This window comes from Candidatus Kuenenia sp. (genome assembly GCF_039794105.1).
Taxonomy (GTDB): Bacteria; Planctomycetota; Brocadiia; order Brocadiales; family Brocadiaceae; genus Kuenenia.
In genome coordinates, this window is sequence record NZ_JBDIWA010000005.1 from 1 (window position 1) to 115,343 (window position 115,343).

Below are 115,343 nucleotides of genomic sequence, written 5' to 3' on the forward strand. Positions count from 1 at the left end.
TTATTACTTCCACCTCATCAGGATTGTCTACCTTTTTGAGCGTTACTCCATCACGGCCTTTTTGCCCGCCTGCCTTCCTTTCACCCTTCGCCTTGCTTTCTCTCTTGCGATTCGGATCTCTTGAGGGCGGCTTGCTGCTGTTGCGGCTGTTCCGGTTCAGACGTCTTGCCAGCAGTGTTATCAACAATACCAACAACTCTATCATTGACCTCACCGCCGGTGACAGCCCTTTCTCTTCAGAAAGTAGCTTCTCTACTTTCCGGAGTGTTGCGTCTACGTCTATATTCTCTATAGTCAATGGATGATACCTGTATAATTAGCCTGAAATTATCTACTGCATCTATTATACCTCAGGTTTTTTCACCCTTTTCTTTCGCTCTATAACACACCACAAAGGCTCGAAATTCTATTACTGAACAGACCTCACGCCTCTCTTTGCAAAAGACTTCCTATGGACACTGCGGTGACCGCATCTGCAACCCTATATGTCGCTAACCATACTTGCTGCCTGCTTTTCTCATATTATCTGTCAAGTAAATTCTAAATTATTTTCGCTGAATAGATACAAAACGAGAAAAAGTCTGAAAGCGGACATGGTTTCATTACTTTTTCCATGCGAAGCCGGAGCTTGGGAACAGTCCACAGTCCACAGTCCACAGCCTACAATCCACAATCTGTAATCTGTAATCTGTAATTTGCCGACTGCCGACTGCCGACTGTAGATTGTAGATTGTAGATTGTTTACCTCAACTTATTGAGAAGTTCCCTATTTTCTCCCATGCCTATAAAAAACGGGTTGACCAGATTTTCCTTATTATATTTCAAAGACATATTGGTTTCTGCATCCATTATTTTCCCATTGCTCTGCTCTACAATTGCTTGTCCTGCCGCCGTATCCCATTCCATTGTTGGGCCAAACCTTGGGTAAATATCCGCCTTGCCTTCAGCCAAAAGGCAGAATTTCAGAGAACTCCCGGCGGAGATGATTTCAATTTTCCGCCCTTCACCATGCAAACTTTCCACAAATTTTGAAAATTGCTCCGAAGGATGTGACCGGCTCCCGATAACCGTCAGATGAACTCCGTCTTCGTCCGGGGAACGATTGTTTTCGATATTCTTTTTATGAGTATGGCGTGATGGCAATCTTTCCGAACTATCAACAAGTTCTTTTAATGATAAAACATTTGCTATGCCTTGATAGTTTTCCCGCCTATATGCCCCTAGTCCTTCGCATGCAAAATAAAGAACATCCGTGACCGGTACATAGATACAACCTAAAACAGGCCTGTTTTTATGGATAAGAGCGATATTTACGGTAAATTCGCCGTTTCTCTTGATAAACTCCTTGGTACCGTCAAGCGGATCAACCAACCAAAAAGATCCCCATGATCTCCTCTCGCTATAGGGTATCTCCTTCCCTTCCTCACTTAATACAGGCAGTGAGGCGACGGCATTGGCATTGCCGGAATTATTGCCGGTAGTCAGGGTTTTCAACTCTTTTGTAATAATTTCGTGCGAATGCTTGTCTGCCAGCGTCAAAGGAGATGTATCGTCTTTGTGTTCAACTGCAAAATCGGTATTGTACACTTCTAAGATTGCGCTGCCCGCTTTACCGGCGGCGGAAAGAGCGGTGAAAAGATGTTGGGAGTATTTTATAGTGTTCATAGTCTTTTATGAAAAGTAAGATTTGTAAGTTGTAAATTATATATAACGACATATGTTCCCAATAGCCGGCCATTCATGGCTTCGCACAGTCCACAATCCTCAATCTGCAATTTGCCGACTGTAGATTGCAGATTGCAGATTGCCAATAGGATGTTTCTTCAATACCATTTACATATCAAAACGGGTTTTGTTTTGCTGCCGACAGTGCCATCGCCCAATTGACCGAAATCATTTCTGCCCCACCCCCATAAACTGCCATCGTTTTTAAGCACAACATTGTGGTATTCTCCGCATGCTATTGCAACAACACCAGTTATCTCGTTTACCAAAACAGGGCGATAGGCAGGCAATGTAACTTCTTTTGCAGTAAGGGTCACTCCGAGGGTGCCAAATTCCCAAACCTTGCCTTCAATGGTAAGTGCAAGGCTGTGATTCCCTTTAGCAGCTATTTCAATGATATCCCGTACTTCAGATAGTTTAACAGGTGTGTTTCTGTTTGTAGTTGTTCCATCGCCCAATTGACTCAAGCCGTTTGAACCCCATGCCCGGATTGTGCCATCGGCTTTCAATGCAAGGCTGAAATCGCCTCCACCCTTCACTGCAATGATGCCGCGAAGATTGCTTACCTGGACAGGGCTGTACCTGTTGGTATCGCTTCCATCACCCAATTGTTCCATGTTGTTTGAGCCCCATGCCCACAGTGACCCGTCAGATTTAATGGCAAGGCTGTGATACCCCCCTGCGCTAATAGCAACAATATTGTTTAGTCCCGGTATCCGGATGGGAATCTGCTGGTTTTTAGTATCGCCAATGCCGAGCTGTCCCTTATCATTAATGCCCCATGTCCACACCGTTCCATCGGATTTTAGCGCCAGATTGTGTTGTCCCCCGCAGGAAATGGCGATAATGCCGCTTAATTCTTTTGTTTTAACAGGAATATTGTTGCTTTTATAGGAACCGTCTCCTAATTGGCCCGCCCAATTTCCTCCCCATGCCCACACTGTTCCATCGGATTTTAAAGCAAGGCTGTGCCACGCTCCTCCATCGATTGCAATAATACTGCTAAGGTGTTTTACCTGCACAGGGGAATGTTTGTTTTTGATGGCGCCGTCACCAAGTTGGCCGTATTCATTTTTTCCCCATGACCAGACAGAGCCGTCTGGTTTTAGCGCAAGGGTATGAAATGCGCCAGCCGCTATTTTGGGCGCAACCTGAACAGCAAAGGAAGTTTTGACCGCAAGTGTTGAAACGAGAAACACAACAACCAGGCACAAAAACAGTTTACATACGGAGAAGATAAAATGGGAAAAAATGTTTCTCATAATCGTATTCCTTTTAAATAAAATTCATTGCAAGGGTGGCACGGACAAACTCTGTTTGTCCGTGCCACCCTTGTTGATCGAAAATATGTGTCTCAATTTTCATAACACTTTAGTTTTTTGAAAAAAATCTGCCGATAGGGATAGGATTTGTAGTGCGACGAACCTCGTCGCACTACATTGTTGGAATTTTTCAAAAAACTAAAGTGTTACCTTTATTTAATCCTCCCAAAATGTTTCAGATAGATCAATGCGCACAAATCGTAAACTAAGTGTATTTGTATGGGGATAAGCAGACTTTGTAAATAGTAACATAAAAATCCGATATATATACTCATTAAAAATGCAATAACAAAATATGCCGGTGAGATAAAGTGGAGCAGCCCAAAAATCACGCTTGCTGCAAAAATGCCAAGCTTATTTTGCAGTACTCCACGAAACAGCAATTCTTCGGAAAATCCTGCTAAAAGAGAAATTATACACATATCAGGGATCGTTAAATGAGAAAACAGGGGTTTTAGGTGATGCAGTATCGTTTGCCTCAGTGAATTTACAAAAGGACTCTTCCCCGATTTTTCCGAAATAAGAAGCACAAACAGAGAGAAAGGAATAGCAGCCCCAATAGTGCCAATGAGAGCATCACGTAAAATATTTTCAGTCAGAGGCAACAATTGAATTCTTAGATATTTTGCAAGAATCAGCGCCAACAGTAATGCAAAACCCTCTGTAATAAAAATAAATAATAATAATTTTGATCTTTTCATTTCATAATCACTCGTGCAAAAGCAGGGGCGAAGCATTTGCCCATTTGGGTATGAATGCATTTATGACAATTTACAGCAAATGCTTCGCCCCTACACTACCTTTGCCCTGTTTCTGTTAATGTCATTCCACCATAATTTACTGTCAGATACAACATTTCTTGCCTGTGATGTTTTTCTAAAAATAGATTCATTTGACTATGCATTGCGTGCAAACACCGTCAATAGTCGGGAGACGACCCCTATACCTAACCAGATAACGCGGGCGAAAAGTATTATATTAAGAAAAGATAGTATGAGAAAATGTTCTTTCATCCATGGATACATATCAGCCAGGACAAATCGTTCGACCCTGTCTTCCATGTCCTCGTTTCTGTTGACAAAGAGTATATTTTCAGAAACCTTTTCCCTTGACACATTTATAACCATTGCGTGGTGAAAACAGCCATATTTACTCTTTTTGAGGTGTGCGCCACCGCCTCCGGTAACCAGATACACGGTATGTCCTTTCTTTATCCTTGCATACCCATGATAATCACCTGTTATTACATAATCTGCCTGCACCCTTTTCACCAATGAGATGAACTCCTCTGCACCTTCAAATTCTCTGGCGTCGATTTGAGAAGATACCGGAGGCGGGATATGTGAAAACACAAATATCTTCCGGTATCGTGATGAAGCGTCTTCTGAAATGAATTTTTCCAGGAACTGCAAACTCTCTTTCGTGGAATAGGGTTTGTCCAGAATACGGAGGAAGATAAAGAGGCTTCCCTGATATTCAAAGGAGAAAATACTAGGCCCATAGACCTCCTCAAACCTCGATATTGGGAAGGTATTCACATCAACGTCGTGATTTCCCATAAGGAAAAATGATGGAAAGGGAAATGCAAATTCGGTGGCAAACTCCGCCTTGAAATAACGATGCTCTCCTTCTGTGCCCCTACGCACAAAATCTCCGAGAAAGACAACAAACGATAAGGGTTCTTCGCGTAGTTCCCTGGCAATCTTCTCAAAGGTGCCAGCACTTTTAGTATCGCCAATAACGGCAAACCGGAATTCTTCTTTCGGTTTTTCCCTTGTCAATTCTTCTCTGACGTGCAAAAAATTTCCGGATAGCGGAAGCAGCTCCTCGTGTCCTTTAAAGTGATACCAGAGCATGGCGTATACTTCAAAACCAAGAAATAATAGCATGAGAAAAATGAATAAAATACTTACCCATGGAGAGAACCACTTTGGAAAGATCGTAGGTATTCTCATTAATTTAACGTTTAGGAATTTCAATGTTGTAGGACGAAGCGATTGCTTCGTTACGAGTGAAATGGCACTTCGCTCTACATGGAAAAGTCGCCGGAGGCCTAATTTATTGATTGAATTTATTGATTTCTGTCATCAAAAGAGCAAGATCGTTTTGAGATGACGCAAAGAATCTTTTTTTGTCTGCTATTTCCTGATCTGTTCTTCCGTATATGCGGAGTTGTGTCCCCAATGTCCTTTTTCCATAAATTCCTCACCATGGTCGCCCGTAATGATAACAATGGTTTTTTCAAGCAGTTGATTTGATTCCAAATAGTGTATTATCCTGCCGAGTTGTGAATCAAGATGATGGCAAGAGTTGATGTAACGGTTTTTGATAAGCGTTATATCATTTTCAAGATCCATCCTGGCATAGTTCATGTCTTTAAGAAAGGGGGTTTTGATGATCGACTCTTCCGGAAACAGGATGACGATTATTGCCAAAAATATAAAATATTATACAGAAGCAGTCACATGAAAATCCTTTTTATTCGCAGATTTCGCAGGCCAGCACAGATAAAAAACAATGTAGGGGCGAAGCATTTGCTATAAATTGTCATAAATGCATTCATACCCAAACGGGCAAATGTTTCGCCCCTACTTTTTCAAAAAACTAAATTGTTACAACAAACCTGATTTTAGAAATTTAGCGGTAGTAACCAGGGTGCATCTTGCAATACGCACCTGCGTAGGCGTTACAAATAGATAGCAATGGGAATGCCATGTGCTTCCGGAAAGACAGGATGAAGATATACTTTATGTGTTTAATGACGTGTTGTTACAACTTTAAAAACCTTTTACTCATACATCGCAGAATAGGTTTATGGATACAAAACCTTGTAATATTTACATTGGATATTGGTAATTTTTACAAGCATACGAGCATACGGGAGTGACTGATTCAAACGTATAGAAATTTCAATATTTTTGTAGAGACGCATTGCATGCGCCTGGAAACTGCTGCGCGTAAAGAGAATGTTGACCCAAAAAAGAGACGCATGCAATGCGTCTCTACATTTTACGTTTAGGTTGTCTTTTAAAATCCAACCTAATTTATATTCGTTTATCATGACCTTGGCGTTGCCGTGGCGTAGAATGCTTTTAACTTGCATTCACCAACATGTTATGATATACAGTTGTGAACATTTTCTTTACGTATTTTGAAGAGTTACCGTTTAATAAAAAGGAAGTATTGCTATCCAGAAAAATGTACTGGATGTTTCTCATCCGTGGTTCTACCTTGTATTTTTTGTTGCGGGATTAGTGGTAGGGAGCTTTCTAAATGTCTGTATCTATCGAATCCCGAAGAATAAATCCTTGATATATCCCCGCTCATTTTGCCCGCACTGCAAGGCATCAATCAATTGGTTTGATAATATTCCTGTTATTAGTTACCTGCTTCTGTTGGGGTGTTGCCGGGCGTGCAAAAACAGGTTATCAATACGCTATCCGCTCGTAGAATTGCTGACAGGTTGTGCTTTTTTACAACTGTATTATATTTTTATTGTATGCCGAAGTGAATCTTTCTGTGTGTTTTTTGTATATCTGGCTCTTTGTTGTGCGCTGATAATATCGGCCTTTGTTGATCTTGAACTACGCATAATTCCCAACGAAATCACCTTCATTGGTATTCCGGTCTTTGCTGTTTTAAGTATTGTTTGTCCCGACCTGCACCACGCACACAATACATTGAGAAGATTTACCTTAATTGACATACACCGGCTAGACTCGTTTATTGCCTCGCTCATCGGCATTTTTACCGGAGGCGGACTCATTTTCCTATGTGGTGTGATGGGAAAATTTCTTTTTAAAAAAGATGCTATGGGTTTTGGTGATGTAAAACTTATGGGCATGATTGGCGCTGTTGCAGGCTGGAAGCTGGCGGTGGCGGTATTTTTTGTTGCGCCGTTTTTCGGGCTCCTGATGGCAATCCCCGTATTTGTATTTAAAAAAAGCCACTTGATCCCTTACGGGCCGTTTTTATCGCTGGCTGCTTTGGTATGCATCTGCTTTCAGGATTATTTTATAGGGCAAATCAATTTATATATATTGGTATTCCGCGTTCTTTTTAATGGTTTTCCCGCTTAAAAAAGCGGTATTTATCCTGTCAAGCACCTATAGTCAAACAAATCTGATTTTTGAAAAGTAGGGGCAAACATCACTATATTATTGGAATTTTCAAAAAACTAAAGTGTTACCAAAAAGAATGTATTTTTATAATGAGAAACTGCTTTGCGGTTTTCTGTATCCCTTAATTTCTAACGGCATTGCTCGTGAAAGGAGAGAAAGAAGATGGTAAAAAAGGTTGGATTAATGCGGGGTATTTGTCTTTTGGGAATGTTCGGAATGTTTGCGGCGGGAACAGGGTGTGGCGAACTTAAGCAATTACGGGTTGAAAATCAGCAGTTGAGCCAGAGCCTTGCTAGTCTGCAGCAGGAAAACTCTAACCTTTCGGTGATGGCAAGCAGGTATGAAAGCGAACTAAACAGGCTTGAAAATTCGAGAAGTGATCTTGAGTCAAAGCTGGCAGGCACAGGGGCAATCACAAAAATAAAGGACGGCTCTGTTTCTATTGTATTGCCAGGCGCAATACTCTTTGACCCGGGACAAACGAAATTACGTGAACAGTCAAAGGCGACTTTGAAAAAAATAGCCGGAATATTGAAAACCGATATTGCAAATGAAATGGTAAGAATAGAAGGACATACGGATAGTGACCCTATTCAAAAACAAAAAGATAAATACTCTTCGAACTGGGAACTGTCAACCGCAAGGGCAAACTCTGTTTTGCATTATTTGGTAGATGAATGCGGCATCTCACCTACAAGGGTATATATTGCCGGGTTTGGACAATTTCAGCCCATTGCGGACAATAAAACAAAGGCAGGCAAGGCGCAAAACCGCCGCGTAGAGTTTGTTATTATTAGCGGGGGTGGCTGAAACGCACTGCATGATTACCGTTGTCGATTATGGAATGGGGAACCTTCGCAGCGTAGAGAAAGGGTTCGAACGGTTTGGTTTTGATGTCAAGGTAAGCGGCAATCCAAACGATATCAAACATACTGACAAGCTAGTGCTGCCGGGGGTAGGTGCCTTCAAGGACGCCATAATCGGATTACAGCAGCGGGGGTTAATAGAACCCATCATTGAATTTGTCCGGCGAGGGAAACCCTTTCTAGGCATATGTCTCGGACTTCAGTTGTTGTTTTCACGAAGTTATGAAGATGGAGAGTACATGGGGCTGGATATCATCCCAGGCAAGGTGATTCGATTTGATTTTTCCGGCAGACAAACGAATGAAAAATTAAAGATTCCCCACATGGGCTGGAATCAGATTGATATTGTCAGGCAGGATAATCCCCTCCTGAAAAACGTTCCTTGTAACTCGTACATGTATTTTGTGCACTCGTACTATGTATGCCCGGAAGATAAAAATGTTGTTGCCACGGAAACGGATTACGGTATGCGATTTACTTCAATGATATGGCACAAAAACATTTTTGCCTCCCAATTTCATCCTGAAAAGAGTCAAAAATACGGACTTGCCATACTTGAAAATTTTGGGAATTTATAGTGTAGGGCGAATCATTTGCCATAAATTGTTATAACTGCGTTCATACCCAAACTGGCAAATGCTTCGCCCCTACCTGGCCTGTACGTGTTTGTTTGAGTTTTTTTAACCTTTAAACATCTTACCTTATCCTATGATTATTTTTCCGGCAATCGATTTAAAAGGCGGGAAATGTGTGCGATTAACCCAGGGGAAAAAAGACGAAGAAACCGTCTTTTCCGATGACCCTGTCGATATGGCGAAATCGTGGGAAGATCAGGGGGCACAGTATCTGCATGTGGTTGACCTTGACGGGGCATTTGATGGGCTTCCGAAAAATCTTTCCATTGTAGAACAAATTGTCAATAACATAAACATTCCCATCGAATTCGGCGGTGGTTTAAGGACCACCGAATCAGTAAAATCTGTGCTTGGCCTCGGTGCGGAAAGGGTAATAATAGGAACAAAGGCCATCGATTCCCCATCATGGGTTGAAGAGCTTTGTTCCCTGTTTCCCGGGCGTGTCGCTGTTGGCATTGACGCGAAAAACGGCAAAGTTGCCGTGCAGGGATGGACGTCTCTCAGTGAAAAAACTGCCATAGATTTCGCGATAGCGGTGGAAAAGTATTCACCGTGCGCTATTATTTATACTGATATTTCAAGGGACGGGATGCTTCAGGGACCAAACATTGAAAGCCTGAAGGAACTTTTATCATCTATAAAAACCCCGGTAATTGCTTCCGGGGGAATATCCTCGCTCAAAGATATTGAAAACCTCTGTCAATTGCCAATAGAAGGTATGATAGTGGGAAAGGCGCTCTACACGGGACACATCAAATTCTCAGAGGCGAAGCAATTGTGCGATTCGATTTGCCTGAAGAAATAATACGCCACTGAACTTCGATTCATCCTGCAAGCCGGTTGAGGCACGAAACCCAACAGTTCGGTAAATACCGCAAACAGTTTGCTAAAATAATATAAAACAAAAATGCAAGACCTTTTGACAATTAAAGAAGCCAGTGAATGGGCGACAAACTACCTGAAAAAAAATGTAACGACTTCAAATATTTCTTACTTAATACAATACGGAAGGATTAAAAAGATTGGAGACAATGGAACGGTACAGGTTTCCAGACAGGACTTAATAAATTACTACAAATATTTCAATGGCAAACGAGAAATTTCCTGGAAAGACCGGCTAGGTGACGACTTAAATTGGGCTTTATCATTTGACCAATACAAAGAGGCAGAAACAACCAAACATGTTCACCGGCTTCATCCTTACAAGGGCAAATTCATTCCTCAACTTGTAGAGTATTTTCTTGACGACCACACCGACAATTTCAAAACAGAGATATATTTTAAAAAAGGTGATATTATTCTGGACCCTTTTTCCGGTAGCGGCACGACAATGGTTCAATGTTGCGAACTTGGAATGCATGCAATCGGTATTGATGTTTTCAGCATTCAATGCTCTTATTGCAAATTGTAAAGTAACCAAATACAACTTGATTAATGTCCAAACAGAAATTAACCGCATCACAAAAGCATTAAAAGAATTCCTTTTCAATTCACAGACTTTGGAGTTTGAAGAAAAACTGTTACAAGCACTTTACGAATTCAACAACAAATATTTCCCTATTCCTGAATATAAATACCGTTTACGACAAGGCGAGATTGACGAAGCACAATATGGAGCAGAAAAAGAAAAAGAGTTTTTGCCTGTTTACAATAAACTTCTTAAACAATACGAGCTGAAACTCCGCCAGGAAAAATCCGACACGTTTCTTGGCAAATGGTATTCTCAACATATCCGGGAAGAAATTGAATTCGTATTCAATGAAATTAAGAAAATCAAAAACATTGACACCAAAAAAATTATCAGTGTAATTCTAAGCCGGACAATTCGAAGTTGCAGAGCAACTACCCATGCGGACCTTGCGACTCTTGTCGAACCAGTGACAGCTACTTATTATTGTGCGAAACACGGCAAAATATGTAAACCACTTTTCTCCATCTTAAAATGGTGGGAAACATATACTAAGGATACTGTTAAACGCATTGCACAGTTTGACAAATTAAGAACACAAACTTTCCAGGTTTGCCTGACCGGAGATAGCAAGACTATAAACATAATTGAAGAGTTACAAAAGAAAAATACTGCTTTTGCAGAATTAGCCAGGAAGCAAAAAATCAAAGGTATCTTTTCTTCACCTCCTTATGTAGGGCTGATTGATTACCATGAGCAAAGAATCCTGGCCAAAAATAGATTACACCGTACAGATGTCCTATGCCCGGAAAATAGGCTTGGGAAGCATGGATTATGAGCTGGTAAATTGTGAATAGGAAATGTTCCTACATATCCAAATTACAAAAAATGGTCAATAGATTTTAAACGACGAACTTTTTACGTTGGACTTCATTTCTGTTCAACTCGCAACCTTGACTCTCTTTAAAGAATTAAGAAAAGAAACACGGGTAGGAAACTTTTCAATGAAAACATATAAAGTAGCTTTAACAAGAACATATTTGGTTTCTATAAAAGCAGAAAATGAAGAACAAGCGAAAAGGCTTTCAGAATTTTATCTTGGAGATTGCCCTGATCGTTCTAACATTAAAGATCGGTTAAAAAAGAAATTTATAATTGAAGATATTGAAATGATATATAATGAGGCGGAAGAAGTTTTAGATGTAGAGGACTAGATAGAAGATCAATAGTATAATAAAAATTATTATAAAATAAAACTATATGGCTCGATGTTATATGGGAATAAATGATTTCATTAATAAGATAATATATGGTGATATAAGAGAGAAATTGCTGCAAATACCCTCTAACAGTGTTGATCTGATAGTTACTTCTCCTCCTTATGCAGATAAAAGGAAGATTATTTACAATACTATTCCAGCAGAAAAATATGTTGAGTGGTTTATGCCTATAACAGATGAATTGAAAAGAATACTAAATGATAACGGTTCATTTATCTTAAATATTAAAGAAAAAGCTGAAAACGGTGAAAGACATACCTATGTATTAGAATTAATCTTAGAAATGAAAAAACAAGGTTGGCTCTGGGTGGAAGAATACATTTGGCATAAAAAAAATTGTTATCCTGGAAAATGGCCAAATAGATTTAGAGATGCTTGGGAGCGCTGTCTTCACTTTACGAAGCAAAAAAAATTTAAAATGTTTCAAGAATCAGTAATGATACCTATTGGTGATTGGGTAGAAGAAAGGCTAAAAAATTTGAGCGAAAGAGATAAAATGAGGTTTGAGTCAAGATCAAAAAGTGGTTTTGGTAAAAACATTTCAAATTGGTTAAATCGTGACAAAGTTTATCCCACTAATGTATTACATCTGGCTACAGAATGCTCAAATAAAAATCACAGCGCAACTTTCCCAGTAGCATTACCTTGTTGGTTTATAAAGTTGTTTACAGAAGAAGGAGATGTTGTTTTAGACCCATTTATCGGCTCAGGGACTACAGCAATTGCCTGTCTCCAGCTAAACAGGAAATACATAGGGATTGAAATTAAAGAAGAGTATTATAAATTAGCCATAGAACGAATTAAAAATACGCAATATGAACTATGATGAAAAAGATTTAATCGTATATTTGTGTAAGAAGATATCTGGTATTGGAGATAAAACTGCATCCGCCATATCTGTTTATTTAGAAAAGCTATCTAATCTATTCGAAAACATAGAAAAGCTAAATGATCTACGAAAAGTCAGCGGAAAGAATTTATTAGATCCAAAACAAATTAAAGAATTATCAATCATTTTAACCGAATATTTTCCCCAAAAGATGTTAGATATAAGATATGCATGGATTTCAGTTTTAATAAGGGATTTTGTTAAAAATAGTATTAGAGAAATTAAAGAAACTACATTGGATACTCTTTTAATAAATCCATTCTTAATAAAAGCATTCGGATTTGATGACCATTGTGAGGTTGTAACTTTTTATTTTTATCAGAAAGTCACAAGATCTATTGTTACTTCATGGGGTTTTATTGTAGAAGGAGTTTTATTATGCAGTGGTGCAGAAAAATCAGATTTAGAAGGTTTTGACATTATGATAACTCGAGAAGAAAAAGAATACCACTTCCAGGTTAAAAGTAGTCCAAATACTATGAGTATTGAGCAAGTACGGCAATTAAATGCTCATATTCAAAAAATCAAGGATATATCGAAACAGGTTCCAATGTTAGGAATGACTTATGGAAAACGTGAGCAAATTAATACACAGATACAATCTACATTAATAGGTTATCCTAAATCAGCAATAATTGGTAAAGAGTTCTGGGATTTCATAGCAAAGGAAGAAGGATATTGCAAGAAAATCTTGAACTGGATAAACGAAGTTATGAAATTACAACCAACAAATTTTTCTGAAACTTTAGAAGAAAAAAAATTATCCTTAATAAAAGACTGGGAAAATAGTTGGGGAAAAGGAAAAATATCTATAGACAATGTCTTAAAAAATTATTTATAAGAAATAACGATGTCATACCTTCTTTACAAATGTCGGTATGATGGACCATCCAAACGACTTTTTTATTGGAGAAGAATACTGGAACTTATTGGGAGGCAACAAGACTTTTCATGAATTACTTGACGTATTTGATAAAGTGGGTAAAGAATTTAAAGCAAAACTTCAGGAAAAGTTCAAACAAGTTGCAAAAGATAAATTAGATTCCTACTAATTTCATCTGCTTGTTCCAAAGCTACTGTTTAGGAACAAGAAACAATTCCTTTCGCCCTTTCAGGGCTAATAACGGTATTCTCCATTTTCAGGGGGCTTCACCCCCTGCTATACGCTTTCGCCCCTTTGGGGCTATGTTCGGTAATATTCTCCATCAGCTACGCTGAATAGTTACACAGTTCAACCTTCCCAGCAAGGCAAATCATTTATTTGTAAAAACGGCCTTCCCATCCTGCATATCTACCATGATTTCCGAGCCGTCGGGGAATTTACCCCCCAAAATTTCCATAGAAAGCGGGTTTTCGATGAGCTGCTGGATGGTGCGCTTTAAAGGCCGTGCGCCAAAATGCGGGTCATACCCTTCTTCGATCAATGTCTCTTTTACCCGGTCTGTGACGGTCAGTTTAAGGTTGTTTCTGGCGAGGCGCTTTCGAAGGTCGTTCAATTGTATGTCGGCAATCTGTTTGATTCGTTCTTTGGAGAGACTGTGAAAGACTATTGTTTCATCGATGCGGTTTAGGAATTCAGGGCGAAAGGTCTCTTTCAGCGCCTGCTTTACCTCTCTTTTCAGTGCTTCTTCATTTTCAGGGCCGGTTAAATCCTGTATCCACTGGCTTGCGATGTTTGAGGTCATTACAATGATGGTATTCTTAAAATCAACGGTTCTGCCGTGTCCGTCAGTGAGCCGTCCATCATCAAAAACCTGAAGCAAGACGTTAAATACATCCCGGTGTGCCTTTTCAATTTCATCGAATAACACCACGGCATAGGGTCTTCTTCTTATCGCCTCAGTTAGTCTTCCGCCTTCTTCGTATCCCACATAACCCGGTGGAGCGCCTATAAGCCGTGCAACTGAGTGTTGTTCCATGAATTCAGACATGTCGATACGAACCATTGCCTCTTCGTTATCAAACAAAAAGGCTGCCAACGCCTTGCAAAGCTCCGTTTTCCCAACGCCGGTAGGGCCAAGAAACAGGAAGGTGCCAATAGGCCGGTTCGGATCCTGAAGTCCGGCGCGTGCACGCCGGATGCCGTTCGACATGGCGGAAATTGCCTCTTCCTGGCCAACTACCCTCTCTTTCAGCCTTTCTTCCATCTTTAATAGTTTTTCCTTTTCACTTTCCAGCATACGTGTTACGGGAATTCCAGTCCATTTGGCGACTACCATGGCAATATCATCCTCCCCCACCTCCTCGCTCAGGAGGGATTTGGATTTTTGCAGTTCCTGCAATTCAAGGTGCTTTTCCTTTAATTTTTTTTCGCATTCAATAATACGTCCATAGCGTATCTCAGCAACCTTTTCTAAATTCCCTTCCCTTTGGGCTGCTTGCTCCTCAATGCGCGCCTGGTCTATCTTTGCGTTAATGTCCTGTATTTCCCTGATAACCTTTTTTTCGTTTTCCCAGTGTGCCCGGAAAGCCCTGGATTCTTCTTTCAGGTCGGATAATTGTCTTTCAATTTTCTCCATGCGTTGTTTAGAAGCTTCGTCTTTTTCTTTTTTTAAAGCTTCTTTTTCTATTTCCAATTGCAGGATCTTGCGCTCGATCTCATCTAGCTCAACCGGCATGCTGTCGATTTCTATCCTCAATTTTGACGCTGCTTCATCGATAAGATCTATTGCCTTGTCCGGTAGAAATCTGTCCGATATATACCGGCTGGAAAGAGTCGCTGCGGCAATAATAGCTGAATCTGTTATGCGCACTCCGTGATGCACTTCGTATCGTTCTTTTAGTCCGCGCAGGATTGCAATAGTGTCTTCAACGGTAGGTTCTCCCACATATACTTGCTGGAACCGCCGTTCCAGGGCGGCGTCTTTTTCAATGTGTTTTCTGTATTCATCAAGAGTGGTGGCACCCACGCAACGCAGTTCTCCGCGCGCCAATGCCGGTTTGAGGAGGTTGGAAGCGTCCATTGCCCCTTCTGCGTCTCCTGCCCCAACCACGGTATGCAATTCATCAATAAAAAGTATTATCTGCCCTTCCTTCTCGCTTATCTCTTTAAGCACTGCTTTAAGGCGGTCTTCAAACTCTCCTCGGTATTTCGCGCCGGCGATAAGCGCTCCCATATCGAGCGACATTACCCGTTTGTTTTTTAAGCTTTCGGGGATATCTCCGTTTACAATGCGCTGGGCAAGCCCTTCGACGATGGCGGTTTTTCCCACGCCTGGCTCGCCGATGAGAACGGGATTATTTTTTGTCCTTCGTGACAACACCTGTATTACCCTGCGAATTTCGTCATCACGGCCAATAACGGGGTCAAGCTTTCCTCTTTGTGCCAGAGCAACCAGATCTTTGCTGTATCGTTCAAGGGCACGGTATTTGTCCTCCGGAGTCTGGTCGGTGACTCTCTGGCTGCCCCGGATTTCTTTTAAAGTTTTGAGAATATTTTCCCGGTCAATGCCTGCCTCGTTTAATATTTTGCCAGCGGAGGTATTTTTTTGCCGTACCAGCGCCAGCAGCATATGTTCGGTGCTTAGGTACTCGTCCTTCAGCTTGCCGGCTTCTTCCCACGCGAAGTTTATCATATCGCGCAGTTCCGCGCTCACGTATGCCTGCCCCGGCGCTCCTGAACCGCTTATTTGCGGAAGCTTGTTAACGGCCTCCATTGTTTTATCAAGAACAATATTTGCATCCACGCCTAATTTTTGCAGGAGAGGAACCACGATGCCCTGCTCCTGCGTCAATAAAACCTCCAATACGTGCGCAGAAAGGATTTGCTGCTGCCTCTTTGATTCGGCTAATTCCTGGGCTTCCTGTATGGCTTCCTGCGCTTTTATGGTAAACTTATCAAGTCTCATAGTCTTACTTTCAAAAAATTAATTATTACAGAATGTTATTAAATACGAATTCGTATGGTACAACCCTTCCACCCTAACCCATCCAAGTCAGAATTAAACAAGCACGAGATAAAAAATACGAAATACGAAGCACGAAATACGAAACAAATTCCAAAATACAAAATCCCAATGAAAAAAACCGGGTTTTGAACATTTGAAAATTGAAATTTAGAATTTGTTTCGTATTTCGTACTTCGTATTTCGTGCTTCCAAAAAGGGTTGGGGATGGTGGACAATGCTTTTACAACACGTCGGACATGGTGTACATACCGGGGTTTTTTTTTGCAATAATCTTTGCCGTATAAACTGCGCCCCGCGCAAACGTATCTCTTGTGTGTGCCTTATGGGTAATCTCTAATCGTTCTCCAAGCCCGCCAAAAACTACCGTATGGTCGCCAATGACGTCTCCGCTCCTGACTGCGTGTATGCCTATTTGGTTTGAAGGGCGTTCACCGATGATCCCCTGGCGGCCATAGATAATGTTTTTTTCCTTATCCAGTCCGGTTGCATCGCATATTTTTTCTGCCAGTCTCAGCGCTGTACCGCTAGGGGAATCTTTTTTATGTCTGTGGTGTGTTTCAATAATTTCAATGTCAAAATCCTTGCCCAGTATTTTTGCCATTTGGGCGGCAACAGAAAACATTACGTTTACCCCCAGGCTCATGTTTGGTGAAATCAGGCAGGGGATTTTTTTTGATATTTCCAGCAATTTTTCATGATGCAGGGGGGTTAGTCCGGTAGTGCCTGTTACAAACGCAACGTTTTTTTTCGCGCAGCATTCCGCAATATTGACGGCAGATTCAGGCGATGAAAAATCTATCAGCACATCTGCGGGATTTTCCATTGCAGTTGAAATTTTCAGCCCTGATTCTCCAATACCGGCCACCAGCCCGATGTCTTTGCCAATGGACACATGCCCCGGGTGTTCCAGCGCCGCAGTTAAATCAGATTCTTTATCTTCGAGGATAAGGGCACAAATCCTTGTTCCCATTCTGCCGCATGCGCCATTTACCGCAATCTTAATCAATGTTTGTTCCTTTTATATTTTTTGCTGGCGGTCTTGAGGATGTTTCTTTCCCGCCATGTTAAATTATGCAACCCTTCACGATTCACCTTGTCAAGGATTTCATCCACCTTTTCACGCAACTCCATGTCTTTTTTCAGTTCTTTTTCCTGTTGACGTATTTGGCATCGTTTTAAATAATCAACAGCACGGCTTGAGTACCGTACGAACAAAAACCCGTACACAAGCCCCCCCAGATGGGCAAAATGCGCAATATTGCCTCCCCTTGGCGCAATACAATTAAATACCGTGATGGATGCAAATATCATTACCAGATACTTCGCCCTGATAGGAAAGAAATAAAAAATAACCATGCTATTGGGGAAATACATCGCGAAGGCGACTTCTATCGCGAAAATTGCACCGGACGCCCCGAGGATAGGAACTTTTGGCGTAAAGATACAACAGCATATCCCCGCGAAGATTCCCGCGGTAAAGTAAAGTGTCAGGAATTTCTTTGGGCCAAGAACCTTTTCAACCTCGCTGCCAAACATCCAGAGCACCAGCATATTAAAGATCAAGTGCCAGGGGTCTGTTGTACTATGCAAAAACATATACGAAAAAAACTGCCAGAACCACAAATTCCCTATAGCATCCGGCGGATAGAGCCAGAACATTTTTGTGAATTTATCTGAAGCGGGATAATGCCACGGCAGGGCTGGAGCCTCTGATAATGAGTTAACCGGAAGGGGGGGCAACTGGGGGCTTATCGTGGAAAATAGTAATTGGAACATGAACACCCCGACATTGGCGACGATTAGCATCATAACCAGGCGGGTCCATTTGCTGCCAATATTTAATCCGAAAGGATTTCTCCCGTAATACATTATGCCCGATCTCTCATAAAACGTTAAACGAAGTTAATTAAATTATAGTAAGCCCTATCCTGAAAAAAGTCAAGAATTGATGACAATACCAAAGACGCCTATCTGTTAAGATTTATTATACGCAAAAAGTTTTTGGTAAATACATATGCCGCCGATAAGAAGTATGCCATTCGCACCCCATAAAACAGGCACAACGGGCAATAATGTATCATCTGCAAGCACTGAACCTGTTACCATCAGGGGGTAATAAATAAACAAGATAATCATAAAACTTACTCCAAACCCTATTATAAGGTGAGAACTCCGTAGCTTAATGCCCAATGGAATGCCAATAACAATAAAACTTAAACAGGAAAGCGCCTGTGAGATTCTTTTGTGTATGGAAATATCGTTTTTGCGTCTTAATTTCTTTTTTAACGCCACCGTCAGGTCACTTTCAAAGCTGGTAATTTTTCTCAACAAAACAGATATGTCCTTTTCTGTCTCTTCAAGCGATTTTGAGAGTGTGGCTATGTTATGTGTTTCACTATTTTGTATCTCACGTGTTTCAATCATTCTTTGTGATATAAGGTTAATCCGCTGTTTTTCCCTTTCTATTGTTTCTTTTATTTCCAGCAATTTTACATCGATATCATCAGCGATGTAATACCCTGCTTTATTTTCCCTTTTTAACTGCATCAGATTTTCGGTTGCGACAAGTATATAATTATTTGCCAGCTTACTCTCGTTTGCCAGTCCATCAATCTTTGATTTCTGCCGTTCCAGATTTTGTTTTGATTTTTTTAATTCGGATTCAAGGTGTTTTTGTTTTTTATTTAATTGCTGCAACTGATTTTGGTGTTCAGCCAGTTTTCTTGATGCTTCAGCCCGTGCCTCTTCAAAATTGGCGGGAATTTCCTTACTGTTTGCCAGTTCCCGGTCAATTTCATTGTTGTATTTAAAGAGCTGGAATATCGTCATATGCTTGGTGGAAAAGTCTGTCTTGCCTTTTCCCATGGGAATTTCAAATGTGGTTTCCGCAAACACGCCTAAACGCGGAACATCTTCAGCTTTTTTGTAGTTTGGTTTGATAAATTCCCCCTTGCGTAGCGTAAGGAAAATTGTGTGTTTTTCGTTATTCACCTCGATACTGCCTTCTTCCGCAAGGATGATATCCGTAACATAATCATCCGCATACTGAATAACGGTGATGTCTTTGTTGACATTGTCTACAACATTTCCAATGTATATTTGATACGGCTCCATGAGTACCTTTTTTTGGAAGGTTGCTAATCTGCCGGCGAGGATATTGTTTATCGCCCTTTCTTGTAATAATTTTATCTGGTAAAGGGATCTTGGCAAAATTTCCGCCGATAGCACCAGCGTAAAAAAGCTGAAAATAATGCCTATTACCAAAACCGGAGTAATTATCTTCCGTAAATGGACGCCGCTTGCTTGTATGGCGATAATTTCTCTGTCGGCGCTCAATCTTCCATACGTTAAGGTTGTAGCGGTAAGCAATGCCGAAGGAATGGAATAAGGCGCCACCTGGATAAACATATGAGGGATGAGCGCTTTTAGGGCTATAATATCAAGCCCTTTGTGTAATATCTGAATTACAAACCCTAAGAACATTAGGATTTCAAAGCACAAAAAAGAAGGCCAGAATGTTTGAAACCATTCTCGTATAACGTAGCGTTGTAATATATTATTAGCAAACATTTTCTGCATTTCTATTCTTGTGCCGGATCTAAATGTATTGTTTTTTTAATTTTATCAGCAATCTCAATGCTTTCAATCGATTTTAATTGTTTTATAGTTTCGCTACATCGTTCCGGTTAATCTGCGGTCAGACCTAAGGCCACTGCTCTCTAAGATAGGAGTATAGGTTTATTCCGTCGATATGAAAATAAAATTACGGTAAATGTCTTGACGTGTATTTTTATTTTTCGTGAAAATTTATTTGAAAAACCTTCTGGAGTGCTGTTGCTGAAAAGAAATAATAACATTCTCTTGCCACTATATCCGGGAGAAGGGGTAAAATTGAGGGTTTTCAGAGAGGGGGAGGAGGATGTTTTGCAGATTTGATGCAATTCCGGCAATGGGCAATTTATTTCATGCCTCTTTATGCCCAGCCATTGTTCTTGTTTTTTCCTGCAGGTGAATGAGTTTGTTAATAACCGGTTCAGAAGAATTTTGAAATTTAGCAATGGGATTAACGATTGCAAGCCCTTTATAGTAGGTGACGAGCCCTTCCGCAACCTCGGTCAAAATCTTATTAAACGAATTCCGTTTCTTTGCCCTCGCGAGTTTTACCTCAGGCCCTTTATCCCCGGTAATAGGTATCCTCTCATAATTTCCAAAGTCCATACGCAACACATTAATCATACCCCCTTGCCCTGACAATTGGTTTACGATTTCGGCGGAAGGCAGCGAGGCAATGTATGCTAATGGATAGGTGTAGTCTTTATATTTTCCCTTTTCAACATAAGAATCGCTCCGGATGCCAAGACTTTTAAAATAAGCCTGTACCTTTGCAAAACACGACTCATTTACCAGGAGTTCGTCTACCTGTTGTATGTGTTTATCCAGGGATTTTGGCCTTCCCAGTACAATGGCGCTTGCTATAATCTCATTCTGCTGATACGTTCTTATATCAATCTGGATGTTGTTATCATTAATAAACTGCCAGAGGAACAAACTACAGGTTTTAGCGCCATAAAAGGCGGAACGGGTAAATTTAATGTTAACGGAAGATATCTCCATATCCGCAAAAAGGATTTCCAGGGGAAGAATTATTTTGGAGACCGTCATTGCGCCAGGAACAATATTTCCCTTCCTGTGGATGAGATTTTTATCATTTGTGACGTCAACAAAAAGTTCACCGTCTTTTTTCGCAATTTGGTATTCATGTTTGATTAAAAACTTTCCCCATACCAGCATTTGGGGACCGTTCGCATTGTCTTTCTTTAATTCCAGATTAGGATGAGGGGTCCTGGCTTTTGCATCCCTAAAGATTATTGTATCCGACAAAAAACCTTCAGTGCGGTTTAATGGAATTTTGAGGATAGGAGCGCCTGTTCTGTTCATCTGTTTGTCCAGCAATTCTTCTTATTCTGTAACCGTTGTTTGCCTGTCAAACCCACATTAACACGAATAATAATGGATAGTTAAAGACGCAAGATTTTACTTTTGAAAATGGAAATTTTCTGTTGCTGCGGGGAAAATATCTGTTAATTCAAGTATGATTCATTTCGCAAAATCTCAACTTATTGGATTCTATTCTGTCATGTTTTCACTGTCAAGCATATAAAAATTAATTTTCCATTATAATACCGTAGCAGTCGGCAATAGGCAATCTACAGTCGGCAAATTGCAGATTGAGGACTGGAGACTGGAGACTGGAGACTGGAGACTGAGGACTGAGGACTGAGGACTGAGGACTGCCGATTTTAATTTGGGGTCAGTTTAAATACTTAATCTCTCCATTGCTTTTCCCATGGACCCCTTTGCGAATAACCAGATTTTTTCCCTGGTTGATTCCGGAGGCATAGGCGTCATGGCAGCTTGTTGAATATCGGTGAGAAGTACGCGAGCGCCTTGGGTTTCTTCTGAAGAAAAATTCCTTAAGTTTGGGATCTCCCTTCCAAACAAGTTTATTTGAATGGCTGGTAACGGCCTGGTTTTCCAGTTTATTGTAAAAACCTTCCAGGAGACCGTAGATGAAGGTTCTCCTGTGTTTGTTACCGTCGATTTTTTTTTGTCCTTTATACTCTATCCACAATAATTCGGAGATGTTTTGAAGGTAATTATACACATACTCAGCCATCTCCACATTTTCCGGCAGACCATAAATTTCCAGCGCCCTGCCGTTTTTATTTTCATGCTGTTCATACCCGAATTTCCAGATGGCTTCTACGAAAAAATATTTGCAGAGTATGGAGCAGATTAATGATTTGATAGCGTCCCTATTCCCTATATTCCCGATTTGTTTGTAAACGTAATGCCGCCCGGCATGCGCATCCAATAATGACAGGTTATGTTTTAACAGTAGTTCGTGTGCCTTTGCCATTGCCAACTGCGCCTCGTGCTCATTTTTGCTCTGGGCTAATGCCAAAAGCTTGTGTACCTTGTCAAGTATGGTGTGGTTACCTGATTGTGCCGAAAAGCTGTTTTTCTTTCTTTCCATCCATGTATGAATATCGCCGGTGGCAGAGGAATCAATACCGTTTTCCCGGCAAATGCTCTTAAATATTTCACCATGGGGTAAATCATCCCGTATCCCCAGAATTTCCTCCACATACTGGTGTGCCATTTCGTGATAAAGCACCTCCTGAACATATTCCCACGGATAGGACTGGATCAGGAAAATGCTGACAGAGAGTCGCCGCCAATGCCCCCCCCTCCAATTCCCCAGTATTCTGTCCGCACCCGAAAGTTCAAAGTGAGGTGGACGCATGGAATTCTTGAAATAATGGTAATTCGCAGTTTTCCAGTCCTCTTTTAACTGCATTATCCATGCCATTTTTAAAGCGTTGTCAATCGTTTCCCTATTTTTATCCATTTTCATTTGCGAAGTTTATTCATTATATAATTTGTACGAAAAGAGGAAAAAATCTTATCAGATATATTTGTATAAATAAAGCATTTTTGCCGAAACGGGACAACGTCACGCGCACGGTAGGCATTTGGTTAAGCAATGAGCCGTACAGAGAGGATGGCACTTGATACGGGTTCTAAGCCCACTAAATTCCTCTCTCTCATGTAGTGCGACGAGGTTCGTCGCACGCCAGGCGGGTGTTTGCAACCTGATGAGTTTATGCAGAAAAAGGGGCCATGTGCTGCGGTAAAATTCCAACGCCCAAATAACAACACCCCCTACTCGAAAATAAGACTACAAAAAATAGCTTAAGTACATGTACCGCAATATGATATGGCTATAAAACCATTTTCATCGTTTCTGGGTGTTGCTAATGCAACATGATGACTGTTTGGAATTTATTTGCCAGTTGTTTTGCCAATAGAAGGCTGAATTGAAAGTATAAAACGTTTGGTTCAGGTTACAAACCTGAACCCGCGCCGGATTTTACTTTAATATTCGATATTCCTTGTTCTGCGGTTCGGTATTCTCTTTAAAAAACCTGCAAATTTATACATGAAACTTGCACATAATTCTGGTATCTTCCTCTGTAGTCGCTAGCAATAACGGCTTAAGCAGGATTTTTGCCATTGCCGTCCAATTTTCAGCAAGATTCCGGTAATCATTCTTTGAGATTAAGGAGAAAATAATGAAAAAAACACATGTTACGCTCGTTCTTCTTTTTTTATGCCTCGGTATATCACTGTTTGCGAAAAATTCTTCCGCAAAAAGCAAAGAACAACCCTACGAACTTTCAGTTCAAATACTGCAAAATGCTGATAATATTGCTGAAGTTACCATTGATATTACTGTGATTAAAGACGGTTATTCAGCCCCTACGACCGCAAAACAGATTAAGCTGAAATCGTCATCATTGGAAAAAATATTTAAAAATGTTGAATTGACGCCCAAAACGGACGGTTCCGGAAGCTCCGTTGTGCTGCAATATGAAAACACTAAAAACGCAGAATCAATCAAGGTGACGGTAAAAATTAAAGAGAAAAAGGGAAATATAAAGCTTAATGCAACGGGCGAGGTGCTTTTATTGCCGGATGTAACTGTAAGCGATATAGCGTTGAGTAACTCTATAACGGAAAAACAGGAAACAACTATCAACGCAAAAATCAGCGAATTAAATGGCGATACCGAGGCGGCGGCGGATGTTTCTCTTTTGGTAGGAGATACGGTCATTAGCAATTCTCCGGTTACGTTGCAACCTGGAGAAACAAGGGACGTCTCTTTCACTACCACTTTTGATACTGCCGGAACGTACAATGTAACCGTCCGTATCGACAACGTTCAGCCGGAAGACTATGACCAGACAAACAACTCTTCATCCACTACTGTCATGGTTTCAACGATGCCTCCGGATTTAAACGTAAGCGAACTTAATGTGAAATGCTTTATAACGGAAAAACAGGAAGCGAATATCACCGCAAAAATCAGCGAATTAAATGGCGGCGCTGGGGCATCGGCGGACGTTTTTCTTTTGATTGAAGACACAATTGTTGGCAGTGCTACGGTTACGGTAAAAGCCGGAGAAACAACGGACGTCTCTTTCACGACCACCTTTGACGCCGCCGGAACGTACAATGCAACCGTTCGTATCGACAATGTTCAGCCGCAAGACTATGACCAGACAAACAATTCGCAGGCTACTACCGTCAGTGTTTCTGCCTCTCCTGTTGAATCTCTGGCGCTGAGCGAGAATTTAAACTATGTATTTGATATCAACGCATTGCCTGTCATCACCATTACCATTAGCACGGACGAGTGGAATAATCAACTGCTATACTATGATTCGAATCCCAAACATGAAGAGTATTCAACGGCGGATTTTGAATTCGAAAAAAATGGCGAGATTGAAAATATGGAAGGTATTGGCTTCAGGATCAGGGGAGGCACATACAGTAGAATACGCCTTGAAGGGGAAGCAGGGGAACTTCACGACCCGGAATCACCTGATTGGCACAGGGCGCACTTGAAGATTGATTTTAACGAATATGACAAGGATGCTCGTTTCAAGGGTCTACGGGGATTGAATTTAAGGAGCTTTAGCGGTGATGATTCATACGTAAGGGAGGTTTACTGCTATGACTTGTTTAAAAAATTCGGGGTATGGACTGCACCGCTTTCGAGTTACGCCAGGGTGTATATAAAGGTAAAAGAAGACGATGCGCCTGCATACTATGGCGTATATTGCATGGTAGAAAACATAGATAAAGAGTTTATACAGGAGCGGTTTGGCAAAGACAATGACGAGGGGTATCTGTGGAAGTGCCGGAACCCGGGAGATTTGAACTATGCCAACCTGAATACTGATAAAATAGGGGTAGAAGATATTTCGCTAAATGAAGAGGAAAGTTACAGGCCTTACTACGATCTCAAAACCAACAAGTCCGATCTGGAAACAGCAAAGGAACAATTAATTCAGTTTATCGAAGACCTGAATTCAAAAGAGGGTGATGAATTTGTTGATTGGATACAATCGGAGATGGATGTAGACCATTTTCTCCGGTTTCTTGCAGTTAATGTGCTGATAGGTTCATGGGATGATCATTGGTTAAATGCCAACAATTACTATTTATACTTTGATGAATCGGAAAAACTCTATTTTATTCCCTATGATTACGACCGTACCCTGGGGATTTCTTATTTACTGGAGAATACGGGAACGCAGGATGTGATGAAATGGGGCACTATGAATAACAGCAGACCACTCGTGTATAAAATACTTTCTGTTCAGCAGTTCAGAGATCAATACAAAGCGTATCTCCAGGAACTCATAGACGAGAACAACGATTATTTTGATTACGACCACAGTGTGTGCAGGATTAATGAATGGCAGGAAATGATTGCCGCTTATATTGAAAACGATACCTATGAAATGATGGAAATAATAGATCAGCCGCCCGATTGGTCGAATGCAACCTTTTATCGCTTGTTGAGCGGGGACGATAGCGGCGCAGAGCCTGAGGCAAACTGGTTCATGACCAGAAGTTCGTTTGCCATGGAACAAATTACTGCGGATGCAGACTGGACGCCCGGAGTAGCGCCAATAACCGCTGAACTTTATTTAATGGGTTCTATGAATGACTGGGAGGCTGGAGCAGAATATAAATTTACGAATACCGATGGACTCTATACACTGGAGGTCGGCCTTTCTTCAGGTGACTACACATTTCGCATTGCCGATGCTTCAACGAATGAACACACAAACTTCGGGGCGTCGTATTATAGAAAAAGTCTTACTAACGGCAAAAAGCATTACCTTTACAGCGAATATTCAGATCCTATCCTTGCCGATATAGAATGGTCTCCCGAAGAAGCAGGGATGTATCGTTTTGAATTCGATGCTACGGATAGCGAGAATCCAACATTACTGGTTACCCTTGTGGAATAATGCCATTCAGTTTTTGTGGCTTGATTGGGCATCGACTCGAAAAGATTTGAAAGGTAGCCTGATTTATTTAATGATAGCAATCAAAAAGACAACGCACATGTTTAATAAGCCGCCAAACCATATATTCTTTTTGTTTATTTTATTCTTAATTCTACAGCAATGTTCTGTTTGCATAAACCATACAGATTGTTACGCTGAAACGGATTCTCGCAATAATGAAAAAGGTCTGGATACGTACGTCCAATTAACGGTTGATATTTCACGCGACAGGCAACAGATCAGCGATTATATATACGGAGTCAACGTTGCCAACTGGTGTCAGGGATATTATTTTGATTTATGCGCGCCGAAACTTAAAGAGGCAAATGTTTCCGTAGTCAGGTTGGGCGCCACGAATATGGAACGTTACAATTACAGCCTTAACCGGATGTACAACGTATTCTCCTTTGAAAATCAGTATCTTTCCATGAGCTGGGAGAGTTTTGTTAAATGGTGCCGGGACGATGTTGATGCCGAACCATTCCTTCTTGTGCCTGTGTTTGGTTATGTGGCGGGCGATGGGAATACTATCGATGACGAGGATTTTTACCGCATACAGACTACGGATGACGTCAAATCATGGATATTTCAGGCAGGCGATGATATAAAATTCTGGGAAATCGGAAACGAACCATGGATTGCATGGAGACGATATGACTATCCTGACATTTACGAAGACAGCGCCCATGGGGATTTGGTACTTAATTCCGACACTGCCTTTGACAACTACTTCCCGCGCTTGCTCTCCGTTGCAGACGCAATAAAAGAGGCAAACCCCAATGCTTCAACATTTGGCCCCACTCCCGCAAACTGGTGGTTATATTGGAATAACGACTATTCCCTCTATTGTCCGGTTACCGAAATCAATGGGGTATCTCAGCCTGACGATGAGGGGTGGCAGATAATGATGGATGAAGAAAATGAGTGGAACAGGGAAGTATTTCCTGACCGGGGTAATGATCCGGAAATCGTTGGATGGGAAACGGATGAAAACCGTGTTTTGTGTCAGTATCTTATTCGTGCTGCGGAACATGAGGCGGAAACCGGCATGAGGACGATTGATTTTTTAGATGTCCACAGATATATACAGGCTCTAACTGAATACGATGCCGTGCAGGAGACAAGATCCCTGTGGCAGGAGGGTTTTTATACACAAGATGCTGAAATAGTTAGTTCTTTTGACATTGAACCAAAAATACTAAAACGTTTTCAAAATATGATTGCCAATTATTATCCTGGCACGGAAATATCCTTTTCCGAGTATGATTATTTTTACTGGAGTGGCTACCCGGAAAATCCTCAAATTGCGGCTATTGGCCAGATGGATTACCTTGGGTCTTTTGCCAAAATGGGGGTAAAGCTTGCCTGCAATTGGTATGTAGGAGAGCCGAATCAGGCTGGGAGCAGTTACGGCAGGGAAGCCGATTCCGCAAAACAGGCAATGTTCAGTGAAAAGGGAGAACCAAACCCGAAATACTGGGCATTCCGCCTTATGAGTACATATTTCAGAGGAGACGTTGCTTATGCCGAATCAAGCGACTGGGAAGCGTTTTCAGTCCATGCCTGTGCGCAATCCGATGGCGATGTTGTTGTGGTGGCAGCGTACAAAGGTGAGTATGACGAATCGGGCGATTTAGTGCATGATCAGTCTGCAAAGACTGCCAGGTTGCAAATAAGCGGTTTTAGCGGAACACTCTATTTGAAGCAGATTTTGCGTTTCGGCATGAACGACCCCTACATTGTAGAAATGGAAACAGGAGGGGTTGCCGTGAGCGGTGGCGCATTGACGTATGAATTCCAGCCGTTGGCAATATACGCCTTCATCTTTTCTGAAAAAGACACACAAACAGAACCCGCCACATACCTTCATGTAAACCCTGTGCAAATGAATTTTGGACATTACGAAACCGGTATTTTGGAAAGCGATGGAGAAACAGCATATACTATGCCGGTTTATATAACAAACGCGCGGCAGGGAGTCACAACGTGGTCTGTTTCAGAAAACGCCTCGTGGTTGGATATTGCCGGTGAAACATCCGGAGAAGCAAAGGTAACCGATGTGGTATATGTAACCATTGACCGTTCTGATTTGTCAGAAGGCGTTTATGAAACTGCAATAGAAGTAAACACACCGGAAGGCATAGTTGAGATACCGGTAACCGTGGAAGTAGTATCCCGGGAAGCAGAAGGAGTAAGAAGGATTTGTGACTTTGAAACGGGCTCATTGGCGCATGCATGGAACGAATCTGAGCCGTATTCCATAGGCTGGTGGGATGCGCATGGCATTCCGGAAGACAGGAACAGCCCGTATATTTACCGTTTTTCCCTGGATTACGAAGAGAAGCCTTCCATGGGCGGTATTGCCTCTATGAAGATAGAGTTTGACCGTTCAAACGGAGATACCAAAGATGGCAGGAAATATATGTCATTTGGCACGTATGGACATAAAACCGTAATCTATGGAGAAGATGGGCAACCTTCAGAAACATACGATGCAACTGCAAATTGGGAAGGATATAAGAATCTACAGTTTGATATTAAAATAGAGACTACGGATAATGCTACGACAGAGCTTTTGGTGGTGATTACCGATGAACAGGGCAATAAGGGGAAACCGGATGTGGGAATAAAAAAATATAACAAATTTCCGAAGTTAGAGGATGGGGATTGGCAGACGTTTTCAATACCGCTTGACGGAAAATTCTATGATTGGCGTTATCCGGAAGGGCAGGATGGCTCAACAACACAACTCGATTTCAGCCGCATATCAATGATTGAGTTTATTCCATGGAACGGTAGTGCAGATGCTTCAGGTGTTATATATCTTGACAATATTCTATTGACTTCAAATGCTGAAAACAAAGGGAAATTGTCGGGCACTGTGGTGAACAAAAAAAACAATAAACCCGTTAAATCGGCAAAAATAACTTTGAATGGAATCACGACAAATATCAAGTGGAAGACATCGTCGGACGATAATGGGTTTTTTGAAATTGAAGGCTTGGATAGCGGTACATACAAAATAAAAACGGAAAAAAGGGGGTATAAAAAAGTTAAGACCAAAATAGAGATACAAGGCGAGACGGAGGTTACAATTGAAATGAAGAGGGCAAATTAATACCTTATCAGTAATTTCTTTGCTCTTTTTGGCAAGATATTTAATTATTAAATTCGAAATACGAAACACGAAATCCGAAACAAATTCTAATGACAAAATGATTTGAAATTCTAAACAAATGCATCTTTCGTATCTCGCATTCCGTGTCTTCATATTGTTGTATGCTTTGGATTTGTTTTGAGTTTTATTCTTTGTTATTCGGATTTGTTTCGCATTTCGTACTTCGAATTTCGTATTTTTTATTTCTGGCTTGTTGCTGGTATAGCCAGCTTAGGTTTACAAGGTGCGATTCAAATCCCAAATCGTAATTCGTAAAAAGAGAAACCACAGATTTCACAGATTACACAGATTAAAAAAATCGTAAATCGTAATTCGCCCATCCCCTCCTGTTTCACATGCGTATGGGGATTATTGTTGCAAACGATTCAATTGACTTTCTGAATGGGGTGTTTCGCACATATTTCCACTTCTCATCATTTGGTTCCGGCGCCTGTTTGGTAATGTTGCGGATAAAAGGAAGCCCCCTGAGACCCTCATTCAGCGCAAAGGCATGCGTCCGGGAATTTGCTTCGCCCATAGGGACTACATCGGTGACAAAATCAACGAATACCTGCATATCGTCAAAGATTTCAGTCGTCACTGTCCGTCCGGTCTTAAAATTGCCAATGGTGGCGTCCGGAATAGTTTCCAATAAATTTATACCTGCAAACAATGCATTTTCGCTGACATGTATTGCGCTCCTTGGCACGCCTACGACAATGTCTTTGAAAACAGCATCAACAAATACCTTTTTGAAAAAGTGTTTTGTTGCGTCGAGCGCATTTGTCGGGGCGCTTTCCCCTTCCGGTGTGTATTTGCCAAGGGTAAATCCGCTGGCAATATCTTTAAAGAAATTTATTATTGTTCCGAAAAAACCGACCTTTTCCCCCTCCTGAATGGAACCATTGCTATCAACATAGTTAAATGGCGCGCCGGCGCCTACGTCTTTAAAAATGTTAATAATATTTTCGCCGGCATCTTTCAGGTCTTTTCCTACTCTTTTGCTAAATTGAGATTGATTTAAGTCATAATCTATTGTATTTGTTTCTTTATTAAGCGCAAAAGAGTCCCCCCCGGGTTTTGACAGCAATTGATCTTCTTTATACATTTTTAACTGTTCTATAAACGATGGTGAGGTTTTCCCTTTTCTTATGTTTTCAGAGGCTGTTTGAATGGCAAAAGTATTACGCTCTAACTGCGATAATGCCGGTTTGCCGGTTTCTATAGTTTGGGCGGCGGAATGTGACGTCGTTTGGGATGCCTGGCTCTTTAATTCATGTTGAATAATATCACGGAACAATGAATTGTCCGTACCTTTGGCAGCATCTGTGGTGAAACCAGAATTGACCTGGGTACTGATCATCGAAATTTCTGTACTCTGTATCATAATCAACCTTCTTTAAAGAATGTTTTCGTACGAGGCATAAGAATTTTTCGCAAATATAGTGCCTTCAAAATAATAGAGGCGAAGCATTTGCCTGTGTAGAAGATAAGGACTTAAAATGCTGTACACCCGACAACTCCGTTTTGTTGAACGAGTTATAACTGTATGCAGGCAAATGCTTCGCCCAAATGGATAAGTGATTTTATTTTGATGTGAATATATATTAAAGAAAACGGTGTGGAAAAATTTTCCCCCTATTGTGTGCTGATATTGTTCAGAAAGGAATGTTTTTATAATGACGGTATTGATAGAGATGAGTACCATGTGTTTCAAAGAAGCAGAGGTATTTAAAAAGGTTACAAATTGTAAGGAAATGGTTGAATCACAAGGGTTTGAATTTGGCATTCAACTTCATAATACCATTTCAAGGGAGTTGTATAACAAAATTAAGGGATATGATGTGAAGTATACCGTTCATGCCCCATTATTTTCTCAACATTTCATAAATCTGGCAGGAGATAATTTTGAGCGTATTGTTGAGGATTTTGAAAACACGGCAAATATTCTTGAAGAGTTGAACAGCACTATTGCCGTGCTGCATGGATTTTTCATGACCACAAAACCAATTAAAAATGACCCTGCCAACTATGGGAAAGTATTGCGCGATACAATAGACAGTAAATACCTTTTGCACAATACCCGCGTAATGAATCCGGAATATTTAGCTACGGAAGAGTTTCAGGGCTACCAAAAAAGGGTGAAAATAAATATGGAGAGGCTAAGAAGCCATTTCCCGGCCTACATCCTGTGCATGGAGAATGATTTTCCCGGACTTGGGAATGGAAATCAAACACCGGAGCATTTAAAATACCTTGATTGCCCAATCTGGCTGGACGTCGGCCACCTATGGGCATCAGCAATTTTAAATAAATTTGATTTTTACGAGGGCCTTAACGAGATATGTACGCAATGTAGTGTTATGGGGGTACATTTAAATACAAATCAAACGCCACTCGATTGGAATTTCAAAGCGCCAATGGGAGATACCCATTCGCATTTTTCTACTGACTATGATATGGATATGAAAAAAATCATTTCTCTTCTTAAAAAAAATCACATTACGCATTTTACCATCGAAATTATTGGTGGAAATGAAAAGGACGTAGCATTTTTCATTGAGACATATCGAAATGCGTGATAGTGTGTATGGTCGAAAGCATTTGCCCCGGCGAAACCGGCAACCTGCAGATTGTGGATTGTAGATTGTAGATTGTCGCCCCCCTAACTCAATCAATAAACTTGACAAAACAAAATTTATTAGTATCATGCGGGAGTTTATTTTTTTATGCATGAGAAACCGTATCTATAATTCAATTTGGGAATGGTAAAGATAAAATGTACAGGATATTAGTTGCGTCGAGCATTGCTTTTTTCACATTTTTGGTAATTATGGGGCCATTGACATATCGGACGCTTATTCCCGCATTGGAATACGAGGCGAAGAACCATTTGATCTCGGTACGGGAAATAAAAAAGATGCAGATTCAAAACTTCTTTTATGAAAGATATGGAGATGTGCATATCCTTTCCAAAAACCCCATCGTAGAGCAAAGTTTACCCCGCTTCTCCAACGCCTTTAAATCTGCCGGTTTAGATTCTACCCCATACAAACAGGTCGATACCTATTACGGACCTCTTTTAGAACATTACCAAAGACAGTACGGTTATCAAAACATTCTTCTTGTTGATAAAGACGGAAATGTTGTTTTCGGGGTAAAGCGCGACGAATACCTCGGCACAAATTTAAAAACAGGCGTTTTTAGTTCATTTACCATTGGAGAGGTGTATAGGGAAGGTTTGAATAATATTAAATTTTCTGATTTGACATGGAGTGAGGATTCAAAAGATTTCATCTTTCTGGGGGCTGCCCCTGTGTATGATGTTTCTAATAATCTTTTAGGTTTGGTGGTAGTTGAAATACCTTTTTCAAAGATTGATTATATTTTATTGCAAAGGGATGGATTAGGGGAAACCGGGGAAATTTATGTGGTTGGCGATGACAACTTCATGCGGTCTAAGTCAAGGTTTTTGAAACAAAACACTATTTTAAAACTGGAAATTGACACACAGGCAACGAAAGAAGCGTTTGCAGGGCATACGGATATAAAAATAATAAAGGATTACCGTAATATGCCCGTACTCAGCGCCTATACCCCCCTTGAAAACCTCAGGGATATAAACTGGATACTTTTGGTGGAAATGGATAAAAAAGAGGCGTTTTATGCCGTGCTTGCCTTGAAAACAAATCTTATCATCATTGGTACGGTCATAGCCGTTATCACGATTGTTTATCTTTATTTTTACTTTCGGAAAAGACATTTGCAAAGTGGTCATTCAACGTATTAAAAGGAAATATACCTATTGGATATTCACGGCATTTTACCACCTCGTTGTAGACCATTTTCTCTTTAATCGCCGCCAGTTTTTTTTGTCTGTTCCCGAACTCATTCGTTATTTGTTTAAACATCGACGCATTCAATTCTTTGATTTGATGGAATAACTGACTTCGTTTCTCCTTGTCGCTTCCCCTCATCCTCTCTATCAATGCACGTTTTTCCTCCACCATTTTTAAAAACACGGGATGTTGCCTTGTTTTTCCCGAAGCGTGCCGTTCGGGATTGGTGCGCATATCATTCAGCTCTTTTTGTAAAGCAGGGAATGTTTTCGCATCAATATCCTGTGTTTTGACCGGGAGAAATAATGTGGTTGTCGTCGTAATATATTTTGGCGGGTCTATGTGAAAGAAATCTTTCATGATGCCATTTGTTATCACATCGTATCTTGACCCGCCGGTTCCATGGATGAATACATCAGACACAAATAATCGCGAAAACATCGTCAGGGTAATCGCCCTTGGCCGCAACTTAATAGTGTGGGAAGGCTGCGACTCCAACGATCTGAGTCTGGAAATGATTTTCTGCGGATCTTCATCACTCTTTAATGCCCATTCCATTTGATTGCCATTTGTTATTATTATGGAACCGGCGTCATATCGTGCATAACATTTATTACGTGCGCCGCCTTTTTCCCATACCCAAAAAGGCAGTTCCACTAAGGTATCATGTATCTCCAGGTCGGGAACCGGATTTGCTTTAGAGGAAATGGCATGAGTGTTTCGATAATCATTTAATTTTTCGTTATGAATTTCTGCAAATTGTTTTGCATTGTACAAAATGTGCAGGAAAAAAGAGTAGAACCCTTTCGTGTTACACATCAGCGAGACAGGGATTTCAAGATTTTTAATGCCACATGCGTTTTCCATGCCCTTTCTTGCCGAAGTAAACAATCTCGTCATGTCCCTGCAGCCTTGCAGATACGCATGCCGCATTTGATGAATAAAACAATCAAACATGATTTGCATATTTTTAACGGTATTTTTTACGTCGTCGTGATTGTTTTTCCGGAGCAATGCATCAACTTTATCTTTAAAGTGTTCTATAACCTCTATCTTTTCAAACGAAATTTCTTCGTACGCCTGAGTTTCTTTCCCCTCAACAAATGATACTTTCTGAATAGATGCTGATTCTTTGGAGAGACACGGTACATACATAAAACCAGCCGTACATGAATCACTATCGACGATAAGATTTATGCTTATACCTTTTAATCTCTCTGCCAGATGATATGCGAGATGGTTTTTTATCCATATCCCGGGATGATAGAAAATGGGTTCATGTCCGGTAAATATTATTGGTATACTTTCAGGACAGTGACAATGTGAAATTTTTGATTCAACAGGCAAAAAACTTTCGTATAATTGTTCAGCGGCATTTTTTCCGCTATTATTTACCGTGTGGCTAGTTGTTTCGCGGAATTCGTGCGGCAGGAACGAAAGGATTTTTTTTGTGTATTGTGTTGCGGTGTTTAATAATTCCAGGCGGGTTTCATTCCGTAATGTCTGAAAAGGAATATCAATTAATTTAAAGGCGTAATGCTGTATTTCCCGCATATTGTCTCGCGTCAATTCCGGGGCGTCTCCGATAGGCGGATAAAAAACGGTCGTTTCGTTTTCCGGTATTTTATAAGGAATATTTTCTGTTGCCATTTTCAAATGATTCTGTTTTAGTATTTTAAACCAACGTTGACATGGTTTTATTTTGCACTGAATAAAGCCATGTTTTTAAAAACAGGCCGTATAAAAATATGTATGATTAGGAAAAGAAATGCTCGAAAATAACATTGAAAAAGTTTTAATCCTTGATTTTGGCTCTCAGTATGCGCAGCTTATTGCCAGACGCGTAAGAGAAAACCATGTGTACAGCGAAATAGTATCACACCTTATTACTGCAGAACAAATAAAAAAGATAAAACCAAAAGGCATTATACTCAGCGGCGGGCCTGCCAGTGTCTATTCAAAAAACGCACCCGGATGTGATGAGGAAATAATGAAACTGGGAGTGCCTGTTTTGGGCATTTGCTATGGCATGCAATTGGGATGTATGATGCTTGGCTCAAAAGTCAGCCCTACCGCTGCAAGAGAATATGGGCGTACGATATGCGCCATCAGCGGTGAAAACAGATTTTTTAAAACCCTTCCACAAGAGATCACTGTATGGATGAGTCATGGCGATATCGTTACTGAATTACCGGTGGAATTTGAGTCGCTTGCACACACAGAAAATTGTCCTTATGCGGCAGTAAAGCATAGGGATAGAGATTTCTATGGAGTGCAATTTCACCCGGAAGTGACGCATACACCAAATGGCAGCCGGATCATAAGGAATTTTATCTATGAAATATGCCATTGTTCAGGGAACTGGAAGATGGATTCCTTCATCGAAAAATCGGTGAATGACATCAACAAACAAGTGGGAAACGGGCGTGTCGTTTGTGGCTTGTCCGGGGGGGTTGATTCCGCGGTAACCGCCGCGCTCATTCACAAGGCAATCGGCAATCGTCTTTCTTGTATTTTTGTTGATAACGGACTGTTAAGAAATTTTGAGGCGGAGGAGGTAGTTAAGACATTTAAAGAAAATTTTTCAACAGACCTCCATGTGGTTCGGGCGCAGGACAGATTTCTGGGGAAACTAAAGGGCGTATCAGACCCGGAAAAAAAGCGTAAAATTATTGGTCATGAATTTATAGAAGTCTTTAAAAATGAGGCGCAAAAGATAAGCAGTGTACGATTTCTTGCCCAGGGGACATTGTATCCTGATGTTATAGAAAGCATACCTGCGCATGGCGGTCCTACAGTCACTATAAAAAGCCATCACAACGTCGGCGGATTGCCTGAAGAATTAGGGTTTGAACTGGTTGAGCCATTACGATTTTTGTTTAAGGATGAAGTAAGGAAAATAGGTGAAGAACTGGGGCTTCCGAAAGAATTGGTCGGGCGCCATCCATTCCCCGGGCCTGGTTTGGCTATCCGGATTATAGGAGAAATTACCGGACAGCGTTTAGAAGTCTTGCGTAAGGCAGATAAAATAGTCATTGAGGAGATATGCAAAGCGGGCTTATACAATAAAATTGCGCAATGTTTTGCGGTGCTCCTGCCGTTAAGTACCGTTGGGGTTATGGGTGATGAGAGGAGTTATGAAAATGTGATTGCTGTTCGTGCGGTAGAAACAACAGATTTTATGACCGCAGACTGGTACCGCATTCCCAATGAAACGCTGGGAAGTATTTCCCATCGGATTATAAATGAGGTGAAGGGCGTTAACCGTGTGGTATATGATATAAGCACAAAGCCTCCGAGCACCATTGAATGGGAATAGTAGGAGTGACAGATTGTGGTTAAACGGCATAATAGAAAATCCACAGTCCACAGTCCACAGTCGGCAATCCACAATCCACAATTTGCCGATTGCCGATTGCAGAAGGTCTTGGTTTTGAACATTTCAATTTTGAGTTTCGGTATTGTTTCGAATTTCTATATTCGAATTTCGTATTTAGACGCTTCGACATATCGACAAAATTTTGTCTATGTTGAGGCGCTAAGCGCCTAAAGCGTTACCATTAAAAAAGGCGCTGTCTCCAAAGAGACAGCGCCTTGTATTTTTCCGTAAATCTAATTCTTAAAACCACGTGATGTAATAGGTCTGGAATTAGTGTCCGGCAGGCACCTTCAATGTGCTTGTAGATTCCATCTCAAGGTGGTAGCCAATCTCGCCGTGCTGAGTGATATCCAGCCCGGTGTCTTCCTGGGTTTCTGCAGTCCTTAATCCTATCGTATACTTGAGAAATAATCCGATAATCATTGTCACTGAAAATGCGTATGACCATGAAATCAGGAAGCCAATACACTGCAAGCCCAATTGTTTGAAACCTTCCATACCCCATCCAATGAATAAGCCGTCAACTCCATCAGGCCCCATTACCATTTTGGTGCAATAGAGACCTGTGGCAAATGCGCCTATTGTGCCTCCAATCCCATGTACGCCAACTACGTCCAAAGCGTCGTCATATCCAAAAAGCGCTTTTAGCTTCATGCTGGCAAAGTAACATCCAACACCCGCCATAATTCCAATCTGTATAGCGCCTAAAGGTCCTACAAAACCAGACGCCGGGGTTATGGCGACAAGGCCGGCAACTGCGCCGGAAGCCGCCCCTATAAGCGTAGGTTTTTTCCTATGAATCCATTCGCATACCATCCAGACGAAAGCTGCAGTGGCTGCAGACGAGTTTGTTATTACCCATGCAAATGCAGCCCTTCCGTCAGAAGCCAGTTCGCTGCCAGCATTAAAACCGAACCATCCGAACCAGAGCAGGCCAGTGCCGAGAAGCACCATCGGGACATTGCATGGTGGCCTTATGTTTTGTTTCTTGCGTTTTCCGAGTAATATCACGAGGGCAAGGGCTGCCGCACCTGAATTTATGTGTACCACCGTTCCGCCGGCAAAATCCAGCACTGCCCAGGCTTGGAGGAAACCGCCGCCCCATACCCAATGGCATACCGGGTCATATACGGCAGTTGCCCACAGAGGGATAAATATTAAAAATGCGCTGAATTTCATGCGCCCTTCAACGGCACCCATGATAAGCCCCACGGTAATAATCGCAAATGTCGCCTGGAATGCCAAAAAAGTGTATTCCGGAATGGTGCCGGAGAGTGTATCGGGCGTTATACCGCGCAAGCCTGCCTTTGCTAAACTGCCGATAAAGTTGCCGCAATCCTCTCCAAATGAGAGAGAGTATCCCCAGAATACCCATTGAACGCTGATTACCGCCATACTCATAAAAACCATCATCAACATATTTATGATATTTTTGGAGGAACACATGCCGCCATAAAAGAAGGCAAGGCCCGGAGACATCAGAAGTACTAATGATGCTGACACAAGAATCCATGCATTATTGCCCGTATCCAGCACATCTTCGCCTGCCCATGCGGAGGATGATGCGGCCATCATCAACACAAGGCTTAACATTGTCAGTAAACTAAATTTTTTCATTTTTGAAACCTCCTATTCGTCAGTTTAAAAATCCTTATCTTTACATTCGCAGGAATAATGCTAAATTGCCTTTTCCCCCGTATCTCCGGTCCTTATGCGTATTACATCTTTTATATCATAGATAAAAATTTTACCATCACCGATGCTGCCGGTTTGTGCCGCATCAACGATTGTTTTGGTAATTTTATCCACATTTTCATCTGCGGTGATGATCTCTATCTTGATTTTAGGCAGCAAATCCACAGAATACTGTTTGTCGCGGTATACTTCGGTTATTCCCTTCTGTGTGCCGTGTCCTTTTACCTCCGAGACGGTCATACCGGCGACCCCAATGGCCTTTAGGGCGTCTTTTACGGCTGTTAATTTCTGGTCCCTGATAATTGCTTCAATTTTTTTCATTACTACCACCTCCCATTAACGAAAACAATAAAGAGAAAAAATATTCGTAAAACATGACAAAAAACGAAACCTCCTTTCATTGAAATAATGTGAATTAGTCTGGAACAATATTCGTTTCAAACAATAAACAAAAAAAACCGCAGAGCTATTATGGAACTACAGCAAAGCGGTTTTTTGCAAACGTCATGGTGACGAACAATAAATAATTGTATTTTTTAAAAGGAAAAAAATTGTTCAAAAGGAAAGTCATTTGCTTTATCGTATTCCCCGAAATAAACATCTTTTTTTGTAAGTTTTTTTACAACACTAGCTGGTATAGCCGGAACCAAACAAGCAAGAAATAAAAAATACGAAATTCGAAGTACGAAATACGAAACAAATCCAAAACATACAACAATTACGAAACACGAAATGCGAGATCGGATTTCATAATTAAATATTTTTCAAAAAATGCAAAGAAACAACTTTTAGGGTACTAAACGTCGTGGGAAAAAGCGCAGTGTCTGTTCTTATCACAAGTACATCTTTGTAACCTTAACCAAACCGCAGTTATTAAGGGTAAAATATTTATATATAATGAAGTTTTAGAAACGCATGTTACATTATCTGTTTTTGGAGTCAAGAAAAATTTTGAAAATATTTGTTTCGCTACTCATTTACAAACGAGGATAACGATTTGTGAAAAGAGTATGAACAACGGCAATAGTATGCTATTGAGTGATTAAAAAACGAAAAGGTTTGTTTGTTATTTTTCTTCTGAGATAACAAAAAACGTACTATATTTCAGGGTAAGGTTCTGTATAGAGTGTCTACGGAACAAGTAAAAAGGGATAAGGCACAAATGTGCTTTTGTTTCAATATGTTTTTTTACGTGCAAAAATTATTGATAACACCCGGAGCCATGTTCGTAGAGATCCAGGCCTTTTTGCTCTGCGCTGATGGGGTCTCTTAATCCTATAACACGTTTCAGGAAAGAGAGAAAAAGAAAGCCCATTCCCAGGCACCATACAATTAAGGTGATGCTGGCGATAAACTGGGAGAGCAATTGCCAGCCGGAACCTGTAATCAAACCTCTTACTTCGCCGTATGTCCCGTCTGCAAATACACCTACTGCAAGTAAGCCCCATATCCCGTTTACTCCATGAACCGATATGGCGCCCACAGGGTCGTCAATCTTTAATTTATTTTCAATGAAATCCAGGCTGAAACATGTCAGTGCGCTGCCAATGACCCCAATTACAATAGCTGCCCAATGGGGAACATAGGCGCCGGATGCTGTAATTGCAACACAGCCCGCAAGGGCACCGTTGCATGCCATGCTTACGCCAAACGTTTTTGTCATAAAATAGGAAATATAGAGCAGGGTTAGAGCGCCGGCGGCGGCGGCCAAAAAGGTGTTAGTTGCTATTATGGATACGCGCAATTCTGTAACGGCAAGCGTACTGCCGGCATTAAATCCAAACCAGCCGAAAATTAAGATAAGTGTCCCTATTACTATATACAGAAGGTTATGTCCGCGGATAACATTCGGGCTGCCATCCGGATTGTACTTGCCATATCTTGGACCAACGCGCCAGGCCGCGACAAAAGCAATCAGGCCCCCTACTCCGTGTACAACTCCTGAACCTGCAAAATCTCTTGCGCCTACCCCAAATGGCAGCGTTTCCAGCCAGCCATAGCCCCACATCCAGTGTCCATAAACAGGATACAATATGCCGCACAGGAAAATACTATTAAGCACATGGGCATGAAACTTACATCTTTCCGCGATAGCGCCGGTTACTATCGTAGAAGCAGTAGATGCAAACATAACCTGAAATAACCAGAGCGCAGAAATATGAACGTCGTATGAGTCGCCTATCAGCAAAAATCCGCTATAACCGATAAATTTGTTTCCGTTGGTAAGCCCGGGAGCAAGTTGAGAACCTCCAAACATTAAAGCAAAGCCAAAAAGCCAGAAAATTATTGTTCCGGCGCAAAAATCCATAAAACTCATAGCGCCGTAATTCAGGGTATTTTTCTTTTGTACAAATCCAGCCCCAAGGAAGACGAAACCAACCTGCATATTAAAAACCAAAAAAGCGCTCATTAATATCCAGGCAAAATTTACCGAAAATTTTAATCCCTGTATGCTGTCAGAGTATGTTTCTTTTCCGCTGGGGTCTCCTGCAAACGTATCATTTGCCAGGCATGTTACTATGACGATTAAAGTGATAAAAAGAAGGCGCCTTTTCAATACACCACTCCCGATAAATTTTTTATAAATACTATAATGTCAGGGGAAAAAATTTTTGTGACCGCAGGGGAGAAGCATTTGCCTGCGTACAGTATACCCTGACAGGGTTCGGAACCCTGTCAGGGTTATGCACTGCGAAGTGTGTCTGCATACAGTATAACTCGTTCAATAGGACAGAGTTGGCGCGTGTGCAGCTTTTTAGTTCTTATCTTCTGCGCAGACAAATGCTTCGCCCCTACTACAGAAAAATAGCTGGCGCTATCAAAACTATTCATGATAGCGCCAACTTTGAATTTAGCGCGGTATTGAGTTCTCGTTAAATGGCAGTCGCGTCTTTCTCTTTTGTACGAATTCTATAAACGTTTTCGACATTTATGACAAATATCTTTCCGTCTCCGATGCTTCCCGTTTGTGATTCCGTGGTGATAGTATCGACAATCTTTTGTACATCCTCGTCTTTTACCACAATTTCCAGTTTTATTTTTGACAGCAAATCAACACGATACCGCCTGCCGCGCCATACTTCGCTGATTCCTTTTTGACTGCCGTGGCCTTTTACTTCCGTAACAGTCATTCCAGGATAGCCCATTTCTGTCAAGGCGTCCCGTACAATATTGAACTTCTCCGGCCTGATTATTGCTTCTATTTTTTTCATGAAAATCCTCCATTCATAGTAAATACTCTATATGTGTTTATTTGACCACAAACAGGTCTTATTTTTTAGATTTCGACGAGTGTTTTTCTTGTTTTGCCTTTCCGTATACCCATCTGCCAAGTTTTTCGGAATAAATCTTCTCGCGTGAACGGTCCTTGCTGATTGCTTCTTCAAGCAGAGAGAGTTGTTCTTTTTCCGCCTGGACATCGATGAGGTGTTCCCCTACGGCGCCAAAGTATCCTTCTTCCACAGGATAGCATGAAGTACCGTGATATGCAATATCCAGCCCTTCTTCTTCTTCCAAGGCGGAAGACCTTAAACCAATTGTCCCTTTCAATCCAAAGAAAACTGCTCCGCCAAAGGCAAATGCATACGCAAAAGCTACGATGGTTCCGATAAATTGGGCAAGCAATTGATCGCCTGTGCCAAGGATTAAACCATTTACACCATAGGTTCCATCGGCAAACAGCCCTACGGCAAGCATACCCCACATGCCGTTTGCACCATGCACTGCCACCGCTCCAAGAGGGTCGTCAATCTTAAATTTGACTTCAACCAGGGATACGGTGCCTCTCATGATAAGACCCGCGAGGACTCCGATAACAACCGCTGCCCATGGCGCTACATAAGCACAAGGCGCGGTAATCGCAACCAACCCAGCCAAAGCTCCGTTACAAACAAACGATATGTCAGCAAAGCCTTGTCTCTTCCATGTAAAGAACAACATAATTGCTGCGCCCGCAGCAGCGGCAAGGAAGGTATTAGTCGCAATTATTGATATACGTAAATCAGTACCTGCCACGGTGCTTCCGGCATTGAAGCCAAACCAGCCAAAGGCGAGAATAAAACAACCAATGACGACGTATGTCATATTGTGTCCGGGAATGGCATTTGGTGAGCCATCAGGATTATATTTGCCTTTTCTCGGACCAACCGCCCATGCGCCCATGAGAGCCATAATGCCCCCTACAGTATGGACAACGGCGCAACCCGCAAAATCTACTACCCCGGCGCCAATTGGAAGGGTGCTCAGCCATCCGCCTCCCCACACCCAATGACCATAAAGCGGATAGATAATGCCGCACATCAAACAACTGTAGATAACATAAGGCACAAATTTCATTCTTTCTGCAACGGCGCCTGCAATAATTGTTACTGTTTTTGTTGCAAATACCATTTGGAAGAGCCAGAACATGACCGTTTGTACGTCATATGCATCCCCTAGAAGCATGAAGCCGTCCCAGCCAATTCCAGGCCAGCCCCTATCAAGGCCTGAATACGCCTGAGACCCGCCAAACATCACAGCAAAACCGAAAAAGTAAAAAACGCATGCCCCCAACGTGGAATCAATGAAACAATGCGCAAGGTAGTTGAGCATATTCTTTTGTCGTAAAAAGCCCCCCAAAAAGGCAAAACCTGCCTGCATGCTAAATACCAGGAATGCGGCAATCAACGTCCATACGACATTGATTGAAATCTTTAATCCTTCAATACTATCAGAATACGTATCGGAACCGTTTGGGTCTCCTGCCGCTTCAACAACCCCCGAGCCAAACGCAAACAGACCCATTATTAGTAAAAGCCAAACACCGATCATAAATTTGTTATACATTTTCATAAGTTAAGTCCCTCTCCTTTTTATCACCCCACTAAAATTACAAATTTGTCTACAATATAAAATGTTATACCGGCATATTATATTTTCAATAGTACCCCCTTTCTAAAATAAAACTTCCGAAAAGCGGAGAAGTATAACAAATGCAACCTGAGAATTCCGCATAATTTTAATGCGTTGAATGGATAACTGGCGATAGAATTCTCTTCTCTATCTATAAAATATACGTGATGATAAAAGCCATTCAACTTGAATTGGCTTATTGGAGCAATTATTATTCCATCCGTTTGCGGTATATTCTTTTAAAGGCAGTTTCCTATGATGTTAAAATCCGTAACTATCTTAAAATAAAATAGATAAAGCTATGCTGCAGTATAAATAATACTTCCTCTATGGTTTATAGGCAAAATAGTTTATAAATAATTAATATATCAGTATTTATAAATATATTGCATAAGTATTTAATAATTTGGCAATTATGAATAAATCACGCTTTAAATTCGAAATGTAGCGATGGTTTATTTCAACCACAGCATTCATGGGTGGGTATCATTTTTTCATTTGTTCGTATAAAGAATTTAATATAGATTCATTTTTTGTTTATAAAGATAGTTGTTTTAAATTTTGCGTATAATGCAAAACATATGAATACCTTACAGGCAGGGGATGTGTTTTAATTTTACCCCTCTTTTTCTTATGAAAATATAAAAATCAACGCTTTGAAGTCATAAATTGAATATTTGGCATTTTTTATGCGAACTAATGGTCGAAAAACAACATTGTACAGGATCATTGCCGTCAACCAATTGATATATGTATAAAGTCCGCCCTGGGCTGGCATAGGCCAAACAAGCACGAAGAACGAAGCGCGAAATACGAAACAAATTCTAATGACAAAATGAGTTGAAATTCTAAACTAGCGCATCTTTCGTATTTCGTGCTTCGTATTTTTTATCTCGTGCTTGTTTGGTTCTGGCTATACCGTCTTAGGGTATATGTTTTCTTAGATAACAATAACACGTATGTATATAATTAATAATTATTGTTTTCAAACGTTTAAGTGCGAATCAAATTTACATAAGTCTAACTATGCTGTTTTGGTTAATGCTGCCGGTAAGGGGATAAAATACGCCCCTTATGCTGATTTTTCCGGAGAATATAATGTTCTCAAAGAGCTTAATCATAAACAAATTCCTAAAGTGTATGATGTTGGACATGGTGATTTATACAAGGATGAGAGGTTTTTGATAAAACAGAACTTTATCGTATTGCAACATATTGATGGTGAAGATATTCTGGAATATTTCAGGGAAAAGGATGTGGAAAAGGTAAAGGTCATAAATGAAGTGGTAAAGATGTTTCTTACGGTTTGCGACCCCTTAATATATCTGCATACGATGAAGTACATTCATTGTGATATAAAACCAGGGCATCTGATTTGTAACAGGGAAACAGGTTTGGGGCATATTATTGACTTTGAACTGGCTATTAAACAGGGAGAGGTTTTGCGGGGAATCAGCAGGGAGTATGCCTCGCCTGAACAGTTTCGCATTCTTGATTATTTGAGGAGCCAAAAAGGAGATCCTGGCGAAGACGGCCTTCCTTCTTCTATGCAGTTGGATGGCAGAACAGATTTGTATTCCATAGGTCTCTTATTCTATGAAACGTTAACGAAAAAAAAATGGCAAAAAGGGATGGATTTGCCGCACAAAATTAATAAAAATATCTCTCAAAAACTGGAAGAAATTATCATGGGGCTTTTGGAAGAAGATGTTTCGAACAGGATTTCTTCCGCAGAGAAACTGGAAAAGATGTTGCGCAGTATCTAATAAATGCCTTTTACTTATTATGGAAAGCAAACACTTGAAAAACATTATAATATCAGATATTCATGGAAATGTTGATTCTCTGATTGCATTTATTAAAGAGATTGCGAAAAAGGAAGGTACCATTGACAGACTGCTTATCGCAGGCGATATAGTAGGGTATGGCGCCTCTCCAAATGAATGCTGCGACATTGTACGCTACATAAAGTATGGAAAGAGAAAAGTACCGCTTGAAAGAATGTATAAAATCCTTGAACAAATCAATCCGGAAACTTCTCCCGACAGGGATTTTATGGACGCCATTCAATTAATGGAAAAGAAATGCGTTGTCATTGGAGGAAACCACGATAAACAAGTAGTCGGGGAACCATCCCTTACCTCTGAAATGAATCCCGTAGCACAAGCCGCAGCGGATTGGACAAGGGGGATATTGACGAAGGAGAATTATACCTTTTTAAAACGTTTATCGCTGAGAAAAAAATTTAAGAAGGAGGGGTTTGAAATAGTACACAGTACCCCTTCGTATCCTATGGGTTATGAATATGCCAAAAATGCAAGCGTTTTAAAATACACCACCTTGTGGTCAAAGATAACATTTGGCGGGCATACACACCGGCCAGCGGCATACATTTACACGAAAGAGAAGAGATTGGTAAATGCCTCCGTTCTCATTCCTACCGACAATTATGATATGAGATTAATGGTGATTGAAAAAGAATGCTCCGACAAGACAGAATCTTTTACGGTGGATCAAAACAATGACTGGAAATATTATGTTAACGTTGGTTCACTGGGTCAGCCTAGGGATGGAAATCCCGACGGGTGTTATGTTGTTTTTGATTCCACTTTAAACCAGATAAGCTTCAGGCGTGTGAGATATAATGCTGAAGCTGCATCAAGAAGAATAACCGAAGCAAAATTGCCGAATGAACTGGCACAGAGGGTATTAAAAGGTGTTTAGGCGCTTAGCGTCTAATATCGACAAAATTTCGTCGATATGTAGAAGCCTCTAAATTCTAAATTCGAATATCGAAATTCGAAACAATACCGAAACTCAAAATTCAAATGTTCAAAACAAATCGACTCTTATGGTTTTGGTCATTTCAATTTTTATTTTTTGGGATTTGTTTCGAGTTTCGAGTTTCGAATTTCACCATTTTTTTATCGGGAGTATATAAAATGTATTCTATTAACAAATATACGTTTAAAGAGTTTAAGATTACCCCCGGGCACCGTGCTAATTATGCAATCCTTTGTAATCCGGAGCTAAAAGAAAATCAGTGGGGCATAAAATATCATCCCTCCAATGACTATTCGAGAGAATATAAAATCCTTGCTCTCTTTTCACATCCGCAAATTCCGGTTCGATATAAAGTGGGAAGGGATACCATGTATAAGGATGACAAGTTTGTTTTAGCACAACATTATCTTATTATGACCCACTTTGAAGGTGAGGGCGTACTTGAATATTATAAAAAAAGGGATATGACCGACCGGAAAGAAATCGAAGGGGTAATTCAGCATTTTGCAGGCGTGACTTTGCCTTTGATGCACATGCATGCCAAAGGATACCTTCACTCCGATATCAAACCCGGTCATCTTATACTAAATCCAACTACGGGTGTAATGGCGCTTATTGACCTTGAATGCACTATTAAAACGGGAGAGACGCTTCTTGGTATGAGCAGGGAATATGCCTCCCCGGAGCAGAAAGAAATGATACAACTCTTGAGAAAAAATGAGGGGGAAAAGGATGTGTTGAAAAAGATTAAGATTGCGGCCACATCCGATTTGTATTCTGTTGGATTGATTCTCTATGAAGCCCTGACAAATAAGTTGTGGCAAGAGAATCCGGTCCCTCCCCGGGAGTTAAATTCATCAATACCCGAGAAACTACACAATGTTATTTTGGGATTATTGGAGGAAAACCCGTTAAATCGTATACATTCTGCAGAATTATTAAAAAATGAATTGGAGGCGGTAGTGTAGTTGTTTTTCCGTATAGGTAAAAAGTGCTTAAAGCGGGTTCAGGTATTTCGTCAATGTTGTTTATCCTGTTTTTTCGGCAGGAAAACAATTAATCAGTTTGATAAATAGAGGGACACTCCCCGTATTTCAAAAATTACTATGGGAAGTGTCCCTCTGTTTTTCCTCTATTTTCCAGGAACGCTTAACATACATCCCTTTGCTTTAATGCTCCCCGCAACACTTTCTGCATTTTGTGCGTTCATGCTTCCGGTTGCAACACCGCCCAATGCCATTATTTTCAGCAGTGACCAGGTCACAATACCAATGATGGCCAAAACCGGCCTTGTTCTTAACCTATTCGGCGTGGCATTGATAACAGCGCTTATCTATTTCTTAGCCGTTCCTGTTTTTGGTATGGCGCTTTCAGAGTCGCCGGTATGGGTAATAAAGAAGTAAGGAAAATTTAAACCATTCTCTACCGATAAAAAAAATTGCTAAAACGAGAAGGCCTTTCTGCAACAAAAATTCTGCTTGCGCGTTTTCCTCTTTGATGGTTGAATGGGCAAAATGTTGTAATTTCAATATTATAAAGATAGAAAGGTCATTTGTATGGATATACAACAGTGCCGTGGAAGAATATTAATAGGAAAGCCAGGACTGGATGGTCATGATCGTGGAGCAAAAATTATTGCCCGCAGTCTTCGTGACGATGGATTTGAAGTCATTTACACGGGTATTCGCCGGACGCCTGAAGAAATCGCATTAACGGCAATACAGGAAGATGTGGATGCTGTTGGTCTTTCCGTCCTTTCCGGCGCGCATAACGAACTTTTTACCGAAGTGCTGAAAGCCCTTCATCAGGCAAAAGGATCTGATATCCCTGTAATAGGAGGAGGTATCATTCCTAAGGAAGATATTCAATATTTAAAAGATGCGGGAATGTGCGAAATATTTACCGCAGGTACACCGGTTCAAACAATATTGAACGCTTTCAGAGACGCTACTGAAAAATATCGTCAGAAAAAACACAAAACAATTTAATAATGTATGAGTGTAAATTTTTAAGAGCAAATAAGTTTTGATAGACAGCACAATCATGTCTCGTGCAATGCATAATACGTACAAGAGGATGCGATTGAAAGTATGAATGATAATGATATTGATGAAATTGTGAAGGGAATTTATCTAAAGGAACCGCGTGCGATTGGCCGCGCTATTTCAATAATCGAAGATGGCGATCAAAGGGCTGACGCACTTTTGAAGCAAATAAATGCAAGAAGCATTCAGGAATCGAGGATATTGGGCATTACAGGACCTATTGGCACAGGAAAGTCAACAATAATTAACCAATTGATTGCCTATTATCGCAAACAGGGATGCAGAGTAGGAATTGTGGCGATAGACCCGTCGTCTCCGGTATCCGGAGGCGCATTTCTTGGAGATCGCATCAGAATGATGAGGCACGCTATGGATAAAGATGTGGTGGTACGTTCAATGGCAACAAGGGGGAAACAGGGAGGGTTATGCGCTGCTGCTACTGCGGCTGTAAGGATAATGATCTGTTCCGGATGCAACCCTGTCATCATAGAAACTTCAGGAGTTGGGCAAACAGAGATCGATGTTGTCAGACTTGCGGATATTACAGTGCTGGTATTAGCCCCTGGTGCTGGCGATGAAATACAGGCGATGAAGGCCGGTATTATAGAAATAGCGGATATCGTGGTTGTAAATAAAGCAGAGTGTCCGGGCGCAGACTCCCTGATTATGGAACTGGAGAACGTGCTCCATCAGAGAAGTTGTCCTGTTTGTCGTGTTATTGCCAAGGAGGCGTACGGAATAGAAAATCTTGCTGCTTCAATTGAGATGATCGACAATGAACGGCGCAAAAGCGGACAATTTACAAATAAACGGAAACAAACAAGAGAAACGGAAATAATCGATTGTGCCATTGAGATGATGCGTGATGAGCTCAGGAGTCGCCTTAAAGAATGCCCTGAAAATTATACAGGAGATCCACGCACAATTGCCCGTAAGTTAATTGACGACATTTGTATATCCGGATCATATATGCCAAAAAGAAACCATTCGGAGGTGTTTTCATGAATGAGCATCCTGCATTTGTTGAATGGACGGAAACGGTACTCAAAAAAACACTGGAACGATTTCAGGAAAGACAGAAGGAGTTTAAAACAGATTCCGGTCTTCATGCAGAACGTTTAGCGTTGCCAGAGGAACTTGATGAAAAATATCTGTCAAAAATAGGTTTTCCAGGACAATATCCGTTTACACGAGGAGTTCAACCCACGATGTACCGGGGACGTCTCTGGACGATGAGGCAGTATGCCGGATTTTCCTCCGCTGAAGAGTCCAACAAGAGATACCGCTATTTGCTGGAACAGGGAACAACCGGACTTTCCGTGGCATTCGACCTGCCGACACAGATCGGCTATGATTCCGATCATAAAATAAGCCATGGCGAGGTAGGGAGAGTAGGTGCTGCCATAAATACATTTGCTGATATGGAAGCACTTTTTAACGGCATTCCACTGGATAAGGTTTCCACTTCTATGACAATCAATTCTTCCGCAGCAATACTTCTTGCCATGTACGTTGTGGTGGCGGAGAAACAGGGGATAAAGCCTGCTCAATTGTCTGGAACTGTGCAAAACGATATACTGAAAGAGTACATTGCCCGTGGAACATATATCTTCCCACCGCAACCAAGTATACGTTTAATGACGGATATAATAGAATGGTGCAGCAGGGAAATGCCGAAATTTAATACGGTTTCCGTTTCCGGTTATCATATAAGAGAAGCAGGTTCTACGGCAGTACAGGAAATTGCTTTTACCTTCGCGAATGCCTGCGCTTATGCGCAGGCGGCAATTTCTGCAGGACTGGATGTTGACGTATTTGCCCCACGCATGACTTTTTTCTTTAATGCATCATCTGATTTTCTGGAAGAGATAGCAAAATTTAGAGCAGCCAGGAGACTTTGGGCAAAGTTGATGAAGAAACGATTCAAGGCAAAAGATACTGCTTCCCTGAAACTTCGGTTTCATACTCAAACTGCCGGTTATACCCTGACAGCACAGCAGGCTGACAACAATATTGCAAGGGTAACATTGCAAGCCCTTGCTGCGGTGTTTGGGGGTACACAGTCTTTGCACACAAATTCCCGTGATGAGGCCCTTACTCTTCCAGCGGAAGGCTCTGTTCGAACAGCCTTGCGTACTCAACAGATCATAGCATACGAATCAGGGGTGTGTAATACCGTTGATCCACTCGCCGGTTCATACTACATTGAAAATCTGACAGACAGATTGGAGCATGAAATTTTAGCGCTGATCGGCAGGATTGATGCCGCCGGAGGCATGGTTGCAGCAATAGAGTCGGGCTTTGTTCAGCGTCAGATTGAAGATTCCTCATACGCATACCAGCGGCAAATAGAAAACGGTGAACGAATTATTGTGGGACTAAATAAATTTCAGGAGACTGAAGAAACGCCTCCTTCCGTTTTTAAAATCAATAAATTTACCGAAGAAAACCAGATTATGAAATTGTCAAAAATACGCGCCAAACGGGATAATCAAAAGGTCATGAAGTCATTGTCACGCCTTGATGAAGCTGCCAGGGGAAAAGAGAACGTAATGCCTTACGTTATTGAAGCAGTTCGCTGTTATACAACACTGGGGGAAATCTGCGACGTCCTGCGTAACGTATTTGGCATTTACGAGGGGAAAAAAGGGTTCTAAAAGTATATGATACAAAAAATTGATCATCTGGGAATTGCAGTACGGTCACTTGACGAGGCCGTTCAATATTATGAACAAGTCCTTGGATTAAAGTGCAGCGGCAAAGAAGAAGTACCTTCTCAAAAAGTAAAGATTGCTTTTTTTCAGGTAGGTGCCGTTCGCCTTGAACTTCTTGCGCCAACTTCTTCAGACAGCACTGTGGCGCAATTTCTAGAAAAACATGGAGAGGGTGTACACCATGTGGCCTTTTCGACGGACAACATTAATGAACAATTATCAAAGGCAAAAGACGCTGGTTGCCGCCTGATTCATGAGATTCCCATACAAGGAGCGGGAGGCAGGCAGGCGGCCTTTCTCCATCCGAAATCTACCCACGGAGTACTTACGGAATTTTGTTCGGTTGAAATTGAACAGAAAGACAATGTTTAGTCATTCATAAAATAGAAAACTATTTGCAAATAAATAACAGTTGCTCATGACTATTTCACAAAAACTTATTGAAGATCTGGAAAACCGAAAAAATCAGATTCTCACTTATGGAGCAGATAAATCAAGTACGAGGCATGAACAGGGGATGATGACGGCACGGGAACGCCTTATTAATCTTTTCGACCCAAATACTTTCCAGGAAACAGGAATGCACGCACAACATGCCTGCCACGATTTCGGCATGGAAAAAAAATTTTTGCCCTGCGACGGAGCAATAACAGGAATTGGGCACATTGCCGGAAAACCCGTTGCCGCTTTTAGCCAGGACTTTATGGTAAGCGGCGGCTCATTGGGAAGGATTCATGCCAGGAAAATATGTGATTTAATGGACTATGCCATAAAAACAGGAATACCGGTAATAGGTTTTAATGATTCGGGGGGGGCGAGAATTCAGGAAGGTGTGGACTCACTATCGGGATATGGACAAGTTTTTTCCAAAAATGTAATGCTGTCAGGAGTGGTGCCACAGATTGCCGTTATTGCAGGCTCATGTGCCGGAGGAGCGTCATATTCTCCCGCACTAATGGATTTTATCATTATGACCAGACATAATTCCTACATGTTTATTTGCGGCCCGGATGTTATCCGGTCGGCCACCGGAAAAGATATAATGATGGACGAAATAGGGAGCACTACAGTTCACGCTTCAATAAGCGGCAATATTCACTTTGTCGCGGAAGATGATGAACATGCTATCGGACTTGTTCGCCAGTTACTTTCATATTTTCCATCCAATAATATTATGGATCCGCCTCATCGGCCAACACAAAACATTTCGCTCGATAAGGATGAGGGAATGAATAAACTCGTTCCCGCGGATAATAAGGAACCGATGAATGTATTGGAGGTTATTAAGAGGCTTGTAGACAACGGTTCATTTCTGGAAGTACAGAAAGAGTGGGCAAAAAATATTGTTATCGGATTTGCAAGGATCGAAGGGATTGTTGTGGGGTTGGTCGCTAATCAATCCATAGAAAAGGCAGGAACCCTTGATATTGACGCATCGGATAAGGCAAGCCGGTTTATCCGTTTCTGTGATATGTTTAACATACCGCTGGTAACGTTAGTGGATGTGCCTGGTTTTTTACCAGGGGTGGCTCAGGAACAAGGGGGCATTATCCGGCATGGGGCAAAAATGCTGTATGCTTACGCTGAAGCTACCGTTCCAAAGATTACCGTAATTCTCCGTAAGGCATATGGTGGAGCATATCTCGCCATGTGCAGCAGTGATATGGGGGCAGATGTCGTATTTGCCTGGCCGACAGCGGAGATCGCTGTAATGGGCGCCGAAGGGGCAGTCAAAATTCTCTACCGGCATGAACTGAAAAACGCCGAAGATCCAAAAGCCACGGAGGCAAAACTGATTTCAGAGTATCATCAGCGGTTTGCCTCTCCCTATCAGGCGGCAGCCAATGCATTGATTTCCGATGTCATAGAACCCTCGTGCACACGGTATAAAGTGGCGATTGCATTACACAATACCCTTTCAAAACGCGCAACACTCCCCCCGAAGAAACATGGAAATATGCCATTGTGACGACAGTGTATTTTAAAATACAGATACCTTGTATCAGTTTAGTATTTTGAAAACTGCAACTGTTTTGCCTTGCTTGTTCCCAAACTCCTGTTTGGGAACATAATTTTAAAGAGAAACGCAGTTTCTCGTCTATTTACGCTCCCAAACAGAAGTTTGGGAACGAGTTGTGATTCGGTCGTTTAATAGATTACGCTGAATAGGTACAAAATATTACGATATCTTTTAATAAAATAAGAAAACACATATGGAACATTGGTCTTTTTGGAAAACTTTTTATTTTCAAGTAACAGGGTTGTTTTTTGTGATGGCAAGTCTGGGTGGAATTGCCCTGTTAATATACGTACTTGGGTATTTTGTGAGAAAGGCAGAAAACCGGAAATCTACAGCAGGCGTTAAAGCGATATTCGGAGAAAAATCACTAGAAGAACCGGAGATTTTCCCACATGGAATAGAGCAAAACAGGCTTTGTGCAATCATTGCCGCAGCGGTTGATGAGGTAATAAAAGAACCGCATAAAATTGTTTCCATCCGGCGTGTCGATGATGGTCTGGTTTCCGGAGAGCTTTATCTCCAGACATGGTCTGCAGAGGGCAGACGCCAGCACTTTGCATCTCATAAAGTTCGCTGATTTGTTTTGCGTGTTGCGTAAGGAATATTCTGAGGTTTGAGTGATAACGGGTATATTTTGAGGGCGTTTTATGAAAAAACTAAGAATAACTGTTGAGGGAAAAGTATACGAGGTACTTGTAGAAATCCTTGGCGAAGAGGCCCCTTCAATTGCACATCCGGAAAAACAAACACCTTCACAGAGTCTGATTATTACTCAAGAACCGCTTCTAACAGATAAGAGACACGGTGATCTTACGAGTCCGATACCAGGGAAAGTAGGCACTATTTTTGTACAAAAAGGACAATACGTGAAAGAGGGAGAACGATTAATGGTTTTAGAGGCAATGAAAATGAATAATTACGTCTACGCTCCTCATGATGGTAATATAGATGCAATTTATGTAAAAAGCGGAGAGACAGTCGAAGAAGATCAATTATTATTAAATATTTCGTAAATGGGAGCAATCCTATAATGTTTTGCATGATTAAATTATTGCATTTATTGCCGATTCAACAGATATCATTACAAATGATTGTAATGTGGATAATTGCATGCATATTACTGTATCTTGCTGTTTACAGAGGCTTTGAACCATTACTGCTTGTTCCGATTGCCTTCGGGGTGCTTATAGCAAATCTTCCTACGCATGGCATGGTAAATCTTCCTATAGATGGCAAACCTGGAGGATTGTTTTATTATATTTCAAAGGGGATTACCTGGGAAATATTTCCTCCCCTGGTTTTTTTAGGAGTGGGCGCCCTGTCAGATTTTGGCCCATTAATAGCAAATCCCCGTACGCTCTTACTCGGCGCTGCCGCCCAGTTGGGGATGTGTGTGACATTTATTGCTGCTGTCTTATTGGGTTTTTCCCCTCATCAGGCGGCGTCAATTAGCATTATCGGTGGCGCTGATGGCCCTGTTGCCATTTTTACAAGTAATAAACTTGCCCCTGAACTCCTTGCTCCGATAGCCATAAGCGCTTATCTTTATATTTCACTCGTGCCCCTGATCCAGCCGCCTATTATGCGGGCATTAACGTCAAGACAGGAAAGAAGAATACGAATGAAATCGCTTCGGAAAGTATCAAAACCAGAGAAATTGCTTTTTTGTTTGATTGTTATGATTGCCGGTGTACTTATTGTTCCCGAGGCTTCATCATTGATTTTCATGTTAATGCTCGGAAATTTCCTCCGTGAGTGTGGCGTGACTGATCGGTTATCACATGCAGCACAAAATGAGATTATTAATATCGTTACTATTTTCCTGGGAGTTTGTGTGGGTATTACCATGAAGGGAGAACGATTTCTTACTGCTGAAACACTAAAGATTGTTTTTATCGGTGTAACTGCCTTTGGAATTTCAACAGCAGGAGGTATTCTTATGGCGAAATTAATGAACAGAATCAACCCGAAAAATCCCATTAATCCTTTGATTGGCGCAGCCGGAGTATCAGCCGTTCCTATGTCGGCAAGAGTGGCTCAAATGGAAGGACAGAGGGAGGACAAAGATAATTACCTGCTTATGCATGCTATGGGGCCAAACGTTGCAGGTGTTATTGGCACCGCAGTTGTTGCGGGTTACTTTATTGCGAGGTTAGCGAGGTAAGCATTTTTATTGTCTATACAACGCGAAAGATTAGACAATTGTCTAAAAAATACTTTTTTCGTGAATTTTAGAGAGACTATTTCATTTTAGAAGGCAACTTGATCGCCTCGCCGGCTACCATGAAAGCGTCTCTCCCTCGATGATGAATCGTCCGCGGGTCCTTGTTTGCAGGATCGACCCACGCCTTGAGCACCTCAAGGATGAAGAGGTTATATTTGGCTACCATCTTCCCATCGACAACCTTGCATTCAAGATTCGCATAGCACTCATCGATGATCGGTGCACTGATGCACGAGGCGGACGCCTGTGTTAGCCCAAAGGTCCTGAACTTATCGGTCTTTCGTCCGGAGGTATTCCCGCAACCCACCACCTTCTCCGCCAACTCCACCGTCGGGATATTGATCACACATTCCCTGGTCGCCTTAACGATGTCAAACGTGTAGTTTCGATTGCTAATCACGCAACCCAGGATTGGCGGCTCGAAATCTATCATCATGTGCCAAGACATAGTCATGATATTCGCCCGCCCCTTGCGAGTGGTTGTTACCAGAACCACTGGTCCCGGCTCGATCAGTCCATAAACTTTGGATAGAGGGAACAACTTTTTTGTCATTTTGCCACTCCTGTTTCAGCGGTTTTCAACGATCACCATCGTTTCTCCGTCTGAATGTCAATGCAAAAGCTTTGATAAGGTAATGAATTTTTAATTTTTAGTCCAAAGAGATTTTTTTGTTTGAATGACCTGAAGTAATTCCAAACAAGCAATGGAAATCCTGTTTGAAAGACACTTCGATTTTGAAACGTAATCCATAGCGGTTTCTGTTTTTATGCTATGTTCCGTCTTTGCCCCGCTATGATAACATCATTAATTTTTTATTGACATATAACACTGTTTTTTAAATAATATGTTAATTGTTTAATAATTATTTTTTATTAGGACTATTTTTTTATTAGGATTTACTATTTGTCATGCAAACGGTAGAAAAACTTACGGACACATTAAAGAATAACAGGCTTAAAATTACACCGCAAAGGTTGATGATTTTCAAAGTATTGGAGAATAACACCTCCCATCCCTCTGCCGAGGAGATCTTCAAAAAAGTCAAGAAGGTATATCCGTCCGTATCCTTTACCACAATTTACAAAACCTTGGAAACGCTAAGGGATCTTGGTGAAATAAAGGAACTCACCATTGATAAAGACCGCAAGCATTATGATCCTGATATTAGTGTTCACCACCATTTTATTTGTTCTGAGTGCAGGGAAATATATGACATTCACGGAGATTTTACCGCCAATATAAGACTTGACGATTCTTTAAGAAAAGATTTCTCTGTTTCAGGCTTTCAGATATCTTTCTTCGGCGTTTGCAGTAAATGCAGCAGTAGCGACCGTTTTTAAAGCAATTCATCTCTCCGGTAACCTCCCTGAATTTTTTGTTTGCCCATTTCGCACGGTTGAACAACATTCTCTCCGTTCCATTTTATGCATCTACCGCCAGGATTGCCTTTCTCTTTCCCCTCTGAATGTTTCGCAGGCGCGTATAAATTCACAAAAGAGTGCTTTTTTGTGTGAGGAACTATCGCACAGACGCTCCGGATGCCATTGTACTCCCAACAAAAACGGATGGTCTCTGCTTTCAATGGCCTCAATGATTCCGTCAGGTGCACGGGCAGAAACAATGAGACCGCTGCCCGGTTTTTTTATTGCCTGATGATGTGCGCTGTTCACCTCAATGTGTTCTTCCCCCACAACCTTATGGAGCAAGGTATTTTTTTCGATGGTAACAGTATGTGTCTGTTTTTTACCGGTTTGCCTATGATTACAACATTTGGTGTTCTGGCTGGGAATATCCTGAATAAGGGCGCCGCCGAAAACAACATTTATCAACTGAACGCCATAACATATAGCAAAAACGGGGATCTTTAATTGAAGGGAATGATGTAAAAGGGCAATATCTGAAACTTCTTTGTCAGGATGGATGCATATCGTGTTTTTATGCCTTGTTTCACCGTACAATTCAGGGGAAATATCATCCCCGCCGGTAAGAAGGAGTCCGTGCATTTTTTCTAAAAGAGAAACAACCTCCTCTTTTTCTCTCGGCACAGGCAATAAAACAGGTATGCCGCCTCCCATGATTATCGCATCGCAATACTCTCTGTATACAAAAGAATGAGGCCGGGTTTTTTCCCAGCGATAATCACAGTTTACCGCAATGATTGGCTTCATAACCTTAAGCAACTATCGTAAAGGTTTTGACGAAACAGCAAGGCTCGTTTTTATAGTAATGGGATTAAGGAGAGGGGCATTATTGGCAGGAAACATACGTTGGATGGTACAGCGGGAATATTCCTGAAGTGGTTGGCGTATTAATAATGATGACCGAAATATGTTAAACGAAATAAATTTTCTTTTTTCGCGTACGTTTGTCTCTTATTCATTTTTTACAATATATACCGGCTAAGATCCTCGTCTTTGACAATTGCCTGCAATTTATCATTTACATACTTATCGTCAATAACCACTTCCTTGCCCCCCTCCATATCAGGTGCATCAAAGGAGGCGTCCTCCAGCAGTTTTTCCAAAACAGTATGCAGCCTCCTTGCCCCAATGTTCTGTGTACGTTTATTTACCTGCACGGCAATTTCCGTAATAGCCTCAATGGCTTCTTTTTTAAAATGAACCTTTATCCCTTCTGTCTCAAGAAGTGATTTATATTGTTTGAGTAGCGCATTTTTTGGCTCTGTTAAAATACGTAAAAACTCTTCTTTCCCCAAATCTTCCAGTTCAACACGAATAGGGAATCTACCCTGCAGCTCAGGAATTAAATCCGAAGGTTTTGAGACATGAAACGCTCCTGCCGCGACAAAAAGGATACGGTCGGTTTTGACAATTCCGTATCGGGTATTCACAGTGGTGCCCTCTACAATCGGCAAGAGGTCCCTTTGCACCCCTTCGCGGGACACATCAGGGCCCCTACTTGTTTCGCGCCCCGCAATTTTATCAATTTCATCCAGGAAAATAATCCCAAACTGTTCTGTCCTGCGAATTGCCTCCTGTATCGCCTTTTCCTTATCAATAAGTTTTTCCGCTTCTTCCTGTATTAAAATCCTCTTCGCCTCGGCAACCGGCGCCTTTCTGACCTGTGCCCTCGGCGGGATCATTTTTTCCATCATGTTCTGAAAATCTATCCCCATATCTTCCACACCGGCGACAAATCCCTGCAACACATATGACTTTTCATGCACGGTAAGCTCCACCGTGCGGTTAGCAAGAGCGCCATCCCGCAATTTTTTTCTGAGCTTTTCCCTTGTTTTTATCCGCTGGTCTTCTTTTGCTTCCTCTTTTTCCTTATCCATTTTCTCAGAACTCTTTGGAGTCGGCGGCAATAGCAGGTCAAGGAGACGTTCTTCCGCCAGCTCTTCTGCTTTGCTCTGAACATCTTTCACCATCTCTGCCTTTACCATATTAACGCCAATTTCGGTAATATCGCGTATCATAGATTCAACATCACGTCCGTGATATCCAACCTCAGTGTACTTGGATGCTTCGATTTTAAGAAATGGCGCCTTTACCATCGATGCCATGCGGCGTGCTATTTCAGTCTTTCCCACGCCGGTAGGCCCTATCATTATTATGTTTTTTGGTAAAATTTCTTCACGTAATTCCTCAGAAAGCTGATGCCTGCGCCAGCGATTTCGTATCGCAATCGCCACGGCGCGCTTGGCGCTTTTCTGCCCAATAACATATTTATCAAGCTCCTCAACAATCTTTCGAGGCGTCAATTCCTCCACTTCTATACTTCCTCCACTTTGATATTTTTGTTGGTATAGACACAAATATCCGCCGCAATATTCAACGATTCCTCAACAATTTCTTTCACAGACAACGGAGTGTGTTTTGCCAAAGCGCGGGCAGCAGCAACCGCATACGAGCCTCCGGATCCAATACCAATGATACCGTCATCCGGTTCAATCACATCGCCGCTTCCAGAGATAAGAAAAGAATGTTGCTTATCTATCACCACAAGGAGAGACTCCAGCCTTCTTAATACCTTATCTGTTCTCCACTCCCTTGCCAGTTCGTGTGCGCTCCGCAATACGTTGCCCTGGTACTGTTCCAGCTTTGCATCAAAACGCTCCATAAGCGCGAAAGAATCCGCCGACGAACCGGCAAACCCGACCAGTACCTTATCATGATACAGCCTTCGAATCTTTTTCGCATCATGCTTCACCACCGTGGCTTGCATAGTAACCTGCCCATCGCCGCCTATGGCAACATGTCCGCCCTTTCTCACTGATAAAATTGTTGTAGACGAAATAAACGGTTTCAAAATAAATTCCTCAATGTTTTACCCTAAAATAATTTAAGTTCAAATGGTATCAACAAAACTAAGAGTTATCAAGGGTTTTCTCTTATGCGGCACTTTCCCCTTTGCCGGCATTTTGAATACAAAAAAGTGCTTGTATAATTTTTGAAAAGACTTTCGTACTGAATTTGTTATATAATGAGTTAGTTATTTTAAGGCTTTTATCTTTTATAAAGGAGGAGAGAATTATGCTTGCAAAAGATATTATGAATAAAATAGTTGTTGCGGCAAAAAGAAGCACCCTTGGCAGGGATCTAACAATAAAACTTCTATCGGGCATGTATAGCGGATTGCCCGTCGTGGACGAAAAAGGAAGGGTAATTGGTGTTGTAAGCGAATTCGATCTTCTCAAAGTAATTCGGGCAGGAAAAAAACTGGAACAGGTAACGGCTGAAGAAATTATGACAAAACCCCCTGTATGCGTAAAAGAAGATTCCTCCATAGAGGAAATTATCGACCTTATGACAAAACACAATATTATCAGGATACCCGTAATAAGAAACGATATGCTTGTCGGGATTATTTCACGGTGCGATATTCTTAGCAGTATGGTAGAACCTGAGTTTGTAACCGTTTGCTACGAATAAGATTGTTCACAAGACCCCCGGCTCAGCAATTTGCAACCCAAAATGTAGAGACGCACGGCCGTGCGTCTCTACTTACCAAAAAAAGTTTTTACAGGTAATATCACAGGAAGGCAGAATGGCTGAACAGACTATTAAATTTGACATTTCCGGCATGCATTGCGTTAATTGTGCCGCTACTATTGAGCGAAGGCTGCGTGAAGTAAAAGGCATTACATCGGTACGCGTAAATTTCTCCACGGCATCCGGCCTGGTCAGCTATGATACACATGCTATAAACAAAAGTAGTATCGTAAGATGCATAAAAAGCATTGGTTATACCGCAAAAGAAAGGATGCGAATGGACCAATCATCAAAAGAGTCCGTTCAGATAGCATGGCTGATTTTTAGTATTGCAGCTTCCATTGTCATGATGGTAATCATGTATGTTCCTTTTCCCGGATTGGATAATAAACACCTTTCTTTCCTGCAGATGGGAATCGCAACAATCACGATTCTTGGTCCCGGCAGGAGCTTTTTTATCAGCGCCTACAAATCCATTAAAAATCTTTTTGCCAACATGGATGTGCTCGTCTCTATGGGCGTTTTGTCTGCCTTTCTCTACAGCACTTTTGCCGTTTTCGGCATTTTTGGCGCTTCAGGCCACGCATTTTTTGAAACATCCGTAATGCTGATTGCCTTCATCCGCATCGGAAAGTATCTGGAAGAACGCGCAAAAGGCAGGGCAGGCAAGGCGCTGCAAAAACTCATAACACTACAGGCAGACAAAGCACATTTGCTGTCCCCTGAAGGAAAGGAAACGGAAGTAAACGCCTCCATCCTTAAGGTGGGAGATATGGTTATTGTACGACCCGGTGAAATTATCCCGGTGGACGGTGAAATAACAGAGGGAACGGCAACAATTGACGAATCCATGGTAACAGGCGAATCAATGCCGGTTGCAAAGAAAAAAGGCGACAGCGTTATCGGGGCAACAATTAACAAAACGGGAGTACTCATTATAAAAACCTTACGGGTGGGCGAGGAAACCGTTTTATCTCAGATTATTACTATGGTAGAAGACGCCCAGATGGACAAGGCGCCCATACAGCGGTTTGCGGATAAAGTGTCCAATGTCTTTGTTCCAATCGTTGTCGCTATTTCCATAATAACGTTTTTCTGCTGGTATCTCATATTTTACGACGCCACTTCTCACCCTCCCTTTGTATGGGCTTTAAAAACGGCCGTAGCAGTCCTGGTAATAGCGTGTCCCTGCGCCCTTGGGCTTGCCACGCCCACTGCCATTATGGTGGGGAGCGGCATTGGACTCAACAATTCAATACTCATAAAAAGAGCCAGCGCCCTTGAACAGATTGCGCGCATAGACACTGTCGTATTTGACAAAACAGGCACTATTACCGAAGGAAGGTTTGGGGTGGCAAGCATCTTCCCGTCGGGAAAAATAAATGACAATGAACTGCTCACTCTCACCGCCGCAGGCTGCGCCTTTTCGAATCATCCCCTTTCCCTTTCCGTTGTTGACGAAGCAAAGGCAAGAAATTTTACATGGGATACGGTTCAGGACTTCGAAGAACGCGCCGGCAGCGGGATACTTTGCAAATACAGGGATAAAGCACTGTTGATAGGCAATGAGTCGCTTATGACATCAAACAATATCAATATTGAAGACTTACGAAACAAAGCAGGGGAGTTGGAATATAGGGGAGAATCCATTCTCTACGTCTCTTATGATAATGTCTGCAGGGGTATGCTGGGGCTTGCGGATACAATAAAACAAAACGCAAAGGACGTGGTTGCGTCATTACAAAAAATGAATATCCGTGCCGTAATGATTACAGGAGATAGCGAGCCAGCGGCAAACGCAGTCTCTTCCGCAGTAAACATAAAAGAATACCATTCGAAAGTTTTGCCGGGAGAAAAAATGACCATTGTAAAAAACTATCAGGAACAGGGAATGAAGGTGGGAATGGTAGGCGACGGCATAAATGATGCGCCGGCCCTGGCGCAGGCGGATGTAGGCATTGCCATTGGCGCGGGAACAGACGTTGCAAAGGAGGCAGGCGACATAATACTTATGAAAAATGATATTATGGACATTGTGCGGGCTATCCGGTTAGGGAAAAAAACACTGGCAAAGATACGGCAAAATTTGTTCTGGGCATTTTTTTATAATTCCATTGGAATCCCGGTTGCCGCCGGCGTCCTGTATCCTTTCTTTGGCATCAGCCTTAAACCTGAATATGCCGGACTTGCAATGGCGCTTTCTTCCGTATCCGTCGTAACAAACTCCCTGCTCTTAAAACGAATGTCCTTCCGCTGACGTGTATGATAAATCTTCGAGGCCGCTTATTTTCGGAATATCTGCCAATGCTGACTGTTTTATAGAGGCATAAGATCCCTTCCTGCTATTTTTGCCCCTAATTTCCACGATACCGAAGTCTGCCTTCTTTCCTTCTTTGTCAATTCCGTATACGCAGAAATCACATCTTCGCCCGATTGAATGCAGGTGCATATCGCTTCCGCAGCAAGAAGCCCCGACGACAATGCACATGAAATCCCTTCTCCAAAGGCATTCAAAAACCCCGCGGCTTCCCCCACCAGAAGGATATTGCCCTTCCCCAGATAAAAATTCCCCGAAGCGCACATAGTATTTCCCAGGCAGCTTGTCTTTCGCACCAATTTTTTCAATGCCAGCCCATGTTCTCTCTCCAGCATTTCGCGAAATGCATTCAGACAAGGAAAGATTTTAGCCCCCTTTCTTACGGATGTGCCAAATACCTGCAAATCATCCTTTACGCTGAACCATGCATACACTTCGCCGTATTTTTGGTCAAGGAATCCATGATAAAAATGTGGGTCTAAACGGGACTGCCCTTCATAATAATTTTGATATGCAATAAACCATTTCACATTATGCTCAAATTCGGGCGAAAGCATTGCCCTGATACGAGAAACACTTCCCTCGGCGCTTATTAAATACCTGCATTTTGTCTGGCGTATTTTATCTTCTCTGGCATCATAATAATGAACAACAACCGCATTCCCCACCGTTTCAAACCCTTTAAACACAGCACAATCCATCACTTCCGCTCCGGAATTGCTGATAAGCCAGTAATCGTATTCCGAACGCCATACATTCGGCGCCCCCTCACTATCCTTTGAAAACGGCCAGTCTGAATAATTCGCATCATCACTCCAGAACCTTACCCCTTTTAACAGCTTTGGCTGTACATAAACGGCATCGGGTATCCTGCCAAAATAGTGTTCGGTGATCTCCTGGGATTTTTTAAAGATAATGCCTGAACATATCTTATATCTGGGAAGTTTCTTTTTATCCAATACCAGTACCCGGAGTCCCTCGCCGGTCAGCCTTTTTGCAGCGGCAGCGCCCGAAGGGCCTGAACCTACCACTACGGCATCATATATCTCATCCATCTTATACTCGCTTTCTACAAATAAGTTTTCCAGAGACGATAGTTAACTTTTTCTATAAAAAAACGTATTTGCCGGAACAGACTTTCAAGGGTAAAATGAAAACAGTTGTTTATCAATTATATATTACATTATTATACTGGAGGGAACAAAAATGAAAAAGACGTTCCTTGTATATCGATTAGCGCTTATACCATTTATTTTATTTACATTCTGTATCGTTATTAACAGTAAGGAGGCACATGCCATGCAGTCAATAAAAGGAAAAAAGGTTGTAATGATTATCGCAAAAAATAATTTCAGGGATGAAGAATTGCTGGAACCAAAGGCAATTCTGGAAAAAAATGGCGCGGCGGTAACAATCGCTTCTTCTTCATTAAAAGAATCAACGGGGATGTTAGGGGCAAAAGTATCTCCGGATATCCTTTTTACGGAGATTGCTGTTGGCGATTATGACGCGGTAATATTTGTGGGTGGGACAGGGTCAAGCGAATACTGGGACAACCCCACGGCGCACACGATTGCGAAAGAGGCAAGCAAGGCAAACAAAATAGTGGGAGCAATTTGCATAGCGCCGGTTACGCTTGCAAAAGCCGGATTGCTTAAAGGGAAAAAAGCCACAACATATTCCTCCACCGTAAATGATATCAAATCCGAAGGGGCAAATTACACCGGCGAGGGCGTTGAAAAAGACGGGAATATAATAACGGCAGACGGCCCTGTATCGGCAAAGAAGTTCGGCGAGGCCATTGTCAAGGCGCTTCAGAAATAAAAAATATATCCATTTAGGCGATTAGCGCCTCAGCATCGACAAAATTTTGTCGATATATCAAAGCGTCTAAATACGAAAGTCGAATGTCGAAATTCGAAACAATACCGAAACTCAAAATTCAAATGTTCAAAACCAAGACCATGAGACGTGTCCGTTTGCTGTGACCGTAAAACCTGCCTGTTTCGCATTTCGTGCTTAGTATTTCGGAATTCCTTTTCGCAGCACTGTCTGCGAAAAGGTCTAGTACCTTATCAGTAATTTCTTTGCACTTTCCGGCAAATAAAGTAGGCCTTTGGCGGCTTTCTCAATGTAGAGCGACGAGGCTCGTCGTTCTACAAAGGCAACCCTTAAAAAATCACAATCTGTAAACCCGTAATGTATAATGTAGAGACGCATTGCATGCATCTCTTTGTTGTGTCAGTAAGTTTTCTTGTAATCAAGTGCGGGATTGGCTGAAAAAATTGGAATTCTACAATTTGCAAACCGCTCAGACCATTTTCCAAAATCCAGATAAGATTCAAAGCCTTGAATCTATTGAAGAAGGCTTTGGAAAAGGATTATTTGTAGTAATTTCAGCGGAAGCAACGAAATGAAAATATGTATGTGAAGGGCAGGGAGGAATATGTGGCTTTTTGTCTCCTTTAACAAACAGGTTGATTATATTAGCCAAAAGTTTTAGATTGTCGCAGAATATAAGGGATTCAAGACAGATAATGGCTTTTTCAGATAAGGAGAAACAAATAGGAAATGTGTCCTGTTTCTACAATGAAAGACATGTACGAAATTGTAAAGGAGAGCGATAAAATCGTAACATTCCAGACAAATTTCTGCTAAAACATTCTCAAAAGAATTGTGATTATGAACAATACATTATATAGAGGGATGCAAAACGATGAGCAGTAGCCGAAAGAAACATTGGGAAAATGTTTATGAACAAAAGAAACCGTCTGAAGTCAGTTGGTACCAAGTTAACCCTGCGGTGTCACTGGATTTTATCACTTTGGCAAAACCAAACAATGCTGCAAAAATTATTGATGTGGGCGGCGGTGCATCTGTCCTTGTGGATGAATTGCTGGACAAGGGATATAGGGATTTGACCATTCTTGATATTTCATCAAGAGCGATTCGTTATGCACAGGAGAGGCTGGGCAAGCGGGCTGAAAACGTATGCTGGATTGAGGCCGATGTGACAGAGTATATTGCACCCTATCCGTTTGACCTCTGGCATGACAGGGCGGTGTTTCATTTCCTGACCGATCCATTGGACAGAAAGAAATATGTTGAGGTATTACAAAATTCTTTGAAAAGGGGAGGGCATTTGATTATCGCCGCTTTTGCAATTGACGGCCCAACAAGATGTAGCGGCCTTGATATTGAACAATATGACGCGGAAAAATTACAAAATGAATTAGGAAGCGAATTCCTTCTGATGGAGGAAAAACAGGAAATTCATGTTACTCCCGCCAGCAAAGAGCAGAAATTTGGTTTTTTCCGGTTTATGAGAAAATAATTAAATGGTATAGGAAGCAGAGAGGTGCATTCCTGTGCTGTATTATCAGCGATATCTATTATTTAAGGTCAGTAACTATTTACATTTAACCTATGCTCCTGGGAGTACATTGTTCAATAAAAGGCAGTTTGCATAACGCCTTCAATGAAGCCGAGTCTTTGGGAATAGATACCTTTCAAATCTTTACGAAAAACCAACGCCAATGGAAAGAAAAAATCGTCGGTCCGGCGGAAAAAACGATTTTCAGAGAAACATTGCGGCAATCAAACATAAAAACTATTTTTTCACACGCATCCTATCTTATTAATCTTGCCACCAGCGATAGCAGAATTCACGCACTTACCCACAATTCCCTCCTGGGAGAGATTCAACGGTGTGATGACCTTTGCATCGCAGCTATTATTATACATCCCGGTTTCACAAAAAATACCAGCAAACAAACCGGCATGAAAAACGTAATCAAAATGATAAAATCAGTACTCCAAAAAACAAACAACTCTCCCGTAAAAATCCTGATGGAAAACACTGCCGGCCAGGGGTCAAGCATTGGTTATCATTTCAAGCAGTTACAGCAATTAATTGAGGGAATCAGTTCTGAAAGAATAGGCGTCTGTTTTGATACATGCCACGCTTTCGCAGCGGGCTATGATATAAGGACGAAGATCGGATTTGAAACAACGATGGAGGAATTGGACGCCACGGTAGGCCTCAACGCCCTTTATGCCATTCATTTAAATGATTCAAAAGGTGCTTTGGGTAGTAAAATTGACCGGCACGAACATATCGGGCAAGGCGCTATAGGACTGGAACCCTTCAGACAGATTATGAATATAATGAAACACATACCGAAAATACTGGAAACACCAAAAGAGGGCGGCATGGATGTGAAAAATTTAAATGTTTTAAAAGGATTGGTTGTAAATCGTTGATCCCGAAAAATCAAAGGGGATGTTCACTGGTAAGAGAGAGTTTTTTTTGCTTCATCACTTACCCCCCTCAAGACATCTATTCGCAACTAAAACCTTACGCAAATATCGCTAGAATTCATAATATATTATTGTTAAACTGGATATCTTTAATAGCTACAGGCGAATGTAAATCTGGCTTTTCACAAATCCTTAGTAGTGCCATGCAATCTTCCCCAACAAGTAGTGAATACATCGTATTAAAAACTTCCCTATTAATTATGAAGAAGTAACGAGCGTTATCCAGTGGAAAAAAACAGCGAAAAAAAACGAAAGGGAATAGTTCACATAAATCATAAATACTGCAAATGCTGCGGTGTCTGCGTAAATCTTTGTCCGGTTAAAAATCTGGAAATCAAAAACCAAATATTAATGGAATTGAATAAATGTATTGCCTGCAGAACCTGCCAGCGTTATTGCCCGGATATAGCCATTGAGATAGAGGAAATAAATGTCAAAACAATTATTGCAGGGAAACCAGGCGATTGTGTTGGGAGCTGAAGTTGCAGGCCTGACATTTTTTGCCGGCTACCCCATTACCCCGGCATCGGAAATACTACACAACCTGGTGAGCAGGAAAAAAATAAAAGTACTGCAGATGGAAGATGAAATTTCCTCGTTAAGCGCCGTTATCGGCGCGTCACTCGCCGGCCTTAAATCAATGACTGCCACGTCCGGCCCGGGATTCTCTTTAATGCAGGAAAACATCGGTCTCGCACACATGATGGAAGTGCCGCTGGTGATTGTTAATGTACAAAGAGTAGGCCCCAGCACCGGCATGCCTACCTTGCCCGCTCAGGGAGATATTATGCAATGTATATATGGCAGCCACGGCGATTATTTTCCTATAGTATTTTATCCCAATTCCGTGGCGGAGCTTTATACTCATACGATAACGGCATTTAATGCCGCCGAAGAATCGTTAAGCCCTGTTATACTGCTAAGCGACGGCTACATAAGCCACCTCTATGAGACAATTGCCCCCCCTGGTAACTTTGTGATCAAAAATCGGGAACGGCTTCCGCTTGGCAGCGGGAATCGTCATTTCACCGGTCTATCACATGATGATTCTCAGCCAAAAACCTCGGATGTGGACAATTACCGAAGACTTATTGCACGTCTGCGTGAAAAACAATTACGCATTGCGGGACAATATAACTATTACGAATACATTGAATGCCCGAAGAAAACCGATACATTACTTATCTCTTATGGGGCTTTATCAAGGGTTGCGTATTATTTCAAAAATGATTTTTCATTATTCCGGCCAATACTGATGTTTCCGGTTTTTGACGACCTTAAGCGCATCGCATCCCAATATGAAAAAATTATCGTCATGGAAATGAATACAGGCCAATATGCCCGTGAAATTGAACGTTTATTACACCGTGAAGTAACTTTGATCCCTATCCTCGGCGGACGCATAAGCCTGGAAGAAATAAAGAGTGTATTATCGGAAGTGATTAAGAAATGCTAAAAAACAAGGATGTCGTTTTATCATGAAAAAAAATGCTATAAAAGACGTTCAGTTCAAACGTTATCTGAAACTCGAACTGCTGCCAACGCCATGGTGCGGGGGGTGCGGAAATGGTATTGTGCTGAAAACCATATGCCAGGCCTTTTATGAACTCAACTACCCTTTGCAAGGCACGGTAGTCGTTTCGGGGATTGGCTGCGCAGGGAGAAGTGCGGGATTTTTTAATCTTGATTCCGTACATACCACCCATGGCAGGGCAATTCCCGTAGCAGAAGGTATTAAATATGCGAACGAAAAGCTTAATGTGGTAGTAGTGAGCGGGGACGGCGACCTGATGGGTATTGGCGGCAACCATCTTTTGCATGCCATCCGGAGAAACACAAACATTACTGTTATTTGTTATGCAAATGAAATCTATGGCATGACCGGCGGCCAGGTTTCTCCCATCACCCCAAGGGGTTGCGAGACGTTAACCACGCCGGGAGGGAATCCTGATAATCCCATGGATATACAATATTTATTTAAAGGCAACAAAAGTTTCTTTGCACGCACCACGGCATATCACCTCAACCACATGAGAAAATGCATCGTGGCGGCCTTGCAATTTAACGGCTTTTCTTTTGTCGAAGCAAGAACCATGTGTATCGTCAATTACGGACGCCGGTTAGGGTACAAAAACTCCAGTGCAATGTTGAACCACTATAAGGAATTTTATAAAATTAATGATAATGCCGAAGAACTGGCGTCAAATGAAATTGGCATATTGCAATACCGCAATCGGCCTGATGCATAATTAGTTGTCAACAAAAAATACTTCATCAAAAGTGGAATTTATTACCACACTTTTCTCAGCGTCTTTAGGCTTTTCAAATAGTCTTCGTACTCCAGGTTTGCCTCGATTTTGTACTCTTTTAATATATCCATCATCTTTGCTATTGAGACGCCTGCAATATGCGCAGCTTTTTCGAGAGATGCCTCTGATTTTTTATATTTTTCTATGGCAAGCATAACCCGCCCGAGGTCTACCAGCTCTCTTATTTTTTTTGAGACATCTTCATTTTCCTCTTTTGCCAGTGAGGAAAGAAATTTGTAATCAGTATCACCTATGCGGATACTCAAGGTCTTTGTTGCCATTTTATGTACCTCCTTCAGATTGCCCCTAAGGGGGATACATTGTTTTTTATGTCTCCTTGGATTTTTCAAATAACTAAAGTGTTACAAAAAAAGGTAAAATAGGGTTACCCACGAGAAGGCTTCTTCACAAGTTAACAGAAAATTTGTATGATGTAAAGATGTGAAAAACATTGTAATAATATCCTTACTACGCATATGAAGATAACAACCGCAGCAGGTATCTGGTTTATAAACATCCGTGCCCTTTCTCCCTGCTGCGGGTTATGCAAAACGTTAAAATCTGATTTATTATGAATGCAACTGCAGTTTCAACCAAAATGCCGGGAAGCTGGAAATGGCAGGTAATTCCTGTTGTATTTCTGGTTATATGGTCATGTATTATTTTTGTTAACACGTTACGGAATAATTTTGTTTATGATGATTCTGTTACGATTGTCAATAACCATTTAATTAAGAATTGGGATAATTTCAGGACGTTGTTTTCATTTCAGTATTTCATGCTTTCCGGAGAGATAAGCTATCGTCCTGTGGTTACGTTTACCTATTTTCTTGACTACTCTCTTTGGGGCGAAAACCCCTCGGGGTATCACTTCACTAATCTCCTCTTTCACATTGCAAATGTAACAGTATTCTACTTTTTTATTAAAAAAATAACGCGGATACATTCATTGGCGTTTATTTCAGCATTATTGTTTGCCACCCATCCTGTCATAACAGAAACAGTTAATTCTATCAGCTATCGTGAAGATATTCTTGCCGCCTTCTTTTATCTAATGACGTTTATCCTGTTCTTAAAAATTGACGATGGCTTGATGAAGAAAGGCGCATTTTATCTGTGTTATTCCGGTTCTTTGGTTTTCTATGCACTGTCGTTATTTTCAAAGGAGATGGCAGTAACTCTGCCGGTTATGCTTGTTATTTATACATTCTTTTTTCCATCAAAAAATAATCCTTTTAAAGAATGTATTAAAAAAATGAAAGGCGTCTATATTGGATATTTTTTAGTCACGGGCTTCTATTTAATTATTCAGTTTTGGGTATTTAAGGATGTGTCTATTAATCTGAGCGAGTCAGGGCGAAGTATCTTTGTAATGTTTAAAGTGCTTGCCTCGTATATAAAACTTTTGTTCCTTCCTTGTGACCTTAATGCTGATTATGTGATCCCGCCTATATTAGCAGATGTGGTATCGTTTTTACTATCCGTTGTTTTAATAATTGCGCTGATTATTATTTTATTGCGTATAGGGAAAGGAAATAAACTCTTCTGTTTTTTTGCAATGTGGTTTTTTGTCACCCTTTCGCCGGTGTCAAATGTAATCCCGTTAAGCAATATCATGGCAGAGCGCTACTTGTATATTCCCCTCATGGGATTTTCCGGCGCCGCATGTGTACTGCTCCGGAAGGGTGTTTCAGGGAATATTTTCGTAAAGATGTGCCTTGGCGTGGTTTTAATCGTTTTTGCCTTTATAAGTATTTCCCGGAATGTCGTATGGCATGATGAATTTTCCCTGTGGCATGATACCCTGGCAAGAGAACCTGACAGTGCACGCGCACACCACAACCTTGGGGTGGTATATAATTCAAAAGGCATGTATGAAAAGGCGGAGTACGAATATAAAAAGACCCTCGAAATAAAACCGAATGACGCCGGAGCGTATTATAATCTGGGGAATTTATACGAACGAAAGGGACTGATTGACGATGCTATCGCAGCATATGAAAAGACAATACAATCAAACCCGTACCATGCAGATGCATACAATAATTTGGGGAATTTTTATAAAAAAAAGAAACAGTATACTGCGGCAGTGAAAATGTACGAAAAAGCGATCCGGTGCAACCCATTCGATTTCCGTTATCACAGTAATTTAGGGCTTATCTATCTTGAAACAAAAAATTACCGGGAGTCGGTTGACGCCTTTCTGAAAGCATTAAAAATCGCCCCCGATAAAGCTTCAACGCACAATTCACTGGGAAATGTTCTTAAAGAAATGGGAGATCTTGACGGCGCAGAAGAGGCATATAAAACAGCGCTTCAATTAAACCCTGTTGATGCAAATGTCCACAATAGTTTGGGAATGTTATACACAAACACGAAACAATTTGATAAGGCAATGAAAGAGTTTGATATGGCAATCCGGCTCGACCCGAAAATGGCAAGCGCATATAACAATCTGGGAATTGCCTATGCAAATAAAGGCGACGGGGAAAAAGCGGCAGAAGCATTAAACACCGCGGTAATCCTTGGATTTGATGGTGCGGATGTGCATAATAATCTGGCAGGTGTGTATTTGACAATGGGAATGACGGATAATGCTATCAGGGAGCTTGATGCTGCCCTGGAATATGACCAAACGGATTGCAATGCGCATTGCAATCTTGGCATTGCCTATCTATCCAAAAAAAATGTTGATAAGGCTATTTCTGAGTTTGAAGAGGCTATTAAAATCAATGCGAATGATGCGGATTTTCACCATTACCTTGGCAATGCCTTTTTGGAAAAAGGAAGATATGGAGAGGCAGTTGACGCATTTGCACAATCAATAGAAATTAATCCTGAAAATTCCTCAGTGCATAAAACACTCGGCGTTGTGTATGCGAATTATTTCAACAACACACAGAAAGCATTGTTTCACTTAAAAGAAACACTGCGTTTAAATCCAAATCAGCCAATGGCTGGCGAAATAGAAGAGGCTATCATTACATTAAGCGCCGGTAGCGATGGCATGGCGTCAAAGCCATGATAGACGAATAAGTAGTTCTTCTTATATCTGTTTAAAATTTCATAACTCTTGATCTGGTGGAATTTGATTTGATACCAGGTTAAATACAAGACGCAAATTTGTGCCTGGCAGGATGCGCGTATCGCTTGTCCAGTTTCCATGTTCCAGTGCAGGGAGTAAAAAACAGGTGTCATGCCATTTCCCATCTAGCAATGGCAATGCCTTTTCTTAAATTGTAGCCTATCTTACCGAAATTAATCGGCTTAGGTACTTTTTGGCAAAAAAAGCACTTCAGAAGTTCTGAGAGTTGAGACGCGATAGGTGGGCGCTTACCATTTGGACAAAGACAGAGCGTTTTTTTAGAAATATCCTTTTCAAGCGCACAGATTTTCTCTACAATATCGCGCAGCACCACATTTTTGTTTGGGAAAAGGGGCTGACGCGCGCGTGTTATTTGCCCCAAAAATTGATTCTCACGCCCGGTGATTTTATGGTTCGGGAAAATCTTACAAAAGCCCTGTCCGTGCAATTTTGCATTTGGCACAGTCTATACATTACATTCAGGCACTTTTTGGCGAAGAAACACTTCGGGAGTTTTGAATTGCCGTTATTAATGTATAATGCTTAGTTATTTCGGGAATTCTTAAAAAACTAAAACGGTTGTAAAATATCGTTTTTTTTTGCAATGTAAGAGGTTTTAATGCGGCGTTAACATTGCACTGACTGCAATGAAAATGTCCTTGACAAGATATTCTACCGCTGTATAATGTTGAAAATTTTTATGCCTTGAAATTTCGCATGAAAATCCTTTAAAAAGTTGTTTTGATGAAGTATTTGGGAAGGGGGTGGTTGGGCTAAAGACTATTTAATGTTCCTGCTTTTACCTGTGATTCTCGCTTGTGTCACCTAGGTAATAACCGTAGTTTTAAAAGTGTTTAAAGTAAAGAAAGGAGAAGATGTAATGTTTGAAATTTTTAAGAAACCATTGTCCAGGATTGTAGGTGCGACGTTTGCCTTTGCAGGCGCGACCTTGCTAACTTGCGCTATGGAGAATGGTGTTGCAATGGCTGAAGGGCCAACTTTTCAGGACGTAGCATCACAGGTATTCGGCCAGCCAGTTGGTCCGGACAATGATGGAACCTTGTACATATTTGGGTTGACTGCTAAATATACTGAACCTGAATATGTTGATGGACGTGGACCATACAAGTCTTTTTTGAAGATGTTACCGTCAATTCGCTGGTATGATCCGGAACATTATTGGACATCTGGAAGCCAGACAGAAGGGGTGTTCAAGAACGAAGAATGCGTATTGTGCCATACAGTACAAACTCCGACGATTGTTAACGATTGGAAGCAAAGCTCACATGGTAGTAAGGACATGAGGAGAGGGATTGGCATAAAGAAGGATGGAAAGCCAGTTGAAGATTTGGTTGGTTGCGCTGATTGTCATGGCAGTGACCACCAGAAACTTGAAATGCCAACCTATAAGCTCTGTAACGACTGTCATCCAAAAGAAACAGCGGAACATAGGGCCGGTGGTTTGGGATCTCATACTCATGCATATACAGTTAACGTGTTAGAATTTTCATGGCACGTAGGAAAACCTGCAGAAGAGGTTACTGGCTGTGCGCATTGTCATGCTATTGCGGAAAACAGGTGTTCCGGTTGCCACACAAGGCACAAATTTGACCCGGCTGAGGCCAGAAAACCAACCGCTTGCAGGGTTTGTCATATGGGTATAGACCATGATGAATGGGCTATGTACAATACCTCTATCCATGGAGCATTGTACGAAGCAGAATCAGCCAGAATGGACTGGGGCAAGAAGTTAAAGAAGGGCAACTACAGGGTGCCAACCTGTGCTTATTGCCATATGCAAAACGGCGATCACAATCCGCAGAGGTTTGGAACGATCTATAGCGATATGGGTATGTTCCAGGTAGACCGCGGGGCGCCGAAACATAAGGCGAAAAGAGACTCTTGGATTAAGTTGTGCCAGGACTGTCATTCGCCAAGGTTCGCAGCGGATAAACTCAAAGAAATGGACGCAGGTGTTAATTTGAGTTTTACAAAGTGGAGAGAAGCAGCTGCGGTTATCGTGGGTTGTTATCTTGATGGTGTAGTTGACCCAATGCCTGAAGGATCAGCTCCTGATTGGTACGGCCATTATACTTTCAGCTTGTTACCAGGCGGAGATCCAAGGTTCTACGCGACTTCTAACTTAGAGCGTTTAGGGCTGGAAATGATTTGTTACCTGACCGGTAACGTTTATAAGGCATATGCACATATGTCTATGTACAATCAAACGTACGGAAATGGTAGCGCTTTTGAGCAGGACAGAAAATTGGTTGAAATTAAAACCGAAGCCGCTAAGCTGAGAAGGTTTGCAGCTATTGAGAAAAAGATCGGTTTAGAACACAAGTCTGCTGATTTCTGGAAACATGGTGAATATCTTGATTTACTCCCAGGCTGGAAGAGAAAACCTGGCGACGTAGATGTTGAATGGTTCAAGAGAACTGATATTCCTCATCGTGCTAATGCAGATGCTGGTGTAGAGATACATCACTAAGTTTCATGTACCTGATTTAATTTTCAGGATATATAAGATGTAGAGCAATGAGGGTAGCAGAGGTCAATTTGCTACCCTCATTGTGTTTATTCGGTACTTTGTAACAACTTTAGTTTTTTGAAAAGGTAGGGGCGAAGCATTTGCTGTAAATTGTCATAAATGCGTTCATACCCAAATGGGCAAATGCTTCGCCCCTATACTATGCGGCAAACACCGCCATTATTGAAGTTTTTCAAAAAACTAAAGTGTTACGGTACTTTAATGTGCGTTTTATATTTACAAATAATGAGTTAGGTTTTTAGTGAAATTCAAGATAAACTACAGATTGTGCAGAGATAGATACATAATCTGTGTAATCCGTAGTTTCAATCCTTTTTTGCCTGTCTGAAACTTCTTATCTCAAGGCGATTTAGTATCAAGAGAAAAATACGTGTTTTAAAATAATATAAGGAGGTTTAAATCATGAGCATAACTACTTCAAAAACAAGAACTACTGAGTATGGAAAACTACCGGTGGCAGATGATGCTTCCGCCAAAATGGGGCATTTTGGCCGCTTTGGCGGAAAGTTTGTGCCGGAAACGATCATGCCCTCTCTAGACCAGTTGGAACAGGCCTATAATGAAGCGAAAAACGATCCGGCATTCAATACTGAACTGGAATACTATTTGAGAGAATATGTGGGGCGTCCTTCAACCCTTTATTATGCGGAAAGGCTGACAAAAAAACTTGGCGGCGCTAAAATATATTTCAAAAGGGAGGATTTAAATCATACCGGAGCGCATAAAATTAATAATACGATTGGGCAAATATTGCTTGCTTTGAGGATGGGAAAAAAGCGTATTATTGCTGAAACGGGCGCAGGACAGCATGGCGTCGCCACGGCTACTGCCGCTGCAATGTTTGGTGTTCAATGTGATGTATATATGGGCGAAGAAGACATGAGACGTCAGTCGTTGAATGTTTTTAGAATGAAGCTGCTCGGAGCAAAGGTTATTCCTGTCGTCAGTGGTTCGAAAACATTAAAAGATGCTACAAACGAGGCTTTGAGGGACTGGATGGGGTCGGTAAAACACACTCATTACATTATTGGTTCTGTTGTTGGTCCTCATCCTTACCCAACAATGGTAAGAGATTTCCAGTTAGTAATAGGACGGGAAGCAAAAAAGCAGATATTAGAAAAGGAAAACCGGCTGCCGGATTATCTTATTGCCTGTGTTGGTGGCGGCAGTAATTCAATAGGATTGTTTCACCCATTCATTGACGACAAAGAGGTAAAAATGATTGGCGTAGAAGCGGGAGGCACTGGTTCTGGAGTAGGCCAGCATGCATCGACTCTGACAAGCGGGAAAGTGGGCGTGTTGCATGGAAGTGTAAGCTATGTTCTTCAGGACGACGATGGGCAAACATTGCCTGTGCACTCAATTTCTGCCGGTTTGGACTATCCCGGCGTTGGTCCCGAGCACAGCTATTTGAAAGACATTGGAAGGGCTGATTATGTTTCGATAACTGACGAAGAAGCGGTAAGCGCCTTTCAGGAATGTGCCCGATTGGAAGGGATCATTCCCGCCCTTGAGGCCGCACATGCTATTGCGTATACAATGAAACTTGCGCCTGTCTTGAGTAAGGACAAATTGATTATTGTTTGTTTATCCGGTACTGGAGATAAGGATTCCTTTGAAGTGGCAAAAAAACTTGGATACGTCATCTAGTGAAATACCACACATGAAATAATCGTAAGTAAATATGGTATTTAATTCTAAGTAAAACACAGTCTCTATTTGATTTTTAGAGCAGAGAAATCGTTATAGTTTTGTTGAGATAATTCCAATGAACAGGATTGATAAAAAATTTGAAGAATTAAAAAGAAAAAAGGAGCCTGCTTTTATTCCTTTTATTACGGCTGGAGACCCTGACATCGAAACAACAGAGGACTTGATTCTTGCTTTTGAGAAAAAAGGGGCAGATATTATTGAGCTTGGTGTACCATTTTCCGACCCTATTGCAGATGGACCTGTTATTCAGGCATCATATCACAGGGCATTGGAAAAAGGGGTAAATGTTGCGCAAATATTCGATATGATTTCGAGGCTTCGCAGTAAAACTCAAATACCTGTAGTAGGAATGATTTCTTACAGTATTGTGTACAAATTTGGAAGTAAAGCTTTTGTTGAAATGGCTTTAAAGGCAGGGTTTGACGGATTGACTATTCCAGACCTTCCCATTGAAGAAAATGAAGAAATATTTGAAATTGCATCTAAAAACGATTTAAAAATTGTTTGCTTTGTGGCCCCAACGACAACGAATCAACGAATGAACCTTATTACTCAAAGAACGCAGGGGTTTTTGTATTATATTTCGGTGGTGGGGATTACAGGAGCAAGGGATATGTTGCCCGACGATATTATACAAAATATTAACAAACTTAAACAGCTTACTAATATTCCTATTGTAGTAGGTTTTGGGGTATCCACAGCCAAACAAGCAAGTATGGTCGGAAAGATCGCAGAAGGCGTAATTGTTGGCAGTGCTATTGTAAGAGAAATTGAAAAATATGAACACGTACCTCATGAGAAGCTGATAGAAAATGTTGGTAATTTTGTTGAGGAGTTAGTTATTGGGACAAAGAATTTGCCGAAAACTCCTTTAATAAGCATTGGTTAGTTGTTTGTTTAATTTTTCATATTATTTAAAAGAAAGAAAAACAGGATATATTTTGGATCAGAACAAAGAAAAAGGGTACACTCAATATCAAAAGAAGGTTATTAAGGGATATTATGAAAATAAAGACCTGAGGCTAATACAAAACCTGGGAGAGTTGGTTTCTGATATGTACCTGATAACGGACGAAAAAAAGAAGGATTCCGGCTGGAAGAAAATTAAGAAAATACTTGCCGATTTGAAGGTGCACCCTAACGAAGTGGAATATTTGACTAAAGAGAGAAATCTTGCGGTAATTTCAAAAAAATTAGAAGAAATATTCTAATGGCAAGCAGGAGGCCGGCGTATAGCATAATATGGGCAATTTATGATTTATTAAAATCAACCATAATGTCGGTTATAAGTGTCTGTGCAGACACTTATAATTGCTACGTTTTTAAGTTCTGCCACTAAAACCAGTATGTCTGGTTTTCCACACTACAGCTTCAGATTGGAATTAAACAGTGACCCTCTCTTAAAGGTTGCATAATTTAAATGTGAGGCGCATATACATCATACTTCCCAAGACTCATATGCATCTAAAGTTTTGGAGCATGTCCCTTATGAATGAGCAATTTAACGATACTCGAGATGCTCATAAAATGTAAATCCAGAACCCATGAAGTGCCTTTTTTAATAACACTTTAGTTTTTTGAAAAATTCCAACAATCTCGATGTTTTGCCGCATATTGTAAGGGTGAATCATCTGCTGTAAATTGTCATAAAAGCGTTCATACCCAAACTGGCAAATGCTTCGCCCCTATTTTTTCAAAAAACTAAAGTGTTACAATTCGATTTGTTTACTGAATTTAAAGCTGAAATCCGTGGTTCCCGTCTGATTGAGTATAGATAGTGAATAATATTAAACAACTGGCATTAGAGGTTCTTCAAAACAATCGTGTGGCAGTATTTACTGTTGCTTATAATGCAGAGCAACATATCGAAGATGTACTGAATCGTATACCGAAATGGGTTGCAGAGAAATTAGCGGAAATCTATATTATTGATGATCGGTCCACCGATGATACATATAGCAAAGCGCGGAATATTCAGTGGCCAAAAGAACTTGCCCCTCTACGAATTTTTCAAACACCTTATAATCAGGGATATGGCGGCAATCAAAAACTTGGTTACAATTATGCCATCCAAAGAGGTTTTGATATTGTTGTACTTCTCCACGGTGATGGCCAGTATGCCCCCGAAAGCCTGCCCCATATACTAGCCGCTTATACCGAAAAAACAGACGCAGTTTTCGGCAGCCGATTTTTGCAGAGAGGCGGCGCCTTGAAGGGCCGTATGCCGTTGTATAAATGGATAGGTAATCGGATTCTCACCAAAATACAAAATACCTTGCTTAAGAGCCAGATGTCTGAAATGCATTCCGGCTACCGCTCTTACCGGGTATCAGCGCTTCGTAAGATTCCTTTTAATTATAATAGCCAGGGATTTGATTTCGATGCGGATATTATTGTGCAATTTCATGCCGCCGGTTTTAAAATAAAGGAAATTCCCATTCCAACGCATTATGGAGATGAAGTTTGTCGCGTAAATGGCGTAGCCTATGCATGGAATTGTATCAAGACTCTTATCAAATACCGTCTGATGAATTACGAGATTTTTTATGACCCTAAGTTTGATGTAAGGGCGGAGATGCAGTATCACTATACCAGTAAATCCGCAAAAAGTTCCTTGCACTACTATGTTCGGAATCTTCCAATTGAAAAGGGTAAAACGTTATTAGATATTGGCGGAGGCGCCATTGGAGCCGTTTCAATGGCACATGCGGAACGGGGGGTTGGCGTAACGGTTCTCGACCAATGCAATGCTGTCCAAAGTGATGTTCTTAAACATTATGTTGTGAACCTTGACGAACCATGGGGTGTGCAATTTCCGGCAGAAAAATATGATTTTGCATTTTCTTTGGACGTTCTTGAGCATTTGAATTGTCCTGAAAAAGGCGCTAAAGAAATTTTCAATTTACTTAAAAGCGGGGGTAAACTATATGCAAGCACAGGTAATGTTGCATTTTTTATTCTTCGGTTGATGCTCTGTTATGGTAGTTTTAATTATGGAAGGAGAGGTATACTTGACTTAACCCATAAACGACTCATGACGGTCAATTCCTTCCGCCGTTTGCTTGAAAACTCCGGATTCAAAGTTGAAAAGATCATGGGATTTGGAGTTCCTTTGCTGGATATGAACGGCAGTTCAAAACACATGGCCTTGCTTGATATGATTTCATTCCGTCTGGCAAGAATCTGGCCGAGACTTTTTGCCTTTCAAATTCTGGCGATTTGCCACCGCCCCGATTCAATTGAAGACTTAATGGAACAGACATTCCAAAATAATTGAAGTGAAATATTTAGTTTCCATTAGTATTCAAAATACATTGCATGTCGTTTACCGCGTGCTATTTCCTCATTAAAGAATTGAGGAGCAACGCAACTAATATAACCGTGTAGTCTGGAGGGTAAAATATTCAACCGATATATACCCTTTTCCAATCTGCACACATTGCCTTCCAGTGGTTTGCCATTAACAGAAACCCTCCGATAGAAATTTCCTATTTCATTTGATTCCGCAATGCTGTATTTTCCCCTTAGGATATTAAATCGTTCAAATATCTTTTGGCGGGGCATCGGGTAGGGATAAAAACGAATATTTTCAGTTGTTCCATTAAAAACATGTCCCTTTTCTGCTTCCAGTACTTTAAATGCCTCAAAATTCTTCACGAAGGATTCCACATCCTTTGGCGGCATATAAGATATTTTTTTCAAGATACCGTTTACATAAAAAGACAAAGTATTGCCTGAAATTGTCCAAACAACATGATACCAACTGTTGAGCAATGTTATTTCCGCGCATTCGATGTAAGAATTTGTTTCAGGCAGATGAACCTGAAACCCCATGCCTTGCATTTGTTCAAATTCCGCATCCCAATGGAGCATAGACCACTCACCCCGTTTCAATATGGGAGCATTATAAGGATTTTCATTTACTTTTACCATTAACTCAACGGTGAGTTCCGAAGGGAATGCTAGTTCGCGGTATTCAGCATAAATTTTTTCCGTTTGGCAGCGATCGGGTATTTCTAAAATTGGAGTAGCTAATTTGTTTGCATCGGCATTGTCCTGTGATGCTGCAACGTAAATATCCATATTATCAAAGAAGTAGTATTCTCCCGGATTTATTACTTCAAATTCACAATTACTTGTTTCTTTAGGATTGGTTTCAAGTTTTAAGCCATATACATAAAGATCTCCATCCAGGTGAAGATAATGATTTTTCAGGTACTCCCGTACGTGTTTAGGCAGATTGTTTTGCCGTGCATCGTATATCATAAAACGAGCGCCGGAATTGCGATAGTCTGAAACAATCTGTTCGGAAAAGTATCCTTTATAGATTTCCAGTTGTGCCAGGCCATTTTGGAAAAAATAGGTTGCCGGTTCTAAAAACAAAGCCCCACCCGCATTATCAATAAAACGGTCGTTGTCTGATGATACTTTCTCGAGTTTGTCGAGTAATTTCAATTGATGCGTATTATTGGATTTTCCATGAGTAAAAATTACCTGGTTATATATTACAAACAACATGCCCAGGCAAAAGATACTGTTTACAGCTATTTTTTTATTCAAAGACAATTTTTGAAACAGACAATACATTCCCCGCAAGCTGCAAATGCCTAAAATGAAACAGGGGAAAACAAAGTTATAGGGATATTGGGCCTTTATCAGAAAAACAGAAATAATAGTGGAGAAACAAACAACAGGCCAGAGCAGGTCTCGCTGATCTATCAAAAAATATACCGCTAAAAAGACAAGCACAAGCGTGGAAATCTTTGTCTGGTTTAAATAATTGTGAAGATAGGCTGAGAAATGTATTGCAGGGTATACTTGTTCGTGTTTTATGGCGTCAAAGAAGGTTAATTGAATCATTTTTGGCAACAGTCCAAAACACGCGCATAGAATGAGCATAATTCCAACAACTGAAACAAACCCTATAATAAGTGTTTTTGGATACGGCAAATGACAAGGCGAGTGTTCCTTACGGAGATATCTGACATTCATGTCATTGATAAAAAGGATTATTAACGCAATGCCTCCATAGTAAACAAATTTCTGAGACATAAAGATCGCTATTCCAAACAGAATACCCGATAAGGCGGCGAGCGACCTTAATTTCAATTGCCTGTTTGCGTCAATACAAAGGATTGAGATGGTTAAAAAAACTGCGCCGAAACAGTCAGCCCTGTAGTCTATGGATGAAAGAAGGCCAAATCCAACACTAATCGGCACAATAGTCCCCAGCAAAGCATAAGAATATCTTTTAGTTACATGGTAAAAGTAGAAAAACAGTGAAACAGAAAGCAACACCAAATAAGAAAATGATATTTTTCGTAAAAGAAGCGCCTTTTCCTGAAAATTGCCGTTATTAAGCTTTAGTATAAGGGCGTGTAAAAAATGACTAAATGGGGGATGATGTTCATAAAAATCGACATATGGTAATCTCCCCTGTGAAACAAGATGAGTCATGCAGCCATATTGATATTCATCAATGGTAAAATAACGTGTTTGGCCAAACCAATAAACATAGCCGATAACCAGGAAAGAGCTTATTGATAACAGGATAATCAATATCAATTGAAACTGCTTTTCACTTTGACAACTTAACCTATTCATTTAACCTTCCCATTTTAGCCGCCGTCACATCTTGAATAGTGAATTAGCTTTTCTAAATATTTTTTTTATTTATAGTTCTTTGCGCAACTAGACCTTTATATTACTTGCTTGTTTGCTGACAGAAGAATAACCATGATTAAATAATTTTTCAATTTCATTATTTCTGACAAATTCAAAATTAGAAATTCGGATTCCTCCATTAAATATTTTGCCAAAAAGTGCAAAGAAATACCTTTTAGGGTTTACTATACGTGAACTATTGCCGCATTTCCTTATAGGCATTAATCAAGCCGTTTGTAGATGAATCATGGGTGGCTATCGGTTTGTTATCCGTTAATTCCGGTAATATCTTTTTTGCGAGTTGTTTACCAAGTTCCACTCCCCATTGATCAAAACTGAAGATGTTCCAGATAACACCTTGTACAAATATTTTGTGCTCATACATGGCAATTAAACTGCCCAACACTTTTGGGGTTAGTTCTTTGAAGAGTATGGAATTGGTGGGCCTGTTTCCTTCAAATACCTTATGAGGGGCTAACATTTGTATTTCATTATCACCTTTACCTTCCTTCTTCAACTCTTCGATGACTTCATCTCTTGTTTTCCCTTTTAAAAGCGCCTCCGTCTGCGCGAAAAAGTTTGATAAAAGAATGCTATGGTGTTCTCCAATAGGATTATGGCTGATTGCAGGGGCAAGAAAATCGGCAGGGATTAATTTTGTGCCCTGATGGATTAATTGATAAAAGGCATGCTGTCCGTTTGTCCCCGGCTCTCCCCAAATAACGGGACCTGTCTGATAATTGACCTTATTGCCGCTCCGGTCTGTAGATTTCCCGTTACTTTCCATATTGCCCTGCTGGAAGTATGCGGGGAACCGGTGCATGTATTGGTCGTAGGGCAGAATAGCCTCTGTTTGTGCGCCAAAAAAATTGTTGTACCATATCCCGATAAGGGCAAGTATCACTGGAATATTTTTTTCAAACGGGGTGGTTTTGAAATGGTTGTCCATTTCAAAGGCGCCGTGCAGCAATTCACTAAAATTTTCATAACCGATAAAACAGGCTATAGACAAACCAATTGCCGACCAGAGCGAATAACGGCCCCCAACCCAGTCCCGGAATACAAACATGTTGTCCCTGTGAATGCCAAACGCCTCCACCTTTTCCGTATTTGTTGAGATAGCGACAAAATGCCTTGCAACATGTGCGTGATCTTTTGCGCATTGTAAAAACCACTCCCTTGCGGAGAATGCATTCGTCATTGTCTCCTGCGTTGTAAACGTTTTTGAGGCAATCATGAACAGGGCGGTTTCAGGATTCAGCGTTTTTAGTGTTTCCACAATATGCGTGCCGTCGATGTTTGAAACGAAATGAACCGATAGGCCGTTTTTGGCATATGGACGCAAACATTCAGTGACCATAACCGGCCCTAAATCAGAACCGCCGATGCCAATATTTACTATGTCAGTAATCTTCCTGCCGGAAAATCCTTTCCACTCTCCGGAAATGACATTGCGCGAAAATGCTTCCATCTTCTTTAGGACCGCATTTACCTGCGGCATTACGTTCTTGCCGTCAACATAGATGGGAGTATTTTCCCTGTTTCGTAAGGCGGTATGCAGGACGGCGCGATTTTCCGTTTCATTTATTGCATCGCCGGAAAACATTTTTCCGATAGCGTCTTCGAGTCCGGTTTCTCTTGCAAGGGCGATAAGGCGTCTTAAGGTTTCGTCCGTTATGATATTTTTGGAATAGTCAACAAGTATGTCGTTAAATCTAATGGAAAATTTTTTAAATCTGTCAGGGTCTTCAGCAAAAAACGTTTTCATGTGAATATGCTGAATATCATTGAAATGTTCAGCGAGGCTGTTCCAGCTTTTTGTTTCTGTAGGGTTGATTTTGTTTAACATAATTACACTTCCTTAAAGCTCCAATAGGGGTATTCTAATTGATAAGTGGCAATTTTGCCCGGATTGTTTTCACGGCTGGCGACCAGCCATAAAAAGCTCTTTTTATCCTGAGAAGATGCGGGATCCACAGGGTCCCAGTCTGGAATTAAGATCATGGCATTGTCTGCGCTGTATTCAATATCTCCTGATTCCTTGAATGAACCAAGATCGGGCTTTTTACCATAATGTCCCTCGTTTCCGCGGGAGAGTTCGGAAATCACAAAGAAGGCGGTATTTTGTTCGTCTCTGATGGCTTCTATGTGGCGCAGCCAGGAATCAATGCCGGAACGTCTGTCGGAAAGGTCACGGAAAGGCAGTTTGTGAAGGCTGTCTATGATTACTACGGAATGGTCGGTCCTGGTTTCGTGTTGAATAAAGTCTATATGGCGTCGCATGATATCGGGGTTTAGTTTGCGGTCGTTTACCACCCGGAAGTATTTTAACATATCCGCAAATTCAGAGCGGGCTTTTTGCAGCTTGTTTGCTACATCATCACGCGCGTAATTCAATCGGATATCTTCTTCGGAAAGCCTGCTGAGGCGGCACAGTGTCCTGTGAAAAATTTTCTGACGACCGTTTTCGAAATCATAGTAAATCACCGGTATTTTCCGTTTTGCCATTTCAGTTGAAACTTGCATATAGAAACATGATTTACCCGCTTTGGGTTGTCCTCCCATGATGTTGATTCCCCGTATGCCGTTCAGCGAAGCGTCGAGTTTTTCCAAACCGGATGCTAAGCCAATTAAGGATTTGCCGGCGTTCTTTTCAAGGGACTCGAAAAATATGTGATGTTCTTTTTCCGGAGATGTAAAGGGGGAGAAAGATTTTGAGGATTGAATCATAAGCGAGACAGTTTCTTTAAAACCGTCCCTTTTTTCTCTGGCTAATTCGCAAAGATTGTAACCCCGTTTTGCCTGAGAACCCCACTTCAGAATCCTTACCTTGAAGCCTAATCTTGTAGCGAGTTCATGCGCCGAAAGGTATGCCTCCGGTGTGTTGTTTACCACAATAAAAATATAGTTTATGTAAGCAAACTGTTCCGGACTCAGATGCTCTAAATCCGCCGCAGCCGGTACTGCAATGCCTGGATAACCAAGTTCTTTCAGGGCAAGAAGGTTGGTTTCGCCTTCTGTTATGAACAATGCGCCGTTTTCACATCTTTCAATCTCTGATGTATTAAATATTTTGGGTATGCTGGTAAAAAACTCCTTATTCCCATACCAGAAAGCGTCTTCTGATTTTGACGGATGCATACAGTGTGCGATATAGCAATTCCCGTTTTCAAGAAAGTAGGGATAAACAAAATACCGGCCATTGTATCCCACCTTCATTTCATTGACGACCTCTTTTGATATTTCAAATTCCTGAAAGTGTTTATATTCGTTTTCTCCCATGAGGTAGGAGTATTTAATAATCTCGGAATTTATGTTTTTTGCAGGATAATTAATGTTTCTTACATATTGTTCCCTGTCGGGGTCGTAGCCAGGAACTTTTGCAAGATCAATTTCAAGGCATTTTCCGAAATAAAGCGGAAAGCCTTCCTGCCGGCATTTGCCTTTGCACTGAAAATATCCAAAAAAGTAACTCTCGGAGTCCAGATTCACAAAGAAATCCCCAGCGTGTTGTTGTTTGTCATCGGATTGACAAATTGGACATGCAGCCTTTAGCATATTGCCTTCTGATTCCGCCCCGGGCAGGTATTCGAGATAAAACTTTTTTGTTAATTCAATTGGTTCCATGATATGTCATAAGATTTATGAATATTTTTGTGTGGGTGATATTAAATCAGAAAGGTTAAAGATAGCAAGTTTTTTAATTCTTCCGGCTTCACCAAATGCTATAACATACGCACACAAATGATCCTTCCCTTGTCTCTTCATTCTGTATTTTAGTTCCTCTTATTTGTTTATTTAAATAGTGACGTAACTAATTATAAACACAAATAAATGCTGTTGACAATTTTGCATTTGATAAATATTATTAAACAAAAATCGTTGTAGTTAACATTGAATTATGTTGTTATGAATTACTTAATGGCTACGTTTTCATTACACACGAAAAAGGAGAATATATGAAGATTACCAGATTTGCTACCATGTGTTGTTTGTGGATATTTGCCGCTATTACCTTTGTATTCCCTGTACTGGTTTCTGCGGAGGAACCGCCCCGGAATATCGGCTATGGCAGAGGCGGAAGAATGCAGGGGGGCGCTGTATCTTCACGGTCAAAAGAACCCATCAAACCGATCCCGATTAATTTTGACGATAACAGGGCAAAGACGGATTTAGGGAAAAAGTTGTTCTTTGAGCCAAGGTTGTCTAAATCCGGATGGATTACGTGCAATTCCTGCCACAATCTTTCTACGGGCGGTGCGGATAATCTGCCGACTTCTATCGGACATAAATGGATGCTTGGTCCTATAAATTCACCAACCGTCCTGAACTCAAAATTTAATCTGGCGCAATTCTGGGATGGACGCGCCAAGGATTTGAAGGAGCAGGCAAAAGGCCCTATCGCCAATCCTATGGAAATGGCTTCGAACCATCAGCTTGCGGTAGATGTATTGCAATCGATCCCGGAATATGTGAAGTGGTTTAAGGACGTCTATGGAGAGGGAAAGATTACGATAGATAACGTTGCGGATGCCATTGCAGCATTTGAAGAAACGCTGACTACTCCAAACTCACGGTTCGATTCATGGCTGAACGGCTATGACGAAAAAATCACCGCAGACGAAAAGGCTGGGTACGACCTTTTTAAGGACAAAGGATGCATAGGCTGCCATAACGGTTTCGGGGTGGGAGGAAACTCTTTTAAGAAATTTGGCACTGCAAAACCCTATGACAAAGACACCCAGACGCTCGGACGCTACAACGTGACAAAGGATGAGAATGATAAATACGTTTTCAAGGTGCCGCTGCTCAGAAATATTGAGCTCACAGCGCCCTATTTTCATGATGCAAGCACGTGGAGTTTGAGTGAGGCGGTGAATGTGATGGCGGAATATCAGTTAGGCATAAAACTTACTGAAAATGAAACAAGCAAGATTGTTGCGTTTCTTAAAACATTGACCGGAGATCAGCCCGAACTTATTTATCCCATTCTGCCACCTTCAAGTGCAAACACACCGCAACCAAACCGGAATTGAGGGCATTGGCGGAAGAAATAAGAATCTCCTCCATCTGCACATAATGCGTCTTGTCTCGTAATTTTGAGGTGTATGGATATCAGTCTATATCCTGCAACTTTAACAGCAAATTCTTCAGGGAAATTACCACCGTATTCTTATCAATGGGGAATTTTCATCATTGCCGCCATGCAGGGACAAAAACGCCGAAGGGTCACTCAGCTTCAACAAATCTTCAGGGGCTTCAATGTCCAGGTAGAGTGCTGTCCGGTTTTCAGCTCTTGTTTGTGCAAGCGTTGTTTTGCCCACCTGCCGCGGTCCAAAAAGGGCAACGGCAGGTGTATGCCGCATTGTTTGCTCAAGTTTGCCGATAATCCATCTTTTCAACATATATAGCAATTTCGGAAAATGATTCCGAAATTGCAAGGAAATATTTGAATAGTTTGTCCGCATTATTCAAAAAAACGTAACACTTTAGTTTTTTGAAAAATTCCAACAATAACATTATTTTGCCGCACGTATTACCTATAAGCTCCGTCAGGAGTGGCCTGTCTTCCTGTCAATCATATACAGGCCGCTCCTAGGAGCTATTTACCTGTTGAATTTTATTGCGTTACAAACAGACCGCCCCTAAGGGGGCTATATTGTTTTTAATGTCCCCTTGTATTTTTCAAATAACTAAGGTATTAAGAATTATTTTATTAAAAACAACCCCCTTTTTCCTCCTTTATTAAGGGGGATTTTTGCGGCCGTTTGCTTAGCTTAATGACATTGCCTGGCAACTCAGGCAAGGGATACAGCCCCCCATTATCAGCAGTCCCATATTGGTTATAATTACCGGCTGAGCAATGTGCTTGCATGTATTGGTAGAGGACAACTATGCGTTTTGGAAGACAGGGTGAATGCACGCAGAACCAATTTTGATTTTTATAAAAAAGCATTGGACGGGCTTCCGGGTATTCAGTTCATGCCTGAGGTTGAATTTGGCAGAAGTAACCGGTGGTTAACGTACCTGACCATTGAGCCGTCGAAAAGTGGTTTCTCAAGGGAAGTCGTTAGATTAGCATTAGAAGCAGAAAATATTGAATCCCGGCCGGTTTGGAAGCCGCTCCGTCTTCAACCGGTTTTTCAAGACTGTCCTTATTACGGTTCCGGTGTAGCAGAAGAATTATTTGATAAAGGAATTTGCTTGCCATCCGGTTCGAGTTTAACCAGAGAAGATATGCAACGGGTAGTTAACGTGTTTTCGGCGGGAATATGAGAAGAAAAAGGGGGGATAGTATTTAGTTGTCAGTACATAAAAGGCATACACATACAATATTTAATACTTGCAAATATTTTCCGACTTAATTATTATCCGTGTTATTTGACATTCCTTTAAAAGACCTGTTTCGTTAAATCAGCTATAAATTAGGTTAGGTTTTAAAAGATATAAAGACCCAACGTCATTCATTTTTACCCACCCCTTAATCCCCTCCCAAGAGGGGAATTAGACAATTCCCCTCTTGGGAGGGGATTAAGGGGTGGGATTGTTTGTTAACTAAAAAATATTGAAATTCCTATACTTGTACATAGCGCTGCAAAGCTGTGACCAAAATGTAGAGGCTTTAACCACGAAGAACCTAGCGCGGCACTAAGAAAAACTTACAAAAAAAAGAAGTTTTTACAGGGTAATCTATAAGGAGATATTTTGGGCGTAAAATATTTGAGATTTATACTATTATTGGTCTTTTTTTCTGTTGCATATCGATATCCTTGTGGGATGTCTGAGGAAATAGATGTTAATAATTATGAAATGAAGGGGCTTTCTGCCGCATCAAAATTTAATATTATGGAAGAGCTTTCGTTGTTATATAACGATATTCATATTGGGCCTGTCGGTATAAAGCCCTCGTATCAAGTAAATGAAATATATGATGACAATGTATATGATGCGGCAGAGGAAGAGGTTTCTGATCTTTACACTTTACATCGGTCATCATTATTGATTGCAGCTCCTTTTTCAGACCACTTGCTTTCGCACTTCAAATATGATGCAGAGATTTATGATTACGAGGATGAGCAGGAAAGGGACCGCGTGAATCAATCGTGGGAAGGCTCGCTTGGATTTTATTTCGCAAATGATTTTGCGTTTATTTTCAGTGACCGGTTTAGAAAACATGTGATTCCTCCCGGTGTTCAAAGAAGGTACTTCGGTGATATTGCTGAACTGGACATCCCCTTTGAAGATCAGGGGCCTAATGTTTTCGTTGATAGAAGAAACGTTAATATGAATGTTGCTTCATTTGAATTGGATTTCCCTGATTTCTTTCCTAACGTTGATTTTCTGATGCGTTATGATAACCAGGATGTGAGTTATCAAAGAGACGAATTTAAGAGTGACGACTTTAATCTTGATACTATAGGCGCAATCATAGAATATAATTATCCTTTCTTGCCTGTTAAGGTGTCCTCAGGGTTTGTTTACTCCATTCAACGATATGATGCCTCTCAGACCTCTAAGCACAACGATAATTATACAAACGATATACCCTTAAACATCTCGTGGACTATTAATCAGAAAAATGAAATATATTTAAATACAAACTATAGAACTTCAAAATATAAAAAGCAGAGTAACATTGAAAATTTTGAAGGATGGGAAATTGTGCTGGGAGACCGCTATCTCATTAATCCTGTTTCATCAATCGAAATTTATGGAGAGAGGAGTTTGAAAGAACAACGGCAATCAAATAATAATTCTTACTTTTATACAAAAGTCGGTATAAAATATATTAACCAACATGACCGTATTGATGGATACCTTGATGTGTACTATTCAAACATGAGATTTGCAGAATCGATTGGTGCGTCGGGTGAGATTGAAGATGTTGACAGTTTTCATGTGCAATTAAATATCAAGTATCGCCCTCAAAAATGGTGGTTTGCAGAGTTTGATTATTCATATGCGAACAGAGAGAATACTTTTAGTTCCGGAGTTTTATTGAAAAATGCGGTATCTCTTGGGTTAGGATTGACCTTTTAGTTTTTCTGAAGTGAGATTTTGTAAAAATACATCCAACAGTATCATCTATCATCCCCGATGCTTAATTGAGACATCTAACATACATACCTTTTATCCATTCCACAAAAGTAGCGGTCACAGAAAACAGCCGCCTCTGCCACCAAAACCCTTTTCACCAAGAATCTCCCTATTTATGCGCAAATATTGCGCCCTAATACAATATAAAAAAAGAGTATTCGCCTATCATGTTTCTCCTCTCCTTGCTAATAGAATCCCTCAAATCATAATGCTTTCAAGCTGTGTTTGATTTTCTGCAAATTTTGCAAAGAAAAACAAATATACAATGGTTTATCATTTCGTTGTTTGCCAGGTTTACCATAATCTGAAAAGAATATTATTCCTAACGTATTTTTAGGTAATTAATTACAATAAATCTGAAATTATTGCACCATATTGGTATATCAATTGATCATTCATAAGGTGTTTTTCCGGGAGCCTATGCTATTCCTTTATTTGTCTGTGTCCGCAAGGCCTGGGGAGGCCGGTTTTAATCGTGGGCGATTGAACAGAAACGTTTTGCATACTTCTTGTACCTGACCTGTTACCCGTCAACAATGTGCAGGTCCTTGCTAAAAACACATGGAGGTTAATAAACAGCTTTTTTGTGAGCTAATCCTAATAACATTATTTGTAAGGAAACAATACATGTTTAAAACCGCCGTAGCATTATTTTCATTAATAGTGTGCATAATAATGAATAATAGTTTTATTTCATCTTCCTTTGCCGCGAGTCCTCCGGCGCCAGCTTTTGGCACAGCAACGGTCGATGGCGATGCAAGCGAATGGAACCTGGCAGAAGATGGAACCGGCGATTTTTTTGCCAATATGTGTGTGGGGGGGGGCAACCCTGAGAAGAAAAATCCTTCTATAGATGCGAAGCTTTATCTTCGTTACGATTGTGAAAATGAGATACTTTATGCATTGGTATTAGGGGAAACCGGACCCGTTTTAGCGTTGCCGGAAGACAATTTTATAAAGTTGGGGAATTCTACCAAACTCGTTGACAGTAACGATAACAACGACGGCACACTGCCGGATTTTGCATGGATAGGGCTAAGTAATGGGGAGGCCGATGGATGGGAAGCCGCTGTATCTCTTTCAGAAGGTGCATATAACAATTTAAATGTACATGTGCAGGTTTTTGCCGACGGCGAAGCCCAAACTGCTGCTGTGGATGGACGCGCCATAGAGCTGGTGATTGATTGCGGAGGTACCACTGCGGTAGAACTCATTTACTTCACTGCTAATGCATTTAACGGAGAAGTTTTGTTGGAGTGGAAAACTGCTACTGAAATAGACAACGCAGGATTCAACATTTACCGCAAAAAACGAATAGGAGACCCGTATACCATGATTAATGAGGAATTAATCGATACAGGTGGCGACGCTGTTTCCGGCGCAACCTACAGCTTTTTGGACTTTCCTGACCGCAGTGGCAGATACTTTTACACATTGGAAGATATTGATACAAATGGCAAGAGCACTATGCATGGTACAATTAAGGTGTGGGTAAAGGTATCGGAATAAAACGCAGAAAATATAGTATGAGAAGTAGTATTTTTTTCTCTGAGCCGGGGTATCCATCTGAGAAATACAGAAGTTTAGATACCATTAGATACCGAACATCAGACATATTTTTGAAAGGAGACTGCAAATGAATGTACAAAATGTACCCGTGTTGGTGTATGAGCCGCCAAAGATTGAAACTTATACAGATGAAGAACTGCTTGAGAAATTAGGCGCCGCCCATACTGGTTATGTAAATGGTGGCAATATTCTTGGCTAGCACAGTAGGTGGATATGGTATCCTGGCAACCGCCCATACCGGTTACGTAAATGGTTACAATGTTTTTTGAAAAGTACTTTTTTGTAACACTTTGCTTTTTCAAAACTCTAAAGTGTTACCTTTTTTTAATGTACAAATACCCCATGGAATTATTGCAAAAACCGTATCTTCTTAACAAAGTAACGCTCTATTTCTTTGATTTGGCGGTAACAATCAAATCTGATTCCATTGAATTTATTGACCTTTTTACAAAGATGTATAACCGGTTTCAGAAGAATGAATTTCCCTCTCTTTCTGCATCACATATAGAATTTTCTTTAATTACCCATCCTGACAACATTTTTGGCAAGCCGGTATTGATGTGCAATGATGAAATCTGGCCGCTCAATGACCCTAAATTATTAGACGGATTTGCTTATGAATGCATACTCATGTCCATTATTACAAGAATAAAAAGCCATTTTTTAATCCATGCCGGCGTAGTTTCCTTCAATAACCACGGCGTGCTTATCGTGGCAGATGGTGGGTATGGCAAGACTACCTTAGTACTAACACTTCTGAAGAGAGGGTTTAAGTTTCTTTCTGATGAAATGGCTGCCCTGGGAAGACACGACCATTTGGTGTACCCCTTTCCCCGAAGTCTGAGGGTTCGAAAGGATACGTTATCATTGGTTGGCTTTCAAGATGATACTACCGGCGGAGAGGAATGGCTGGATAAACTGCTTTTGGATATCGATCAAATATCGCCTGGTAGTTCAGGCACGAAAGTGCCCATTGAGTATATTATTTTTTTACAGAATGAGAAGGGGTTAACGAAAAACAACGAACAGGACTTAACCATTCTCGTTGATCAAATGAATGATGAAGTGTTGCGCATCATAGAAAACATTGCCGGGGTACGGAATATGTACGTTGATATCAATGGTAGTTTTCCCGTACTCAGACTGTATGCGGACAAGGCAAATAAAATTCTTTCTAAAATAGAGACAATATGCGCCATGCATAAAATACTTGTGCTAGACGTCCTCAAGGGCACAGAAGGACTTGCTTCGTTCAACGGTAATGCGAGACTTATTCCCATACCCGTTAGCCAGGCCGTTCTTGCACTTCTGGGGAATTACCAGGGTAGTTATAAATCAAAAATATTGCAGGACGAATTTAAAGGCAGTTCGGTTAGATTATTCATGGAATTATCAAACATTATAGCACAAGCGCGGTGCTACTGCTTAACTGCCGGTCCCTTGCAAGAGATGGCAGATAGAGTATGCGCCGAAGTGTGCGCATAGGTCGCGGAGGGGGAAGATGATAAAAAGAGAGATTGCAAAGATATTTTTCGTACGCCACTACCTCGCTCATTCTTTACGGTGTGTGCTCATTGTGCCTATCGTCGCCATGCTCTCCTTCCTGATGCTGTGGCATACAGGATTGTGCAACGCTGCCGTTAGATTATTGACGTCAGACAGCCGGTCAATTGAACTGGAATTTACGATAGGCGGCTTTCATACCGAAACATTACAACATGAGGGTAAAACATATCAGCGGATTTATATACAAAACACCATACAAAGCGCCAGGCCTGGAGAACCCCAATTGCCCCAGTGCGGAACAATGGTCGGTTTGCCTGCTATTCATGGCGTCTCTCTTGATATTTTAGAGGCACAATATGAAACCTTGCAGGGATACAATATATATCCTGCCCCTAAATCCGGGATAGAAGGGGGAAACCCGGATACATTCCCCTCCGGCAGGATAATGCAGACGTTCTTTGAAAACCAGCATATATATACCACTAACGCCTTCTTTCCGGACACACCGGTAAAAATGGGCAATACAGGATATCTGCGTGATCAACCGGTTGCACAAGTACATTTCACGCCTGTTCAGTTCAATCCCGTGACTGGCGAGGTGCGCATTTACCGAAAGATTGTCGCCCGTGTTTCATGGAAAGAGGTTTCCCTTTCTCCTGAAAAAAAACCTTCAATGGCAAGTCCTTTTTTTGAAAATCTTCTAAAAAAGAAAATCATAAACTACCACAATATAAAACGCCCTGTGATTGCGGAGAATTCATACCGTCCCCCCGTTCAAAGAAAAAGGGACAGCTCCGGCGTTGAGGCTTCTCCCATGCTTAAAATAACCGTGAAAGAAGAAGGCATGTATACGTTGAGTTACAACGATCTTATCGACGCCGGATTTGATGTGGATGCGATAGATCCCCGCACTTTGACTATGACAAATAAGGGAGAGGAAATTGCCATATTTATTGAAGGCGAAGAGGATGGTGTATTTAATAATTCGGATGCTATCGTTTTTTATGGCGAAGAATATACCGATATTTATACGGATAAAAATGTTTACTGGCTAACCACCGGCTCTGCCAATGGCATCCGTATGAATACCCACGACGGCGCCCCTTCGGGCAACGCCGCTGTTCCTGATTACTTTCCTGCAACGGTCCATGTTGAAGAAAATACATATTACTGGCAAACAATGCCGGACGGAGAAGGGCAGGATCATTATTTCTGGGGCGGCAAACTGACCGCGCCGCAAACAAAAGAGCTTACCCTGAATATAAAGAATATCCTTTTGGTTCCAGAGACCGCTGCTATACGGGTGCAATTAAAGGGATATACGGACGTCAGCAAGAATGACCCGGACCACCATACAAAGATATATATAAATGATAAAGAGATAGACGATCAATACTGGGATGGGCGAATAGTCTTCAATCATGAAGCAACCGTATCCCATGAGTATTTAAACAATGGGAAAAATACCATTACGGTAGAAACAGTGGGTGATACAGGGGCTTCGGTTGATCAATTGCTGGTCAACTGGGCAGAGATAGACTACCTTGATACGTATGTTGCAGAAAATGATGAGCTATTTTTTAGTGCGCCTTCTGAAGGCGTCTATCAATTTGAAGTATCCTCCTTCACTGGCAGTGATATGGAGGTATTTGACATTACAGACCACAACGCAGTTGTGCGCATAATTAACACAAATATTGTAAGCGACAACAAAAGATACACATTACAATTTGAAGATGTTGCCCAATCTGATACAAGATTTCTGGCATTGACTTTAGCGCAATATAAAACTCCCTATGCAATTGAAAAGGATGAAACATCATCATGGAAATCCGCCGGTAACGGAGCAGACTATATTATTATTACGCATGAAGATTTTTATGATAATGCACTTGCATTGGCCGGCCATCGCATCGATGATGGTTTAAGAGTGGTTACGGTGAAGGTGGGCGATATTTATGACGAATTTAACGACGGTATTTTTTCCCCGCAGGCAATACGGGATTTCCTGTCTTACACGTATAACAATTGGCAGGAACCCGCCCCTGCATACGTTGTATTAATAGGAGACGCGTATCAGGATTACAACGATAATTTGGCATCGGGCACGATAAATTATGTCCCTTCCCAGATTATAGAAACTGACGAATTGGGAGAGACGCCTTCGGATAACTGGTTTGTACTTGTAAGTGGCGATGATATCCTCCCTGACATGCATATCGGACGGCTCTGTGCGCAAACAATCGAACAGGCGGAAGACATTATTAATAAGGTAATATTCTATGATCAGCATCCGTCCGAGGAAGATTGGGCAAAAAACGTCTTACTCGTAGCGGATGACGATCAATCTTCTTTTGAAAGTCTTTCGGAAGAAATCATTGAACTATTACCTGGTAACTATACCGCAAAAAGGGTTTATGTAGGCGATTATACTGCAAACGATGATGTGGCATTTAATATAACCCAGAATATAAATAACGGTTGTTTTATGGTGAATTACACTGGACACGGGGCTGTAAATATGTGGGGACTGAATGCAAGCACGTCTATTTATACTACAGATGACATTGCGTTGCTGGATAATTGGTATAAACTGCCGGTTGTCACAGTTGCAAACTGCCTTAACGGATTTTTTACGGGGAAAAGCACACAGGTTTCAGTTGCTGAAGAATTTCAGAGATTACAGGATAAAGGGGCAATTGCCGTATGGGCGGCAACCGCCCTGAGCTATACATCGGGACACAGATTACTCATGCTTTCTTTTTATGAAACGGTCTTTACCGGTTCTTCATTTGGTTTAGGCGAGATCAGCACAGAAGCAAAACTGGATGCTTACTCCCAGAGTAGTTATTGGAGTGAATTGGTGGAGACTTTTGTGTTGTTTGGGGATCCAGCAACAGGGTTGCATGTTGTTGCTAACGACGGAATACCAACAGCCAGTCCAACGGTTACCCCACAGCCGGCGTCATCACCGACTCCTGTATTAACCCCCCGCGTGACGCCTACTCCTTTTCCACAGGAATGTACAATAAGCGCTATGGAAGTAGAACCGAAAAAATTAGTGCTCAAGAAAGGAGAAGAAGGGGAAGTACTCATAACAATAAGGTGCGAAACCAATGGCAATACGGAGGGTTTTGAGATAACGGCAAACATAAAAAAGGGAAAGAAAACGGCAAAAATTGCAAACAAAACTGCTGTAACTGATGTAAATGGACAAGCATCTTTTGTCATTACAGCAAAGAAAAAGGGAAAGGCGGTTGTGGCATTCAGTGTGAATAATATTGCCGAAAAAATAAGGGTAAAAATAAAGTAATAAATGTAGAGACGCATTGCATGCGTCCGGAAACTGCTGCGCGTAAAGAAAATGTTGACACAACAGGGAGACGCATGCAATGCGTCTCTACAAAAATCAGGAACAATATAAAACGTGAGGTTCAGGTTGCAAACCCGCTAGAGGAGGTCATTAGTCAACAGCCAACTGCCGACTGTAGATTGCCTACTGCATAAGGGATCATTAAATATGTTGCCAAAAAAATGCAAAGAAATTACTGATAAGGTTCCAATATGATGCAAAAAGAAAATCATAACAATATTTCAGACGAAGTGCTGCATGCTATCGTCAATGTATGGGATCAAACCAATGAAAGGTTTGCTATCCCCATTGTTGGCAGGAGTATGTATCCGCTCATAAGGGAAGGTGACAATGTCCTGGTTGAGTGTGGCTATTCACAGATACGGCGTGGCGATATTATTGCCTTCAGGTCGGAGAACAAGCTTATTGTACACAGGGTATTAACTATCTCTGAAAAGGGAACGGGCTTTTCCTTCATTACAAAGGGAGACAATGTGCCGCATGCCGATCCGGTGGTGAGCCATAGTGAAATAATAGGCAAAGTATCCGCTATTAAACGAGGGGAAAAGATGCTCTCTCTTGACACTTTCGCCGGCAGATCAACAGGATGGTTGATCATAAGGAGTACCCCTGTTGTTCGCGCGTTGTGCGGATTTCAAAGAAACATATTCACAGGAAATAAACAGGATTGTAATAAAACAATTGTGAATCGTGGCACACGTTTTCTCTTTTTACTGTTCCGTAAAGTAATATTTCTTTTTTTATGCAGAGGGAAAGCGCCAGAAAATAAGAGCATTTTTATAAATCGACGCCTTATTTAATAGTATAGGAATTTTAGTTTTTTAAATGCATGCTTGCGGGCAAGTGTTTTTGTAACATATTTAATTACAAGCGGATATTATAACCGCCACATGTAGCGGCAAGGCGTGCCTTGCTACTACATTAAATGTTTATGGATTTCAATATTTTCAAAAAACTAAAGTATTACAAAATAGTATTTTCTTTATAATTCCTCCAACATGCCTTTTTCTGCCAGGACAGTCAGCGTATTTACTATATCGTTGCAAATGTTTGTATCGTCGGGTATGGAAAACGTTTCTCTTAATTGACGTTCCATATCCCCGATGGTATGCTCGCCATCGCAAAGTTCCCATATAATCCTTGCCGTAGTATTGAGTACATGAATCGTTTTTTCATCAACATTACGAAGGACTACTTCTTTGCCAATATCCTGTATTATCACACCTTTCTGTTTCTTCTTTGGTTTTGAAAAATTCATTTTTCTGTCTTCACTTTAATCGGTGCGGTTATAAGAAGTAAAATAATGGCGTTATTTTAATGCAAAACAATAGTTAATTCAAGTGCTTCCAAAAAAGGGAAACAGCGAGGGGGCAGAGGGGCAATGATCCGGATTCAAACTATGTCCCCCCGCTGGCGGGGCGCGGGGAGTATTCCCGATTTTTTGTAACCCGTCATTTTAGTAGGATGAAAAGAGAATATAGAAGTCAGAGATCAGAAGTCAGAGATCAGAGATCAGAGATCAGAGATCAGAGTTTTTCGCGGACTTCTGACTTCTGACTTCTGACGAGTGGCCCATCCTGCATAAATAATAAGCTTTTTTACAAAAAATCGGAAATGCACCTTGGCGTGCTTCATGCAAATACTGCGTATCGCCACAAGTGTATAGGTTTCGAAAATTGAATTTAAACAAGGGACTGCAATCCCTTGTTCAATGCGCATGCAATGTTTTTATGTTTAGAAAACCTAATTTGTTAGGCTATATAAACTAAAAACCTGTGTTTGCAGGCTTCGAAGAGGTGATAATCTCTCTGTTACAGCAAATGAAAACCTCGTGTTTTATTTTGCGCAAATATTGCGTGTGTTTGTTTTGTTATATCGGGAGGTTTTTTTGATTCATTTATCACATAGGTGGCAATGTTATTAATAACTGCTTTTGAAAATAAGACTTGTGATATTTTAAAAACAATATTCCGTTAATGGCACAATAGTTGTTTATCAGTAGACATATTTTTCAGTAGAACTAAGCGATTGCTTTATTACGAGCGTTGCAAAAAAAGGCGTTTTAGAAGGATTCGATTACAAGAGGATATTATGACACTATTGATCTACTCCGGTTTCCCAAAATGTTAAAGATAAAATGCAGCATTATCAATAGGTCGGAGAGGCCGGTTTTTTCATAAAGGGGAGTAATGGGAGGCTTAATCAACAGAACCCTCTTTCCGTTTTTATCCGGGAAGTTATTACAATTTTTTAAAGGAGGTGCAGCGAACCATGCGAAACAAGTTTATGCAGTGTATGTATTTTATCCTTTCATGCTGTGTGTTGTGCATTATGGTAAGTCCTATATTTGGACAAATCTGCAAGTCAACGATGGCATTGGGGGAGGAGTGGAACGACCATACAGGTTCCCCTCTTGATGCCGATGGTGATGCGTGTTCTGAATGTCACACTGGAACTGAGCTGAATTCAGGAAGCGCCATATTTTCAATATCTGCCCCCGAAACGTATACTCTGGGGGAAAGCGTTGAGATTACGGTCTCCTTTGAAGGTTCCGATACCGACGCCTTTCCAAATCACGGCTTTGATATGACAGCGTTAGATGCGAATAATAATTACATTGGCACTTTCACCGCCGTTGTTGGTGAATCGGCTTCTAAATCAGACCAATACATATCACAAACTATTTTAGGAGGCAGTCAGCCCTTATGGCGGGTACTGTGGAATGCGCCCTCTACGACAATAGATGATCCTGTAACTTTTTATGCGGCAGGAGTACAAGAAAACGGTGATGAAACAACTGAAGGAGACTATGTTTATACCTACACATTTACGATGTCCCAATTGTCGGCAGCTACACCAACCCCAACTCCTACCCCAGCAACCGGCGGTGGTGGAGGTGGAGGTGGAGGTGGAGGAGGTGGCGGCGGCGGCGGTAGTGGTGGTGGCAGTACTTCAACTCCGACTCCAACTCCAACAGCGATTGTTGCTACTCCAACTGCTACGCCAACAACGGAACCAACACCGGTGACTGTTGCAACTCCCACGCTTCCTGGTGAAACATTGGGTGTACTTGCCGGATTCGTAACTGACAAAGACACGGGCGAAGGTATCAATGGAGCTGCGGTATCAAGCATTTCGGGTATCTATAAAACGACTACTGATACAACAGGGTATTACCAGTTAGAGAATATTTCGGATGGAATTTATACGTTTATTGCTTCTGCGGCAGGATATATTCAGGCGCCGGCTTCAGGCGTGGCGATAGTTGAAGGCGATACCACTGTCCGTGACTTTACATTGGCGGCAGCAACGGTTGTTACGCCAACACCTCCAGCCTCAAGCCCAACTCCAAACCCAACGGAGACTTCTATCCCATCGGAGTGTGAAGTTACCTCGATAGTTGTTTCTCCCGAAGAGATAGAGCTGAAAAAGGGGCAAACGGCTGAAGTTACCGTGTATTTGATAACCCCCGAAGGTTGTCTGCCAATATCAGGCGAGAAGGTTAAAGCAACGGTGAAGAAAAACAAAGATGGCAAAAAGAAGGTATCCGCATCTCCACGTAAAACAATGACAATTGCAGGAGAAACCTACGGTGAGGCCGCGTTTAACATTACTGCAAAAAAGAAGAAAGGAACCTCAAAGGTGAAATTTAAGTACAATAATCTAAAAACAACGTTGAAAGTAGTGCTTGTGAAATAGGAGAATCTTTGATAACGAGGTGTTAACCCCATGCTTCGGCATGGGGTTAACACAATAAGAGGCTTTAGCCCTGAAGTGAACCCAATGCATTTCTGCTACACAGGGGATAATATTAGTGGAACGCTGCAACGTCCCCCTTACGAGACTATGAGGAACAAAAGGTGCTACATCTGGAGCGGTGATTTCAAAAATAGGTTTAATCGCAAATCAAAATGTGGCCATATCCTCTTTCAAAATAAACTGGCTAAATCCATTGCATTGGTAAAACTTGAGAAACTATCCGTCTATGGCAGATACAGCAAAAAAATGATTAAGGGCGCTACTCATCGTCTGAAAGGAGGAAGCGGGTGGGAGTAATAAGCCTGAGATTAAAAGGTAAAGATTTGGAGAGGATTGAAGAACTTTCCAGGCAGTAACATAAGGATAAATCAACAATAGCGAGAGAGCGTCTTGAATACGGTTGAGAATTTTTAATGGTAAGATATTACAAAGAAGGCAAGCTTTCACTAGAGGGATTAGCCAAAAAACCTGATATTTCAATAAGTGAAGCAATCGATGTATTGAATAGAAACACCAATAGAGTACGAGGACTACCTGAAAGGATTTGAGGTCTTTAAAGACAAGTAGAAACATATTAATAAACCCGGCATTAGCGATTTCTCCCACCCCGAATCAACACGTTCATTATAATCGCACCAACCATCTGCCTGTATAGTAGTGAATGCAGACAGGGTGTCTAAGAGTTACTAAACGAACTAATTGTTTAATGTACACCCTTATATTATGCCGCAAAAAAAGTCAATTTATAGTATTAAGCCGTATCGATGGGATATACCCGTGATGGTAGTGATAGCATTGGGATTCCTCATTGCAGGGCTGAACCTTCCAACACTCAAGCTGACAAAAGTAATTTTCTTCACCAATACGTATTCTATTTGGGATGGTGTGTGGGAATTATGGATGTCGAACCATATCGGTCTGGCAGTAATAATCTTCTTTTTTTCCATCATGTTTCCCTGTGTAAAACTTATTGGCCTACTTTTTGTTTGGTTCGTACCATTAGAACCGGAAGGGAGAAAACGTTTTCTTTATTGGTCAGGTATTTTAGGAAAATGGTCTATGCTTGATGTTTTCATCGTTGCAATACTCGTCATCCTGATCAAGACCAAGGATATCGCAGATGCCAACGCGCAGATAGGTATTTACTTTTTTACCTGTGCAATCATGCTTTCTATCGCCGCCACAATGATGATAGAAAAGATGGCAACCTTAAATGACTTTTATTTACCCACTCTTAAATCCCCTCCCAAACAGGGATTTTCATAATTTCCCTCTTGAGATGATTATGGTAGAGTAAAAGTGTATCAGATGACAAAGAAGTAGATACGCTTATCAGAAAGGCGACCTCGGCAGGGAGGCCGCTTGGTACAGAGCGGTTTATGAAAAAGCTTGAGAAAGAGCGCTTGATCGCAGTCAGTCTTTTGCCAAAGAAGGCAGATAGGCCAAGCAAAAAGAGGCGAGTGTGAATGAAATATGGGAAGTGTCCCTAAATAATCCCCAGGCTCAGACCATGCAGGCGCTTATACGGAATATGAGAAATATTTTCTTCTGTGAGAAATAATTATAGGGCGAAATACACTTTAATCTCTTCTGAAATTTGTTTTTATCAGGAGTTTCTGCTGTTGTATGTGCTTATAGCAACGTTGGTTGTGGAAATACTTATGCATGCGTGTGTTTTTGGTATGTATTTTGATTATTGTCTGTTGATATTATTTGGATATAGGTATAGAACCTGTATGGGATTATCTACCAACATGACAAGGGTCGGCGCGAATATTAAGGCATTAAATGCCCTTTCCAGTATCAATGATAAAATGGCTATTGCCCATCGAAAGTTGGCTACGGGCAAAAGAATCAACAGCGTAGCCGATGATGCAGCAAGTTGGTCTATTGTTACAAAGCTTATTGTTTGCTCGAAAGGTCTTGGGCAGGCTTTAAATAATGTAGGTTCGGCAAAACAAATGATATCTGTTGCCGAAGGCCACTTGAACAATGTCCTTGAGATATTGACGCGCATGAAGACAAAGGCCATTATGGGGGCAGACGACTCCCTTGCCACAGAAGAACGCAACGCCATTGACGCAGAGCTTTTGATGCTTGGCAGGCAGATTGATCTGGAAACCGCTCAGGCATCATGGAACTCAACGAGTATTTTCGATGGTAATAGTACAACAGGCGATAGCAATAATTTGTTTAAATTGCAAATCGGCGCCGGTTCAAACGCTACGGATGATTTGCTGAAGTTTGATATCCTGAATAATTCAAACGTTGCATTGAGTAGCAATAACACTGGTTTTAGTACCTCAAAACTAAGTTTGACAGCCAGTGCCTCAGGTATTGCTTCAATAGGTGGAATAAACGTAACAAGGAGTTTTGCTGCCGCCGGTTTTACAAACACCCCTGACGGAACCGTAACCATAAACGGAGAGACCTTTACCCTGTCAAATTACAACACGGTTCAGGAATTCATGGACGACGTTAATAATGATGGCATAGATTTAACAAAGAGTTTCGATAAGGCAGGGTTTAAAACGGTTCCTGATGGAACGTTAACCGTCAATGGAGATACGTTTACCTTGTCAGATTATAGCACCGTACAGGCATTTATGGATGATATCAATGCAACTGTCACGGATGCGGAAATCAGCTATAATAGTGGTACAGACACGTTCAGATTTAAAAAGGTTGGAGGGGCGCCAGGCCCGGTTCTGTTACAAACAGGCACAAACGGATTTCTTACGGTGGTAAATATACCGCCCGGTGGTCCTTATGGCGGGGCGGGCGTCACAAGTTCTTCAAACGTTGGCCATGACACAAATGCCAATATTTCCTATGATAGGAGTACAGATACATTTACTATACAGAAAACCAGTGGCTCAAACCTGATCGTATCAGAAACGGGTGCGCACGGATTTCTAACAGAGGCAAAGATAACACCGGGTACATATGGCACAAGCGCCACAAGTTCTTCTGCGGTTGGGGGGATTATTACAATTGATCTATCACAAGATTTCACCAACGCAGGGTTCCCCAATACCCCTGATGGAACGGTAACCGTAAATGGTGCAACATTTACCCTGTCAAATTATAGCACAGTTCAGGCATTTCTGAATGCCATCAACAATGATACCAACGCAGATGCCAGCATCTCTTATAACAGCACAAATTCTACATTCTCCATAAAAGGAGAAACCATCGGTAAAGACCTTGTAATAGCAGAGACGGGGACAAATGGATTTTTTACCCAAGCCAATATTACAACAGGTACATATAGCGCCACAGGCGTATCATCGTCATCCGTTGCCCGTGATTTTATCAATAAAGTAGACACGGCTATTGCTGATGTATCAAAGGCATTAAGTTATATAGGTGTTTCAATCAACAGGTTAACCTATCAGGAAAATAGCCTGATGGTAAGCAGGATAAGCACGGAAGCCGCACGGAGTCGAATTGAGGATGCAAATATGGCAGAAGAACAACTTGTTAATACAAAGCTCCAAATACTACAAAAAACCGCCACTAGCATGGTAGCGCCGTCTAATGTATCAAATCAGTGGGTATTGTCCTTATTTAAATAAACACCAGTCCTCCCCCCTATAATAATAAAGGGATACTTCCTAGATTAATTTTTGAATTTTTGAAATACGGGAAGTGTCCCCCTATTGATACGAAGATGTCAAAAAACGTTTGGTTAAATGATACGTGAAATCTATCGTCCGGAAGTAGTGGTCTTACAGGGACATACTCCCTCAGCATTATCTTTTTATAAATTGTTTTGTTTATTGTGTAATACGAAATACTCCGTAAGGTTTTTCCGAAGGTTTTTTCGAAATGTAGCTCATGATAGCATATATAAGTAATAGCGGAAACATTACGTCTAAAGCAGGCGCAACCATTTCCAAATCAATTTTGTGAATAAACCCTAGTAGATTTGTAAACAAAAGGTCTCTCAGAAAGAAAAAACTATAAAATATTGGCTTAAAATGTTTACTTGCGCCGATATATTTACAGTATGCATATACCAAGATCAAATCGGCAAATAGCCTGACGGCGTTATTTGCGATGTTTAGAGCAACAAAAAAAGTACCCGCTTCTGTTTCTTCAGTAAAAAATACCTCCAACCACGGTTTCAATAAATACTTAGAGAAGAAATAGAAAAGAAAACCGGTTGCTGCAATATAAAAAATATTTTTGCCCCATAAAACATAATCCCTGATTCTCATCAAAGAATCTTTCTTTGAGCCTTTTGCATCGCAAAAGCCAAAAGCAATGTCGCCTATTTTGTCTCTGACAGTAACAGAATTCATAAGAAGATATGCGGCTAAAAAAAGGATTATAGTTAAAACATCACCACACATGTCCGGCAGGCTGGGTGTGTGGAATTCAAAATGATGGCCATGTCCTCCAAATTGTAAAACGTTAAAAAGAATAAGTGGTTTAATGATATCTCCTATGATAAATTTTAAATTAATTGCAAGAAATGTAAGGAATATTCCGATTCTGAGCGTTTGCAAAAAAGCCTTTTCTTTAGCAGCGTAATTTTTAGCAAGCAATTTTTACCTCCTTCTTCCTTCCAGATATTTTTTTGTTGAAGTTGCAAATTGTTAGTAATAACTGCAAAAGTATATAAACAAATTCATCTTCAGTGAATCTTTTAATAATACATAAATATGTTACAATACATAAATAATACAGTATTGTTAAATATTTCTTCTATACTATTAAAAGTTAAATGTCAACAGTAAAAAAACTGAATGTATAGATCAAATCTTAGTTACGTATTTTATTAGTTGAAAGTGTCGCTAAAAAAGCGGAAAAACGTATTGGATATGTGAGAAGTGGTGTGTATTTTAATGATTTCAGTGATCGCTAAAATACAGTGGAATAGAGGGAAACTTCCCAGATTAATTTTTGAAATATGGGAAGTTTCCCTCTATTTACTCAAAACCAAAAAAAGATTGTCTTCTATTCCTTTTTTCCGATAAAAAGCCTGGCGGCCTCTAAAAGATCTTTCACAACGTAGTCCGCCCCAAAGGGTGCATCCGGGTCGGCTTCCTGTTCATGATTTGGATTTCTAATGAGCGCCGATTTACAACCAGCTTCTTTGCCAGCACGAATATCCGCGAGGGAATCACCAATCATTATTGATTGTGACAGGTCGATATTGTACTGTTGTGCTGCATCAAATAACATCTTAGGCCGTGGTTTTCTGCAATCGCAATGCACGCTGTATTGTTCGACTACGCCTTCCGCATGATGCGGACAATAATAGAAGGCATCAACCTCAGCCTTTTCTCTGATTAATATTTTTTTCAGTTTTTCATGGATTTGTATTAGAGATTGTTCGTCAAAATATCCCCTGGCAATACCTGATTGATTTGTTACAACAATAATCAGATAATCATTATCCTTGAAAAGGCGTATGCCTTCAACCGCGTGGGGTAATAATTTCAACTGTTCCGGTGAACTTAAATAGGGCGTGTGAACAACTATGGTGCCGTCCCGATCAAGAAATGCGGCTTTTTTCTTTTTCATTCAGGAACATGTCCAAAAATTTCTTTCTCGACAAGAGAACACAAAATATGCCCGATGGTAATGTGGCATTCCTGTATTCTTGGTGTGTTTGTGGAAGGTACTTTTATGCAAAAATCTACCTCATTTTTTAAGAGTCCTCCATCCATTCCGGTAAAACCCACGGTTATTGCTTTTAAGTCCCGTGCAATTTTAACCGCATTCAGTATATTTTTTGAGTTTCCGCTTGTAGTAAATGCCAGAACGACATCTCCCGCCTTTACCAGCGCCTCGACCTGCCTGGAGAAACTAAAGTCATAGCCAAAATCATTTGCAATTGCGGTCATTACAGAACTATCCGTTGTTATGGCAACTGCCGGAAGGGGCCGCCTGTTCATCTTGAACCTGCCTATCATTTCTCCCGCTATATGCTGCGCATCTGCTGCGCTCCCGCCATTTCCCATCAGGTACATAAAGTTGTTATTTTTAAACGCCCTGACGATAACATCGGCAACGTCTCTGACAATCTCAACGTGGGTTGACAATAGTTTTTTTATTGTATCGATACTCTCTTGTAATTGGTGTTCAATATCATTCATAAATAGTTCTTGTGCTTTCATAGTAAGGTATAACTGCCTGTTAATGCGTCTGAGTGATTACGCCCTGTAACAATTCATCCCGGGTATGCTTTTTAATGATTCGGGAGACAATGTTGGTGGTCGAAACTCCTTCCACTAAAGGAGCCAATACCACCTTACCTCCGTAGGATTCCACGAACTCCTGCCCCACTACCCCTGCGTCTTTCCAGTCTTCGCCTTTTACTAATATTTCAGGTTTTAAGGACGTAATAATGCTCATTGGTGTTAACTCATCAAACAACACCACGTACGAGACGTCTTCTAATGCCGCAAGCATTTTTGCACGCTCGTCTTCAGAAACAATAGGGCGGTCAGGCCCCTTCAGTTTTTTTATTGAACTGTCCGTGTTCAAGCCAACCACCAGCAAATCGCCCTGTTTTCTTGCAAACTTAAGATACTCTATATGGCCAACATGCAAAATATCAAAACAACCGTTTGTAAAAACAACCTTGTCATTTCTCCTTCGGTGTTCTTTTAAAATATTTTCAAGCATTTCAACGGTTTTAATTTTCCCGGATTTCTGATTCCCTTCGCTTGCAAGTTCATTAAGTATCTCGTCTTTACTTACCGGAACAACTCCAATTTTCCCGACTTCAATTCCTGCCGCGATGTTTGCCAGCAATGTGGCTTCCTCAAAACTATAACCCTCCCCGAGTACCATGCCAAACATGCTAAGCACCATATCGCCGGCGCCGGTTACATCATACACCGCTTTTGGAGTGGTAGGAAATACCCTTCCTTCGCCTTTTTTATGATAAAGAAACATGCCTTCCCGGTCTATGGTGATAACGCAATACTCCAATTCCAGGTCAGAGACAAATTTGCCCGCAGCCCTATGCAAACTCTCATTGTCTGTAATTTTGATTCCGGTAGCACATTCTGTCTCATGCCTGTTTGGAGTAATGGCTGTAACCCCTCTATAGCAGGAGTAATCGCCTGAAAGTTTTGGATCTGCAATTACTACTTTTTTGTGTTCCCGGCAAAGGTGAATGATGGTCTTCAGTAGCGAATCGGAAAGCAAACCCTTGTTCATATCCGATATCAGGACAGTATCACAGTCCTTTATCTTTTCGCTCAGGTAGCCATTTAATTGTTGTTCTTTCTCTTTGGAAATGTGATGGGTTTTTTCATAATCGACACGTAATAGTTGTTGTATGCCTCTTCCTGCAGTTTGCAGATGTCCCATTAAACGCATCTTCATTGTTGTTGGGCGGCTACTGTCAACAATGACCCCGTCAACGTCACATTTCATATTTTTAAGTATTTGCAAAAGAATAGTGCCATACGAATCATCTCCAATAACTCCGCACGCAAGCGCCTGTGCCCCAAGCATTTTTAAGTTTGCAATAACGCTTCCCGCGCCGCCAGGCCGTACATCTTCTGAAGAAACGTTAATTACTGGTATAGGCGCCTCCTGTGATATGCGCCGGACCTCTCCCCAAACATACTTATCAAGCATCAAATCCCCGATAACCAGGATTTTCGGGGATCTCAAATGTGAAACTATATGAAAAAGCTTATCCATAATATATTTAAAACTCCGGCAAAATATACGTTATATACTAGTAAGTATCCGCAATAATTTCCGTGGGATTTTCTTCCAGGAAATAGGACAACTTAACATTAAGAGACGCCGATAATTTATCCAGCGTATTAAGAGATGCAGCGATTTGACCGTTTTCAATCTGTGATAATAAGCTTGGAGACAGACCCGTCCGGTTTGCTAATTGCTTTTGGGTGATCTTTTTACTTTTCCTCAAAAACTTAAGTTTTTTCCCTATATCGCTCTTCAGTTTATCCTTCGAACTTTTGATAAGACAGTACGTCTTTTGTGCATTATGTAAAGCCTTTCTCAAATCATTTAAGTCAAATGGTTTTTTTAAGTAATCAAATGCATCGAGTTTCATCGTTTCAACTGCCGTCTTAAAAGAGGGATAACCGGTCAATATAATAACACAAATATTCTGGAACCTTGATTTTATCTCTTTAAGCAACTCGGTACCGCTTATTTGCGGCATTTTTAAATCCAAAATGACGATGTTAAATCTGTCTTGTTCCAGGACGTTTATGGCCTCTGAAGGCATTGTAATGCCTTTGGCGGTGTAACCCTCTTCGCTTAAAAATTTGGTTAAATATAAATTATAGTCAACATCATCATCTACAACCAATACCTTTACGCCTTTATCCATCGTATGTCACCTTTTCAAAGTTTGTGGGTAAATTAATTTCAAATTTTGCGCCTTTTCCCACGTCGCTTTTCACATGAATAGCGCCATTATGCCTTTTTATAATGCCATAAGTAATGGACAACCCCAGCCCGGTCCCTTTCCCTACTTCTTTGTCCGTAAAAAACGGGTCAAAGACTCTTGAAAGCTGGTTTTCCGGAATACCTTTACCGGTATCCTCAAAAGTAATAGTAATGGTATTTTTATTTTTAATGCCCGTTGTTATGGAGATGGTATCGCCGGAATCCGTTGCATCATCCGCATTAATCAGCAGGTTCATTATAACCTGTTGTAATTGCTCCGCAAATCCTTTAATTTTCGGTAGCCGGGAAGATAATTTCAAAATAATTTTCTTATTTTTTTTCGTGAACGGTTCTATAATAAGAGCGACGGTGTCCTTTATAATTTTATTAATATTGGCAGGCCTTGGTTGTTCGTTTCCTTCAAAATGCGATAATTCCAGCAGGGAATTAACAATCCTTTCTATCCTTTTAGCCACCTTTTGCATCGTTTTAAATTCTTTTATTGTTTCATTGCTAAATCCCTTTTTTCTTTCAAGAAAGCCTTGTGTCATGCCCGAAATGATTGCAAGGGGAGTGTTGATTTCGTGGGCGACGCCTGCCGCAAGCCTTCCGATGGAGATCAATCTATCCGAATGTATTAACTGCTGCTGTAATTTTTTTTGCCGTTCTTCTTCCCGTTTTTTTTCCGTTATATCCTGAATCAGTTCCAGCACCTGAACAACATTTCCCTCCTTATCGAAAATCGGAGAACTGATCACATTGCAAAATTTCTTTTTATTATGGTTATAAACCATGCGCTCTGTCTGGTTAATTTTTGCCGTTTTAAATACTTTAAACGAAGGGCACTCAACAGGGTCTTCCTCAAAATTGCAAAAGGTATCAAAACAGGTATGATTTACTATATTTTTGCCGAGGGGATGATTATTGATTAATCGTTTGTTTGCCCAGCGAATTTTTTTGTCTTTGCCGATAACGAGGAGGTCTGCCCCGATTTGACTTACAATATCATCCAGTTTCTCCTTTTCCCTTTTCAATTCCAGCTCCAGGTTCTTCCTTTCGGTTATATCCCGAAAATGTGCCAACATATAGATAATATCATTTCTTTCTCTAACGGCAATAATATCCAGTTCCATTACCAATATCTGCTTATTTTTGCTGATTACCTCAATTTCAGTTGTCGGCGCCTTCTTATTGACTGCCATCGATAGCAGTGAGATAACCGTTCTTTTTGATGGTATGGTCAGGAAATCAAAGACATACTTATTTACAAGCTCTTCCATCTGATATCCGATAATTTCTTCCTCGCGCCTGTTCACCGTAAGTATCTTTCCATTCAAATCTACCATCATCATTGAATCTGCCGCATAGTTAAACAACATCTTGTATCGTTCTTCCGAGGTTTTAATCCGGCTGAATAAAATAGTGTTTTCAAGTACTATTGCAAGCTGAGGCGCTATCTGCCAAAGATAGAAATAGCACTGTTCGTCAAAACTGTTGAGCTCCTTGGCGCCAAATGTGATTGCCCCAAGCACTTTTCCCTTAAGTATCAGGGGAAAACCCAGCCGTGAAAGTATTCCTTCGTTATGCAATACCTTATCAGTCCAGAAATGCCCGGTGCTCGTATCATTCACTATGATGGGCTTGCCGGTTTGAATAATTTTTTCCAAAAGGCTGCCACCCATGGGAAATGATTCCCCTGCATTAATTTCACTAAAATCATACTTTTTTGCCAGCGCAAACACCTGAAACCATTGACCTTGTTCATTTGAAATAATTAAGCAGGCGCGAACAAATGGAATAATCTTTTTCAGTTCGCTGCATACCATTGAAAAACTCTCACGAATGTCAATGCTGGTAGCAATCGATTTGTTTATATTATTGATAATCTCTTTATCGAATAGCGTCTTTTTCAGATTCCATTCCAACTGTTGTTTGTAAAGCGCATTCTCAACCGTCTTTTTCAGGTAATCGGCGTCAAAAGGTTTCAAAATATAGTCAACCGTGTCCATGCATAGTTCTTTGATTACCTTACCAACCTTTGCCCGATCAACCATAACGATAACATTTGTATCCGGCAAGGCATTCTTCGTACTTTTTACTGACAAAAACTCATGTTCATCGCACAGACAGAGGTCGAACAAAACCAAATCAATGTTATATTTCTTTATTAAGAGAACAACATCCTTGCCGTGACATGCCATGTAAATAAGATATCCGCATTTTAAGAGCATTTCTTTGAGTGAATTACCTGCCGGATATTCGTCATCATTATCGTTGACAACGATAAGAATTTTTCGGACTTTTTCCATAGAAAACGCAACTGACTAATATCTTGTAAACACTTTCATAATAAAAATTTATTAACGTCGCTCATCTTAATATCATAAAAAATCTATGTCAAGAATAAAGAATCCCACCGCGCGCCGGAGATTAATTATAGTCAAACAAATAGTAACACTTCCGTTTTAGAAAAACGTAAGAGCGAGAGACGAGAGACGAGGGACGAAAGACGAGGGACGAAAGACGAGAGACGAAAGACGAGAGACGAAGGACGAGAGACGAGAGACGAAGGACGAGAGACGAGAGACGAGAGACGAGGGACTAGAGACGAAGGATGTCTATCATCCGTCAGCCCTACACTATGCGCCAAACTTTTTCAAAAAACTAAAGTGTTACAATAAATCTGTTTTTTAGAAAGCTATTTTATTGCCAAATTTCTAAAATCGTATTTGTTTGGCTATATTTAAATATATTGCCGAAAAGGCGCCATTTTCCATGAACTTTCCTCTCTTTTATTTTGTTTACAAAGGATATGCTTGTCCAATCTTGCTTCTAAAACAATTGACAAGCCCCGCATTCTTATGTAATATTTTCGGATTATAATTTAATTGTGGATTTTATCAGCAAAAGGAATTTTATCATGAAGGTTAAACCGGGCAGATTAGTTACATTGCGAACGATGTCCCTGTTAGGGCTGTTTGTAAGTGTTTTTGTTATTTTTGCGACAGAAAAATGCGTTCTGGCACAACATTCAGGCGGTGGTATAATTGATACCTCCAGACAGCCAGGGGAAAAACCGCCCAGCTTCCATCAGTCCTTTGCCCCATATAGCGGTACCATTCCAATACCATGGATGGACGAAAAACCAAATGCTGTCTCCATTAAAGTAACTGATATTATCACTTATGAAATTCCCGTGGACGAAAAAAAGATTACGGGAAATAAATTATCCTTTAATGATCTTGAATTAAAAGAGGTTAAAAATAGTTCCGAAATAAATTTTCACCAGGTAGATTGTCATTTTTTTAAAGTGATAAAGCAAACGCAAGTGCGAAAAGCAGAAGGGTTGACTTGTGTAAGAGAACGGGAAGGCACACAATATTGGTTATCTGACGATAAGAAATATATCGAATGGGGAAAGTGGTCAAACTGGAAACGGAAAAAACCGGGTGAAGTCGAGGCTGAGATAACAGAGGATTAAATTAACCGCAGATTTTGAAGAATCATGCATGCCTTTAAATAAATATTAGTTTTCTATACACCTCAAAATAACATTTCAATTGTAACGAATATCTATCATTTCTGAATGGGGGTCTTTTCTTTGAAATCTTTTTATCTGGCGACGTTTTCTGTTATCCTCAACTTATTTTTATGTAATATTCTTTTCTCTCAAAGCACTGATAGGAATAATTTAGAAAATACGCCAATAACAGAAGAAAATACGTCTAAAAACAGGATGTGTCCTGAATGCAGCAGAATATATCCCGGAGACGTAAGCTTTTGCAGTATTGATGGCAAACAGCTTATCGACTATACCGCGGCAGATCTAATATGCCCAACATGCAAAGAAAAGGCAGCACCCGGAGAAAGATTTTGCAAAAAGGATGGCATGCCTTTGATTGTTCAACCTATTACAGAGCAGAAAGACCCCGAAGGAAACATTGTTAATCTTACCCCAGCCGAAATAGCACGAAAGATACAAACCCACATAGAAGAAGGAAACAGGTTTAAAAATGAAGAAAAATATACCGAGGCCCTAAATGAATTTAAACAAGCGGTATTTTTACATCCGGATAATATAGGAATACACTTTAACCTTGGTGGTATTTACTGGAAATTAGAAAATCAAAAATTGGCATTGTTTCACATGGATACATGCAGAGACTTATTAGAAATGCTGCCTGAAGAGAAAAAAAATCAGGAAAATTATCAAAAGATAAGTCAGGATATATATCTCTATATATATAAGCTGGAAAAAGGGCTTTTGCCTGAGGAAAAACAAAAACGCGAAGCGCTGGTTTTAGAAAAAAGAAACAAAAAAATGAGCGCAGCGCTGGAGGAAAACCGTGACAAATGGAGTGAAATGGTTTTAATTCCCGCAGGAAAATTTGTTATGGGGTCCGGTGATGAAGAATTTATTCCCGAGGAATCACCAATACACGAAGTATATTTAGATGCATATTATATCGATAAATATGAAGTCACAAACGCATTATACTGGGAATTCGTAAGATATATAAAAGAAACAGGAGACCACAGCAAATGTCATCCGGAAGAGCCAGGAGATAAAAATCATGCGCCAGGTACTGTGCATACAAACTGGGACTATCCCTATTATGATTATCCCGGTTATCCCGTATCTCGTGTTGACTGGTATGATGCGTATGCGTACGCTGCCTGGGCGGGGAAAAGACTTCCCACAGAAGCAGAGTGGGAGAAAGCCGCAAGAGGAACCGACGGGCGCAGATACCCATGGGGAAATGTTTGGGATGCAACATTGGCAAATGTAGGGCCGAGTGGATCCCTGATTGTAGGTAGTTATGAAGTTGGAAAAAGCATTTACGGATGCTATGACGTTATTGGCAGCCTCTCAGAATGGTGCAATGATTGGTACCATGCCGAATATTACCACAAAAGTCCAAGTATGAATCCAAAAGGCCCTGATTACAGCACAGGGGTGAGAATTATCAAAGGCGCTTCCCTTTTTGCCCCCTATGCCTATAAAATGAGATGTGCTGTCAGAATGTTTGGCAAGCCTGAAGACAGGAATAAGAGCATTGGGTTTCGTTGCGCAAAAAACTATGTTCCTGAAGCCGAAGAAAACAAGGCAAAATAGCCACAGAAAAGATTTTTGCAATATAGTTTCAGTCCCTACCATTAACCCATACATGAGAATTTATTCCCAACCCCTCTCACCAGACGCGGAAATACAAAGAGTTCCTATTGTGAGGGTTAGGGGCTGAAGAACTATTACAGATTTTTCGGCAACACGTTTTAATCAAAAATAAATACACGCCCCTTATACCTCCATCAATTATCCATGTCAGACATAAAAAAATTAATTTATTCCGTAAAAACCATAAGCAGTTGCACTTTTTTAAGCCGCATACTGGGGCTTGCAAGGGATATTATATGTGCCAGTATTTTTGGAACAGGCCTCGTATGGGACGCCTTTACCGTCGCCTTTAAAATTCCCAATCTCTTTAGGCGTTTATTTGGAGAGGGCGCCCTTAGCGCTGCTTTTATACCGGTATTCACCGAACATATAGAAAAGCATGGCGAAAGGGAGGCATGGAAATTTGCAAATATTGTCATAACGTTACTCATTATCATCTTAGGGGGGATTGTATTCATAGGCGAAGGCTCTTTTTTTGCGGTTCCGAAACTATTCAACATTCATGAAAAGTGGCAGCTAATTTTTAAATTACTCATAATCTTGTTTCCTTATGTTTTTTTTATTTGCATTGTCGCTTTTATGGGAGCAATATTAAACACGGTTCGCCATTTTTTCATCCCCGCATTTGCCCCCATGATTCTTAATATATGCTGGATAAGCGGGGCGTTTGTATCCTTTTATACGGGGAATATGACCGAAAAAATGGTCTTTACAGTGGCAATTGCCATCCTTTTTTCAGGCATTATCCAGATGTATGTCCATCTGCCCTTTCTCAAACAGAAAGGTTTTCATTACCGTCCGTCATTCCAATTTTCACACCCAGGCTTAAAATCGGTTTTTGCACGAATGGCCCCCATCGTTTTCGGATTGGCAATCGTACAGCTTAATGTTTTACTTGACAGTATTATTGCCGTTGGGTTTGCCTCAACGAGTGAAGGGCAGGATTCTTTTGCTTTTGCCGGAATGAACATACCGTTTCCCCTGAAAGTCGGGGCAGCATCCGTGTTGTATTACAGCGACAGATTAATCCAGTTTCCTTTGGGAGTTTTCGGCGTTGCCATGGCCACAGCAGTCTTTCCCTTTTTTTCCACATATGCGGCAAGAGGAGACTGGGAAAACTTTTCATTAACCTTCAATAAGGCTTTAAAATTCATTCTCTTTATTGGTATTCCCGCATCGATTGGTATTATCATGCTCCGGGAGCCTATTGTAAGCCTGCTTTATAAAAGAAACCAATTTGACGCCGAATCGGCATTGAGAACCTCTCGCGTCATCTTGTTTTATGCTATCGGCATATGGGCATATTGTGGTCTCCATGTACTGATCAGGGCATTTTATTCTCTCAAGGATACGGTTACTCCCGTCAAAATCGGTACATTGTGTGTCTGCTTAAACCTGGTGTTGAATATTTCGCTCATCTGGACTTTGCAAGAAGGGGGTCTGGCCCTTTCCACAGCCATTAGCGCCATAATACAAATAATTATATTAACTCTGATATTACAAAAAAAACTACGTATAAAAATACAAAAAGAAGTTTTTGTCTCTCTTATAAAAACGATAATCACCTCAGTTGCGATGGGGTCTGTATGCTTTTTTACGCTAAAAATGCTTCCTTATTCAGAGGAAAACAACTCGCTCTATTTTAAAGGGATACGGCTTTTTATTCCAATGTTGACTGCGAGCGCTACTTTTGCAGCCGTTTCTCTCTTAATCAAATCAGA

92 protein-coding genes and 1 pseudogene (1 of these 93 running past the window's edge) are annotated in these 115,343 nt (G+C 41.0%); 56 read left to right on the forward strand and 37 right to left on the reverse strand.

What is annotated here, in order from left to right; genetic code table 11:
• From ABJL82_RS04410 to ABJL82_RS04435, 6 genes are all read right to left on the reverse strand, one after another.
• On the reverse strand, nucleotides 1–298 hold a 298-nt coding region (locus ABJL82_RS04410; protein WP_347273513.1), incomplete at its 3' end, for a DUF6444 domain-containing protein.
• A gap of 443 nt (nucleotides 299–741) precedes the next feature.
• A complete protein-coding gene (locus ABJL82_RS04415) occupies nucleotides 742–1,665 on the reverse strand; it encodes a 3'(2'),5'-bisphosphate nucleotidase CysQ (protein WP_347273514.1) in 924 nt (307 codons plus the stop codon).
• 158 nt (nucleotides 1,666–1,823) lie between these two features.
• The gene (locus tag ABJL82_RS04420) at nucleotides 1,824–2,987 is read right to left on the reverse strand and encodes an RCC1 repeat- and reductase domain-containing protein (RefSeq protein ID WP_347273515.1); all 1,164 of its coding nucleotides are present in this window, start codon (nucleotides 2,985–2,987) and stop codon (nucleotides 1,824–1,826) included.
• Nucleotides 2,988–3,199: 212 nt separating this feature from the next.
• Nucleotides 3,200–3,748, reverse strand: coding sequence for a CPBP family intramembrane glutamic endopeptidase (locus ABJL82_RS04425; protein ID WP_347273516.1), 549 nt, complete (start codon nucleotides 3,746–3,748; stop codon nucleotides 3,200–3,202).
• A gap of 195 nt (nucleotides 3,749–3,943) precedes the next feature.
• Nucleotides 3,944–5,002, reverse strand: coding sequence for a metallophosphoesterase (locus tag ABJL82_RS04430; protein WP_347273517.1), 1,059 nt, complete (start codon nucleotides 5,000–5,002; stop codon nucleotides 3,944–3,946).
• A gap of 183 nt (nucleotides 5,003–5,185) precedes the next feature.
• The gene (locus ABJL82_RS04435) at nucleotides 5,186–5,482 is read right to left on the reverse strand and encodes a sulfatase-like hydrolase/transferase (protein ID WP_347273518.1); all 297 of its coding nucleotides are present in this window, start codon (nucleotides 5,480–5,482) and stop codon (nucleotides 5,186–5,188) included.
• A gap of 1,086 nt (nucleotides 5,483–6,568) precedes the next feature.
• Between ABJL82_RS04435 and ABJL82_RS04440 the strand changes: the two genes are divergently transcribed.
• The 9 genes and pseudogenes from ABJL82_RS04440 (at nucleotide 6,569) to ABJL82_RS04480 (ending at nucleotide 13,298) form a co-directional block, all read left to right on the forward strand.
• On the forward strand, nucleotides 6,569–7,126 hold the full coding sequence (locus ABJL82_RS04440) for an A24 family peptidase (protein WP_347273519.1): 558 nt from the start codon (nucleotides 6,569–6,571) through the stop codon (nucleotides 7,124–7,126).
• Nucleotides 7,127–7,330: 204 nt separating this feature from the next.
• Nucleotides 7,331–7,978: an OmpA family protein gene (locus tag ABJL82_RS04445; protein ID WP_347273520.1), complete on the forward strand. Its 648-nt coding sequence runs from the start codon at nucleotides 7,331–7,333 to the stop codon at nucleotides 7,976–7,978.
• Nucleotides 7,979–7,988: 10 nt separating this feature from the next.
• Entirely contained in the window at nucleotides 7,989–8,612 is a 624-nt protein-coding gene (gene hisH / locus ABJL82_RS04450; protein WP_347273521.1) for an imidazole glycerol phosphate synthase subunit HisH, read from the forward strand.
• Nucleotides 8,613–8,742: 130 nt separating this feature from the next.
• The gene (hisA, locus tag ABJL82_RS04455; protein WP_347273522.1) at nucleotides 8,743–9,474 is read left to right on the forward strand and encodes a 1-(5-phosphoribosyl)-5-[(5-phosphoribosylamino)methylideneamino]imidazole-4-carboxamide isomerase; all 732 of its coding nucleotides are present in this window, start codon (nucleotides 8,743–8,745) and stop codon (nucleotides 9,472–9,474) included.
• A gap of 102 nt (nucleotides 9,475–9,576) precedes the next feature.
• A pseudogene (locus tag ABJL82_RS04460) lies at nucleotides 9,577–10,837 on the forward strand (DNA methyltransferase); the annotation flags it as partial.
• A gap of 244 nt (nucleotides 10,838–11,081) precedes the next feature.
• The gene (locus tag ABJL82_RS04465; protein WP_347273523.1) at nucleotides 11,082–11,291 is read left to right on the forward strand and encodes a hypothetical protein; all 210 of its coding nucleotides are present in this window, start codon (nucleotides 11,082–11,084) and stop codon (nucleotides 11,289–11,291) included.
• A 61-nt stretch (nucleotides 11,292–11,352) separates the two neighbouring features.
• On the forward strand, nucleotides 11,353–12,183 hold the full coding sequence (locus tag ABJL82_RS04470; RefSeq protein WP_347273524.1) for a site-specific DNA-methyltransferase: 831 nt from the start codon (nucleotides 11,353–11,355) through the stop codon (nucleotides 12,181–12,183).
• Nucleotides 12,173–13,087, forward strand: coding sequence for a PmeII family type II restriction endonuclease (locus tag ABJL82_RS04475; protein WP_347273525.1), 915 nt, complete (start codon nucleotides 12,173–12,175; stop codon nucleotides 13,085–13,087). Before ABJL82_RS04470 ends, ABJL82_RS04475 begins: the two co-directional genes overlap by 11 nt.
• Before the next feature lie 37 nt (nucleotides 13,088–13,124).
• Entirely contained in the window at nucleotides 13,125–13,298 is a 174-nt protein-coding gene (locus tag ABJL82_RS04480) for a TdeIII family type II restriction endonuclease (RefSeq protein WP_347273526.1), read from the forward strand.
• 201 nt (nucleotides 13,299–13,499) lie between these two features.
• Here ABJL82_RS04480 and clpB read toward each other — a convergent pair whose 3' ends face one another.
• From clpB to ABJL82_RS04510, 6 genes are all read right to left on the reverse strand, one after another.
• Nucleotides 13,500–16,094: an ATP-dependent chaperone ClpB gene (gene clpB / locus ABJL82_RS04485; RefSeq protein WP_347273527.1), complete on the reverse strand. Its 2,595-nt coding sequence runs from the start codon at nucleotides 16,092–16,094 to the stop codon at nucleotides 13,500–13,502.
• A gap of 280 nt (nucleotides 16,095–16,374) precedes the next feature.
• Nucleotides 16,375–17,160, reverse strand: a complete 786-nt coding sequence (gene dapB, locus ABJL82_RS04490) for a 4-hydroxy-tetrahydrodipicolinate reductase (protein ID WP_347273528.1) — start codon at nucleotides 17,158–17,160, stop codon at nucleotides 16,375–16,377.
• The gene (locus ABJL82_RS04495) at nucleotides 17,157–18,023 is read right to left on the reverse strand and encodes a rhomboid family intramembrane serine protease (RefSeq protein WP_347273529.1); all 867 of its coding nucleotides are present in this window, start codon (nucleotides 18,021–18,023) and stop codon (nucleotides 17,157–17,159) included. The genes dapB and ABJL82_RS04495 overlap by 4 nt, the downstream gene beginning before the upstream one ends.
• A gap of 105 nt (nucleotides 18,024–18,128) precedes the next feature.
• On the reverse strand, nucleotides 18,129–19,733 hold the full coding sequence (locus tag ABJL82_RS04500) for an LptF/LptG family permease (protein ID WP_347273530.1): 1,605 nt from the start codon (nucleotides 19,731–19,733) through the stop codon (nucleotides 18,129–18,131).
• A 384-nt stretch (nucleotides 19,734–20,117) separates the two neighbouring features.
• Entirely contained in the window at nucleotides 20,118–21,092 is a 975-nt protein-coding gene (locus ABJL82_RS04505; protein WP_347273531.1) for a hypothetical protein, read from the reverse strand.
• Nucleotides 21,093–21,465: 373 nt separating this feature from the next.
• Entirely contained in the window at nucleotides 21,466–22,566 is a 1,101-nt protein-coding gene (locus ABJL82_RS04510) for a DUF2786 domain-containing protein (RefSeq protein WP_347273532.1), read from the reverse strand.
• A 724-nt stretch (nucleotides 22,567–23,290) separates the two neighbouring features.
• Here ABJL82_RS04510 and ABJL82_RS04515 point away from each other — a divergent pair.
• Nucleotides 23,291–26,044: a CotH kinase family protein gene (locus ABJL82_RS04515; RefSeq protein WP_347273533.1), complete on the forward strand. Its 2,754-nt coding sequence runs from the start codon at nucleotides 23,291–23,293 to the stop codon at nucleotides 26,042–26,044.
• Nucleotides 26,045–26,114: 70 nt separating this feature from the next.
• A complete protein-coding gene (locus ABJL82_RS04520; RefSeq protein ID WP_347273534.1) occupies nucleotides 26,115–29,201 on the forward strand; it encodes a glycan-binding surface protein in 3,087 nt (1,028 codons plus the stop codon).
• A gap of 391 nt (nucleotides 29,202–29,592) precedes the next feature.
• On the opposite strand, the gene ABJL82_RS04525 is transcribed toward ABJL82_RS04520, so the two are convergent.
• Complete coding sequence (locus ABJL82_RS04525) at nucleotides 29,593–30,627, reverse strand: hypothetical protein (protein ID WP_347273535.1); 1,035 nt, start codon at nucleotides 30,625–30,627, stop codon at nucleotides 29,593–29,595.
• Between the two features lie 292 nt (nucleotides 30,628–30,919).
• Here ABJL82_RS04525 and ABJL82_RS04530 point away from each other — a divergent pair, with 292 nt between their 5' ends.
• Both ABJL82_RS04530 and ABJL82_RS04535 read left to right on the forward strand, forming a co-directional pair.
• A complete protein-coding gene (locus ABJL82_RS04530) occupies nucleotides 30,920–31,822 on the forward strand; it encodes a hypothetical protein (protein WP_347273536.1) in 903 nt (300 codons plus the stop codon).
• A 197-nt stretch (nucleotides 31,823–32,019) separates the two neighbouring features.
• The gene (locus ABJL82_RS04535) at nucleotides 32,020–33,030 is read left to right on the forward strand and encodes a cache domain-containing protein (RefSeq protein WP_347273537.1); all 1,011 of its coding nucleotides are present in this window, start codon (nucleotides 32,020–32,022) and stop codon (nucleotides 33,028–33,030) included.
• Here the strand turns inward: ABJL82_RS04535 and ABJL82_RS04540 are convergent.
• Nucleotides 32,963–34,729 (reverse strand): hypothetical protein, encoded by a 1,767-nt coding sequence (locus tag ABJL82_RS04540; RefSeq protein WP_347273538.1) that lies wholly within the window; start codon nucleotides 34,727–34,729, stop codon nucleotides 32,963–32,965. The genes ABJL82_RS04535 and ABJL82_RS04540 overlap by 68 nt on opposite strands.
• A 118-nt stretch (nucleotides 34,730–34,847) precedes the next feature.
• Between ABJL82_RS04540 and guaA the strand changes: the two genes are divergently transcribed.
• On the forward strand, nucleotides 34,848–36,398 hold the full coding sequence (gene guaA / locus ABJL82_RS04545; protein ID WP_347273539.1) for a glutamine-hydrolyzing GMP synthase: 1,551 nt from the start codon (nucleotides 34,848–34,850) through the stop codon (nucleotides 36,396–36,398).
• A gap of 330 nt (nucleotides 36,399–36,728) precedes the next feature.
• On the opposite strand, the gene ABJL82_RS04550 is transcribed toward guaA, so the two are convergent.
• The 5 genes from ABJL82_RS04550 to ABJL82_RS04570 all read right to left on the reverse strand — a co-directional run bounded on the left by ABJL82_RS04550 (nucleotide 36,729) and on the right by ABJL82_RS04570 (nucleotide 42,983).
• Nucleotides 36,729–38,075, reverse strand: a complete 1,347-nt coding sequence (locus ABJL82_RS04550) for an ammonium transporter (protein WP_347273540.1) — start codon at nucleotides 38,073–38,075, stop codon at nucleotides 36,729–36,731.
• A gap of 60 nt (nucleotides 38,076–38,135) precedes the next feature.
• Nucleotides 38,136–38,474, reverse strand: coding sequence for a P-II family nitrogen regulator (locus ABJL82_RS04555; protein ID WP_347273541.1), 339 nt, complete (start codon nucleotides 38,472–38,474; stop codon nucleotides 38,136–38,138).
• Nucleotides 38,475–39,354: 880 nt separating this feature from the next.
• Nucleotides 39,355–40,710 (reverse strand): ammonium transporter, encoded by a 1,356-nt coding sequence (locus tag ABJL82_RS04560; protein WP_347273542.1) that lies wholly within the window; start codon nucleotides 40,708–40,710, stop codon nucleotides 39,355–39,357.
• A gap of 316 nt (nucleotides 40,711–41,026) precedes the next feature.
• Nucleotides 41,027–41,365 carry a P-II family nitrogen regulator gene (locus ABJL82_RS04565; RefSeq protein WP_347273543.1) on the reverse strand — a complete coding sequence of 113 codons (339 nt, stop codon included), beginning with the start codon at nucleotides 41,363–41,365 and terminating at the stop codon, nucleotides 41,027–41,029.
• 58 nt (nucleotides 41,366–41,423) lie between these two features.
• Nucleotides 41,424–42,983, reverse strand: a complete 1,560-nt coding sequence (locus ABJL82_RS04570) for an ammonium transporter (RefSeq protein ID WP_347273544.1) — start codon at nucleotides 42,981–42,983, stop codon at nucleotides 41,424–41,426.
• Nucleotides 42,984–44,002: 1,019 nt separating this feature from the next.
• Between ABJL82_RS04570 and ABJL82_RS04575 the strand changes: the two genes are divergently transcribed.
• The 12 genes from ABJL82_RS04575 (at nucleotide 44,003) to ABJL82_RS04630 (ending at nucleotide 54,770) form a co-directional block, all read left to right on the forward strand.
• Entirely contained in the window at nucleotides 44,003–44,809 is an 807-nt protein-coding gene (locus tag ABJL82_RS04575) for a protein kinase (protein WP_347273545.1), read from the forward strand.
• Nucleotides 44,810–44,843: 34 nt separating this feature from the next.
• Complete coding sequence (locus tag ABJL82_RS04580) at nucleotides 44,844–45,767, forward strand: metallophosphoesterase family protein (protein WP_347273546.1); 924 nt, start codon at nucleotides 44,844–44,846, stop codon at nucleotides 45,765–45,767.
• 218 nt (nucleotides 45,768–45,985) lie between these two features.
• Nucleotides 45,986–46,795, forward strand: coding sequence for a hypothetical protein (locus ABJL82_RS04585; protein WP_347273547.1), 810 nt, complete (start codon nucleotides 45,986–45,988; stop codon nucleotides 46,793–46,795).
• 138 nt (nucleotides 46,796–46,933) lie between these two features.
• A complete protein-coding gene (locus ABJL82_RS04590; RefSeq protein WP_347273548.1) occupies nucleotides 46,934–47,230 on the forward strand; it encodes an anion permease in 297 nt (98 codons plus the stop codon).
• A gap of 159 nt (nucleotides 47,231–47,389) precedes the next feature.
• On the forward strand, nucleotides 47,390–47,815 hold the full coding sequence (locus ABJL82_RS04595) for a cobalamin B12-binding domain-containing protein (protein ID WP_347273611.1): 426 nt from the start codon (nucleotides 47,390–47,392) through the stop codon (nucleotides 47,813–47,815).
• Nucleotides 47,816–47,917: 102 nt separating this feature from the next.
• Nucleotides 47,918–48,877, forward strand: coding sequence for a methylmalonyl Co-A mutase-associated GTPase MeaB (gene meaB / locus ABJL82_RS04600; RefSeq protein WP_347273549.1), 960 nt, complete (start codon nucleotides 47,918–47,920; stop codon nucleotides 48,875–48,877).
• Nucleotides 48,874–50,529: a methylmalonyl-CoA mutase family protein gene (locus tag ABJL82_RS04605; protein ID WP_347273550.1), complete on the forward strand. Its 1,656-nt coding sequence runs from the start codon at nucleotides 48,874–48,876 to the stop codon at nucleotides 50,527–50,529. The genes meaB and ABJL82_RS04605 overlap by 4 nt, the downstream gene beginning before the upstream one ends.
• 6 nt (nucleotides 50,530–50,535) lie before the next feature.
• Complete coding sequence (mce, locus tag ABJL82_RS04610; RefSeq protein ID WP_347273551.1) at nucleotides 50,536–50,958, forward strand: methylmalonyl-CoA epimerase; 423 nt, start codon at nucleotides 50,536–50,538, stop codon at nucleotides 50,956–50,958.
• A gap of 46 nt (nucleotides 50,959–51,004) precedes the next feature.
• Nucleotides 51,005–52,555, forward strand: a complete 1,551-nt coding sequence (locus tag ABJL82_RS04615) for an acyl-CoA carboxylase subunit beta (protein WP_347273552.1) — start codon at nucleotides 51,005–51,007, stop codon at nucleotides 52,553–52,555.
• Between the two features lie 244 nt (nucleotides 52,556–52,799).
• Nucleotides 52,800–53,183 carry a hypothetical protein gene (locus ABJL82_RS04620; protein ID WP_347273553.1) on the forward strand — a complete coding sequence of 128 codons (384 nt, stop codon included), beginning with the start codon at nucleotides 52,800–52,802 and terminating at the stop codon, nucleotides 53,181–53,183.
• A gap of 70 nt (nucleotides 53,184–53,253) precedes the next feature.
• A complete protein-coding gene (locus tag ABJL82_RS04625) occupies nucleotides 53,254–53,619 on the forward strand; it encodes a biotin/lipoyl-containing protein (protein ID WP_347273554.1) in 366 nt (121 codons plus the stop codon).
• A gap of 26 nt (nucleotides 53,620–53,645) precedes the next feature.
• Complete coding sequence (locus ABJL82_RS04630; protein ID WP_347273555.1) at nucleotides 53,646–54,770, forward strand: sodium ion-translocating decarboxylase subunit beta; 1,125 nt, start codon at nucleotides 53,646–53,648, stop codon at nucleotides 54,768–54,770.
• 76 nt (nucleotides 54,771–54,846) lie between these two features.
• On the opposite strand, the gene ABJL82_RS04635 is transcribed toward ABJL82_RS04630, so the two are convergent.
• Entirely contained in the window at nucleotides 54,847–55,383 is a 537-nt protein-coding gene (locus ABJL82_RS04635) for a flavin reductase family protein (RefSeq protein WP_347273556.1), read from the reverse strand.
• 356 nt (nucleotides 55,384–55,739) lie between these two features.
• On the opposite strand from ABJL82_RS04635, the gene ABJL82_RS04640 reads away from it, so the two are divergent.
• The gene (locus ABJL82_RS04640) at nucleotides 55,740–56,171 is read left to right on the forward strand and encodes a transcriptional repressor (RefSeq protein WP_347273557.1); all 432 of its coding nucleotides are present in this window, start codon (nucleotides 55,740–55,742) and stop codon (nucleotides 56,169–56,171) included.
• A gap of 90 nt (nucleotides 56,172–56,261) precedes the next feature.
• Here ABJL82_RS04640 and ABJL82_RS04645 read toward each other — a convergent pair whose 3' ends face one another.
• The 3 genes from ABJL82_RS04645 to hslV all read right to left on the reverse strand — a co-directional run bounded on the left by ABJL82_RS04645 (nucleotide 56,262) and on the right by hslV (nucleotide 59,106).
• Entirely contained in the window at nucleotides 56,262–56,999 is a 738-nt protein-coding gene (locus ABJL82_RS04645; protein WP_347273558.1) for a gamma-glutamyl-gamma-aminobutyrate hydrolase family protein, read from the reverse strand.
• 215 nt (nucleotides 57,000–57,214) lie between these two features.
• Nucleotides 57,215–58,564 carry an ATP-dependent protease ATPase subunit HslU gene (hslU, locus tag ABJL82_RS04650; protein ID WP_347273559.1) on the reverse strand — a complete coding sequence of 450 codons (1,350 nt, stop codon included), beginning with the start codon at nucleotides 58,562–58,564 and terminating at the stop codon, nucleotides 57,215–57,217.
• A gap of 2 nt (nucleotides 58,565–58,566) precedes the next feature.
• Nucleotides 58,567–59,106, reverse strand: a complete 540-nt coding sequence (gene hslV / locus ABJL82_RS04655; RefSeq protein WP_347273612.1) for an ATP-dependent protease subunit HslV — start codon at nucleotides 59,104–59,106, stop codon at nucleotides 58,567–58,569.
• A gap of 221 nt (nucleotides 59,107–59,327) precedes the next feature.
• Here hslV and ABJL82_RS04660 point away from each other — a divergent pair, with 221 nt between their 5' ends.
• Entirely contained in the window at nucleotides 59,328–59,726 is a 399-nt protein-coding gene (locus tag ABJL82_RS04660; RefSeq protein ID WP_347273560.1) for a CBS domain-containing protein, read from the forward strand.
• Nucleotides 59,727–59,841: 115 nt separating this feature from the next.
• Complete coding sequence (locus tag ABJL82_RS04665; RefSeq protein WP_347273561.1) at nucleotides 59,842–62,043, forward strand: heavy metal translocating P-type ATPase; 2,202 nt, start codon at nucleotides 59,842–59,844, stop codon at nucleotides 62,041–62,043.
• 59 nt (nucleotides 62,044–62,102) lie between these two features.
• On the opposite strand, the gene ABJL82_RS04670 is transcribed toward ABJL82_RS04665, so the two are convergent.
• The gene (locus ABJL82_RS04670) at nucleotides 62,103–63,158 is read right to left on the reverse strand and encodes an NAD(P)/FAD-dependent oxidoreductase (RefSeq protein ID WP_347273562.1); all 1,056 of its coding nucleotides are present in this window, start codon (nucleotides 63,156–63,158) and stop codon (nucleotides 62,103–62,105) included.
• A gap of 151 nt (nucleotides 63,159–63,309) precedes the next feature.
• Here ABJL82_RS04670 and ABJL82_RS04675 point away from each other — a divergent pair, with 151 nt between their 5' ends.
• From ABJL82_RS04675 to ABJL82_RS04700, 6 genes are all read left to right on the forward strand, one after another.
• Complete coding sequence (locus ABJL82_RS04675) at nucleotides 63,310–63,927, forward strand: DJ-1/PfpI family protein (protein ID WP_347273563.1); 618 nt, start codon at nucleotides 63,310–63,312, stop codon at nucleotides 63,925–63,927.
• An 892-nt stretch (nucleotides 63,928–64,819) separates the two neighbouring features.
• Nucleotides 64,820–65,437: a class I SAM-dependent methyltransferase gene (locus ABJL82_RS04680; RefSeq protein ID WP_347273564.1), complete on the forward strand. Its 618-nt coding sequence runs from the start codon at nucleotides 64,820–64,822 to the stop codon at nucleotides 65,435–65,437.
• 92 nt (nucleotides 65,438–65,529) lie between these two features.
• On the forward strand, nucleotides 65,530–66,366 hold the full coding sequence (locus ABJL82_RS04685; protein WP_347273565.1) for a deoxyribonuclease IV: 837 nt from the start codon (nucleotides 65,530–65,532) through the stop codon (nucleotides 66,364–66,366).
• Nucleotides 66,367–66,648: 282 nt separating this feature from the next.
• A complete protein-coding gene (locus tag ABJL82_RS04690) occupies nucleotides 66,649–66,903 on the forward strand; it encodes a ferredoxin (protein WP_347273566.1) in 255 nt (84 codons plus the stop codon).
• The gene (locus ABJL82_RS04695) at nucleotides 66,854–67,879 is read left to right on the forward strand and encodes a 2-oxoacid:acceptor oxidoreductase subunit alpha (RefSeq protein ID WP_347273567.1); all 1,026 of its coding nucleotides are present in this window, start codon (nucleotides 66,854–66,856) and stop codon (nucleotides 67,877–67,879) included. Before ABJL82_RS04690 ends, ABJL82_RS04695 begins: the two co-directional genes overlap by 50 nt.
• A gap of 22 nt (nucleotides 67,880–67,901) precedes the next feature.
• Nucleotides 67,902–68,672 (forward strand): thiamine pyrophosphate-dependent enzyme, encoded by a 771-nt coding sequence (locus ABJL82_RS04700; protein ID WP_347273568.1) that lies wholly within the window; start codon nucleotides 67,902–67,904, stop codon nucleotides 68,670–68,672.
• Nucleotides 68,673–68,713: 41 nt separating this feature from the next.
• Here the strand turns inward: ABJL82_RS04700 and ABJL82_RS04705 are convergent, their stop codons facing one another.
• On the reverse strand, nucleotides 68,714–69,013 hold the full coding sequence (locus tag ABJL82_RS04705; RefSeq protein WP_099325785.1) for a UPF0175 family protein: 300 nt from the start codon (nucleotides 69,011–69,013) through the stop codon (nucleotides 68,714–68,716).
• 290 nt (nucleotides 69,014–69,303) lie between these two features.
• On the opposite strand from ABJL82_RS04705, the gene ABJL82_RS04710 reads away from it, so the two are divergent.
• Entirely contained in the window at nucleotides 69,304–71,757 is a 2,454-nt protein-coding gene (locus ABJL82_RS04710) for a tetratricopeptide repeat protein (protein WP_347273569.1), read from the forward strand.
• Nucleotides 71,758–71,926: 169 nt separating this feature from the next.
• Here the strand turns inward: ABJL82_RS04710 and ABJL82_RS04715 are convergent, their stop codons facing one another.
• A complete protein-coding gene (locus tag ABJL82_RS04715; protein WP_347273570.1) occupies nucleotides 71,927–72,280 on the reverse strand; it encodes a hypothetical protein in 354 nt (117 codons plus the stop codon).
• A 417-nt stretch (nucleotides 72,281–72,697) separates the two neighbouring features.
• Between ABJL82_RS04715 and ABJL82_RS04720 the strand changes: the two genes are divergently transcribed.
• The 5 genes from ABJL82_RS04720 to ABJL82_RS04740 all read left to right on the forward strand — a co-directional run bounded on the left by ABJL82_RS04720 (nucleotide 72,698) and on the right by ABJL82_RS04740 (nucleotide 79,358).
• Entirely contained in the window at nucleotides 72,698–74,308 is a 1,611-nt protein-coding gene (locus tag ABJL82_RS04720; RefSeq protein WP_347273571.1) for a hydroxylamine oxidase, read from the forward strand.
• Nucleotides 74,309–74,845: 537 nt separating this feature from the next.
• Nucleotides 74,846–76,018 carry a tryptophan synthase subunit beta gene (gene trpB, locus ABJL82_RS04725; protein WP_347273613.1) on the forward strand — a complete coding sequence of 391 codons (1,173 nt, stop codon included), beginning with the start codon at nucleotides 74,846–74,848 and terminating at the stop codon, nucleotides 76,016–76,018.
• 118 nt (nucleotides 76,019–76,136) lie between these two features.
• A complete protein-coding gene (trpA, locus tag ABJL82_RS04730) occupies nucleotides 76,137–76,970 on the forward strand; it encodes a tryptophan synthase subunit alpha (protein ID WP_347273572.1) in 834 nt (277 codons plus the stop codon).
• 52 nt (nucleotides 76,971–77,022) lie between these two features.
• Nucleotides 77,023–77,292, forward strand: coding sequence for a hypothetical protein (locus tag ABJL82_RS04735; protein ID WP_347273573.1), 270 nt, complete (start codon nucleotides 77,023–77,025; stop codon nucleotides 77,290–77,292).
• Between the two features lie 566 nt (nucleotides 77,293–77,858).
• Nucleotides 77,859–79,358, forward strand: coding sequence for a bifunctional glycosyltransferase/class I SAM-dependent methyltransferase (locus ABJL82_RS04740; protein WP_347273574.1), 1,500 nt, complete (start codon nucleotides 77,859–77,861; stop codon nucleotides 79,356–79,358).
• Nucleotides 79,359–79,378: 20 nt separating this feature from the next.
• Here the strand turns inward: ABJL82_RS04740 and ABJL82_RS04745 are convergent, their stop codons facing one another.
• The 3 genes from ABJL82_RS04745 to ABJL82_RS04755 form a co-directional block, all read right to left on the reverse strand.
• Complete coding sequence (locus tag ABJL82_RS04745; protein ID WP_347273575.1) at nucleotides 79,379–81,685, reverse strand: LamG-like jellyroll fold domain-containing protein; 2,307 nt, start codon at nucleotides 81,683–81,685, stop codon at nucleotides 79,379–79,381.
• Nucleotides 81,686–81,941: 256 nt separating this feature from the next.
• Nucleotides 81,942–83,594 (reverse strand): glucose-6-phosphate isomerase, encoded by a 1,653-nt coding sequence (pgi, locus tag ABJL82_RS04750; RefSeq protein ID WP_347273576.1) that lies wholly within the window; start codon nucleotides 83,592–83,594, stop codon nucleotides 81,942–81,944.
• A 2-nt stretch (nucleotides 83,595–83,596) separates the two neighbouring features.
• The gene (locus tag ABJL82_RS04755; protein WP_347273577.1) at nucleotides 83,597–85,372 is read right to left on the reverse strand and encodes a DnaB-like helicase C-terminal domain-containing protein; all 1,776 of its coding nucleotides are present in this window, start codon (nucleotides 85,370–85,372) and stop codon (nucleotides 83,597–83,599) included.
• Between the two features lie 458 nt (nucleotides 85,373–85,830).
• Between ABJL82_RS04755 and ABJL82_RS04760 the strand changes: the two genes are divergently transcribed.
• Entirely contained in the window at nucleotides 85,831–86,781 is a 951-nt protein-coding gene (locus ABJL82_RS04760; RefSeq protein WP_347273614.1) for a cytochrome-c peroxidase, read from the forward strand.
• Between the two features lie 123 nt (nucleotides 86,782–86,904).
• Here the strand turns inward: ABJL82_RS04760 and ABJL82_RS04765 are convergent, their stop codons facing one another.
• Entirely contained in the window at nucleotides 86,905–87,150 is a 246-nt protein-coding gene (locus ABJL82_RS04765; protein ID WP_347273578.1) for an AAA family ATPase, read from the reverse strand.
• A 385-nt stretch (nucleotides 87,151–87,535) separates the two neighbouring features.
• Between ABJL82_RS04765 and ABJL82_RS04770 the strand changes: the two genes are divergently transcribed.
• From ABJL82_RS04770 to ABJL82_RS04800, 7 genes are all read left to right on the forward strand, one after another.
• A complete protein-coding gene (locus ABJL82_RS04770; RefSeq protein ID WP_347273615.1) occupies nucleotides 87,536–88,021 on the forward strand; it encodes a DegT/DnrJ/EryC1/StrS family aminotransferase in 486 nt (161 codons plus the stop codon).
• A gap of 429 nt (nucleotides 88,022–88,450) precedes the next feature.
• The gene (locus tag ABJL82_RS04775) at nucleotides 88,451–89,785 is read left to right on the forward strand and encodes a hypothetical protein (RefSeq protein ID WP_347273579.1); all 1,335 of its coding nucleotides are present in this window, start codon (nucleotides 88,451–88,453) and stop codon (nucleotides 89,783–89,785) included.
• Between the two features lie 684 nt (nucleotides 89,786–90,469).
• Nucleotides 90,470–91,351 (forward strand): hypothetical protein, encoded by an 882-nt coding sequence (locus ABJL82_RS04780; RefSeq protein ID WP_347273580.1) that lies wholly within the window; start codon nucleotides 90,470–90,472, stop codon nucleotides 91,349–91,351.
• Between the two features lie 127 nt (nucleotides 91,352–91,478).
• Nucleotides 91,479–91,610 carry a hypothetical protein gene (locus ABJL82_RS04785; protein WP_347273581.1) on the forward strand — a complete coding sequence of 44 codons (132 nt, stop codon included), beginning with the start codon at nucleotides 91,479–91,481 and terminating at the stop codon, nucleotides 91,608–91,610.
• Between the two features lie 143 nt (nucleotides 91,611–91,753).
• Nucleotides 91,754–92,896, forward strand: a complete 1,143-nt coding sequence (locus tag ABJL82_RS04790; protein ID WP_347273582.1) for a hypothetical protein — start codon at nucleotides 91,754–91,756, stop codon at nucleotides 92,894–92,896.
• Nucleotides 92,897–92,912: 16 nt separating this feature from the next.
• The gene (locus ABJL82_RS04795; protein WP_347273583.1) at nucleotides 92,913–96,230 is read left to right on the forward strand and encodes a C25 family cysteine peptidase; all 3,318 of its coding nucleotides are present in this window, start codon (nucleotides 92,913–92,915) and stop codon (nucleotides 96,228–96,230) included.
• Nucleotides 96,231–96,481: 251 nt separating this feature from the next.
• Nucleotides 96,482–97,090, forward strand: coding sequence for a signal peptidase I (locus tag ABJL82_RS04800; RefSeq protein ID WP_347273584.1), 609 nt, complete (start codon nucleotides 96,482–96,484; stop codon nucleotides 97,088–97,090).
• 182 nt (nucleotides 97,091–97,272) lie between these two features.
• Here ABJL82_RS04800 and ABJL82_RS04805 read toward each other — a convergent pair whose 3' ends face one another.
• Nucleotides 97,273–97,548 (reverse strand): PqqD family protein, encoded by a 276-nt coding sequence (locus ABJL82_RS04805; protein ID WP_099324213.1) that lies wholly within the window; start codon nucleotides 97,546–97,548, stop codon nucleotides 97,273–97,275.
• Nucleotides 97,549–98,561: 1,013 nt separating this feature from the next.
• Here ABJL82_RS04805 and ABJL82_RS04810 point away from each other — a divergent pair.
• The 4 genes from ABJL82_RS04810 (at nucleotide 98,562) to ABJL82_RS04825 (ending at nucleotide 103,627) form a co-directional block, all read left to right on the forward strand.
• Nucleotides 98,562–99,989, forward strand: a complete 1,428-nt coding sequence (locus ABJL82_RS04810) for a choice-of-anchor V domain-containing protein (protein ID WP_347273585.1) — start codon at nucleotides 98,562–98,564, stop codon at nucleotides 99,987–99,989.
• 30 nt (nucleotides 99,990–100,019) lie between these two features.
• Nucleotides 100,020–100,346 (forward strand): hypothetical protein, encoded by a 327-nt coding sequence (locus ABJL82_RS04815; RefSeq protein WP_347273586.1) that lies wholly within the window; start codon nucleotides 100,020–100,022, stop codon nucleotides 100,344–100,346.
• 483 nt (nucleotides 100,347–100,829) lie between these two features.
• Nucleotides 100,830–101,315 (forward strand): paraquat-inducible protein A, encoded by a 486-nt coding sequence (locus tag ABJL82_RS04820; RefSeq protein WP_347273587.1) that lies wholly within the window; start codon nucleotides 100,830–100,832, stop codon nucleotides 101,313–101,315.
• Nucleotides 101,316–101,599: 284 nt separating this feature from the next.
• A complete protein-coding gene (locus ABJL82_RS04825) occupies nucleotides 101,600–103,627 on the forward strand; it encodes a flagellin (RefSeq protein ID WP_347273588.1) in 2,028 nt (675 codons plus the stop codon).
• A 201-nt stretch (nucleotides 103,628–103,828) separates the two neighbouring features.
• Here ABJL82_RS04825 and ABJL82_RS04830 read toward each other — a convergent pair whose 3' ends face one another.
• From ABJL82_RS04830 to ABJL82_RS04855, 6 genes are all read right to left on the reverse strand, one after another.
• Nucleotides 103,829–104,602 carry a hypothetical protein gene (locus ABJL82_RS04830; protein WP_347273589.1) on the reverse strand — a complete coding sequence of 258 codons (774 nt, stop codon included), beginning with the start codon at nucleotides 104,600–104,602 and terminating at the stop codon, nucleotides 103,829–103,831.
• Between the two features lie 412 nt (nucleotides 104,603–105,014).
• Nucleotides 105,015–105,584, reverse strand: a complete 570-nt coding sequence (locus ABJL82_RS04835; protein WP_347273590.1) for an HAD family hydrolase — start codon at nucleotides 105,582–105,584, stop codon at nucleotides 105,015–105,017.
• Nucleotides 105,581–106,180: a D-sedoheptulose 7-phosphate isomerase gene (locus tag ABJL82_RS04840; RefSeq protein ID WP_347273591.1), complete on the reverse strand. Its 600-nt coding sequence runs from the start codon at nucleotides 106,178–106,180 to the stop codon at nucleotides 105,581–105,583. Before ABJL82_RS04840 ends, ABJL82_RS04835 begins: the two co-directional genes overlap by 4 nt.
• A gap of 19 nt (nucleotides 106,181–106,199) precedes the next feature.
• Nucleotides 106,200–107,723 (reverse strand): D-glycero-beta-D-manno-heptose 1-phosphate adenylyltransferase, encoded by a 1,524-nt coding sequence (gene rfaE2 / locus ABJL82_RS04845; protein WP_347273592.1) that lies wholly within the window; start codon nucleotides 107,721–107,723, stop codon nucleotides 106,200–106,202.
• A gap of 37 nt (nucleotides 107,724–107,760) precedes the next feature.
• On the reverse strand, nucleotides 107,761–108,387 hold the full coding sequence (locus ABJL82_RS04850) for a response regulator (RefSeq protein WP_347273593.1): 627 nt from the start codon (nucleotides 108,385–108,387) through the stop codon (nucleotides 107,761–107,763).
• Nucleotides 108,380–110,755, reverse strand: coding sequence for a PAS domain S-box protein (locus ABJL82_RS04855; protein ID WP_099324188.1), 2,376 nt, complete (start codon nucleotides 110,753–110,755; stop codon nucleotides 108,380–108,382). The genes ABJL82_RS04850 and ABJL82_RS04855 overlap by 8 nt, the downstream gene beginning before the upstream one ends.
• A gap of 611 nt (nucleotides 110,756–111,366) precedes the next feature.
• Here ABJL82_RS04855 and ABJL82_RS04860 point away from each other — a divergent pair.
• The 3 genes from ABJL82_RS04860 to murJ all read left to right on the forward strand — a co-directional run.
• Nucleotides 111,367–111,927, forward strand: a complete 561-nt coding sequence (locus ABJL82_RS04860; protein WP_347273594.1) for a hypothetical protein — start codon at nucleotides 111,367–111,369, stop codon at nucleotides 111,925–111,927.
• 120 nt (nucleotides 111,928–112,047) lie between these two features.
• Nucleotides 112,048–113,562 carry an SUMF1/EgtB/PvdO family nonheme iron enzyme gene (locus ABJL82_RS04865; protein ID WP_347273595.1) on the forward strand — a complete coding sequence of 505 codons (1,515 nt, stop codon included), beginning with the start codon at nucleotides 112,048–112,050 and terminating at the stop codon, nucleotides 113,560–113,562.
• A 204-nt stretch (nucleotides 113,563–113,766) separates the two neighbouring features.
• Nucleotides 113,767–115,343, forward strand: the 5' portion of a protein-coding gene (murJ, locus tag ABJL82_RS04870) for a murein biosynthesis integral membrane protein MurJ (RefSeq protein WP_347273596.1). The gene runs 43 nt beyond the window's last position; 1,577 of the gene's 1,620 nt are visible here — the first part of the coding sequence; it begins with the start codon at nucleotides 113,767–113,769; its stop codon lies off the right edge, out of view.

Excerpts from the sequence above, each read along its gene's own strand:
- ABJL82_RS04415 (WP_347273514.1), bottom strand. The coding sequence starts at position 1,665 with ATGAACACTATAAAATACTCCCAACATCTTTTCACCGCTCTTTCCGCC.
- ABJL82_RS04420 (WP_347273515.1), bottom strand. The coding sequence starts at position 2,987 with ATGAGAAACATTTTTTCCCATTTTATCTTCTCCGTATGTAAACTGTTT.
- ABJL82_RS04425 (WP_347273516.1), bottom strand. The coding sequence starts at position 3,748 with ATGAAAAGATCAAAATTATTATTATTTATTTTTATTACAGAGGGTTTT.
- ABJL82_RS04430 (WP_347273517.1), bottom strand. The coding sequence starts at position 5,002 with ATGAGAATACCTACGATCTTTCCAAAGTGGTTCTCTCCATGGGTAAGT.
- ABJL82_RS04445 (WP_347273520.1), top strand. The coding sequence starts at position 7,331 with ATGGTAAAAAAGGTTGGATTAATGCGGGGTATTTGTCTTTTGGGAATG.
- hisH (WP_347273521.1), top strand. The coding sequence starts at position 7,989 with ATGATTACCGTTGTCGATTATGGAATGGGGAACCTTCGCAGCGTAGAG.
- hisA (WP_347273522.1), top strand. The coding sequence starts at position 8,743 with ATGATTATTTTTCCGGCAATCGATTTAAAAGGCGGGAAATGTGTGCGA.
- ABJL82_RS04465 (WP_347273523.1), top strand. The coding sequence starts at position 11,082 with ATGAAAACATATAAAGTAGCTTTAACAAGAACATATTTGGTTTCTATA.
- ABJL82_RS04470 (WP_347273524.1), top strand. The coding sequence starts at position 11,353 with ATGGGAATAAATGATTTCATTAATAAGATAATATATGGTGATATAAGA.
- ABJL82_RS04475 (WP_347273525.1), top strand. The coding sequence starts at position 12,173 with ATGAACTATGATGAAAAAGATTTAATCGTATATTTGTGTAAGAAGATA.
- ABJL82_RS04480 (WP_347273526.1), top strand. The coding sequence starts at position 13,125 with ATGATGGACCATCCAAACGACTTTTTTATTGGAGAAGAATACTGGAAC.
- clpB (WP_347273527.1), bottom strand. The coding sequence starts at position 16,094 with ATGAGACTTGATAAGTTTACCATAAAAGCGCAGGAAGCCATACAGGAA.
- ABJL82_RS04495 (WP_347273529.1), bottom strand. The coding sequence starts at position 18,023 with ATGTATTACGGGAGAAATCCTTTCGGATTAAATATTGGCAGCAAATGG.
- ABJL82_RS04500 (WP_347273530.1), bottom strand. The coding sequence starts at position 19,733 with ATGCAGAAAATGTTTGCTAATAATATATTACAACGCTACGTTATACGA.
- ABJL82_RS04505 (WP_347273531.1), bottom strand. The coding sequence starts at position 21,092 with ATGAACAGAACAGGCGCTCCTATCCTCAAAATTCCATTAAACCGCACT.
- ABJL82_RS04510 (WP_347273532.1), bottom strand. The coding sequence starts at position 22,566 with ATGGATAAAAATAGGGAAACGATTGACAACGCTTTAAAAATGGCATGG.
- ABJL82_RS04515 (WP_347273533.1), top strand. The coding sequence starts at position 23,291 with ATGAAAAAAACACATGTTACGCTCGTTCTTCTTTTTTTATGCCTCGGT.
- ABJL82_RS04520 (WP_347273534.1), top strand. The coding sequence starts at position 26,115 with ATGATAGCAATCAAAAAGACAACGCACATGTTTAATAAGCCGCCAAAC.
- ABJL82_RS04525 (WP_347273535.1), bottom strand. The coding sequence starts at position 30,627 with ATGATACAGAGTACAGAAATTTCGATGATCAGTACCCAGGTCAATTCT.
- ABJL82_RS04530 (WP_347273536.1), top strand. The coding sequence starts at position 30,920 with ATGACGGTATTGATAGAGATGAGTACCATGTGTTTCAAAGAAGCAGAG.
- ABJL82_RS04535 (WP_347273537.1), top strand. The coding sequence starts at position 32,020 with ATGTACAGGATATTAGTTGCGTCGAGCATTGCTTTTTTCACATTTTTG.
- ABJL82_RS04540 (WP_347273538.1), bottom strand. The coding sequence starts at position 34,729 with ATGGCAACAGAAAATATTCCTTATAAAATACCGGAAAACGAAACGACC.
- guaA (WP_347273539.1), top strand. The coding sequence starts at position 34,848 with ATGCTCGAAAATAACATTGAAAAAGTTTTAATCCTTGATTTTGGCTCT.
- ABJL82_RS04550 (WP_347273540.1), bottom strand. The coding sequence starts at position 38,075 with ATGAAAAAATTTAGTTTACTGACAATGTTAAGCCTTGTGTTGATGATG.
- ABJL82_RS04555 (WP_347273541.1), bottom strand. The coding sequence starts at position 38,474 with ATGAAAAAAATTGAAGCAATTATCAGGGACCAGAAATTAACAGCCGTA.
- ABJL82_RS04565 (WP_347273543.1), bottom strand. The coding sequence starts at position 41,365 with ATGAAAAAAATAGAAGCAATAATCAGGCCGGAGAAGTTCAATATTGTA.
- ABJL82_RS04570 (WP_347273544.1), bottom strand. The coding sequence starts at position 42,983 with ATGAAAATGTATAACAAATTTATGATCGGTGTTTGGCTTTTACTAATA.
- ABJL82_RS04575 (WP_347273545.1), top strand. The coding sequence starts at position 44,003 with ATGTATATAATTAATAATTATTGTTTTCAAACGTTTAAGTGCGAATCA.
- ABJL82_RS04585 (WP_347273547.1), top strand. The coding sequence starts at position 45,986 with ATGTATTCTATTAACAAATATACGTTTAAAGAGTTTAAGATTACCCCC.
- ABJL82_RS04590 (WP_347273548.1), top strand. The coding sequence starts at position 46,934 with ATGGGAAGTGTCCCTCTGTTTTTCCTCTATTTTCCAGGAACGCTTAAC.
- meaB (WP_347273549.1), top strand. The coding sequence starts at position 47,918 with ATGAATGATAATGATATTGATGAAATTGTGAAGGGAATTTATCTAAAG.
- ABJL82_RS04605 (WP_347273550.1), top strand. The coding sequence starts at position 48,874 with ATGAATGAGCATCCTGCATTTGTTGAATGGACGGAAACGGTACTCAAA.
- mce (WP_347273551.1), top strand. The coding sequence starts at position 50,536 with ATGATACAAAAAATTGATCATCTGGGAATTGCAGTACGGTCACTTGAC.
- ABJL82_RS04615 (WP_347273552.1), top strand. The coding sequence starts at position 51,005 with ATGACTATTTCACAAAAACTTATTGAAGATCTGGAAAACCGAAAAAAT.
- ABJL82_RS04620 (WP_347273553.1), top strand. The coding sequence starts at position 52,800 with ATGGAACATTGGTCTTTTTGGAAAACTTTTTATTTTCAAGTAACAGGG.
- ABJL82_RS04625 (WP_347273554.1), top strand. The coding sequence starts at position 53,254 with ATGAAAAAACTAAGAATAACTGTTGAGGGAAAAGTATACGAGGTACTT.
- ABJL82_RS04630 (WP_347273555.1), top strand. The coding sequence starts at position 53,646 with ATGATTAAATTATTGCATTTATTGCCGATTCAACAGATATCATTACAA.
- ABJL82_RS04635 (WP_347273556.1), bottom strand. The coding sequence starts at position 55,383 with ATGACAAAAAAGTTGTTCCCTCTATCCAAAGTTTATGGACTGATCGAG.
- ABJL82_RS04640 (WP_347273557.1), top strand. The coding sequence starts at position 55,740 with ATGCAAACGGTAGAAAAACTTACGGACACATTAAAGAATAACAGGCTT.
- ABJL82_RS04645 (WP_347273558.1), bottom strand. The coding sequence starts at position 56,999 with ATGAAGCCAATCATTGCGGTAAACTGTGATTATCGCTGGGAAAAAACC.
- ABJL82_RS04660 (WP_347273560.1), top strand. The coding sequence starts at position 59,328 with ATGCTTGCAAAAGATATTATGAATAAAATAGTTGTTGCGGCAAAAAGA.
- ABJL82_RS04665 (WP_347273561.1), top strand. The coding sequence starts at position 59,842 with ATGGCTGAACAGACTATTAAATTTGACATTTCCGGCATGCATTGCGTT.
- ABJL82_RS04670 (WP_347273562.1), bottom strand. The coding sequence starts at position 63,158 with ATGGATGAGATATATGATGCCGTAGTGGTAGGTTCAGGCCCTTCGGGC.
- ABJL82_RS04675 (WP_347273563.1), top strand. The coding sequence starts at position 63,310 with ATGAAAAAGACGTTCCTTGTATATCGATTAGCGCTTATACCATTTATT.
- ABJL82_RS04680 (WP_347273564.1), top strand. The coding sequence starts at position 64,820 with ATGAGCAGTAGCCGAAAGAAACATTGGGAAAATGTTTATGAACAAAAG.
- ABJL82_RS04685 (WP_347273565.1), top strand. The coding sequence starts at position 65,530 with ATGCTCCTGGGAGTACATTGTTCAATAAAAGGCAGTTTGCATAACGCC.
- ABJL82_RS04695 (WP_347273567.1), top strand. The coding sequence starts at position 66,854 with ATGTCAAAACAATTATTGCAGGGAAACCAGGCGATTGTGTTGGGAGCT.
- ABJL82_RS04700 (WP_347273568.1), top strand. The coding sequence starts at position 67,902 with ATGAAAAAAAATGCTATAAAAGACGTTCAGTTCAAACGTTATCTGAAA.
- ABJL82_RS04705 (WP_099325785.1), bottom strand. The coding sequence starts at position 69,013 with ATGGCAACAAAGACCTTGAGTATCCGCATAGGTGATACTGATTACAAA.
- ABJL82_RS04710 (WP_347273569.1), top strand. The coding sequence starts at position 69,304 with ATGAATGCAACTGCAGTTTCAACCAAAATGCCGGGAAGCTGGAAATGG.
- ABJL82_RS04720 (WP_347273571.1), top strand. The coding sequence starts at position 72,698 with ATGTTTGAAATTTTTAAGAAACCATTGTCCAGGATTGTAGGTGCGACG.
- trpB (WP_347273613.1), top strand. The coding sequence starts at position 74,846 with ATGGGGCATTTTGGCCGCTTTGGCGGAAAGTTTGTGCCGGAAACGATC.
- trpA (WP_347273572.1), top strand. The coding sequence starts at position 76,137 with ATGAACAGGATTGATAAAAAATTTGAAGAATTAAAAAGAAAAAAGGAG.
- ABJL82_RS04745 (WP_347273575.1), bottom strand. The coding sequence starts at position 81,685 with ATGAATAGGTTAAGTTGTCAAAGTGAAAAGCAGTTTCAATTGATATTG.
- pgi (WP_347273576.1), bottom strand. The coding sequence starts at position 83,594 with ATGTTAAACAAAATCAACCCTACAGAAACAAAAAGCTGGAACAGCCTC.
- ABJL82_RS04755 (WP_347273577.1), bottom strand. The coding sequence starts at position 85,372 with ATGGAACCAATTGAATTAACAAAAAAGTTTTATCTCGAATACCTGCCC.
- ABJL82_RS04760 (WP_347273614.1), top strand. The coding sequence starts at position 85,831 with ATGCAGGGGGGCGCTGTATCTTCACGGTCAAAAGAACCCATCAAACCG.
- ABJL82_RS04765 (WP_347273578.1), bottom strand. The coding sequence starts at position 87,150 with ATGTTGAAAAGATGGATTATCGGCAAACTTGAGCAAACAATGCGGCAT.
- ABJL82_RS04780 (WP_347273580.1), top strand. The coding sequence starts at position 90,470 with ATGTTTAAAACCGCCGTAGCATTATTTTCATTAATAGTGTGCATAATA.
- ABJL82_RS04785 (WP_347273581.1), top strand. The coding sequence starts at position 91,479 with ATGAATGTACAAAATGTACCCGTGTTGGTGTATGAGCCGCCAAAGATT.
- ABJL82_RS04790 (WP_347273582.1), top strand. The coding sequence starts at position 91,754 with ATGGAATTATTGCAAAAACCGTATCTTCTTAACAAAGTAACGCTCTAT.
- ABJL82_RS04795 (WP_347273583.1), top strand. The coding sequence starts at position 92,913 with ATGATAAAAAGAGAGATTGCAAAGATATTTTTCGTACGCCACTACCTC.
- ABJL82_RS04800 (WP_347273584.1), top strand. The coding sequence starts at position 96,482 with ATGATGCAAAAAGAAAATCATAACAATATTTCAGACGAAGTGCTGCAT.
- ABJL82_RS04805 (WP_099324213.1), bottom strand. The coding sequence starts at position 97,548 with ATGAATTTTTCAAAACCAAAGAAGAAACAGAAAGGTGTGATAATACAG.
- ABJL82_RS04810 (WP_347273585.1), top strand. The coding sequence starts at position 98,562 with ATGCGAAACAAGTTTATGCAGTGTATGTATTTTATCCTTTCATGCTGT.
- ABJL82_RS04815 (WP_347273586.1), top strand. The coding sequence starts at position 100,020 with ATGCTTCGGCATGGGGTTAACACAATAAGAGGCTTTAGCCCTGAAGTG.
- ABJL82_RS04820 (WP_347273587.1), top strand. The coding sequence starts at position 100,830 with ATGGTAGTGATAGCATTGGGATTCCTCATTGCAGGGCTGAACCTTCCA.
- ABJL82_RS04835 (WP_347273590.1), bottom strand. The coding sequence starts at position 105,584 with ATGAAAAAGAAAAAAGCCGCATTTCTTGATCGGGACGGCACCATAGTT.
- ABJL82_RS04840 (WP_347273591.1), bottom strand. The coding sequence starts at position 106,180 with ATGAAAGCACAAGAACTATTTATGAATGATATTGAACACCAATTACAA.
- rfaE2 (WP_347273592.1), bottom strand. The coding sequence starts at position 107,723 with ATGGATAAGCTTTTTCATATAGTTTCACATTTGAGATCCCCGAAAATC.
- ABJL82_RS04850 (WP_347273593.1), bottom strand. The coding sequence starts at position 108,387 with ATGGATAAAGGCGTAAAGGTATTGGTTGTAGATGATGATGTTGACTAT.
- ABJL82_RS04855 (WP_099324188.1), bottom strand. The coding sequence starts at position 110,755 with ATGGAAAAAGTCCGAAAAATTCTTATCGTTGTCAACGATAATGATGAC.
- ABJL82_RS04860 (WP_347273594.1), top strand. The coding sequence starts at position 111,367 with ATGAAGGTTAAACCGGGCAGATTAGTTACATTGCGAACGATGTCCCTG.